Annotated in this window: 92 protein-coding genes, 1 tRNA gene, 2 pseudogenes and 1 riboswitch; of the genes and pseudogenes, 66 read left to right on the top strand and 29 right to left on the bottom strand. The window is 66.5% G+C overall.

The annotated features are described in order from the left end of the window. Positions 1-200: 200 nt before the first annotated feature. On the bottom strand, positions 201-887 hold the full coding sequence (locus FHS74_RS27000; RefSeq protein ID WP_184807373.1) for a phytanoyl-CoA dioxygenase family protein: 687 nt from the start codon (positions 885-887) through the stop codon (positions 201-203). 73 nt (positions 888-960) lie between these two features. Next, positions 961-1,923, bottom strand: coding sequence for a LysR family transcriptional regulator (locus tag FHS74_RS27005; protein ID WP_184807374.1), 963 nt, complete (start codon positions 1,921-1,923; stop codon positions 961-963). Positions 1,924-2,029: 106 nt separating this feature from the next. Between FHS74_RS27005 and FHS74_RS27010 the strand changes: the two genes are divergently transcribed. From FHS74_RS27010 to FHS74_RS27025, 4 genes are all read left to right on the top strand, one after another. Beyond that, positions 2,030-2,650 carry a glutathione S-transferase family protein gene (locus FHS74_RS27010; RefSeq protein ID WP_184807375.1) on the top strand — a complete coding sequence of 207 codons (621 nt, stop codon included), beginning with the start codon at positions 2,030-2,032 and terminating at the stop codon, positions 2,648-2,650. 40 nt (positions 2,651-2,690) lie between these two features. Then, positions 2,691-3,467 carry an enoyl-CoA hydratase/isomerase family protein gene (locus FHS74_RS27015; protein WP_211106583.1) on the top strand — a complete coding sequence of 259 codons (777 nt, stop codon included), beginning with the start codon at positions 2,691-2,693 and terminating at the stop codon, positions 3,465-3,467. A gap of 61 nt (positions 3,468-3,528) precedes the next feature. Further along, positions 3,529-4,206: a peroxiredoxin-like family protein gene (locus tag FHS74_RS27020; protein ID WP_184807376.1), complete on the top strand. Its 678-nt coding sequence runs from the start codon at positions 3,529-3,531 to the stop codon at positions 4,204-4,206. Between the two features lie 58 nt (positions 4,207-4,264). Continuing rightward, positions 4,265-4,978 carry an SDR family oxidoreductase gene (locus FHS74_RS27025; protein ID WP_184807377.1) on the top strand — a complete coding sequence of 238 codons (714 nt, stop codon included), beginning with the start codon at positions 4,265-4,267 and terminating at the stop codon, positions 4,976-4,978. 238 nt (positions 4,979-5,216) lie between these two features. On the opposite strand, the gene FHS74_RS27030 is transcribed toward FHS74_RS27025, so the two are convergent. Both FHS74_RS27030 and FHS74_RS27035 read right to left on the bottom strand, forming a co-directional pair. Continuing rightward, on the bottom strand, positions 5,217-6,203 hold the full coding sequence (locus tag FHS74_RS27030) for a hypothetical protein (protein WP_184807378.1): 987 nt from the start codon (positions 6,201-6,203) through the stop codon (positions 5,217-5,219). After that, positions 6,200-7,900 carry an N-6 DNA methylase gene (locus FHS74_RS27035; RefSeq protein ID WP_184807379.1) on the bottom strand — a complete coding sequence of 567 codons (1,701 nt, stop codon included), beginning with the start codon at positions 7,898-7,900 and terminating at the stop codon, positions 6,200-6,202. The genes FHS74_RS27030 and FHS74_RS27035 overlap by 4 nt, the downstream gene beginning before the upstream one ends. Positions 7,901-8,539: 639 nt before the next feature. On the opposite strand from FHS74_RS27035, the gene FHS74_RS27040 reads away from it, so the two are divergent. The 6 genes and pseudogenes from FHS74_RS27040 to FHS74_RS30700 all read left to right on the top strand — a co-directional run. Continuing rightward, positions 8,540-8,764 (top strand): antitoxin MazE family protein, encoded by a 225-nt coding sequence (locus tag FHS74_RS27040; protein WP_184807380.1) that lies wholly within the window; start codon positions 8,540-8,542, stop codon positions 8,762-8,764. Further along, positions 8,761-9,117, top strand: coding sequence for a type II toxin-antitoxin system PemK/MazF family toxin (locus FHS74_RS27045; protein WP_184807381.1), 357 nt, complete (start codon positions 8,761-8,763; stop codon positions 9,115-9,117). Before FHS74_RS27040 ends, FHS74_RS27045 begins: the two co-directional genes overlap by 4 nt. A gap of 145 nt (positions 9,118-9,262) precedes the next feature. Beyond that, positions 9,263-9,430, top strand: a complete 168-nt coding sequence (locus FHS74_RS27050) for a hypothetical protein (protein WP_246463403.1) — start codon at positions 9,263-9,265, stop codon at positions 9,428-9,430. Between the two features lie 15 nt (positions 9,431-9,445). After that, positions 9,446-9,853 carry a hypothetical protein gene (locus FHS74_RS27055; protein ID WP_184807462.1) on the top strand — a complete coding sequence of 136 codons (408 nt, stop codon included), beginning with the start codon at positions 9,446-9,448 and terminating at the stop codon, positions 9,851-9,853. After that, positions 9,850-10,650, top strand: a pseudogene (locus FHS74_RS27060) (recombinase family protein); the annotation flags it as partial. The gene FHS74_RS27055 and the pseudogene FHS74_RS27060, both read left to right, overlap by 4 nt. 151 nt (positions 10,651-10,801) lie before the next feature. Continuing rightward, positions 10,802-10,876: pseudogene (locus FHS74_RS30700) on the top strand (hypothetical protein); the annotation flags it as partial. A gap of 183 nt (positions 10,877-11,059) precedes the next feature. Here the strand turns inward: FHS74_RS30700 and FHS74_RS30170 are convergent. The 3 genes from FHS74_RS30170 to FHS74_RS27070 form a co-directional block, all read right to left on the bottom strand. After that, complete coding sequence (locus FHS74_RS30170; protein WP_211106585.1) at positions 11,060-11,311, bottom strand: hypothetical protein; 252 nt, start codon at positions 11,309-11,311, stop codon at positions 11,060-11,062. A 129-nt stretch (positions 11,312-11,440) separates the two neighbouring features. Further along, positions 11,441-11,532: transfer RNA gene (locus FHS74_RS27065), tRNA-Ser, on the bottom strand. A 111-nt stretch (positions 11,533-11,643) separates the two neighbouring features. Then, entirely contained in the window at positions 11,644-12,384 is a 741-nt protein-coding gene (locus tag FHS74_RS27070; protein WP_184807383.1) for a YggS family pyridoxal phosphate-dependent enzyme, read from the bottom strand. Between the two features lie 194 nt (positions 12,385-12,578). Here FHS74_RS27070 and FHS74_RS27075 point away from each other — a divergent pair, with 194 nt between their 5' ends. The 6 genes from FHS74_RS27075 (at position 12,579) to FHS74_RS27100 (ending at position 20,494) form a co-directional block, all read left to right on the top strand. Further along, positions 12,579-13,697: a porin gene (locus FHS74_RS27075; RefSeq protein WP_184807384.1), complete on the top strand. Its 1,119-nt coding sequence runs from the start codon at positions 12,579-12,581 to the stop codon at positions 13,695-13,697. A 115-nt stretch (positions 13,698-13,812) separates the two neighbouring features. Next, the gene (locus FHS74_RS27080; RefSeq protein ID WP_343067051.1) at positions 13,813-14,361 is read left to right on the top strand and encodes a DUF3576 domain-containing protein; all 549 of its coding nucleotides are present in this window, start codon (positions 13,813-13,815) and stop codon (positions 14,359-14,361) included. Positions 14,362-14,490: 129 nt separating this feature from the next. Next, positions 14,491-17,100, top strand: coding sequence for a leucine--tRNA ligase (leuS, locus tag FHS74_RS27085; protein WP_184807385.1), 2,610 nt, complete (start codon positions 14,491-14,493; stop codon positions 17,098-17,100). 10 nt (positions 17,101-17,110) lie between these two features. Further along, positions 17,111-17,674, top strand: a complete 564-nt coding sequence (lptE, locus tag FHS74_RS27090) for an LPS assembly lipoprotein LptE (protein WP_246463404.1) — start codon at positions 17,111-17,113, stop codon at positions 17,672-17,674. A 69-nt stretch (positions 17,675-17,743) separates the two neighbouring features. Continuing rightward, complete coding sequence (holA, locus tag FHS74_RS27095) at positions 17,744-18,775, top strand: DNA polymerase III subunit delta (RefSeq protein ID WP_184807386.1); 1,032 nt, start codon at positions 17,744-17,746, stop codon at positions 18,773-18,775. Between the two features lie 252 nt (positions 18,776-19,027). Further along, a complete protein-coding gene (locus tag FHS74_RS27100) occupies positions 19,028-20,494 on the top strand; it encodes a beta-1,3-glucanase family protein (RefSeq protein WP_184807387.1) in 1,467 nt (488 codons plus the stop codon). A gap of 82 nt (positions 20,495-20,576) precedes the next feature. Here FHS74_RS27100 and FHS74_RS27105 read toward each other — a convergent pair whose 3' ends face one another. The 7 genes from FHS74_RS27105 to FHS74_RS27135 form a co-directional block, all read right to left on the bottom strand. Next, the gene (locus FHS74_RS27105) at positions 20,577-21,455 is read right to left on the bottom strand and encodes a ParB/RepB/Spo0J family partition protein (RefSeq protein ID WP_184807388.1); all 879 of its coding nucleotides are present in this window, start codon (positions 21,453-21,455) and stop codon (positions 20,577-20,579) included. Further along, positions 21,448-22,266 (bottom strand): AAA family ATPase, encoded by an 819-nt coding sequence (locus tag FHS74_RS27110; protein ID WP_184807389.1) that lies wholly within the window; start codon positions 22,264-22,266, stop codon positions 21,448-21,450. Before FHS74_RS27110 ends, FHS74_RS27105 begins: the two co-directional genes overlap by 8 nt. Continuing rightward, on the bottom strand, positions 22,256-22,864 hold the full coding sequence (rsmG, locus tag FHS74_RS27115; protein WP_184807390.1) for a 16S rRNA (guanine(527)-N(7))-methyltransferase RsmG: 609 nt from the start codon (positions 22,862-22,864) through the stop codon (positions 22,256-22,258). Before rsmG ends, FHS74_RS27110 begins: the two co-directional genes overlap by 11 nt. After that, entirely contained in the window at positions 22,861-24,765 is a 1,905-nt protein-coding gene (gene mnmG, locus FHS74_RS27120; protein WP_184807391.1) for a tRNA uridine-5-carboxymethylaminomethyl(34) synthesis enzyme MnmG, read from the bottom strand. Before mnmG ends, rsmG begins: the two co-directional genes overlap by 4 nt. Before the next feature lie 108 nt (positions 24,766-24,873). Then, positions 24,874-26,217 (bottom strand): tRNA uridine-5-carboxymethylaminomethyl(34) synthesis GTPase MnmE, encoded by a 1,344-nt coding sequence (gene mnmE / locus FHS74_RS27125; RefSeq protein ID WP_184807392.1) that lies wholly within the window; start codon positions 26,215-26,217, stop codon positions 24,874-24,876. Position 26,218: 1 nt separating this feature from the next. Further along, positions 26,219-26,593 carry a (2Fe-2S) ferredoxin domain-containing protein gene (locus tag FHS74_RS27130; RefSeq protein WP_184807393.1) on the bottom strand — a complete coding sequence of 125 codons (375 nt, stop codon included), beginning with the start codon at positions 26,591-26,593 and terminating at the stop codon, positions 26,219-26,221. Further along, a complete protein-coding gene (locus tag FHS74_RS27135; protein ID WP_184807394.1) occupies positions 26,590-26,844 on the bottom strand; it encodes a DUF6489 family protein in 255 nt (84 codons plus the stop codon). The genes FHS74_RS27130 and FHS74_RS27135 overlap by 4 nt, the downstream gene beginning before the upstream one ends. A 177-nt stretch (positions 26,845-27,021) precedes the next feature. Here FHS74_RS27135 and FHS74_RS27140 point away from each other — a divergent pair, with 177 nt between their 5' ends. The 4 genes from FHS74_RS27140 to FHS74_RS27155 all read left to right on the top strand — a co-directional run bounded on the left by FHS74_RS27140 (position 27,022) and on the right by FHS74_RS27155 (position 31,456). Continuing rightward, positions 27,022-29,112 (top strand): thioredoxin domain-containing protein, encoded by a 2,091-nt coding sequence (locus tag FHS74_RS27140; RefSeq protein WP_184807395.1) that lies wholly within the window; start codon positions 27,022-27,024, stop codon positions 29,110-29,112. A 97-nt stretch (positions 29,113-29,209) separates the two neighbouring features. Then, entirely contained in the window at positions 29,210-29,905 is a 696-nt protein-coding gene (locus FHS74_RS27145) for a dienelactone hydrolase family protein (RefSeq protein ID WP_184807396.1), read from the top strand. Positions 29,906-29,978: 73 nt separating this feature from the next. Further along, positions 29,979-30,953: a quinone oxidoreductase family protein gene (locus FHS74_RS27150; protein ID WP_184807397.1), complete on the top strand. Its 975-nt coding sequence runs from the start codon at positions 29,979-29,981 to the stop codon at positions 30,951-30,953. A gap of 47 nt (positions 30,954-31,000) precedes the next feature. After that, the gene (locus FHS74_RS27155) at positions 31,001-31,456 is read left to right on the top strand and encodes a DUF29 domain-containing protein (protein WP_184807398.1); all 456 of its coding nucleotides are present in this window, start codon (positions 31,001-31,003) and stop codon (positions 31,454-31,456) included. Position 31,457: 1 nt separating this feature from the next. On the opposite strand, the gene dnaQ is transcribed toward FHS74_RS27155, so the two are convergent. From dnaQ to FHS74_RS27180, 5 genes are read right to left on the bottom strand one after another with little or no spacing between them, the layout of a single operon-like run. After that, positions 31,458-32,171: a DNA polymerase III subunit epsilon gene (dnaQ, locus tag FHS74_RS27160; RefSeq protein ID WP_184807399.1), complete on the bottom strand. Its 714-nt coding sequence runs from the start codon at positions 32,169-32,171 to the stop codon at positions 31,458-31,460. Positions 32,172-32,180: 9 nt separating this feature from the next. Then, positions 32,181-32,825: a dephospho-CoA kinase gene (gene coaE, locus FHS74_RS27165; RefSeq protein ID WP_184807400.1), complete on the bottom strand. Its 645-nt coding sequence runs from the start codon at positions 32,823-32,825 to the stop codon at positions 32,181-32,183. A 6-nt stretch (positions 32,826-32,831) separates the two neighbouring features. Further along, a complete protein-coding gene (locus tag FHS74_RS27170; RefSeq protein ID WP_184807401.1) occupies positions 32,832-33,680 on the bottom strand; it encodes a shikimate dehydrogenase in 849 nt (282 codons plus the stop codon). Between the two features lie 17 nt (positions 33,681-33,697). Continuing rightward, positions 33,698-34,327, bottom strand: coding sequence for a Maf family protein (locus FHS74_RS27175; RefSeq protein WP_184807402.1), 630 nt, complete (start codon positions 34,325-34,327; stop codon positions 33,698-33,700). A 6-nt stretch (positions 34,328-34,333) separates the two neighbouring features. Next, the gene (locus tag FHS74_RS27180) at positions 34,334-35,242 is read right to left on the bottom strand and encodes a pyruvate, water dikinase regulatory protein (RefSeq protein ID WP_246463405.1); all 909 of its coding nucleotides are present in this window, start codon (positions 35,240-35,242) and stop codon (positions 34,334-34,336) included. A 457-nt stretch (positions 35,243-35,699) separates the two neighbouring features. Between FHS74_RS27180 and hemE the strand changes: the two genes are divergently transcribed. The 6 genes from hemE (at position 35,700) to FHS74_RS27210 (ending at position 41,450) form a co-directional block, all read left to right on the top strand. Further along, complete coding sequence (hemE, locus tag FHS74_RS27185) at positions 35,700-36,770, top strand: uroporphyrinogen decarboxylase (RefSeq protein ID WP_184807404.1); 1,071 nt, start codon at positions 35,700-35,702, stop codon at positions 36,768-36,770. A gap of 83 nt (positions 36,771-36,853) precedes the next feature. Then, positions 36,854-37,954 (top strand): ferrochelatase, encoded by a 1,101-nt coding sequence (gene hemH / locus FHS74_RS27190; RefSeq protein ID WP_184807405.1) that lies wholly within the window; start codon positions 36,854-36,856, stop codon positions 37,952-37,954. Positions 37,955-38,004: 50 nt separating this feature from the next. Further along, positions 38,005-38,433, top strand: coding sequence for a protoporphyrinogen oxidase HemJ (gene hemJ / locus FHS74_RS27195; RefSeq protein WP_184807406.1), 429 nt, complete (start codon positions 38,005-38,007; stop codon positions 38,431-38,433). A gap of 385 nt (positions 38,434-38,818) precedes the next feature. After that, positions 38,819-40,081: a transcription termination factor Rho gene (gene rho, locus FHS74_RS27200; protein WP_184807407.1), complete on the top strand. Its 1,263-nt coding sequence runs from the start codon at positions 38,819-38,821 to the stop codon at positions 40,079-40,081. A gap of 275 nt (positions 40,082-40,356) precedes the next feature. Continuing rightward, on the top strand, positions 40,357-40,962 hold the full coding sequence (locus FHS74_RS27205; RefSeq protein WP_184807408.1) for a response regulator transcription factor: 606 nt from the start codon (positions 40,357-40,359) through the stop codon (positions 40,960-40,962). After that, complete coding sequence (locus FHS74_RS27210; protein WP_184807409.1) at positions 40,962-41,450, top strand: hypothetical protein; 489 nt, start codon at positions 40,962-40,964, stop codon at positions 41,448-41,450. Before FHS74_RS27205 ends, FHS74_RS27210 begins: the two co-directional genes overlap by 1 nt. 85 nt (positions 41,451-41,535) lie before the next feature. Here the strand turns inward: FHS74_RS27210 and secB are convergent, their stop codons facing one another. Then, positions 41,536-41,976 (bottom strand): protein-export chaperone SecB, encoded by a 441-nt coding sequence (secB, locus tag FHS74_RS27215; RefSeq protein ID WP_246463412.1) that lies wholly within the window; start codon positions 41,974-41,976, stop codon positions 41,536-41,538. Between the two features lie 262 nt (positions 41,977-42,238). Continuing rightward, a riboswitch (SAM riboswitch) is annotated at positions 42,239-42,316 on the top strand. A 62-nt stretch (positions 42,317-42,378) separates the two neighbouring features. On the opposite strand from secB, the gene metZ reads away from it, so the two are divergent. The 11 genes from metZ (at position 42,379) to FHS74_RS27270 (ending at position 55,988) form a co-directional block, all read left to right on the top strand. Next, complete coding sequence (gene metZ / locus FHS74_RS27220) at positions 42,379-43,593, top strand: O-succinylhomoserine sulfhydrylase (RefSeq protein ID WP_184807411.1); 1,215 nt, start codon at positions 42,379-42,381, stop codon at positions 43,591-43,593. A 143-nt stretch (positions 43,594-43,736) separates the two neighbouring features. Continuing rightward, positions 43,737-44,360: a hypothetical protein gene (locus tag FHS74_RS27225; RefSeq protein ID WP_184807412.1), complete on the top strand. Its 624-nt coding sequence runs from the start codon at positions 43,737-43,739 to the stop codon at positions 44,358-44,360. 397 nt (positions 44,361-44,757) lie between these two features. After that, complete coding sequence (locus FHS74_RS27230) at positions 44,758-47,595, top strand: [protein-PII] uridylyltransferase (RefSeq protein ID WP_425491382.1); 2,838 nt, start codon at positions 44,758-44,760, stop codon at positions 47,593-47,595. 102 nt (positions 47,596-47,697) lie between these two features. Beyond that, complete coding sequence (murJ, locus tag FHS74_RS27235) at positions 47,698-49,254, top strand: murein biosynthesis integral membrane protein MurJ (protein WP_184807414.1); 1,557 nt, start codon at positions 47,698-47,700, stop codon at positions 49,252-49,254. A 96-nt stretch (positions 49,255-49,350) separates the two neighbouring features. Then, complete coding sequence (gene trpS / locus FHS74_RS27240; RefSeq protein WP_184807415.1) at positions 49,351-50,349, top strand: tryptophan--tRNA ligase; 999 nt, start codon at positions 49,351-49,353, stop codon at positions 50,347-50,349. A gap of 155 nt (positions 50,350-50,504) precedes the next feature. Further along, entirely contained in the window at positions 50,505-51,431 is a 927-nt protein-coding gene (locus tag FHS74_RS27245; RefSeq protein WP_184807416.1) for a sulfite exporter TauE/SafE family protein, read from the top strand. After that, the gene (locus tag FHS74_RS27250) at positions 51,428-52,168 is read left to right on the top strand and encodes a TIGR02186 family protein (protein WP_246463406.1); all 741 of its coding nucleotides are present in this window, start codon (positions 51,428-51,430) and stop codon (positions 52,166-52,168) included. The genes FHS74_RS27245 and FHS74_RS27250 overlap by 4 nt, the downstream gene beginning before the upstream one ends. 60 nt (positions 52,169-52,228) lie before the next feature. Then, the gene (locus FHS74_RS27255) at positions 52,229-52,768 is read left to right on the top strand and encodes a universal stress protein (RefSeq protein WP_343067055.1); all 540 of its coding nucleotides are present in this window, start codon (positions 52,229-52,231) and stop codon (positions 52,766-52,768) included. Positions 52,769-53,119: 351 nt separating this feature from the next. Further along, complete coding sequence (locus FHS74_RS27260; protein ID WP_184807417.1) at positions 53,120-53,674, top strand: NifU family protein; 555 nt, start codon at positions 53,120-53,122, stop codon at positions 53,672-53,674. A gap of 505 nt (positions 53,675-54,179) precedes the next feature. Next, positions 54,180-55,226, top strand: a complete 1,047-nt coding sequence (locus FHS74_RS31230) for a glucosaminidase domain-containing protein (protein WP_184807418.1) — start codon at positions 54,180-54,182, stop codon at positions 55,224-55,226. Positions 55,227-55,397: 171 nt separating this feature from the next. Further along, complete coding sequence (locus tag FHS74_RS27270; RefSeq protein WP_184807419.1) at positions 55,398-55,988, top strand: malonic semialdehyde reductase; 591 nt, start codon at positions 55,398-55,400, stop codon at positions 55,986-55,988. Positions 55,989-56,198: 210 nt separating this feature from the next. Here the strand turns inward: FHS74_RS27270 and ddpX are convergent, their stop codons facing one another. Next, on the bottom strand, positions 56,199-56,747 hold the full coding sequence (ddpX, locus tag FHS74_RS27275) for a D-alanyl-D-alanine dipeptidase (protein WP_343067056.1): 549 nt from the start codon (positions 56,745-56,747) through the stop codon (positions 56,199-56,201). Between the two features lie 78 nt (positions 56,748-56,825). Between ddpX and tsaB the strand changes: the two genes are divergently transcribed. Both tsaB and FHS74_RS27285 read left to right on the top strand, forming a co-directional pair. Then, entirely contained in the window at positions 56,826-57,611 is a 786-nt protein-coding gene (gene tsaB / locus FHS74_RS27280; protein ID WP_246463407.1) for a tRNA (adenosine(37)-N6)-threonylcarbamoyltransferase complex dimerization subunit type 1 TsaB, read from the top strand. Further along, a complete protein-coding gene (locus tag FHS74_RS27285) occupies positions 57,611-58,117 on the top strand; it encodes a GNAT family N-acetyltransferase (protein ID WP_184807421.1) in 507 nt (168 codons plus the stop codon). Before tsaB ends, FHS74_RS27285 begins: the two co-directional genes overlap by 1 nt. Positions 58,118-58,159: 42 nt before the next feature. On the opposite strand, the gene FHS74_RS27290 is transcribed toward FHS74_RS27285, so the two are convergent. Then, positions 58,160-58,411 (bottom strand): sulfurtransferase TusA family protein, encoded by a 252-nt coding sequence (locus FHS74_RS27290; RefSeq protein WP_211106587.1) that lies wholly within the window; start codon positions 58,409-58,411, stop codon positions 58,160-58,162. Positions 58,412-58,501: 90 nt separating this feature from the next. On the opposite strand from FHS74_RS27290, the gene FHS74_RS27295 reads away from it, so the two are divergent. The 11 genes from FHS74_RS27295 to trmB all read left to right on the top strand — a co-directional run bounded on the left by FHS74_RS27295 (position 58,502) and on the right by trmB (position 69,808). Further along, a complete protein-coding gene (locus FHS74_RS27295) occupies positions 58,502-58,915 on the top strand; it encodes a Ros/MucR family transcriptional regulator (protein ID WP_184807422.1) in 414 nt (137 codons plus the stop codon). A gap of 375 nt (positions 58,916-59,290) precedes the next feature. After that, positions 59,291-60,106, top strand: a complete 816-nt coding sequence (locus FHS74_RS27300) for a GNAT family N-acetyltransferase (RefSeq protein ID WP_184807423.1) — start codon at positions 59,291-59,293, stop codon at positions 60,104-60,106. Positions 60,107-60,144: 38 nt separating this feature from the next. Continuing rightward, positions 60,145-61,014 (top strand): lysophospholipid acyltransferase family protein, encoded by an 870-nt coding sequence (locus FHS74_RS27305; RefSeq protein WP_184807424.1) that lies wholly within the window; start codon positions 60,145-60,147, stop codon positions 61,012-61,014. A gap of 185 nt (positions 61,015-61,199) precedes the next feature. Beyond that, positions 61,200-62,657 (top strand): tRNA (N6-isopentenyl adenosine(37)-C2)-methylthiotransferase MiaB, encoded by a 1,458-nt coding sequence (miaB, locus tag FHS74_RS27310; protein WP_343067057.1) that lies wholly within the window; start codon positions 61,200-61,202, stop codon positions 62,655-62,657. Continuing rightward, entirely contained in the window at positions 62,654-63,727 is a 1,074-nt protein-coding gene (locus tag FHS74_RS27315; protein WP_184807425.1) for a PhoH family protein, read from the top strand. The genes miaB and FHS74_RS27315 overlap by 4 nt, the downstream gene beginning before the upstream one ends. Beyond that, entirely contained in the window at positions 63,724-64,320 is a 597-nt protein-coding gene (gene ybeY, locus FHS74_RS27320) for an rRNA maturation RNase YbeY (RefSeq protein WP_184807426.1), read from the top strand. Before FHS74_RS27315 ends, ybeY begins: the two co-directional genes overlap by 4 nt. Before the next feature lie 3 nt (positions 64,321-64,323). Continuing rightward, complete coding sequence (locus tag FHS74_RS27325) at positions 64,324-65,250, top strand: hemolysin family protein (protein WP_184807427.1); 927 nt, start codon at positions 64,324-64,326, stop codon at positions 65,248-65,250. Positions 65,251-65,285: 35 nt separating this feature from the next. After that, a complete protein-coding gene (gene lnt / locus FHS74_RS27330) occupies positions 65,286-66,962 on the top strand; it encodes an apolipoprotein N-acyltransferase (protein WP_184807428.1) in 1,677 nt (558 codons plus the stop codon). 275 nt (positions 66,963-67,237) lie between these two features. Further along, the gene (locus FHS74_RS27335; RefSeq protein ID WP_184807429.1) at positions 67,238-67,708 is read left to right on the top strand and encodes a helix-turn-helix domain-containing protein; all 471 of its coding nucleotides are present in this window, start codon (positions 67,238-67,240) and stop codon (positions 67,706-67,708) included. 134 nt (positions 67,709-67,842) lie between these two features. Next, the gene (gene metK, locus FHS74_RS27340) at positions 67,843-69,003 is read left to right on the top strand and encodes a methionine adenosyltransferase (protein WP_184807430.1); all 1,161 of its coding nucleotides are present in this window, start codon (positions 67,843-67,845) and stop codon (positions 69,001-69,003) included. A 94-nt stretch (positions 69,004-69,097) separates the two neighbouring features. Further along, positions 69,098-69,808: a tRNA (guanine(46)-N(7))-methyltransferase TrmB gene (trmB, locus tag FHS74_RS27345; RefSeq protein WP_184807431.1), complete on the top strand. Its 711-nt coding sequence runs from the start codon at positions 69,098-69,100 to the stop codon at positions 69,806-69,808. Between the two features lie 164 nt (positions 69,809-69,972). Here the strand turns inward: trmB and FHS74_RS27350 are convergent, their stop codons facing one another. Together FHS74_RS27350 and FHS74_RS27355 are read right to left on the bottom strand one after the other, a co-directional pair. Next, a complete protein-coding gene (locus FHS74_RS27350; RefSeq protein WP_184807432.1) occupies positions 69,973-71,052 on the bottom strand; it encodes a serine hydrolase domain-containing protein in 1,080 nt (359 codons plus the stop codon). Positions 71,053-71,062: 10 nt separating this feature from the next. Then, a complete protein-coding gene (locus tag FHS74_RS27355) occupies positions 71,063-71,704 on the bottom strand; it encodes an alpha/beta hydrolase (protein ID WP_246463408.1) in 642 nt (213 codons plus the stop codon). A 126-nt stretch (positions 71,705-71,830) separates the two neighbouring features. On the opposite strand from FHS74_RS27355, the gene FHS74_RS27360 reads away from it, so the two are divergent. From FHS74_RS27360 to mtnA, 5 genes are all read left to right on the top strand, one after another. Next, entirely contained in the window at positions 71,831-73,120 is a 1,290-nt protein-coding gene (locus FHS74_RS27360) for a glycosyltransferase family 4 protein (RefSeq protein WP_184807434.1), read from the top strand. Then, positions 73,117-74,103, top strand: a complete 987-nt coding sequence (locus tag FHS74_RS27365) for a glycosyltransferase family 9 protein (RefSeq protein ID WP_184807435.1) — start codon at positions 73,117-73,119, stop codon at positions 74,101-74,103. Before FHS74_RS27360 ends, FHS74_RS27365 begins: the two co-directional genes overlap by 4 nt. A gap of 161 nt (positions 74,104-74,264) precedes the next feature. Further along, complete coding sequence (gene thrS / locus FHS74_RS27370) at positions 74,265-76,253, top strand: threonine--tRNA ligase (protein WP_184807436.1); 1,989 nt, start codon at positions 74,265-74,267, stop codon at positions 76,251-76,253. 175 nt (positions 76,254-76,428) lie between these two features. Next, positions 76,429-76,965 (top strand): translation initiation factor IF-3, encoded by a 537-nt coding sequence (gene infC / locus FHS74_RS27375; protein ID WP_184807461.1) that lies wholly within the window; start codon positions 76,429-76,431, stop codon positions 76,963-76,965. A gap of 184 nt (positions 76,966-77,149) precedes the next feature. Continuing rightward, positions 77,150-78,289, top strand: a complete 1,140-nt coding sequence (gene mtnA / locus FHS74_RS27380) for an S-methyl-5-thioribose-1-phosphate isomerase (protein WP_184807437.1) — start codon at positions 77,150-77,152, stop codon at positions 78,287-78,289. Between the two features lie 4 nt (positions 78,290-78,293). Here mtnA and FHS74_RS27385 read toward each other — a convergent pair whose 3' ends face one another. The 5 genes from FHS74_RS27385 to FHS74_RS27405 all read right to left on the bottom strand — a co-directional run bounded on the left by FHS74_RS27385 (position 78,294) and on the right by FHS74_RS27405 (position 83,673). Then, positions 78,294-79,514 (bottom strand): serine hydrolase domain-containing protein, encoded by a 1,221-nt coding sequence (locus FHS74_RS27385; protein WP_184807438.1) that lies wholly within the window; start codon positions 79,512-79,514, stop codon positions 78,294-78,296. Between the two features lie 148 nt (positions 79,515-79,662). Further along, a complete protein-coding gene (locus FHS74_RS27390; protein ID WP_184807439.1) occupies positions 79,663-80,841 on the bottom strand; it encodes a helix-turn-helix transcriptional regulator in 1,179 nt (392 codons plus the stop codon). Positions 80,842-80,962: 121 nt separating this feature from the next. Next, positions 80,963-82,300, bottom strand: coding sequence for an S-methyl-5-thioribose kinase (mtnK, locus tag FHS74_RS27395; protein ID WP_184807440.1), 1,338 nt, complete (start codon positions 82,298-82,300; stop codon positions 80,963-80,965). A gap of 93 nt (positions 82,301-82,393) precedes the next feature. Then, positions 82,394-83,104, bottom strand: a complete 711-nt coding sequence (locus FHS74_RS27400) for a class II aldolase/adducin family protein (protein ID WP_184807441.1) — start codon at positions 83,102-83,104, stop codon at positions 82,394-82,396. Further along, positions 83,101-83,673 carry an SH3 domain-containing protein gene (locus FHS74_RS27405; protein ID WP_184807442.1) on the bottom strand — a complete coding sequence of 191 codons (573 nt, stop codon included), beginning with the start codon at positions 83,671-83,673 and terminating at the stop codon, positions 83,101-83,103. Before FHS74_RS27405 ends, FHS74_RS27400 begins: the two co-directional genes overlap by 4 nt. A gap of 235 nt (positions 83,674-83,908) precedes the next feature. Between FHS74_RS27405 and FHS74_RS27410 the strand changes: the two genes are divergently transcribed. The 11 genes from FHS74_RS27410 to FHS74_RS27460 all read left to right on the top strand — a co-directional run. Next, positions 83,909-84,898 carry a 2-hydroxyacid dehydrogenase gene (locus FHS74_RS27410; RefSeq protein ID WP_184807443.1) on the top strand — a complete coding sequence of 330 codons (990 nt, stop codon included), beginning with the start codon at positions 83,909-83,911 and terminating at the stop codon, positions 84,896-84,898. Positions 84,899-85,323: 425 nt separating this feature from the next. After that, complete coding sequence (gene rimP, locus FHS74_RS27415) at positions 85,324-85,818, top strand: ribosome maturation factor RimP (RefSeq protein WP_184807444.1); 495 nt, start codon at positions 85,324-85,326, stop codon at positions 85,816-85,818. Positions 85,819-85,893: 75 nt separating this feature from the next. Beyond that, positions 85,894-87,393, top strand: a complete 1,500-nt coding sequence (gene nusA / locus FHS74_RS27420) for a transcription termination factor NusA (protein ID WP_184807445.1) — start codon at positions 85,894-85,896, stop codon at positions 87,391-87,393. A gap of 14 nt (positions 87,394-87,407) precedes the next feature. Further along, complete coding sequence (locus tag FHS74_RS27425) at positions 87,408-88,100, top strand: RNA-binding protein (RefSeq protein ID WP_184807446.1); 693 nt, start codon at positions 87,408-87,410, stop codon at positions 88,098-88,100. Positions 88,101-88,157: 57 nt separating this feature from the next. Beyond that, on the top strand, positions 88,158-90,890 hold the full coding sequence (gene infB, locus FHS74_RS27430) for a translation initiation factor IF-2 (protein ID WP_184807447.1): 2,733 nt from the start codon (positions 88,158-88,160) through the stop codon (positions 90,888-90,890). 218 nt (positions 90,891-91,108) lie between these two features. Then, positions 91,109-91,606, top strand: a complete 498-nt coding sequence (gene rbfA, locus FHS74_RS27435; protein ID WP_184807448.1) for a 30S ribosome-binding factor RbfA — start codon at positions 91,109-91,111, stop codon at positions 91,604-91,606. Then, positions 91,596-92,537 carry a tRNA pseudouridine(55) synthase TruB gene (gene truB / locus FHS74_RS27440; protein ID WP_184807449.1) on the top strand — a complete coding sequence of 314 codons (942 nt, stop codon included), beginning with the start codon at positions 91,596-91,598 and terminating at the stop codon, positions 92,535-92,537. Before rbfA ends, truB begins: the two co-directional genes overlap by 11 nt. A 15-nt stretch (positions 92,538-92,552) precedes the next feature. Next, complete coding sequence (gene rpsO, locus FHS74_RS27445) at positions 92,553-92,822, top strand: 30S ribosomal protein S15 (protein WP_184807450.1); 270 nt, start codon at positions 92,553-92,555, stop codon at positions 92,820-92,822. 296 nt (positions 92,823-93,118) lie between these two features. Then, positions 93,119-95,248, top strand: a complete 2,130-nt coding sequence (pnp, locus tag FHS74_RS27450) for a polyribonucleotide nucleotidyltransferase (protein ID WP_184807451.1) — start codon at positions 93,119-93,121, stop codon at positions 95,246-95,248. Positions 95,249-95,654: 406 nt separating this feature from the next. After that, a complete protein-coding gene (locus FHS74_RS27455) occupies positions 95,655-96,302 on the top strand; it encodes an outer membrane protein (protein WP_184807452.1) in 648 nt (215 codons plus the stop codon). A 180-nt stretch (positions 96,303-96,482) separates the two neighbouring features. Further along, the coding region (locus FHS74_RS27460) for a transposase (protein WP_184807453.1) at positions 96,483-96,965 on the top strand (483 nt) is incomplete at its 3' end.

Genomic DNA, 96,965 nt, shown 5'->3' on the forward strand with positions numbered 1-96,965 from the left:
CTCCTATGCGCTACCGGGACAACCCGATTGCCAGCACATCACTGGGGTCCCTATTGGGCGCCGATACGGGGTCCCGTTACGCTGCCGATTGACAGGCCGGTCGTCCGGAAAGGCCGGCACCGCCGGGTCGTCACGATAGCTGTACGCGGCCATGGGTGCGTCCGGCATGGTGGAACATCTGGCACGACTGTACCCCGCGCCTACACGCCCAGCCAGCGCAAGCCGCCGGGCAGGTCGCCCGCGGCGTAGTCCACCTGCAGCACCCGCCGGCGATCGGGCCGGGCGGCGACGGCGGAGGCGTGCAGGATCAAGGTGGCGTAGAGCCAGATGTCCCCGGGCTCCGCCAGGCAGGCGGCCTGACCGCAGCGGCGGACGGCGTCGGCGATGTCGGCTTCCGCCACGCGGCCCAGGCGATGGGAACCGGGCGCCACCAACAGGGGGGCGTTATCCGGCCCCACGGGGTCCAGGTGAATCCGCAGGGTGGCCATGCCGGCCAGCAGGTCGGCCGGGGGCGCCACATGGGTCAGGCCATCCTTCACGCTCCACGGTCCATAGCCCGGCACCTCCACCCGCTCGGCCACGGCGATGGTCCGGTCCTGATGCCAACCCAGCGCCCAGTTGTTGGCCACGCTCTTGTCGAACAGGACGGCCCGCACCGGCCGGGCATCGGCGCCCAGGGCGGAGGCGGCCAAGCGGCCCACCGGTCCAGCGGTGTCGAGGAAGGCGGCCAACCCGGGAACATCCCGAAGGCGCACGCCGGCGCGGGCGGCGGGAACGCCGGTCAATACCCGTGTCAAATGCTCAAGCTCGACGGGGGAGAGGGCCGCCGCGTACCACTGGACGCCATCACGGGCGAGGGTCAGGGGAACATGAACATGCCTGTCCATGGCTGGGGGAGCTCGCAGGATCAGCGGACCAACATCATCGGAACTATATCGGGCATCTGGCGGCATCGCGCCTTCATTCCGACCGAAGTCCGCATCCTACACGCATCCCGAAAGCGGACATCTCCGCGTCTGGACGGGGTGGCAAACTCGTGCCAACGGGAGACCCGACAACCCGCTCCACGAAGTCCGCGAACGCCCGCGCCTTGGCACTTGCGAGGCGTCCCGTCGGAAAGACCGCCCAGAGGTCGATCTTCGGAAGCTCCCAATCTTCAAGCACCCGCGTGACCTCGCCGGTCCGTAGTTCCGGCCAGAACATCCAGTCTGAGGCGACAGCCAACCCCATGTCAGCCTTGACCGCCGCGCGAATGCCTTCGGCTGCGCTGAACTGAACCCGGCCGGAGACCACGACAGACGCCTCGGTTCCGTCCCTGCGGAATGTCCAGCTACTGCCGAGCTGGGCATAGATGACCGCCTGATGCGCGGCGATATCCGCAGGCACCTGCGGCACGCCGTGCTTTCCGAGATAGGCGGGTGTTGCAACCACCGACCGCCGGCCGGTTGCAAGAAGGCGGGCGACGGCCGAAGAGTCGGCGAGATCGCCCATGCGAAGCGCTATGTCGATGCCTTCGGACACGAGATCGATCACCCGGTCGTCGAGAACGATGTCCACGTCCAAGTCGGGGTGCTTCGCCATGAATTCCGGTAGGCGCGGAATGACCATGAGTCTCGCGAATGTCGTGGCGGCGCAAATGCGAAGTCGACCTGAAAGTCCGGCGCCGGCACCCTTCGCTTCCAGTTCGGCCTCGTCCGCTTCATGGATGGCGGTCTTGGCTCGTTCGTAAAAGCGCACCCCGGCGTCAGTAGGCGACAGCCCGTGGGTCGATCGAATGAGCAGGCGGACCTGCAACCGGTCTTCCAATTGCGCGATCGTCTTCGAGATGGCGGGCTGGCCGACCCCGATCTGACGGGCCGCCCGCGAGAAGGAACCGGTCTCAACCACGCGCACGAACGCGGTCATCGCCTGCAGTCTGTCCATCGCTTATTCCTTTTCAGAATAAGCATTATCGCCTCAAGCCGCCTGCCGCAAGGGTCTCGGAATAGTCATAACCCTCTCCAACGAACGCGATCCGATGGAGACAAACATGATCGAAGTACACGCCTTTGCCACCCCCAACAGCGTCAAGGTGGCGATCGCGCTTGAGGAACTCGGCCTTCCCTACGAACTGAGGGCGGTCAACGTCCGCAAGGGCGAACAGAAGGAAGAGGCGTTCGTCACGCTTAATCCGAACGGCAAGGTACCTGTCCTGGTGGATGACGGTTTCGTCCTGACGGAAAGCGCCGCGATCCTGGTTCATCTTGCGGAACGGACTGGCAAACTGTTGCCAAGCGATGGTGAAAGCCGTGCCCGGGTCTTCGAGCAGCTTTTCTTCCATGCCTCGGCCCTGAGCCCCGCCTTCGGCAATGCCGGCTTCTTCAAGCGCTTCTCGCCGGACCCGCAGCCGATCGCCGAAGCACGTTTCGCGACGGAAGCCGAACGCATCCTCGGCCTGCTCGATCGCAGGCTTGCCGACCAGGCTTTCATAGTCGGCGAGGCGTTCACCATCGCCGACATCGCCCATTTCGGATGGCTGTGGCGTCGGCAATTCCCTGGCCTGACGCTGGATGGCCGCCCGCACCTTTCCCGCTGGTACCAGACGATAGCGGAGCGCCCCGCCGTCCAGCGCGCCATATCCCGCGTCGAAGCCCTCGTGCCCGCCGCCTGATCCTCCCCCCCCCGCCATCCCCATCCAAACCCAAAGGAAAATGATCGTGTCCAACTTCGAAACCTACAAGAACAGCTTCCCGAACGCCCGCCTGACCCGGTCGCCAAGCGGCGTCCTTGAGGTCGCGCTCCACACCGATGGCGGCAAGCTCGTCTTCAACGGCCATACCCATGAGCAGTTCGTCGAGCTCTTCCATCAGATCGGTTCCGATGCCGAGAACCGCGTCGTCATCCTGACCGGCTCGGGAGATGCCTTCATGGATGTGATCAACCCCGAGGGTTTCGATTTCTTCTCGCCGCGCGGCTACGACAAGATCCTGCGTGAGGGCAAGAAAGTCCTCATGAACATCCTCGATATCGAAGTGCCGATGATCAGCGCCCTGAACGGGCCGGTCCTGCTGCATTCGGAATACGCCCTGCTGACGGACATCATTCTCGCCACACCGGAAACCGTCTTCCAGGACAAGCCGCACTTCGATTTCGGCATCGTCCCCGGCGACGGCGTGAACCTGCTCTGGCCGGAAGTGATCGGCAGTATCCGCGGCCGCCACTTCATCCTGACCCGCCAGGTCCTCGACGCGCAGACGGCCAAGGACTGGGGGGTGGTGAACGAGATCGTCCCGGCCGATGGCTTGCTCGTCCGTGCCCATGAGATCGCCGAGGGTATCGCCGCCCTTCCGCCGCTCACCAGCCGATACACCCGCATCGCCCTGACGCAGAAGCTGCGCCGGCTCATCGACGAAGGCGCGGGCTATGGCTTGGCGCTTGAAGGCATCAGCGCGGCCGACGTGGCCCGGTCCATCGCCAGCAATGGCTGATCATCAGCCCAACCCGACCCGCCCAGGCCGATAAATGCCCGACAGGTCAAGGAGCGAAACCATGACGCTTCAATCCAAGCTCGACGCTTTCAAAGCCGACTTCGAGGCCGGCAAACCGCCCTACAATGTTCCTTATTCGGTGGTGGAAACCATGCACCGCGCCACCACCGAACTCATCGCCTCAGGCGCGGCCCAACGGGCCTTGAAGGCAGGCGACGAGTTGCCCACCTTCCGCCTCTCCGACCCGGATGGCAACACGGTCTCCTCTGCCGATCTGCTTTCCAGCGGACCTCTGGTCATCAGCTTCTATCGTGGGGTCTGGTGCCCCTACTGCAACATGGAACTCCAGGCGCTGCAGGAGGCACTGCCGACATTCCAGGAACTCGGCGCAAGCCTGCTGGCGATCTCGCCGCAGAACCCGGTCAACAGCCGCAAGTCGGTCAGGCGGAACAAGCTGACCTTCCCGATTTTGTCGGACCCGCGCAACGACGTCGCCGCCGCCTTCGGCCTGCGCTTCGAAATGCCGGACTACCTGATCGAACTCTACAAGTCGCTCAAGAACGACCTTCCGGCCTTCAACGGCAATCCGAGTTGGACCCTGCCGATGCCCGCCCGCTATGTCGTCGGACAAGGCGGCGCCATCCTCTACGCGGAGGTCAATCCGGACTATACCCGCCGCCCGGAGCCGGAAGACATGCTGCCGGCCCTGCGCCTCGCGGCAACCCGCGCCGCCGCCTGATCCCATTCACCCCTAATGGCCTCCGCTTCTTCGGAAGCGGGGGTGAGGGACTTTTCCATTGAAGAGAACTTTCCTGGTCACCGGCGCCAGCAAGGGCATCGGCCTTGCGCTGGCGCACCGGCTCGCGAATAGCGGGCATAGTGTCATCGGCGTCGCTCGAAACACGACCGAGGCCTTTCCCGGGAGGCTCCATGCGCTCGACCTCTCCGATCGCGCCTCCATTGATGAACTCGCGAAGATCATTCGGGATACTGGCGTCGATGGCGTCGTCAACAATGTCGGGCTCGTGCGGGCCGAGTCGCTCGGCGATGTCACGGTCGAAAATCTTGATGAGGTCATGCGGATCAATCTGCATCCAGCCCTTTTGGTGACGCAGGCGGCCCTGCCCGGCATGAGGTTGCGCGGCTGGGGCCGGATCATGAACATCTCCAGTCTCACGGTTCTCGGCGCCGTGCAGCGGACAAGCTACGCCGCCGCCAAGGCCGCGCTCGTCAGCTTCACGCGAAGCTGGGCTCTGGAACTCGCTCCGACCGGGATCACTGTGAACGCGGTCTCTCCGGGGCCGACCGAGACGGAACTGTTCCGGGCGAACAATCCTGTCGGCGGCGAAGGCGAGGCGAGGTATCTCTCCGGGGTTCCAATGGGGAGGTTTGGAAAGCCTGAAGAGATCGCCGGGGCGATTGACTACCTGCTATCGGAAGATGCCGGGTTCATCACCGGCCAGACGCTGCATGTCGATGGCGGGGCATCAATCGGAAGGTCTTCACTGTAGGGTGGTCGCGGTCGGTTCAATCGCCGCTTCGGGCCGCGCGCCGCCATGCCCAACATGGTCCGACATCAAACGTTGGCGCCCGACGATTGCATGACCGCTTGGTGTCGTGCGGGCCGCCCGCGCCAAAGAGGGCACTTGGCGGCAAAGTGGCGGGCCACGACCGATAGCGATGATCACTACGTTTTCGCCGTGGCCCTATAACCCGCCATGGTTCGATCACGAACCGGCTGTCGCACTATCAGATTCCCGCGTCTGGATCGATCGTTGGTGAAAGTTTTTCGGCCCCCGACACGAAAAAATGGTGTTGCTTCTCTTTATCGAGATAGTCAGATAGCGCCGAGCGAGCCGTAGCGAGGGTCTTGTAATACGTTCGGAAGGGCTCCGATATTTCCACCGCGCGCTCGCGCGACGGAGGCACTGGCAGCAGAATTTCGAGATAGCGTTTGCCCACGTCTTCTCGGTTCGTTTGCATAAAAATGATGCGGCGCCACTGATCGCGCACTACCCTAAGCGACAACGCCCAAAGCAGGTAGAACGGATCGAAATTTGCCTTCGGACCGGGACGAAGAACTATGACCTCTTTCGTCGTGACAACTCGTTCTTGCCCCGGAAGTAGAATGCAGAAGTCACCGATATTTTTTGACGTTCTCTCCGGACACAAGAGATCGAATGCCCGCAACCCTGAATCAGCGCCGCCCCAAAACTTCTTCGCGACTGATAAAGGAATTCGGTTCGTCGGGTTAATATTGACCAACCCAGCTCGAAGATCGGAAACCTTAATGTAGGGAACATCTCCAATCCGTTCGTCTTGCGACGGTGACCCGTGGCCGCCCCGGACCGTCAGGACGCCCCGCCCAATTAGGGCTCCTATTGAAGCGGTTTCGAAGCCCGAGAACTGCGGCTTCTTCATTGCTTCGTTGAACTGGTCGCGGAAGCGATGGTCATAGTAGACGGGGACGGCACAACGGAGATCAATGTCCGCAGTAGGAATGAAGGTCAGAGTGTCGGTTTGCTGCCCCTTCGAGAGCGCCATTGCGTCTTCCGCCAGCCGGTCATCAATGGCATCCACAGCCGCGCCTGTTTCGGGATCAAGCTCTTGGACGCGCTTCCCCGTCGTCGGATCAACTATCGGCAGGAGACGGCCGCCCTTGGTCAGGCCGCATGTCGGGGCGGTTGAAACCATAATCGTTTCGCTGGAAAACCAGTTTGGCTTGCGGATGCTCATTTCGCCGTGCCCCTCTTCGCCGTCTTCTTCTTGGGAATGGCGGTCGAATCGAAATCAGTTTCGACATGGCCCACCTTCTCGAAAATGTAGAAATTCGTCTTGGCGCGACAGAATTCTTCGAATGCCTCCATGGGAATATTCAGCATACCCCGCAGTGCAAGTCGCCCATTCAGCCAATATGGAAGCCAACGATAGGAGTAGCTGAAGAAGTAGGTCTCAGGAAGAATTATACCAACGCGCCCACCGACACCAAGAAGCCGGTAACATTGCTCTAGGTAAACCAAGCCAATCTCAAGGTCGACGTGATCGTTCGGCCCTTTCATCGCAGCATAGGTGGAGATCGTATAGCCTGCTGCTCGGCAATCAGCTGCCTTGACTTTTAGGCTTTCGCCGAACGGCGGATTGGTGATCACGACCGTGAACTGTTCCAGCCCGAACTTCTCTGTCGGAGCGCCCAACTCTTGGCTTAGTTTCTGGTATTTAGCGGGCCAAAGGTTCGTCCGGATCGCGTCGCCCAGCAGGACGTGGGTGGAACCGTCGCGCATCGCGACCATGGTCGCCTTGGTCAGCTTGACCCCGATGTCGTCCTTATCCACACCATAGAGGTTGTCGTTCGCCCACTTCACGAGATGATAGGCTTCGTTTTCGTTGGGGAACTCGCGCGACGCCACCTGACGAAGGGCTTCGACAACGAAGGCCCCCGATCCGCAAGCTGGATCAATCACCTTGTCGGCTGATGTAATCTCCATCGCCATCACAGCGGGTCGAACCACTCGAAGAGGTGTCAGGTACTGGCCTTCACCGCTCTTGAGTGCCGAAGTCCGGAAAATCTGAAATGCTTTCGCGAGTAGATCAACATCATCACCGAGAATTCGGAAAGGACTTAGCTCGGCAGCGACTGCGAAAAGTGTATCATCGCTGAGGAATAGCTCTTCCCGGTCAGCGGCATTGAATATTCTCGTGCGCTGCTTGTGGAAATATTCCTTGTAGCTTTCTCGCACTTTGCTGGCGGTGATCGCCACCTTGGTCAGTGCATCGCCGTAGATTCTGAAATCAACCGGGTTGTCGCGATTGGCGGACCGGCTGGCTATAGCGTCACTTTCGAGTTTCACCAGTAGGATATGCAGCAGTTCGCGAAGCTGATCTTCCCGCCTCACAACGTGAGGATCTGAAACCACGACCGTTGCCACGATACGCTTCAGCGCGCCGGATAGTTCGGCTTCGCTCGGCTGTCGCATAGTCTTCCAAGTCGGGGGAACATCCGGTGGCTGAGTTAGATCATCGGTGGGGTGAGGGAGGCCAGCGTTCTCAACGAATACCCACTCCGACTGGTGCCGCTTGTAGACTGCCAGCGTCTGGCTTCCATTCGTCCAGAAGCCCATTTTCGCCATGGGCTCGTTGCTGAGGTATCGCATGAGCTGAGACTTGCCATGCGCGATGTCTGGTGCCTTGAATTCGAAGATGACCTGAAGGGCGTACCATTCGCCGCTGTCATCGGCGAACGCTACTAAGTCTGCCGATCCACAAACCGCGTACTTCTGTCCCCGTTCTCTTTTCGTCAGATCGTGCGGAGTATCCGGAACTTGCCACTCTGGCCTCCAACGAAGCTGCGTCTCTTTCCACCCGAGACGCATCAAATCCTTAATGACCTGTTGCCGAACGGTTTCCTCTGGTTTCGTTGGTATCGCTTCTGCCACGTTTAACGCCCTCGCATACGCCGCCGGTTTATAAAGGGGCTACCCCCTTTTCAAATAAATATCATATCTTCAATGAAGCGGGCTGCCCGTTTTTGGGATATTTTTGATGGGCTGATAACCCCTCCGGTCGCGAAGAGTCGATTAGCAGCCTGAAAACGCTCCTCGCCTCACGCGACGAAGTGGGTTCGGTGAAGCCTTCAGCGCCCTAATGCACCATTGGGGCTGGGCGCCTCGTTTCACCAAGCTGTTTCGGGTGCGACCGGGAGGGAGCAGAGGCTGGTCTGCGGGTGGAAGCTGCCGCCGCAACGACCAATGCGTGGCGAGCATTCGAGGCCCCTGTTTACGCAGTAGTCGATCCGATTGCAGCGACCGCTCTTGCCGGTTTAGAGGCTGAATCGTCGATGGCCAGATAAAAGACCGCACATTGCGGCTCGGTCGGTCGATTGATTTTGCTTCGATTTTTCGTCCATCCGGCAATGTGCGGCCTTGGGGCGCAATGTGCGCCGTGCCGTCAGCCTATTGCTGAATAACCACCTTTTGCACATTTCCCGGCGGCGATGGCCGAGCGACGCATCGAATCCGCTTTCCATGCCAACTGCCACATGATAGGTTACATGTAACTTATTGAAGGTCTGTGTCATGGCATCAGCGAGAGGCGCGAAGCCCACCAAGGTGAAGGTTCAGGAGCACCGCGACCGGCTGCGCGCGCAGGGCTTGCGGCCGATCCAGATTTGGGTACCGGACGTGCGCGCCTCATCCTTCCGGGCGGAGGCGCACCGGCAATCGCTGGCCGTGGCGGCAAGCGCCCATGCGGCCGAGGATCAGGCGTTCATCGACGCGGTGTCCGACTGGGACGACGAATGAGGCGGGGGGACATCTGGACCGTCTCCGGCGGCAAGGATTATGCGGGCAAACCCCGCCCCGTCGTCGTCGTGCAGGACGACTCCTTCGACGCGACGGACTCGATCACGATCTGCGCCTTCACCACGGACCCGACCGAGGCCCCCCTGTTCCGGCTCGCGGTGGAGCCGAACGAACGCAACGGCCTGCGCTCTCCCTCCCGGCTGATGGTGGACAAGATCACCACCGTCCCGAAGTCCAAGGTCGGCGAGCGGGTCGGGCGGCTGGATGACGAGGATGTGGTTCGCCTGAACCAAGCTGTGATGGTGTTCCTCGGCCTGGCGGTGTCGCCGAGAACGGGCCGGAAAGGGGAATGATGAGAAGCCCCATGACCGAGGTGTATCCGGGCGTGTCTAGGCGCAATCATGGGCCATTCTACTTGCCGCCCGCCGGCGCGATACTGACGACATGCCCCGACCTGTCCTCAAATCTGTCCCCGCGGTCTCTGATCAGCTTGAAGCGTTGCTCGGCTACCCTTGGCCGTTTCCGGGCCGGCCGCCGAAGCACGACCTCTCGACCTGGACCGTCACCGATGACTGGCCGGAGCATGTGCCCGTCACGGAAGCCGAGATGGAGGTGTTCGAGCAATGGTTCGCTGACCTGTTCGATGAGCAATTCATCTCCAACTAGCGCAGGACGAGTCGGATGACCTCCGAGGAAAAAGAACTCATCCAGGCTATCCAAGCTGTGTTGAGCCCAGACTTAATTCCTAAAGATTACAGCGGACGGCTCGATAATCCAATGTTCGGCCATTGCTATCACGCAGCAGAGGCACTGTATCGGTCTTTAGGCGGGAAAACGTCCGGTTACAAAGCTCGGCGCGGTGTAGACGATGACGGAGTGTCTCACTGGTGGGTCGAATCTCCCATGGGAGAAATTCTTGACCCTACTGCTGCCCAATACACTGACTTCGATAAAACTCCACCGTATCACAACGCGAAAGGCGCCTCATTTCGTGGCACTTCAAGGCGAGCGAAGACGATCATGGAGCGCATCTCAAACCGACCGCGATGTTCAGCGCCGGCCGATAGTCTGAGCAAAGCGCTGCCATGACCGTGCCGCTGCGCGCCGCCCTCTACCTGCGCGTCTCGACCGCGCGGCAGGCCGAGCATGATATCTCCATCCCCGACCAGAAGCGGCAAGGCGAAGCCTACTGCCAGTCGCGGGGCTATCAGCTCATCGAAACCTACGTCGAGCCGGGCGCGTCGGCGACCAATGACCGCCGGCCCGAATTCCAGCGCATGATCGAAGCGGGTACATCCAAGCCTGCGCCCTTCGACATGGTGATCGTCCATTCGTTCAGCCGGTTCTTTCGTGACCACTTCGAGCTGGAGTTCTATGTCAGGAAGCTCGCCAAGAGCGGGGTGAAACTCCTCTCCATCACGCAGGAGATGGGCGACGACCCCATGCACGTCATGATGCGGCAGATCATGGCGCTGTTCGACGAATATCAGTCCAAGGAGAACGCCAAGCACGTCATCCGCGCCTTAAAAGAGAACGCAAGGCAAGGCTTCTGGAACGGCTCGCTTCCACCCATCGGCTATCGCGTCGTCGCGGCCGAGCAACGCGGCGCGAAGGTCAAGAAGAAGCTGGAGATCGACCCGCTGCACGCCGGCACCGTGCGGCTGATCTACAGGCTGGCGCTCCACGGTGACGGCGACCACGGCCAGATGGGCGTGAAGAACATCGTCAGCCACCTGAACCGCAACCGTATCTTCACGCGCGACGGAGGCCGCTGGGGCATCGGCCAAGTCCACCGCATCCTGACCCGCCGCACGTATATGGGCGAGCATGAGTTCAACAAGCGGGCCAAGTCCAAAGAGCTGAAACCCGTCAGCGAGATCGTGGTCGTGCCCGTCCCGCCGCTCATAGACCGCGAGACCTTCGAGGCGGTGCAGGCGTTGCTCCAAGGCCCGCCATCCCACGGTGACGCCATCCGCCGTCATCAGTGGTCCGACCATGCTCACCGGCCTGATCCATTGCGCCAAGTGCGGCGGCGCCATGACCATCCGCACCGGCAAGGGCGGGCGCTATCGTTACTACGCCTGTTCGATGAAAGCCCGGCAGGGACCGACAGCCTGCGAGGGTATGGCGGTGCCGATGGACAAGCTGGACGATCTTGTCGCCAGCCATCTCGAAGACCGTCTGCTCCAGCCCGAAAGGCTGGAGACGATCCTCGCCACGGTCCTCGACCGGCGGCAGGAGCGATCCGAGCGCCAGCATGAGCACATTGGCGAACTGAACCGGCGTGCGGCGGAGTCAGAAGCCCGTCTCAAGCGCCTCTACGACGCCATCGAGGCGGGCGTCGCCGACCTGCACGACCCGGCGCTTAAGGACCGCATCGACGGCCTGAAGGTCATCCGCGATCAGGCGAAGGCCGATGCCGAGCGCGCCCAGGCCATGCTTGAAAACTCCGGCAACAAGGCCGTTACCCCGCAGATGGTACGCAACTTCGCCGAAACCGCGCGGCGGCATATCCGCCTTGAAGGCGGCGGCTATCGCCGCGACCATCTTCGCGCGCTCGCCCAGCGCGTTGAGGTCGCGGACGGCGAGGTCCGGATCATGGGATCGAAGTCTCGGCTGCTACAGGTGCTAACCGGAAAAAATGGCGTAAATTCAGTGCCCACTCAGGGTCTGAAGTGGCGGAGGGGATGGGATTCGAACCCACGATACGGTTTTGGCCGTATACCCGCTTTCCAGGCGAGCGCCTTCAACCACTCGGCCACCCCTCCGTCCGGAATGCGGCGGGACCATATAGAGACATGACCCCCTCGGCAAGTGCCTTTTCACACCGATATGCGCAAGGCTGAAATTTCCAAGGTTTTCCGGCACCTTGGGCGATGTCAGCCCGCCTCGGGGGCATCATGCGCGGGGGCGGCGCGTTCCCCGAACAGGGCGGTGCCGACGCGCACATAGGTGGCACCCATGCGCACGGCCAGGTCATAGTCACCGCTCATGCCCATGGAGACCTGGGCCAGCCCGGCCTTGCGCGCCAAATCGGCCAGCAGGGCGAAGTGCATGGCCGGTTCCTCCTCAGCCGGGGGAATGGCCATCAGGCCGGCGATGTCCAGCCCGTGGGTGTCGCGGCAGGCGGCCAGGAAATCCGGCACGTCCGCCGGAGGGATCCCGGCCTTCTGCGGCTCCTCGCCGGTGTTCACCTCCACCAGCAGGCGGGGCAGGCGGCCCTGGCGCTTACCCTCCGCCGCCAGCGCTTCCGCCAGGCGGGGCCGGTCCACCGTCTGGATGACGTCGAACAGCGCCACGGCATCCTTGACCTTGTTGGTCTGCAAGGGACCGATCAGGTGCAATTCGACATCCGGGTACTCGGCCTTCAGCTCCGTCCATTTGGCCTTGGCCTCCTGCACCCGGTTCTCGCCGAACACGCGCTGGCCCACGGCCAGCGCCGCCCGGATCTTCTCCACCGGCTGCACCTTGGACACGGCCACCAGGGTCACGGCCGCCGGGTCGCGGCCCGCCGCCCGGGCGGCGGTGTCGATGACACCACGCACCGTGGCGAACCGCGTGGCGATATCGGCATCGGCGGGCGGGGCGGGCGGGGCGGGGGGCTTGCTAGCGCGGGTCATGATGGGGCCAACGTTATGTATGGGCGGTTGTGTGCGGGCGGGATCAACGGTAAAGCCTGCCCCAGGCGGGTTGTCGCCTGGGTACGGCGCGACTTTCCTCCCGCCGGGGCGGCCAAGGCAAGGCCCCCGTATCGTCGGCCGCCGCCCATAGGGGTTGTCCGCCACCCTCGACCAGGACAGGGAAAGATCGTTCCATGAGCCGCCGCCTGCTGACACTCCGCGCCGCGTCCGCCGCACTGGGCGCCTTGCTGGCGCCGTGGACACCCGCCCGCGCCAGCGCTGACTACCACTTGTCGGGCGTGGTCCAGGGCGGCGTGGTGGGCACGGACACGCCGGCGGCGGGCAACGCCCACTGGGATCCCTTCGGCGCCTATGCCGTAACCGGCGGTGTGGAGACGGTGACCGACAGCGGCGTCACCTATGGCGCCACGCTCCGCGTCGGCTCTGGCAACACCGGGCGCAGCACCGACCGGCCGGGCAACGCCGACAAGATCGGCATCGACCAGGTCTATGTTTACGCCGCCGGCGGCTGGGGCAAGGTGCGGCTGGGCCAGAACTGGGGGGCGTCGGAACGGGCGACCGACCTGCTGCCCCTGCTGGTGGGCGGTGAGATGGACGGGTTCTGGACCCAGAGTGGCCGGGTGCGGCCGCCCGGTGCCGTGCTGGGCCGGGCCTATGCCGGCCGCGACAGCGACGATGCCGCCAAGGTGGATTACGAGACGCCACGCCTGTTCGGCCTGAAGGCGGGATTCTCCTTCGCGCCGGAGCGCCGGGCCTTCGGCCAGGACATCGTCGGCCCCTATGCCATTCCCGCCGAGACCAATTTCTGGGAGGGTGCGGCCAACTACCGGGGCGACTGGGGCCCTGTGCAGTATGAGGCGGGCCTGGCCTACAACCACGCCGATGCCGCCCATGGCTGGCTGGAGGACACCCAGACCGTGACCCTGGCCGGCGGCCTGACCTATGGCGGCTTCACCGTGGGCGCCGTGCTGTTCGACGATGGGGACAGCGGCCTGCCGCGCGACCGGCCGGCAAGCGGCCCCGGCGACACCCGGGGGGCGACGCTGCAAGGCACCTACGAGAACGGCCCCTATGGCCTGACGCTGTTCTGGCATGGCAGCGAGACCGAGCGCCTGACGACATATCGCGCCTATGGCCTGGGCCTGTCCTGGAAGGTGCGCGCCGACACCACCGTGGGCCTGGACCTGATCCGCTGGACCGCTGATCTGGACGCCGGCAACCCTGACGCGACGACAGCCGGCCGGCACCCGACAGGTAACGTGGCCACGGGCGTGATAGAATTTCGTTTCTAGCCCTCTGTCCGCCGCCTGCCGCCCCTCTTCCGCGCCGCGCCCGCGGCCGTCCCCGTGGATGCCCACTGGCCGGCCTTGCGTCCCAGCGGCTTTTTTGATCTAAGGAACCGTTCTCGTGACCCTGGGTGACAATCACATGCCGTCGCGCTCCGCTTTTATCATTGGCCGCTCCCTCCTGGTTGCCGGACTTCTGCTTTCCACGTCCGCTTGCTCCTGGCTGGGCTGGGGCGATGACGACGACGCGCCCAAGGGTGGCGCGCCGAAGCCCGTGTCGATCCTGATGCGCCAGAACACGTCGGGCCCGGTCGGCACGTCCAACACCGCCGTCCAGGCGGTGGGCCCCACCGTCAACGCCTTCCTGTGGCGCGCGTCGCTGGATACCATCGGCTTCCTGCCGCTGGTCTCGGCCGACCCCTACACCGGCGTGATCATCACCGACTGGTACAGCCCGCCCAGCACCCCGGGCGAGCGGTTCAAGATCAACCTGTACGTCCTGGACGCCACGCTGCGCGCCGACGGCGTGCGCGTGACCGTGTTCCGCCAGGTCGACCAGAATGGCCAGTGGCGCGACGCCACCGTGGCCGCCGAAACCAACAGCCAGCTTGAGGACACCGTCCTCACCCGGGCGCGCCAGCTGCGCATCCAGCAGGCCGCCCCGAAGTAAGCTGACCCTATCGCCGGCGGGCGACTGTCTCCCCTCTCGTAACGCCCCGGCGGGTTGCCGGGGGGGTGACGCCCCGGCCTGACCACAGGCTCACGGCCGGCGCGACACCCGAGAGAAGGCGGTTTTTCCATGTCCCGGTATAATGTCAGGGAAAACGAGGCGAAGTGGCAGTCGGCCTGGGCCGACCGGAACAGCTTCGCCGTTTCCGCGGACCCTGCCCGGCCGAAGTATTTCGTCCTTGAGATGTTCCCCTATCCCTCGGGGCGCATCCACATGGGGCACGTCCGCAACTACACCATCGGCGACGTGATCGCCCGCTACAAGCGGGCCAAGGGCTTCAACGTCCTGCATCCCATGGGTTGGGACGCCTTCGGCCTGCCGGCGGAAAACGCGGCGCTGGAGCGGAACGTACACCCCGGAAAGTGGACGTACGAGAACATCGCCACCATGCGCGGCCAGTTGCAGTCCATGGGATTGGCCATCGACTGGGACCGGGAGATCGCCACCTGCCGGCCGGAATACTACCGGCATGAGCAGAAAATGTTCCTGGATTTCCTGAAGGCCGGCTTGGCCTACCGCAAGGAATCCTGGGTCAACTGGGACCCGGTGGACAACACCGTGCTGGCCAACGAGCAGGTGGTGGACGGCCGTGGCTGGCGCACCGGTGCGCTGGTGGAAAAGCGCAAGCTGTCACAGTGGTTCCTGAAGATCACCCACTTCGCCGACGATCTGCTGTCGGCCCTGGCCACGCTGGACCGGTGGCCGGAAAAAGTGCGGATCATGCAGGAGAACTGGATCGGCAAGTCCACCGGCCTGCGCTTCCGCTTCCAGCTGACCGCCCCGGAAGGCGTGCCCGCCAACGTGTTTCAGGGCGAGCCCGAGGTCGAGGTGTTCACCACCCGGCCCGACACCCTGTTCGGCGCCAGCTTCGTCGGCATCTCCCCCAACCATCCCATCGCCCAGGCCCTGGCCGAGAAGAACCCGGCGGTGGCCGAGTTCATCGCCGACTGCAACCGCGTCGGCACCTCGGAAGAGGCCATCGAGACGGCGGAGAAGAAGGGCTTCGATACCGGCATCACCGCCGAGCATCCCTTCGTGCCGGGCTGGAAGCTGCCGGTCTACATCGCCAACTTCGTGCTGATGGAATACGGCACCGGCGCCATCTTCGGCTGCCCGGCGCATGACCAGCGCGACCTGGACTTCGCCCGCAAGTACGGCCTGAAGGTCACCCCCGTGGTGGTGCCGGAAGGCGAGGACCCCGCCACCTTCGACGTGGGCGGCGAGGCCTACACCGGCCCGGGCGTGCTGCGCAATTCGCAGTTCCTGGACGGCATGGAGGTGGAGGCCGCCAAGCAGGCGGCGGGCGAGAAGGTCGAGGCCATGGGCCGTGGCCAGCGCACCACCATCTACCGCCTGCGCGACTGGGGCGTGTCGCGCCAGCGCTACTGGGGCTGCCCCATCCCGGTCATCCATTGCCCCAGCTGCGGCGTGGTGCCGGTGCCGGAAGACCAGCTGCCCATCACCCTGCCGGAGGACGTGACCTTCGACCAGCCGGGCAACCCGCTGGCCCGCCACCCCACCTGGAAGCATGTGGACTGCCCCAGCTGCGGCACGGCGGCCACGCGGGAGACGGACACCTTCGACACCTTCATCGAGTCGAGCTGGTATTTCCTGCGCTTCGCCAGCCCGCGCGTGGAAGACCAAGCCTTCAACCGGGAGGAGGCGGCCTACTGGCTGCCGGTGGATCAGTATATCGGCGGCATCGAGCACGCGGTGCTGCATCTGCTGTACGCCCGGTTCTGGACACGGGCGCTGAGCCATTGCGGCTACACCGACCTGAAGGAACCGTTCGCGGGTCTGTTCACCCAGGGCATGGTGACGCACGCGACCTACCAGGACGCCGATGGCAAGTGGCTGCTGCCCTCGGACGTCGACACGGTGGAGGGCAAGGCGGTGCAGCGCGAGGGCGGTGGCCCCGTGACCGTCGGGCCCATCATCAAGATGTCGAAGTCCAAGAAGAACGTGGTGGATCCGGCCCACATCATCGACACCTACGGCGCCGACGCCGCCCGCCTGTTCATGCTGTCCGACAGCCCGCCTGACCGCGACCTGGAATGGACCGAGGCCGGCATCGACGGCGCCTGGCGTTTCATCAACCGCCTGTGGCGCCTGGTGACGGAGCCGTCCGTGGCCCTGCCGGCCGCCGGAACCGCCATTCCGTCCGAGCTGTCGCCGCTCGCCACCGACGCGCGCCGCATGGTGCACAAGACCGTGGCCGCCATCGGCGAGGACCTGGAACGCTTCCGTTTCAACAAGGCGGTGGCCCGCATCCGCGAGCTGGCCAACGCGCTGGAGAAGCTGGACGCCAAGGCCAAGGCCGGTGAGCACGCCGGCGACGGGGCGGTCCTGCGCGAGGGCCTGGAGGTGCTGGTGCGCCTGATCGGCCCGATGATGCCGCACTTGGCGGAAGAGTTGTGGTCGGTGCTGGGGCATGACACCCTGCTGGTCGATTCGGTCTGGCCGGTGGCGGATGCGGCGCTGGCCACCGAGGACACCGCCACCGTGGCGGTGCAGGTCAATGGCAAGCTGCGCGCCACCCTGCACCTGCCCAAGGACATCGCCAAGGAAGAGGCCGAGGCGCTGGCCCTGGCGGAGCCCAACGTGCAGCGTGCCCTGGAGGGAAAGCCCGTGCGCAAGGTCATCGTCGTACCCAACCGGGTGATCAATGTTGTCGTATGACGGCGGCCCCATGGCCGTGACCCGCAAGGCGCTGGCCCGTCGGCTGGCTGTGGGCGTGCTGCTGGCGGCGGGGTCCTTGGCCCTCTCCGCCTGTGGCTTCCACACGGTCTACGGTGACCACGGCGTGTCGGGCAAACCGTCCGCGGCGGCGCAGTTGGCCTCGGTGTCGATCGACATCATCCCGGACCGCATCGGCCAGATGCTGCGCAACTATCTGATCGACCGGTTCTATCAGGACAATGGCCGGCCGGTCAGCGCCGGCTACCGCCTGTCCGTGGTCCTGCGCTCCACCAAAGAAGATTTGGGCATCCAGAAAGACGCCACCGCCACCCGCTCCCGCCTGCATGTCATGGCCGACTATCAGTTGATCGACGCCAAGACCAGCAAGACGCTGTACCGCACCTCCAGCCGGGCCATCGTCAGCTACGACATCTCCGAGGCGCAGTACTCCACCATGGTGACGGAGCAGGACGCCTACGACCGCGCCCTGACCGAGCTGGCGGAGGAGATCACCACCCGCCTGGCGCTGTATTTCGACCGCGGCTCGGTGGCGCAGCCAGCCGACGCCCCGTAAGTTCCTCATCAAACGGGTATAGGGGCCGCTTCCACCCGAGGCGGCCCTTTCGTTCCCCGGGAGGCGTCCTTGAAGGTTCAGCCCCGCAACGCCGACGGCTTCTGTAAACGCCCCGACCCCGGCATCGTCGCCGTGCTGATCTACGGCCCCGACACCGGGCTGGTGCGGGAACGCGCCCAGACCCTGTCCCGCGCCATCGTTGACGACCTGCATGACCCCTTCCGCGTCAGCGACCTGAAGGCCGACCAGATGAGTGGCGACGGCGCCCGCCTGAATGATGAGATGGCGGCCATGGCGCTGACCGGCGGCCGGCGCCTGGTACGGGTGCGGGATGCCGACGAGTCCGTCACCGTGGCCTTCCAGGCGCTGTTGAAGCGGCCCGCCGCCGGCGACACGCTCGCGGTGGTGGAAGCCGGCGATCTCGGCAAATCCTCCAAGCTGCGCGCCCTGTTCGAGTCGGACGACAAGGCCGCCGCCATCGCCTGCTATGTCGAGGAGGAGGGGGAGCTGGCGGTCACCATCGGCCGCATCCTGGGGGAGCACAAGCTGACCATCGACACCGACGCCCGTGACTGGCTGGCCGCCAATTTGGTGGGCGACCGCGCCGTGGCCCGGGGGGAGGTCGACAAGCTGGCCATCTATATGATGGGCGGCAGCCGCGTGACCCTGGAGGATGTGCGCGCCGTGATCGGCGACAGCGCCGCCCTGGACATGGATGAGCCGGCCCTGGCGGCGGCGGATGGCGACCTTGCCAGCATCGACCGCGCGCTGGGCCGCCTGTTCGGGGAGGGGACAAGTCCGGTGCCCATCCTGCGCTCCGCCCAGCGCCACTTCCAGCGCCTGCAGATGGCGGTCTACCACACCACCCGGGGCCAGACGGCGCAGCAAGCGGTGAAAGCCCTGCGACCGCCGGTGTTCTTCAAGATGGAAGCGCAGATCACCAACCAGGTGCGACGCTGGACCCTGCCCAACCTGGCGCTCGCCCTGGACCGCCTGATGGATGCCGAGGCGGACTGCAAACGCACCCATATGCCTGATGAGACCTTGTGCGCCCGCGCCTTCTTCCAGGTGGCGCAGCTAGCGAGACGGTCGGGCGGCTAACCTTTATTGATCATAAATTGAATATCCGTATTGGTGCGCCCGTTTACAGGGCGCCGATTCTGCGATATGACTCAGAAATCCCCTTGCGCGGGAAGAGCATCAAAAGGATGCGATTTTACCTTTTGCTCTGACCGCTGCCTCTCCCATTTTTCAGACTTCTTTTCGCAACGACCGGGATTAGGTCGATTGCAGGCGTGCGGCCATGGGCGATCCATAAATCGTAGTTAAAAACTACTTACCATGGAGACAGTCATGAAGACCGTGACAGCCAGCCCCACTGGCGTCCCCGAGGCTCAGTTGATCCTCGATCTGACACAAACCGATCTGCCCGAAGACACACCCGTGTATTTCTATGTCATCGGTGAGGTCCAAACACCGGGCGGGAACCAATACTATTATCTGGACCAGGATTTCATACCGCGGCTAATGGTGGCATCCGACAACACCCAGAAAGCTGGAAAATTTCCCGGCATGGACAACCTACCGGCCAAGGCGCAAACCGCCTTGGCCGCCAATTACCCACTGCCTTGGGCGGACTGGAGCATCAAAGTTTCCGTTTGGTCCAATCTCATCCTTCCACTGGGCAACATCAACACCACCACGATCCCCGGCTTAGGTACCGGCACGCAGGCGTTCAGCGGCCGCATCTATGTTTCAGTGGGCGTGCCCAAGCTGCCGTTCACTGTCCAGACCGACAAGTCCGGCTGTACAGTCATCGGTTATACGGCCCCAGTGTTCGGCAACGGGACAGGTGTCGGCGGATCGCTGACCTTGTTCGACTGGATCGAATTCTCTTATGACAGCGAGGGCAATTTCAACGGTAACACCACGCAGGTGAACCAATTCGGCTTCCCGCTCTATCTCAGCGCCGAGGCCACCAGTGGTGGTCCACTGCCGGTGATGGGAGCGCTAACCACATCCAGGAACCAGATCCTAGCCACGTTGAGCACCTGGGCCGCCCCGTTCAACCCGGGAATGTTGGTCCCCGTCCCAAGTGCCGCTACAGCAGCCTATCCCGCCAATACCAGCTATCTGCGTGCGCTATCGCCAGATGAGTTGAGCAGCGCGGGACCCGGCTTGGCAAGCTACTACAACACGGTGGTCACCAGCGCCTACATCGCCTGGCAGGGAAGCCCCTTGGTGCTGACCGATCTGGCCAGCGGATCGTTCACCGGTGTGGTGTTCCCCACCAGGGGCACGGTCACCATCGCGCCGCCACCGGACTATCCGGCGGGTGCGCTGGCCTTCTACACCGGCAGCTACACCACGATGCAGGACCTGGCGACGGCCTTGAACTCCGACCAGCCGCCCGCTCTCGCCTTCTTCCTGACGGGTACGGCCAATGTCGTCACCTCCAATGAAATCTGGCAGTGCGACGGCGCCTTGGCGACCGGAGACACGGCTCAGAAGAACGTGGGCAAGATCCTGGCAGCGGCCTTCAACCGAGGCACGGTGATCAACAATGACGGTATCGTCAGCACCTCGATGACGGACGTCGACTGCGCCTGCCAGGCGAGCGGATTCTACGCCAACGGCACAACCTTCAATCCCTGGGCTTCCTATTTCCACATGATCAGTACCAACGGTTTGGCCTACGCCTTCGCTTACGACGACGTTTGCGACCAAAACCCAAGCCTGCCCCCGCCGAACCAAAGCTTGGTTGCGGCTTGGGTAAGGGTGGCGCTGGGGCCATTCAACAGCGCAGGGATTAGCAACTGAGCCTTCACAGTTACTGACAGTCCTAAAAGAAACGCCGCCAGTGCTGTCACTGACGGCGTTTCCATTCAATCTATCAACCCGCTTAGGAGTGCTTCAGCCGCGCCAGCAAGCCGTCCAACTGATCCAGATTGTTGTAATGGACGGTCAGGCTGCCGGCTTGGCCCTTGGCCTTGAGCGCCACCTTAAGGCCCAACTCGGCTGCCAGCTCTTTTTCCAACGCCAGCGTGTCGGCGGTTTTCGGCGCGGGCGCGGGACGGCTGGCGGGGTTGGCGGCATCCTTCACCAGCTGTTCCGTCTGGCGGACGTTCAGTCCGCGCTTGACGACCTCCCGCGCCAGGGCCAGCGGGTCGGCGGCGGTCAGCAGGGCGCGGGCATGGCCCATGCTGAGGCTGCCATCCTGCACCAGGGCCTTCACGCCGTCCGGCAGGGCCAGCAGGCGCAGCATGTTGGCCACGTGGCTGCGGCTCTTGCCCACGGCGCGGGCGAGATCCTCTTGCGTATGGCTGAACTCATCCATCAGGCGCTGGAACCCTTCGGCCTCTTCCAACGGCGTCAGGTCCTGGCGCTGGATGTTTTCGACCAGGGCGATTTCCAGGGCTTCGCGGTCGGTCAGCGACCGCACCACCACCGGCACCTCATGCAGGCCCGCCAGCTGGGCGGCCCGCCAGCGGCGCTCGCCGGCGATGATCTCGTACCGGGCGTTGCCGCCGGGTGCCGCCTCTTCCACCTTGCGCACCATGATGGGCTGCAGCACGCCGCGTTCGCGGACGCTGTCCACCAGGCTGCGGATGGCGTCCTCGTCAAAGTGGCGGCGCGGCTGGTAGCGGCCAGGATGCAGCAGTTCGATGGGCAGGGTGCGGGGCGCGCGGCCCTTTTCCACCGGCTCCTGTTCGTCGGCGACCTCGGCGAAAAGCGCGGACAGGCCGCGCCCCAGGTTGCTGCGCTTCTTCATTTCATCCATGGACTGACTGCCGGTTACGCTCACGCTTCAAAACCTCTCCCGCCAAATGAATGTAGGCCTGGGCGCCGGCCGACTTCAGGTCATAGAGCAGCACGGGCTTGCCGTGGCTGGGCGCCTCCGAGACGCGGACATTGCGGGGAATGACCGTCTCGTACACTTTCTCACCGAAGAAGCCGCGCACATCAGCGGCCACCATGTCGGACAGGTTGTTGCGCCGGTCGAACATGGTCAGCACCACGCCCTGGATTTCCAGCGACGGGTTGAAGGTGCGCTTCACCCGCTCGATGGTGCGGATCAGTTGCGACAAACCTTCCAAGGCATAGAACTCACACTGCAAGGGCACCAGCACCGAATCGGCCGCCGCCAGGGCGTTCAGGGTCAGCAACCCCAGGGCTGGTGGGCAGTCGATCAAGATATAGTCGTAATCCGCCACCACATGGGCCAGAGCGTCGCGCAGGCGGAACTCACGCCGCTCCAGCTCCACCAATTCAAGCTCGGCCCCTGACAGGTCGGCGGACGCCGTGACGATGAACAGCTTGGGAATGCTGGTGCCGCGCACCGAGGCGGCCACCGTCGTCTCCCCAAACAGCAGCTCATAGGTACCGGCGCCCCGGTCCGTCCGGCCAATGCCCAGGCCGGTGGAGGCGTTGCCCTGGGGGTCGTTGTCGACGATCAGCACCCGCTTGCCGGTGGCGGCGAGGGCCGTGCCCAGATTGATGGTGGTCGTGGTCTTGCCCACGCCGCCCTTCTGGTTGGCAAGGGCCAGGATGCGCGCGCGCTTGGGCGCGGCGGAGGAGGCGTCAGCGGGCACGGGCGATCTCACCAAGAATAAGGATGGTCCCCGAGGCGTCGGTCATGCTGGGGATTTGGGAGACGGTCATTGTCCAGGATTCGGCGGCGAGGGTCAATTCATCGGCGGCCGTCCTGCCCTTAAGGAAGAGGCAATGGCCGCCCGGCTTCAGGAAGCGGTGCCCCCATTCCAGCAGGTCCGGCAGGGCCGCCAGCGCGCGGGCCGTGACCACGTCGGCCGCGATGTCCGGCGCCTGCTCGATACGCTGGGCATGCACGGTGACAGGGGTGCCGGTGGCCCGCGCCACCTCGCGCAGGAAGGTGGCCTTGCGCGTGTCGCTTTCGATCATGTGCACGTCGGGCACACCCAGGATGGCCATGACCAGCCCGGGGAAGCCGGCGCCGCTGCCCATATCGACCTGGGTGCGGGTGTTCGGGGGCAGCAAGGCGTACAGCTGGGCACTGTCGGCCATGTGCCGTTCCCAGACCTCCGCCACCGTGGACTTGGCCACCAGATTGATGGCGGGGTTCCACTTGGCCAGCAGCTGGGCGTAGACGGTGAGCCGATCCAGTGTTTCACGTGAAACACCGAACCGGGCGGCGAAATCAGCGGGGGTCATGCGGCGCTCGTGCTATCAGCGACGGGGGTGGGGGCATCGTTCACGGCGCGAACCGGCCGCTTCTTCACATGGCGCAATAGCGCGGTCAGCGCCGCCGGTGTCATGCCGGGGATGCGGGCGGCAGCACCCAGCGTGGCCGGCCGCACCTGACGCAGCTTGGTGCGGATTTCGGCGGACAGCGAGGCGATGGCATCCACATCCAGATCCGGGGGCAGGGCCAAGGCCTCATCCCGGCGGAAGGCGCGGATATCAGCCTCCTGCCGGTCCAAATAGCCGGCATAGCGGCCGTCGATTTCCACCTGTTCGGCGATTTCGGGGGCGAAGCCGTTCAGCTCCGGCCAAATGGCGCCCAGCCGGGCCAGATCGATCTCGGGATACCGTAGCAGATCGGCGACGCTGCGACGCACGCCATCCTGGTTGATGGTGAGGCCGTGCTTCGCCAGCTCATTGGGCGTGGCCGCCAGGCTGCCGGCGAGGTCCCGGGCGTGGTCCAGGGCGGCCAGCTTGGCGCCGAAGGCGGCGGCCCGCGCCTCTCCCACGCAGCCCAGCGACAGGCCGCGCGGCGTCAGGCGCTGGTCGGCGTTGTCGGCGCGGAGCAGCAGGCGGTATTCCGCCCGGCTGGTGAACATGCGATAGGGTTCGGCGGTGCCCCGGGTGATGAGGTCGTCGATCATCACCCCGATATAGGATTCCGCCCGATCCAGCACGAAGGGGGCCGAACCGGAAACGGCCAAGGCGGCGTTGAGGCCGGCGACCAAGCCCTGGGCCGCCGCCTCCTCATACCCCGTGGTGCCGTTGATCTGGCCAGCCAGGAACAGGCGGGGCAGGCGGCGCGTCTCCAGCGTCGGTCCCAACTCACGCGGGTCGACATAATCGTATTCGATGGCATAGCCCGGGCGCAGCATGGTGACGCGCTCCAGCCCGGGAATGGCCTTCAGGATCTCCAGCTGCACATCGCGGGGCAGGGAGGTGGAGATGCCGTTGGGATAGACGGTGTCATCGTCCAGCCCCTCCGGCTCCAGGAAGATCTGGTGCCGTTCCTTGTCGGCGAAGCGGACGATCTTGTCCTCCACCGACGGGCAGTAGCGCGGGCCGATGCCCTCGATCTGGCCGGAGTACATGGGCGCGCGGTGCAGGTTGGCGCGGATCACCTCATGGACACGCGCCGTGGTCCAGGTGATATGGCAGGACACCTGGGGCGTGGTGATCCTGGTCGTCAGGTAGGAGAAGGGCGGGGGCGGATCATCGCCCGGCTGCGCTTCCAACGCAGCCCAATCGATGGTGCGGCCATCCAGGCGCGGCGGCGTCCCGGTCTTGAGCCGGCCCAAGGGGAAGCCGACGCGCATCAGCGTGTCGGACAGGCCCAGCGCCGGCGCCTCACCCACCCGCCCGGCGGGGATTTTCTCCTCGCCGATGTGGATCAGGCCGCGCAGGAAGGTGCCGGTGGTCAGCACCACGGCCCCCGCCATTACCGTTTCGCCGCTGGCGGTGACAATGCCGGCCACGCGGCCAGCGGCGTCGATCACCAGATCCTCCACGGCGGCCGCCACCAGGGTCAGGTTCTCCTGTTCCCCCAGGATGGCCTGCATGGCCTGGCGGTACAGCTTGCGGTCCGCCTGGGCGCGCGGGCCGCGCACCGCCGGCCCCTTGGATTTGTTCAGGACACGGAACTGGATGCCGGCACGGTCGGTGACCCGACCCATGACGCCATCCATGGCATCAATCTCGCGGACAAGATGGCCCTTACCCAGGCCGCCGATGGCCGGGTTGCAGCTCATCTCCCCGACGGTGTCGAGCCGATGGGTGTACAGGGCGGTGCGGGCGCCCAGCCGCGCGGCGGCGGCGGCGGCTTCGCAGCCGGCATGGCCGGCGCCAACCACGATGACGTCATAGGTATGCATGGCGCCGGACTTTAGGGGTGGCGGCGGTATGAGTCAAAGGCCGGCAGGGGATGTCGGCCATGATTCCGGCGGGAGGCCGATGTTTCACGTGAAACATCGGCGCCGCGTTCATTTGCCGATGCAGAAATCCCGGAAGATCACGTCCAGCAAATCTTCCACATCCACCCGGCCGGTGATCCGGCCCAGCGCGCGGGCCGCCAGGCGGGCATCCTCCGCCGCCAACTCCGGCATGCCCGCCCCCAGCGCGCGGACCAAACTGGCCCGGCACTCCTCCAAGGCCTGGCGGTGCCGGGCGCGGGTGAGGGAAGGGGCGGCCCCGGGCGCCAGCCGATCCGCCACCGTCCGTTCCAAGGCCGCCAACAGGGCCGCGAGTCCGTCCCCGGTGGTGGCGGAGACCGCGATGGCCGGGTGTCCCGCCACCCTCTCAGGAACCTGGGCGCACAGGTCACGCTTGTTCAGCACCACCAAGGAATCACCATCGGCCAAGGCGAGTGTGGCGTCCGCACCAGCGTCGATGTTCCACGTGGAACAATCCAGCACCAGCAGCTTGAGGTCCGCCTTCTCCGCCCGGGCGAGCGCCCGGCGGATGCCCTCGCGCTCGATCTCATCGGCGGCATCGCGCAACCCGGCCGTATCGGCCAGCAGAACCGGGAAGCCGCCCAAATCCAGATGCACCTCGATGACGTCGCGCGTCGTGCCAGCGGTGGCGGAGACGATGGCGGCGTCGCGCCGCGCCAACGCGTTCAGCAGGCTGGACTTGCCGGCGTTGGGTGCGCCCAGGATGGCGATGGAAAAGCCATCGCGCAGCCGCTCACCGCGATGCCCATCGGCCAGATGGGCGCCGATTTCATCAATCAAGCCGGTGAGAACGGGAACCACCGCCGGGGCCACCCCTTGCGGCAGATCCTCATCCGGAAAGTCGATGTCAGCCTCCAGATGGGCCAGCGCCCGCACCAGACGGTGGCGCCATCCGTCGTACAAGGCGCCCAGCGCGCCCTCCATTTGGCGCAGGGCCTGGCGCCGCTGGGCGGCGGTCTCCGCGTCCACCAGGTCGGCGATGGCCTCAGCCTCCGTCAGATCCAGCTTGCCGGCCTCGAAGGCCCGGCGGCTGAACTCCCCCGGCTCCGCCAAGCGCAGGCCCTGGGCGGTCAGGGCGTCCGTGGCGGCGGCCAGCACGGCGCGGCCACCGTGCAAATGCAGTTCCGCCACGTCTTCCCCGGTGAAACTGTCCGGCCCGGGGAACCACAGCACCAGCGCCTGATCGAAGACCTCACCATCCGCCCCCCTCAATCGGGCCAGCATGGCGCGGCGGGCAGGGGGCAGGGGCCGACCCGTCAGTGACGCCAGGGTGGTGCCGGCCGCGGGACCGGACAGGCGGATGACCTGAAGTCCGCCGCGGCCGGGGGCGGAGGCCAGGGCGAAGATGGTGTCGAGGGTGTAGAGGGAAGACATCTTAATCGGCGGCCGCCACCTTGCGGGCCCGCTGCGCCGGCACCTTCTCATCCGGATGCAGCATCAGACGATCGACGCGGCCCCCCTCCACCAGATGGGTTCGCACGATCTCATCCACATCGCCGGTGGTGGCGCAGGTGTACCAGACCCCCTCGGGATAGATCACCAGCGTCGGCCCCAGCTCGCAGCGGTCCAGGCACCCGGCGGCGTTCACCCGCACACGCTTGCCAAGGCCCGCGTCCTTGGCGGCGGCCTTCATATGGTCGCGCAGGGCCTCCGACCCCTTTTCCTTGCAGCAGCCCCGGGGATGGCCCGCCGGCCGCTCATTGGTGCAAAAGAAAACATGCCGGTCGAAATAAGGTGCGGGATCGGTCACTTGGCATCCTTTCCCCCGCCCATGGCGGAGGTCATCTGGTTCCACATCATTTTCTGCATCTGCTCGAAGCCCTGGATGCCCACGGGCAGCCAGGTCTTGAGCAGGGCATCCGGGTCCATGGCGGCCAGGTTGGCGCTGATGCGGTCCTGCATCTGCCGCATCAGGGCGTCCTGCATGGGCTTCACGTCCGGCAGGCCTAAGAAAGCACGCGCCTCTTCCGGGGTGCAATCGACGTCGACGGTGATTTTCATGGGACGGACCTTCCTGTTCGGGTGGGCTTGAGAGGCAACGCGCCGGGAAACGCATCGGAGTTATACACCCGGAATGACGCCTCTTTTTTCTGACCTTCACTGTAGCGGACGCTACAGTGGGGGCAAAGCGGCACCGAACCATTCAACGACCGCATCCTTAAAAGAGCGTGGAAACCCATGTCGGCACCGGACAGCAATCCCTCTCCAGCGGAAAACCTGCTGGTTCATGAAACCAGCCCCTATCTGCTGCAGCACAAGGACAATCCGGTGCACTGGCGCGCCTGGGGGCCGGAGGCGTTCGCCGAGGCGCGGGCCTCGGGCAAGCCCGTCCTGCTGTCGGTGGGTTATGCCGCCTGCCACTGGTGCCACGTCATGGCGCACGAAAGCTTCGAGAACGAGGCCATCGCCCAGCTGATGAACACCCTATTCGTCAACATCAAGGTGGACCGGGAGGAGCGTCCGGACGTGGACCAGGTCTACCAGCAGGCCCTGTCCCTGTTGGGCCAGCAGGGCGGCTGGCCGCTCACCATGTTCCTCACCCCAAAGGGGGAGCCCTTCTGGGGCGGCACCTACTTCCCACCGTCCAGCCGTTACGGCCGGCCCGGCTTCCCCGACGTGCTGCGCGGCGTGGCCGAGACCTACGCGCAGGACCCGGGCAAGGTGGGCCGCAACGTGAAGGCCCTGGGCGACGCGCTGACCCGCCTGTCGCGGGGCAACCCCGGCGGCGCCATCACCGGGGCCGCCCTGAACGCGGTGGCCGACCGCCTGGTGCGCGAGGTCGACCCCTTCCTGGGCGGCATCAACGGCGCCCCCAAATTCCCGCAGCCCAGCATCTTCGACCTGCTGTGGCGGGCCCATCTGCGTACCGGCCGCGGCGACCTTCGCGACGCCGTCATCACCACGCTGACCCACATGGCCAACGGCGGCATCTACGACCATTTGGCCGGCGGCTTCGCCCGTTATTCCACGGACGAGCAGTGGCTGGTCCCCCATTTCGAGAAGATGCTGTACGACAACGCCCAGCTGGTGGCGCTGATGACCCAGGTGTGGCAGGGCACGCGGGACCCGCTGCTGGAGGTCCGCGTCCGCGAAACCGTGGGATGGGTGCTGAATGAGATGAAGGTGCCGGGCGGGGGCTTCGGCGCGACGCTGGACGCGGATAGCGAGGGGGAGGAGGGTCGTTTCTACGTCTGGCGCAAGGCGGACATCGACCGCCTGCTGGGCGACGATGCCGAGCTGTTTTGCGCCCACTATGACGTCACCGAGCTGGGCAACTGGGAAGGCCACACCATCCTGAACCGGCGCACACCCCTGGCGCCGGGCAGCGCGGAGGAAAACCGCCTGGCCCATGCCCGCGCCCGCCTGCTGAAGGCGCGGGCGCTGCGCATCCGCCCAGGCTGGGACGACAAGATGCTGGCCGATTGGAACGGCCTGATGATCGCCGCCCTGGCCCGCGCCGGCTTCGTCTTCGAGCAGCCCCGCTGGATCGAGGCCGCCATCGACGCCTATGGCCATGTTGTAACAAGCCTGCATCACACTGGCGGTGCCGAGGATGGCACGGGCGGCCTGGACCGCCTGTACCACAGCGGTCGCGGCGGCCGACCCCGCCATGCCGGTCTGCTGGAAGATTACGCCAACATGGGAAAGGCGGCGCTGACCTTGCATGAGATCACCGGCGACACAGCCTTCCTGGACCAGGCGGTGCGCTGGACCGAGACGCTGGACCGGCATTTCTGGGATGAGGGCGACGGCGGCTATTTCACCACGGCGGACGATGTGGGCGACCTGCTGGTGCGGCCCCGCCATGCCCATGACAACGCCGTGCCGGCCGGCAACGGCACCCAGCTGGGCAACCTGACGCGCCTGTGGCTGCTGACCGGGCAGGACCGCTACCGCGCCCGGGCCGACGCGCTGATGTCCGCTTTCAGCGGCGAACTGGAGCGCAACTTCTTCCCCCTGTCGACCTTCCTCAACATGGCGGAACTGCTGCTGGGCGGGGTGCATGTGGTGCTGGTGGGCGAGGGCGACGATTTGGAGCCCTTCAACGCCATATTGCGTACTCAATCCCGGCCCACGCTGGTGGTCAGCCGCCTGGCGCCGGGACAAAATTTGCCGGAACCTCACCCGGCGGCGGGCAAGACCATGGTTAATGGCCGGGCGACCGCCTATGTCTGTCAGGACATGCGGTGTTCTTTGCCGGTGACCGAACCGGACGCCTTGGCCGACCTGCTGGCCGCGGCCCTGCCGGCCGGTGACCCCGTTTTGTGATGGGCGTCCGGGTGACAGACCACCAGACGACGGTTATTATAAAACGATGCGTGTTTTAACCATAAGTGTTTAACAACCAAATCAAAGGGGTAGTGCCATGACCACAGTGACGATCGAAGCCACCGATGGCGGCAGTTTCGGCGGGTACCTGGCGATCCCGAGCAGCGGCGCGGGGCCCGGCCTGGTGCTCATCCAGGAGATCTTCGGCGTCAACGCCAACATGCGCGCGCTCTGCGACCATTACGCCGCCCTGGGCTACACCGCCCTGTGTCCCGACCTCTTCTGGCGGCAGGAACCGGGCGTGCAGTTGACCGACAAGACCGAGGCCGAATGGCAGCGGGCCTTCCAGCTGTACAATGGCTTCAGCGAGGCCAGCGGCGTTGAGGACCTGATCGCCACCGTCAACTTCCTGCGCGAGCATGAGGCCACCGGCCGCAAGGTGGGCACGCTGGGCTATTGCCTGGGCGGCAAGCTGGCCTTCCTGATGGCCACCCGCTCGGACGCCGACGCCAACGTCAGCTACTATGGCGTGGGCCTGGACAATGCCGTCGGTGAGATCAGCGCCATCACCAAGCCGCTGCTGCTGCACACCGCCGGCAAGGACAAATTCTCCTCCGACGAGGTGCGGGAGAAGGTGAGCGCGGCCATCACCGGCAACCACCTGATCACCCAGCATGTGTATGCCGAGCAGGACCACGCCTTCGCCCGCGTGGGTGGCCAGCATTACGATGCCGCCGCCGCCGACCTCGCCAACCAGCGCACGGCCGCCTTCCTGAAAGAGACGCTGTCTTAAGCTTCTCCCTCAAGGTCGGGCGCCACCCGCCCGACCCGTTCCCCTCATCGCCCAAGAGCTTCAGGAGCCTGACATGGTCCACGCCATCCGTATCCACCAGACCGGCGGCCCGGAGGTGATGAAGTGGGAAGAGGTGTCGGTGGGTGAGCCCGGCCCCGGCCAGGTCCGCCTGCGCCAGACGGCGGTGGGCCTGAACTACATCGACGTCTATGTCCGCACCGGCCTCTACAAGAACCCGTTGCCGCTGATCCCCGGCATGGAGGCCGCGGGCGTAGTGGAGGCGGTGGGGCCGGATGTTCAAGACATCAAGGTCGGCGACCGCGTCGGCTATTGCACCGGCGGCACCGGCGGCTATGCCGAGGCGCGGCTGTATCCAGCCGACCGCCTGATCCACCTGCCGGACGGCATCGATGATCAGACCGGCGCCGCCATGCTGCTGCAGGGCCTGACCGCCCACTATCTGCTTCACCGGACCTTCCCGGTGAAGCCAGGCCAGACCATCCTGTTCCATGCCGCCGCCGGCGGCGTGGGGCTGATCGCCTGCCAGTGGGCCAAGGCCATGGGCGCCACCGTCATCGGCACGGTGGGGTCGGACGAGAAGGCGGAACTGGCCCGGGCCAACGGCTGCGACCACACCATCGTCTATACGCGCGAGAACTTCGTGGAGCGGGTGAAGCAGATCACCGATGGCCAGGGTGTGCCCGTCGTCTATGACAGCATCGGCAAGGACACCTTCTACCAGAGCCTGGATTGCCTCAGCCGCCTGGGCACCATGGTCAGCTTCGGCAACGCCTCGGGCCCCGTGGGTGCCGTCGACATCGGCATCCTGAACACCAAGGGCTCACTGTTCCTGACCCGGCCGTCGCTGGGCGGCTACGTCGCCACCACCAAGGAACTGCGCGACAGCGCCAATGACCTGTTCGCCGCCGTGCTGTCGAACAAGGTGAAGATCGACGTGCGCCAGACCTTCGCCCTGAAGGACGCCGCCCAGGCCCACATCGCCCTGGAATCCCGCCGCACCACCGGCTCCACCGTGCTGCTGCCGTAAAATCGCGGTATAGTACGGGTGGCCCTGAGGTCACCGGAGGCACCGACATGCCTGATTCCAGAAACCCTCTCTACGATCAGGATTTCTATGCCTGGGCGACCGAGCAGGCCGCCCTGCTGCGGGCGGGCAAACTGGCCGACGCCGATGTCGCCCACATCGCGGAGGAGATCGAGAGCATGGGCCGGACCGAAAAGCGCGAACTGATCAGCCGCCTGACGGTCCTGCTGCTCCATCTTCTGAAATGGCAATTCCAGCCCACCCATCGAGGCCCGTCCTGGCGCCTGTCCATCGCCAACGCGCGCGATGACCTGACGGATCATCTGGGCGACAATCCCAGCCTGAAATCACAACTGGATGTGTCCGTCGCCTCGGCCTACCGACGCGCCCGTCGCCAGGCGTCGATGGAGACCGGCCACCCCGAGAACCGCTTCCCCGAGATCTGCCCCTGGGCCTACAGCCAGTTCATGGCGGAAGATTTCTGGCCCCAGTCCGATGCCGACTGAGCTATGCGCCGGATGAGACCGCCGCCGGCTCCTCGCCCGCCAGCCACAGCGGCGACTTGATGGACTTGAGAAAGGCGGCGTGGGCTTCCAGCTCTTCCGCCGAGGCCGCGTGGGGGCGGGGGGCACGGTAGGCCCTGCTTTCCTCGACCACCGCCAGGCCGACCTCCGCCACCTTGACGGTGGCGCCCAGCACCAGGTCGGGCTGGCGGCCGCCCAGCAGTTCCAGGTAGACCTCGGCCAGAAGTTGGGCGTCGAGCAGGGCGCCGTGATAGGTGCGGCCGGAATTGTCCACGCCGAAGCGGCGGCACAGGGCATCCAGGCTGGCCGGCGCGCCGGGGAAACGCTTGCGCGCCATGACCACGGTATCGATCGACCGGGACATGGGCATGGTCTTCAGACCCAGCCGCGTGAACTCCGCGTTCAGGAAGGCCATGTCGAAGCTGGCGTTGTGGATGATCAACGGGCTGTCCTGGATGAAATCCAGAAAGTCGCCGACGACCGCCGCGAACACCGGCTTGTCCGCCAGGAAGGCGGACGACAGGCCGTGCACCGCCTCGGCCTCCGCCGGCATGTCACGCTCCGGGTTGAGGTAGGCGTGCCAGCTGTTGCCTGTCGCGACATGGTTCAGCAGTTCCACGCAGCCGATTTCCACCACGCGATCGCCGCTCAGCGCGTTGACGCCGGTGGTTTCGGTATCGAGAACGATTTCGCGCATGGAAACGGACTACCTGGCTCTGTGGATCACGGCGGGGCGGGACCGGGGCGGCCATATCCGGCCACGCTGCCCGGACAGCAGTGTGACGATGGCGGCCAGCCGCCGCAAGGTCAGCGCGCGGCCCAGGCCCGTGGGCACGACGAAATCCGCCCGGCGCCGCTTTTCGGCATCGGGCATCTGCCGGCGCAGGATGACCGCCAGCTTGGCCGGGGTCATGCCCGGCCGGGCCAGCACCCGGCTGCGCTGCAGGCTGAGCGGCGCGGAAACGACGGCCACCCGGTCGCAATGCGCCTGACCGCCGGTTTCGAACAATAGGGGCACGTCCAGCACCGCCACCCTGGCACCGGAGGCCGCGGCCCTGCGCAGGAAGCGCTCGCGGGCGCGGCCCACCAGGGGGTGGACGATGGCTTCCAGCCGCCTCAGCGCCGGGCTGTTGCCCATGACCGCCGCCGACAACAGCTGCCGGTCCACCGCCCCGTCCCGCACCACCCCGGGGAAGGCCCGGGCGATGGGGGCCACCGCCTCCCCGCCCTTGGCGTAAAGGCGATGCACGGTGGCGTCGCTGTCATGCACGGGGCAACCCAGGCGGCGCAGCATGGCGGCGGCCGTCGACTTGCCCATGCCGATAGACCCGGTGAGGCCCAGCACCATCATCGGGCGTCAGTCCCCGAACACGGCGCGGTACAGGGCATCGGTCACCACCGGCGCCCGGCCGAACCAGGCCTCGAAGCCCGGCCGGCCCTGGTGCAGCAGCATACCCCGACCATCGACCGTGACATTGCCCCGCGCCCGGGCCGCAACCAGCAGCGGCGTGTCGACGGGCGTGTAGACGATGTCGGTCACCACCGCGTCCAGCGGCAACGCCTCCAGATCAAGGTCCAGCGGCGACTGGCCCGCCATGCCCTGGGTGGTCGCGTTGGCCACCAGGCCGGCACCGGAAAGCGCGTCCCGCCGCTCCTCCCAGGCCATGGCCGTTATCGGGCACTGGATGCCGCCGCCCAGGTCGGCCACCAGCTCCCGCGCCCGGGCCAGGGTGCGGTTCACCAGGCGGATCTCCGGCACGCCGGCATCGGCCAGGGCCACGACCAGCGACCGGGCGGCACCGCCGGCACCGATGATGACGGCGGGTCCCGCCGTCGCCGCCCAATCCGGCGCGCCGGCCTTCAGGTTCCCGATGAAGCCGAAGCCGTCGGTGTTGCGGCCCTCCAAGGTGCCGTCCGCGTGCACGATGACGGTGTTGACGGCACCCATGCGCCGGGCCGTCTCATCCACCCAGTCCACGGTACGGAACGCGGCCTCCTTGTGGGGAACGGTGACGTTGCAGCCGACGAAGCCCAGGGCGGGCAGGGCGCGCAGGGCTTGCTCGATCCGGTCGGGCGGTACGGCCAGGGGCACGTAGGCGCCATCAATGCCGTATTCCGCCAGCCAATGCCCATGCAGGCGCGGGCTGCGGCTGTGCCCCACCGGCCAGCCCATGACGCCGGCCACTCTCGCCTTGCCACTTATCATGACGGAAAATCCGCTTCTCAGCTGGGCAACACGCCGCGAACCCGCAGGAAACCCAGCAGGGGCAGCAGCGGCAGGCCCAGGATGGTGAAATGGTCACCGGCCACGCGGGTGAACAGCTGGGCGCCCAGGGCCTCCAGCTGGTAACCGCCCACCGATGTCAGCACGGCGTCGCCGGTGGCATCCAGATAGCGCTCGATGAACGTGTCGCTCAGCGGACGCATGGTCAGCTTGGCCTGGTCGGTCTGGTGCCAGATGCGGCTGTTGTTGTGGAACAGCACGGCGGTGGTGACCAGGCGATGGGTGCGGCCCGACAGGGCGCGCAACTGCTCCGCGGCACCGGCGCGATCCTCCGGCTTGTCGAACCAGCGGCCCTCACACTCCAACATCTGGTCCGCGCCGATGACGTAGGCGCCCGGCACCTTGGCCGCCACCCGCGAGGCCTTCAGGTCGGCCAGCGCTTCGGCCGTCTCTTCCACCGTCAGGCCAGCGGCCTTGCAGGAGAGCTTGACCTCCTCCTCATCCACGCCGGGCCGGTGGGCCACGACTTCCAAGCCGGCCTGGCGCAGCAGGCTGACGCGCGTCAGGCTGCCCGACGCCAACACCACCGGCTGTGACGACAGGGCCGGCGGAAAATCTTCAGACGACATGAATATTCACATTCCCGAATGCGGCAGGCGGGGCGACAGGCGCGGCCCTTCGGCCGGCTCCCCCACCGGGTTGATGGGTTCCGCCCCCGCCGGCCGGCGGCGCGCCAGCAGCATGAGGATTTCAGCCGCCGTCTCCTCGATGGAGCGGCGGGTGACGTCGAGAACGGGCCAGCCCTTGCGGCTGTAGAGGCGCCGCGCCTCCGACAACTCGGACCGCACCTGTTCGGGATCGACGTAGCTGGTCTCCTCCCCCTGGTTCAACAGGCGCAACCGGTTGCGGCGGATTTGGATCAGGCGCTCCGGGTCCTTGGTCAGGCCCACCACCAGCGGACGGGACACCTGGTCCAGCTCGGGCGGCAGGGGACAGCCGGGAACGAAGGGGATGTTGGCCGCCTTGATGCCGCGATTGGCCAGATAGATGCAGGTCGGCGTCTTGGAGGTGCGCGACACGCCCACCAGGATGACGTCGGCCTGATGCAGTTCCCACGCCGTCTGGCCGTCATCATGGCCCAGGGCGAAGTCCATGGCGTCGATTCGGCTGAAATATTCAGCATCCAGGGCGTGCTGGCGGCCCGGCTGGCTCTGCGACTCCAGGCCCAGATATGCGGCCAGGGAGTTGATCAAATGGTCCAGCACCGGGACGCAGGGCGTGCCGATCTCGCGGCAGGTCTCCTGCAAACGGCGGCGCAGCCGCTCATTCACCAGGGTGAACATCACCAGGCCCGGGTTATCGCGGATACCGTCGATGACCATTTCCAGCTGCCGCTCGGTGCGGACCAGGTTCCAGAAATGTTCGACGGGCTCCACCTGGTCGAACTGCGAGACGCAGGCGCGGGCCACGGAGTTGATGGTCTCACCCGTGGCGTCGGACACCAGGTGCAGGTGGAATTCCTTGGTTTGAGGCGTCTGGGTCAAGGGCGTCGCTCCCGGCAACGGAAAAACAAACCTGTGGGCCTTATCTGGGGACAACCGGCGGACAATCCGGGAAAAACCCGGGTTCGCGGGATCCCATTTCCTTTTCATACAGGCTTGCCGGGATCCCATACGAGGAAAACCCGGATCTGGACAAAGGTCCGTCACCCCTTTGAACAACCGGTGGCGTCGTCGGTCGCCACCCACTTATCCCCAGGATCCCCAGACCCGCCAGAATCTATACCATTCCAGGGCTCTGCGCAGAAACCCCGCAACTTCATCCACATTCCAAAGACCCGGTCCGGGATCCCGCGAACGCTGTGGATGAAATTAGGACGAACGGGAATTACCGTTATCCACAGGACCAACAACCACCCCATTCCCTTTTAAAGTTAGGTCAAGGTAGATAAAGGGACCTGTGGGTAAACGCCCACCCGGCCCCAGTCGCGCCGGCGCCTTCATGGAGACCGCCTTGTCCCAGATCCCGACGGACCGCCTGTTGCTACGCGCCTTGAAGGGCGAGACCCTGTCCCGTCCGCCCTTCTGGCTGATGCGCCAGGCTGGCCGTTACCTGCCGGAATACCGGGAGGTCCGGGCCCAGGCCGGTGGGTTCCTCGACCTTTGCCTGAACCCGGATCTGGCGACCGAGGTGACGCTGCAACCCATCCGCCGTTACGGCATGGATGCGGCCATCCTGTTTTCCGACATCCTGATCCTGCCCCACGCCCTGGGTCAGAAAGTGTGGTTCGCGGAAGGTGAGGGGCCGAGACTGGATCCCATCCGCGACCAAGCCGGACTGGACCGGCTGGACGTCACCCACCTGGAACAGCGGGCGGAACCGGTCTATGAGGCTGTCCGGCGTATCCGGGCGGCCTTGCCGGATCCGGTGACGCTCATCGGTTTCGCGGGCAGCCCATGGACGGTGGCGACCTACATGGTCGAAGGGGCGGGGTCCAAGGAGTTTCTGCACGCCAAGGGCTGGGCCTACCGGGATCCGGCGGGCTTCCAGCGCCTGATCGACCTGCTGGTCGAAACCACGGTCACGCATCTGTCGGCCCAGATCCGGGCGGGGGCGGAGGTGGTGCAGCTGTTCGACAGCTGGGCGGGGGCGCTGGCGCCGACGGAATTCGCCCGCTGGTCCATCGCTCCTACCCGGGCCATCGTGCGGGCCTTGAAGGACAGGCATCCGGGGGTCCCTGTCATCGGCTTTCCGCGTGGGGCGGGGATCGGTATCCAGGCCTATGTGGAGCAGACGGGGGTGGACGCGGTCAGCCTCGACACCTCCGTGCCGCTGGACTGGGCGGCGTCCGCCCTGCAATCCCGCGTGCCGGTGCAGGGCAACCTGGATCCCCTGGCCCTGGTGGCGGGGGGGGACGCGTTGCGGCGGGCCGCCAGCGACATCCTGACCGGGCTGGGCAAGGGGCCCTTCATCTTCAACCTGGGTCACGGCATCGTGCAGCAGACGCCGCCGGAGCACGTGGCGGAGTTGTCGCGCTTGATCCGCGACTGGTCCTCCCCAAATCAGCGATGATCCGTTCTTGATGATCCGGGAGGCGGCCGGCTTCGTATCCCGCCCCTGATCCCCTCATAAACCCATTGACCGTCCGAGCCCGCATGAGCCTGCTGCCCCTTCCTGAGATCACGTCCGATTCCGCCGAAGGGCCCAAGGTCGCCAGGGCCCGGCGCGTCGCCGTCGTCCTGTTCAATCTGGGTGGACCCGACCGCCTGGAGGCGGTGCGGCCCTTCCTCTACAACCTGTTCCGCGATCCGGCCATCATCCGCCTGCCGGCGCCCTTGCGGCAGCTGGTGGCGCACCTGATATCCAGCCGCCGGGACAAGGTGGCCCAGGGCATCTACCAGACCCTGGGCGGTGGTTCCCCCTTGCTGCCCAACACGCTGGCCCAGGCCCAGGCCCTGGAGCAGCAGCTGTGGGACGCGGGCACAGTGCGGGTCTTCGTCTCCATGCGCTATTGGCATCCCTTCAGCGACGCCGTGGCCCACGACGTGAAGGACTGGGAGCCGGATGAGGTGGTGTTGCTGCCCCTCTATCCGCAATTCTCCACCACCACCACAGCCTCCAGCCTCAAGGACTGGCACCGGGCGGCCAAGGTGGCCGGCCTGACGGCGCCCAGCCGCGCCATCTGCTGCTATCCCGATGAGCCGGGCTTCATCGCCGCTGCCGCCGGGCTGATCCGCCAAGGGCTGGAAGAGGCCTCGCGCCATGGCAAGCCCCGCCTGCTGTTCTCCGCCCACGGCCTGCCGGAGAAGGTGGTGGCGGCTGGCGACCCCTACCAGGTCCAGTGCGAACGGACGGCCCAGGCCGTGGTCAAGGCCCTCCGCATCGCGGATCTGGATTGGGTCAGCTGTTATCAGAGCCGCGTCGGCCCGATGAAGTGGATCGGCCCTTCCACGGACGAGGAGATCCACCGGGCGGGTGCCGACAAGGTGCCGGTGGTGATCGTGCCCATCGCCTTCGTTTCCGAACATTCCGAAACGCTGGTGGAGATCGAGCACGAGTACCGTCATTTGGCGGGAGAGGTGGGTGTGCCCCACTTCGTGCGGGTGCCGACCGTGGGGGTGGAGCCGTCGTTCATCCAAGGGCTGGCCGGCCTGGTGCGCCAGGCGCTGACCCGTCCGACGGGCGGCGCCGTGCTGTGTGGCACCGGGCTTCGCATCTGTCCGGCCGGCAAAGCCGGTTGCCCCCAGGCGGCGTGACGGGCATAAGGGGGGCAACCTCCTAACGGAACAGGGCAGGGCGCATCCCCATGTATCTCTGGATCAAGGCGATCCATGTCATCGCCGTCATCTCGTGGATGGCCGGCCTGCTCTATCTGCCCCGGCTGTTCGTCTATCACTGCGCCGCACCGGTGGGGTCCGCCCAATCGGAGACGTTCAAGGTCATGGAACGGCGCCTGCTGCGCGCCATCATGAACCCGGCGATGATCCTGGCCTGGGCCTGTGGCATCGCCATGATCACCCTGGATCCAGGCTTGCTGAAAGGGGCTGGGTGGTTGCACGCCAAGCTGTCGCTGGTGGTGCTGATGACGGCCGCGCACATGGCCATGGCCCGCTGGCGGCGGGACTTCGCGGAGGATCGCAACACCAAGTCCACCCGCTTTTTCCGCATCGCCAACGAGGTGCCGACCCTGCTGATGATCCTGATCGTCATCCTGGTCATCGTCCGTCCCTTTTGACGGGTTCGGCCCCATGGGGCCTGAGGGGATCTTTCCGGCCAGTCCCGGAAAATCGCGCTTTAAGTCCACCGCATCGGGCCGGCTGGCCTTTTTGTTTTGACTTGGGCTTGTGACCTGTACTAAAGCTGGCGCAGGTCAAGGCCCGTAACGTCGGGATGATCCCGAGTCGCCCCCTCCTCTGGGTGCCTGACTTGTGAGGCATCCCCGCCCCCCTCCCCGGGATGGGCGCAGCGAGGCCAATCTCACCGAACTTCCCTTTTGTCCGGCGTCGCCGTCTTTTTCCCCCGGTAATGCCATCCTCCCACCCACACCCCTATTGCATGAGGCCGGGGCCGACGGCCAAGCCCGTCGTCTTCATTCCCGCGGTCTCCCCCACAGGACGAAGATGAATCTCCAAGAGTTAAAGGCTAAGTCGCCTGCCGAGCTGCTGGCGTTCGCGGAAGAGCTGCAGATTGAGAACGCGGGCACTCTGCGCAAGCAGGACATGATGTTCGCGATCCTGAAGCAGTTGGCCGAAAACGACGTGCCGATCTTCGGCGAGGGCGTGTTGGAGGTTCTACAGGACGGCTTCGGCTTCCTGCGCTCGCCGGAAAGCAACTATCTGCCGGGTCCGGACGACATTTATGTCAGCCCCAGCCAGGTGCGGCGCTTCGGCCTGCGTACCGGCGACACGGTGGAAGGGCAGATCCGCTCGCCCAAGGATGGCGAGCGCTACTTCGCCCTGCTGAAGGTCGGCTCCATCAACTTCGACCATCCGGACAAGGTGCGTCACCGCATCAACTTCGACAACCTGACCCCGCTCTATCCCGAAGAGCGGCTGAAGCTGGAAATCGAGGATCCGGTTCGCAACAAGAAGGACATGACCACCCGGGTCATCGACCTGGTGGCCCCGCTGGGCAAGGGTCAGCGCGCCTTGATCGTGGCGCCGCCCCGCACCGGCAAGACGGTGATGTTGCAGAACATCGCCCACTCCATCGCCATCAACCATCCCGAGGTCTACCTCATCGTCCTGCTGATCGATGAGCGTCCGGAAGAAGTGACCGACATGGCCCGCTCCGTCCGGGGCGAGGTCATCAGTTCCACCTTCGACGAGCCCGCCACCCGCCACGTCCAGGTGACGGAGATGGTGCTGGAAAAGGCCAAGCGTCTGGTCGAGCACAAGCGCGACGTCGTCATCCTGCTGGACAGCATCACCCGCCTGGCCCGTGCCTACAATACGGTGGTCCCGTCATCCGGCAAGGTGCTGACCGGCGGTGTGGATGCCAACGCCCTGCAGCGGCCCAAGCGCTTCTTCGGTGCCGCCCGCAACATCGAGGAAGGCGGCAGCCTGACCATCATCGCCACCGCGCTGATCGACACGGGCTCGCGCATGGACGAGGTGATCTTCGAAGAGTTCAAGGGCACCGGTAACTCGGAAATCATCCTGGACCGCAAGCTTTCAGACAAGCGTGTCTTCCCCGCCATCGATATCCAGAAGTCGGGCACCCGCAAGGAAGAGCTGCTGGTGGAAAAGGGCACCATGGCCAAGATGTGGATCCTACGCCGCATCTTGAACCCGATGGGCGCCACCGACGCGGTGGAATTCCTGATCGACAAGCTGAAGCAGAGCAAGCAGAATTCCGAATTCTTCGAGAGCATGAACCAGTAAGAAAAACTTCAACTTCCCGTTGTAGGGCGTCATTGCTGGCCGATGACGCCCTTTTTATTTCCAGTAAAAACAATGGTCTGATTATGAACAGCGCATTAACCAACAACACACGTTTTTTTGGGTTCTGTCAGCTTGACTGGAAACAGGCCGCCATCGATTACCCCTTGTGATAATTTTCTGCTTGCTTAACCCTTGCCAACGCTGAAAAAAGGTTCAAATAGCAGGGCTTATTGGTCTATCCTTTTGGATAGAGCAACCGCCGGGGGTCGCCTCACATGCGCTTATTGATTGCTGATGACCATGGTCTGGTGCGTGACGCGTTGTCTTCACACATTGAAAGACAGGCGCCAGGCGCGGTCGTCGCGGGCGTGGCCAGCGTGGATGAAGCTGTCGTGGCGTTGCGCCAGGACAAGGCCATCGACCTGCTGATCCTGGATCTGCGTATGCCGGGCATGAACGGCCTGGATGGGCTGCAACGCGTGCGGACGGAATTCCCCGCCCTGAAGGTGGCCTTGATGTCGGGCTTGGCCCGGCCGGATGAGATCCGCGGCGCCTTCACCCGCGGCGCGGTGGGCTTCCTGCCCAAGACATTGAGCGCCACCGAGCTGCTGTCCGCCATCCAGACCATGCTGCAGGGGGAGCGGTTCATCCCCACCGATCTCAACACCGCCGACACCGCTGATGGCGCCAGCTTTACCCGGCGGGAACGCGAGGTGCTGGACTACCTGCTGCAAGGCCGGTCCAACAAGGAAATCGCCCGCTCGCTGGAGTTGGAAGAGGTGACGGTGAAGCTGCACGTGCGCGGGATCTGTCGCAAGCTGGGCGCCAAGAACCGTACCCAGGCGGTGATGCGCGCGGTGGAGATGGGCATCGCCAGCTGATGGCCGCGTCCATGGACGGACGGGGCGACGCCGATGGGCGCATTGTTCCCGCCACCTTCTTACACGACCTCAACAACCTGCTGACGGCCATCCACGGCTATTCCACGCTGCTGGCGGCGGATCTGCCCGTTGGTGGGACGGAGCAGGAATTCGCGGCCCGCATCCTCGCCGCCGCGGAAGAGGCGCGCCAACTGGTGGCCAGGGTGCCGCGCCAGCGGACGCCGTCGGCCCTGCGCGTGCTGTTGGTTGGGCGCGCGCTTGCCCGCCTGGCGGGTGGGCTGGAAACACTGGGGCTGGAAGTGACGCTGGCCGGAACGGCACGGGAGGCGCAAGGCGCTTTGAAGGCCAGCACCGGCGACTGGGATGTGGTGGCCGGCACGGCGGAGGCGCTGGGCGCCCTTGATGGCTGCGGCCTGCCTCTGGCGCGGGTGCCCGCCGGTGCCGACGCCGTCACGGTCGATGCCCTGATCCGCGCCGCGCGCGCCTGATCCGGCCTGTCCGACCAAAGAAAACCGCCCGGGCCAAGGGCACCGGGCGGTCGTCTTTCAGCGATCCTGGAAAAGGACGCCAGGCTTACGCCTGGGCCATGTCCTCCGGCTTCTCGGCCGCCAGCACCTGGCGGCGGTAGAGATCGACGAAGTCCAGCGGCTGCAGCATCAGCGGCGGGAAGCCACCATCGCGCACCGCGTCCGACACGATGGACCGGGCGAAGGGGAACAGCAGGCGCGGCGCTTCGATCAGCAGGACGGCGCGGGTCTGGTCCAGCGGCATGGGCGGCATGGAGAAGATGCCGGCGTAGGACAGCTCGACGATGAAGGCGGTACGGCCGTCATGGCTGGCTTCGGCCCGGATGTTCAGCGCCACCTCGTGCACGTTCTCGGCCACGTTGCGGGCCTGCACGTCGACCTGCAGGTCCACCTTGGGCTGCTGGGCGTTCATCAGGCTGGCGGGGGCGTTCGGGTTTTCGAACGACAGGTCCCGGACGTACTGGGCATTGACCACCAGCGGCAGCATGCCGGCGCCGTCAGTGGCGGTGGCGCCGTTGGCGGCGCCGTTCAGGTTGGTCTCGTCGGACATAGGTCTGGGACTCCCGGTAAAAGCAAATCAGCTATTCCGCAGAAGCGGACTGACGCGCGCGGGACTAGCACGGAAGCGGCCGGTCGGCAACGGGGCAATATGGTGCCGCCTTGTTGCCGGCGTCCGCCTGGCCTCGCCACCGGCCGCATTGTCGCGATGACAAGGACGCCGTTGACGCTTGCGGCCCTGGGGGCCTAAAACCGGATCCCGTGGTGATTTGCTGACCGGCTTGCAGGCCACGTTAAACAAGCTGCTAAAAGGTCGGGCCGTACATTCGGTACACCGACCACCCTGCACGACCGTGCCGGTCGCGGTTGCCTTATGATCGGAGTGACGGCCATGGGCCAGACGCCTGACAATTCCAAATCCCCCGCCGCCCTGGCCCTGCGCCCGCGTACCCAACTGGTGCATGGCGGCACGCGCCGCAGCCAGTTCGAGGAAACCTCCGAAGCGCTGTTCCTGACCTCGGGCTTCATCTACGGCAGTGCGGAGGAGGCCGAGGCCGCCTTCGTCAACGACGGCTCGCGCTTCGTCTATTCCCGTTTCCGCAACCCCACCGTGGCCATGCTGGAGGAACGGCTGGCCGGGTATGAGGGCTATGCCCGCTGTATCGCCACGGCCAGCGGCATGGCCGCCGTCAACCTGGCGGTCATGGGCCTGCTGAAGGCCGGCGACCGCATCGTGGCGCCGCACGCCCTGTTCGGCTCCTGCCTCTATATCGTCAAGGATCTGGCGCCGCGCTACGGCATCCAGTGCACGCTGGTGGATGGCACCGACCTGGCGCAATGGGAACAGGCCCTGGCCACCCCGGCCACCGTCGTCTTCCTGGAAAGCCCCAGCAACCCGACCATGCAGGTGGTGGACGTGGCCGCCGTGGCGGATCTGGCGCACAGGGCCGGCGCCCGGGTGGTGGTCGACAACGTCTTCGCCACCCCGGTGCTGCAACGGCCAAAGGAAATGGGCGCCGACGTCGTCGTCTATTCCGCGACCAAGCATATCGATGGCCAGGGCCGCTGCCTGGGCGGTGCCGTGCTGTGCGATGACGAGGTGGCGGCCCTGCTGTCGCCCGTCCTGCGCCACACCGGCCCGTCGATAAGCCCCTTCAACGCCTGGGTGTTGCTGAAGGGTCTGGAGACCCTGGAACTGCGGGTGACCGCCCAGGCCGCGTCCGCCTTGGCGCTGGCCCAGTTCCTGGAAGCCCACCCGGCGGTGGAGAAGGTGCTGTACCCCGGCCTGCCCAGCCATCCCCAGCACGACCTCGCCATGCGCCAGATGAAGGCCGGCGGCACGCTGATCACCCTGGACGTCAAGGGCGGGAAGGAAGCGGCCTTCCGCCTGCTGAACGCCTTGAGGATCATCAAGATCTCCAACAATCTGGGTGATGCCAAAAGCCTGATCACCCACAACGCCACAACCACCCATCAGCGCCTGACCGATGAGGAAAAGGCCAAGGTGGGCATCAGCGCTGGCACCTTGCGGCTGTCCGTGGGGTTGGAGGACGCGGACGATCTGCGCGACGATCTCGCCGCGGGTCTGGCGGCCGCGGCTGGTTGATCCTTCCGGCCCGTCGCAAGACGCCACCGGGGGCCATGCGACCAAAGGCCAAGGTGTGCCCACAACTTACTTTGTGGACGGGGCGAAGCGTTTCCCATAATGTTGCGCTGCACAAACGCAGCGCAACATAAGGGAGCGCCCCCGTGCCCGATCGGCATTTCCCTTACCCCAAGGCCCAGCCCCCGGCCAAGCGACCGCGCCGGGGCCGCATCGGCATGGTCATCCCCGGCACGGCACCCGGGGCCTTGGAAACCATGCATCTGAAGCGCGCCCAGGTGGAACTGGACCGGGTGGCCAGCCGGGTGCATGAAACCGCCTTCGCCTCCGCCCACACCATCAACGCCCGTCTGGGTCTGCTGGCGCAGACCGGGGGCGATCCCGTGGCCCTGGGCACCAATCCCGAGTTCGAACGGATGGGCCGCGAGAAGGTCGAGGCCTTCGCGGACTCGGCCTTGGCCCTGGTGGGCGGCCTGCGGGCCTTTCAGGACGCGTGGTGGCGCTGGCGGGATCATCAGGTGGACGCGCTGGGTGAATTCGCCCGCGCCACCTGGTCCTCCTGGCATCCGGGGGATTGGGTGACGGCGGAACGCCGCCTGGTCACTTCCAGCCTGCGCGCCGCCACTGGCGCCTTCACCCGTTTCAGCCGCGCCACCGGTCGTCTGGGTGGTCTGGGTTTGGCGCCCATCCACCGCGCCGCGTCGGCCAACGCCCGGCGGCTGTCGCTGGTGCCCCGGCTGCTGCACCAGCGGGGGGATGCCGGCGGTTGACGCGGCGATCACGACCGGCGCCTCCGGGACAGGGCGCCGGGGATGGCATTGAGGCGTTGTAAAAAAAACAAAATCAGCCTGAAGCCTGGGAAACGGAAACAAGGACGTCTGGGAGGCGGCCATGGGACATATGGGCAAGGATGGAACCGCCGGGAAATCGGGGCCTGGTGACACCGCACTGGTCGCCGAGAAGGCGGCCGGACAGCAAAAAGAGTCGGGGGGCAAACGGCTAGGCAAGGCGTCAGCCCGCGCATGGGGTGATGCGTGGGAAAAAGTTTGTGCCATACTCCCCGTCCGTCCCGGGACCCGCGCTGTTGGCGCCCCGACCCTGGACGTTGTTCGCCCGGCGGGTGCACCCACCGCGGCTTTGCCAGAGATCCGCCGCGCCATGTCCGCCATGACCAAGCTCAAGTCCGCCGTGCCCGCTTTGGATGAGGACGTCGCCCCGACCGACGCCCTGCCCACGGCCGAGGTGCTGACCACCCGTCTGGCCAACCTGGCGGACGGGGACCTGCGGCCTGACGCGCTGCGCGCCAGCATCCTGGCCCTGATGCGCGAGACCCTGGACCAGGGCCGCGCCCTTATCCGCCGGCGACTGGAAAGCGGCGGCCGGGGTGAGGTCTGTCTGTGTGAGGCCACGGCGCTGACCGACGCCATCGTCGTGTCCCTGGCCGATTTCGCCCTGCACCGGGTGTTTCCCACCGCCGGCCCCACGCGGGGCGAGCATTTCGCCGTGGTCGCCACTGGCGGCTATGGCCGTAAGGAGATGGCGCCTTTCTCCGACGTCGATCTTCTGTTCCTGCTGCCCTACAAGCGCACGCCCCGTATCGAACAGGTGGTGGAATACGTCCTCTACCTGCTGTGGGACATGGGATTGAAGGTCGGCCATGCCGTCCGCTCGGCGGACGACTGCGTGCGCCAGGCCTTGGCCGATATCACCATTCGCACCAGCCTGTTGGAAGCCCGCTTCCTCTATGGCGACGAGAAGCTGTTCGCGGAGTTCCGCAAGCGCTTCGCCAAGGAGGTGGTGGCCAACACCGCCCCGGCCTTCATCGAGGCCAAGCTGGCCGAGCGCGACAGCCGCCACCTGAAGTTCTGCGACAGCCGCTATGTGCTGGAGCCCAACGTGAAGGAGGGCAAGGGCGGCCTGCGCGATCTCCAGACCCTGTTTTGGATCGCGAAGTACGTCTACAAGGTCGACAAGGTGAAGGATCTGGTCGCCAACGGCGTGCTGTTGGCGGAGGAGGCGCAGCGCTTCGCCAAGGCGCAGAACTTCCTATGGACCTGCCGTTGCCACCTGCACTACCTGACGGGTCGGGGGGAGGACCGCCTGACCTTCGACGTCCAGGGCGAGATGGCCCGGCGGCTGGGGTACACCGACCATGTCGGCACCAGCGACGTCGAACGGTTCATGAAGCATTATTTCCTGATGGCCAAGGATGTGGGCGACCTGACCCGTATCCTCTGCGCCACCCTGGAACAGGAAAGCCAGCGGCCACCCCGCTTCGCCTTCCTGCGGCGACTGAAGCCCAGCGAGTTGGAAGGCTTCGTCCTCGACAATGGCCGCCTCAGCATCCGCGACGAACGTCATTTCCGCGACAATCCGGTGGACATGGTGCGGCTGTTCCGTGTGGCGCAGTGGCACAACCTGGACATCCATCCCCATGCCCTGCGCGCGCTGGCGCGGTCCTTGTCCTCCCTGGGTCCCAAGGTCCGTAATGACCCGGAGGCCAACCGCCTGTTCCTGGAAATCCTGGGCTCACGCAAGGATCCCGAGGTCACGCTGCGCCGCATGAATGAGGCGGGCGTTCTGGGCCGTTTCCTGCCGGATTTCGGCCGGGTCGTGGCCCAGATGCAATACGACATGTACCATATGTTCACGGTGGACGAGCATACGCTGTTCGCCATGGGCATCCTGCACGACATCGAGAAGGGCACCCTGAAGGACGAGGTGCCGCTGGCCTGCGAGGTCATCCACACCATCAGCTCCAAACGCGCCCTGTCGGTGGCCCTGCTGCTGCATGATGTGGCCAAGGGGCGGGGTGGCGACCATTCCATCCTCGGCGCCAAGGTGGCGGAAAAGCTCTGCCCGCGCCTGGGCATGACGGAGGAGGAGACGGAGACGGTGGCCTGGCTGGTGCGCCAGCACCTGACCATGTCCATCGTCGCCTTCAAGCGCGACCTGGATGACGAAAAGACGATCCGCGACTTCATCGACATCGTGAAATCGCCGGAACGGCTGAAGCTGCTGCTGGTGCTGACCGTGGCCGACATCCGCGCCGTGGGTCCCGGCCGCTGGAACAACTGGAAGGCCACCCTGCTGCGCCAGCTGTACTGGCGGTCCGAGGAAATGATGTCCGGCGGCGTCGTCGGCGCCGATGGGCGGGAACGGCGCATCGCCAACGCCCAGGCGGCTTTGCGTGGCCAACTGACGGACTGGGCCCCGGCCGACGTCGATCACCAACTGGCGCTGGGCTATCCCAACTACTGGCTGGCCTTCGACCCGCCGACCCTGGCTCAACACGCCCGGTTGATCCACGAGGCGGAGGCGCGGCAGGCGCCGCTGACCATTGAGACCCGCTATGACCCCGGCCGGTCGGTGACCGAGGTGACGATCTACACCGCCGACCATGCCGGCCTGTTCTCCCGCCTGGCGGGGGCCATGGCGCTGGCCGGTGGCGACATCGTCGACGCCCGCATCACCACCATGACCAATGGCATGGCGCTGGACGTCTTCTCCCTGCAGGGCGCCGGCCCCCACGGCAGCCGCTTCGACGCGGGTGACAAGCTGGCCCGGCTCCGGGCCTCGGTGGAAAAGGCGTTGGCCGGGGATATCAAGCTGGCGCCGGAACTGGCCAAGCGGTCCTCCGGCCTGCCGTCGCGCACCCGGGTGTTCCGCGTGCCGCCGCGCGTGCTGGTCGATAACAAGGCCAGCGCCGGCTACACGGTGATTGAGGTCAACGGCCGTGACCGGCCGGGTTTGCTGTATGACCTGACGCGGGCGCTGACGGCGCTGAACCTGCAAATCGCCTCGGCCAAGATCTCGACCTACGGCAACGCCGCGGTCGACGTCTTCTATGTGAAGGACATCTTCGGCCTGAAGGTGGCGCACGAGGCCAAGCTGACCCAGATCCGCACGGAATTGCTGGCCGTGTTGGATGAGCCGGACCCGGTGGTGGAACAGACCAAGGCCAAGCCCGTGCGGCGGCGGTCCACGGCGGCGGCGGCCGAGTGAGGGCCGGACCCGCCTGTCCGGCACGATCGGCATGGTGACAAAGGGACGCCCCGAGCATCGGGGCTGGCACCGTCCGGCGTTTTCCTATAATGCCCGGGAACCATGAGCTTCGCCCGCGCTACCGCCACCGTCGGCGGCCTCACCCTCATTTCCCGGGTCGGTGGTTTCTTCCGTGACCTGTTGACCGCCTGGGTCCTGGGTGCCGGCGTGTCCGCTGACATCTTCATCGTCGCCCAGCGGCTGCCCAACTATTTCCGCTCCATGTTCGCGGAGGGGGCCTTCACCGTCTCCTTCGTGCCCATGTACTCGGCCGATCTCAAGGCCCGGGGGCGGGGGCCGGCGGACCAGTTCGCCGATCAGGCGCTGTCCTTCATGGTCATGGTGCTGCTGCCCGTCACCGCCCTGGTGATGATGGCCATGCCCTGGGTAATGCTGGGCCTCGCCAGCGGCTATGCCGACCAGCCAGACCATTTCACCCGCCTGGTGGATCTGGGCCGCATCACCTTCCCCTATCTGATCTTCATCTCCATCACCGCCTTGCAGACCGGTGTGCTGAACGCCCTGGGCCGCTTCGCGCCCGGGGCGGCCGCCCCCATCGCCTTCAACATCTGCATGATCGCGGCCTTGGGTCTTACTGTCTGGCTGCATCTGGAGGCTAATCTGGGCCAGGCCTGGGGCCTGACCATCTCCGGCATGGTCCAGATGATCTGGCTGGCGGTTTCTTGCCACCGGGCGGGGGTCAGCCTGCGCATCACCTGGCCGCGCCTGACGCCGGACTTGCGCCGCCTGTTCCGCCAGATGGTGCCGGGCGCCATCAGCGCCAGCGTCATCCAGATCAACCTGATCATCGGCACCCACGTCGCCTCGTTGCTGCCTTCGGGGTCGATCTCCTACCTTTATTATGCCGACCGGCTGAACCAGCTGCCGCTGGGCGTCATCGGCATCGCCATCGGCACGGCCCTGCTCCCCACCCTGTCCCGCCATGTGCAGGCTGGGGAGCGCGACGCCATCGACCACCATGTCAGCCGCGGCATCGAGTTCGGCCTGCTGCTGGCCCTGCCGGCGGCCTTCGCCCTGGGCGTGGTGCCGGAGCCCATCTACAAGGCCCTGTTCCATGGCGGCCGCTTCGGCCTGGCCGAGGCGCATCAGACGGCGCTGGCGCTGGCCATGTATGCCCCGGGCATCCCGGCCTATGTGGCGTCCAAGGTGCTGACCGCCATCTATTTCGCCCACCAGGACACCCGCACCCCCATGCGCATCGCCATCGCCACCCTGGCGGTGAACATGGGTCTGGCGACCGGCCTGGCGCTGTTCACGCCGCTGGCCCATCTGGGCATCGCGCTGGCCAGCACCATCACCGCCTGGGGCAACATCACCCTGCTGTCCCTGTCCCTGGTCCGGCGGAGCTGGTTGCGCCTGGACCGCCAGCTGCTGACCCGCGCGCCGCGCATCCTGGCGGCCAGCCTGGTGATGGTGGCCTGCCTGGCGCCCCTGGCCCAGGTGCTGGATCCCTATTTCGTGGACCGGGTCTGGGTGCGGGTGCCGGCCCTGGCGGCACTGGTGATGGCGGGCCTGACGGCCTATGGGGTGGCGGTGGTGGCGCTGCGCGGCGTGGTGATCTCGGATTTCGCGGCGCGCTTGCGCCGTCGGCGCAAATAAGGGTCGCCCGGACGGTGGTCCGGGCCGGCTTGACCGGGGTAGGGGTGGGGCCCTACCTTCCCATCCCGGTTTTATCTTCCCTGCAAGGTCACCCCCATGAACCGCATCTTTTCCGGCATGCAGCCGACCCGCCTGCTTCACCTCGGCAATTACCTGGGCGCGCTGCGGAACTGGGTGGATCTGCAGGACCAGTATGAATGCATCTTCTGCGTCGTCGATCTGCACGCCCTGACCCTGCCGCAGGACGCGCCGACGCTGACGAAGAACATTCGGGCCGTGGCGGCCGCCTACATCGCCGCCGGCATCGATCCCGATCGTAACCTGATCTACAACCAGTCGGCCGTGTCGGGGCATGCGGAACTGGCCTGGATCTTCTCCTGCCACACCCCCATGGGTTGGCTGAACCGCATGACCCAGTTCAAGGAGAAGGCGGGCAAGCAGCGCGACATGGCGGCGCTGGGCCTGTACGCCTATCCCGTGCTGATGGCCGCCGACATCCTGCTGTACAAGGCCACGCACGTGCCGGTGGGCGAGGACCAGAAGCAGCATCTGGAACTGGCCCGTGACATCGCCGGCGCCTTCAACCGCTTCTACGACAAGGATGTCTTCCCCCTGCCGGAACCGCAGATCCTGGGTGAGGCCACCCGGGTGATGAGTCTGCGCGACGGCACCAAGAAGATGAGCAAGTCGGACGAATCCGATTACAGCCGCATCAACCTGACGGACGACGCCGACACCATCGCGCTCAAGATCCGCAAGGCCAAGACCGACCCGGAACCGCTGCCGGCCACCACCGAGGAACTGGCCAAGCGGCCAGAGGCCGACAATCTGATCACCATCTACGCGGCGCTGGAGAACATCGCCAAGCAGGACGCCCTGTCCCGTCATGCCGGCGCCACCTTCTCCGCCTTCAAGGCCGACCTGTGCGATCTGGCGGTGGCCAAGCTGTCGCCCATCACCGACAAGATGAACCAGCTGCTGGCCGATCCGGCGGAACTGGACCGGATCCTGCGCAAGGGTGCCGACAAGGCCAATGAGATCGCGGCCCGGACCATGGCGGAGGTCAAGGACATCGTGGGATTGCTGCGCCCGTAAGCGTCCCAGTGGCGGCGGCATGGGATTGACCCCGTGCCGCTGTTGCCCTGCTGACACAGCGGGGTGTGGCCTGGAATTTCGGCGGTGACGCCCATGGCCGGCATCCGGCCACTCAGGTAGAGTTGACCCTGTGGCCGGCACGCCTTAAGGGTCCCATGCAAATCTATCTGCCGATCGCCGAGATGTCGGTCAACGTCTTCTGGGTTCTGGGCCTGGGAACCATGGTCGGCTTCCTGTCCGGCCTGTTCGGCGTGGGCGGCGGTTTCCTCATGACGCCGTTGCTGATCTTCATCGGCGTGCCGCCGGCGGTGGCCGTGGGCACCCAGGCCAACCAGCTGGTGGGTGCCGGCGTCTCCGGCGTCATGTACCATTGGCGCAAGCGCAACGTCGACGTGAAGCTGGGCCTGGTGATGCAGGCCGGTGGCATCGTCGGCACCGTGCTGGGCGTGATGCTGTTCGGCATGCTGCAGCGTCTGGGCCATATCGACCTGGTCATCTCCCTGTCCTATGTCATCTTCCTGGGCGGCATCAGCGGCCTGATGCTGATGGAAAGCGTGCGGGCCGTGTTTCGCGGCCGGCGCAAGGGGGGCGCCAGCCGGGGCAAGCTGCACCACCACACCTGGCTGCATGGCTTGCCGTTCAAGATGCGCTTCCCCCGCTCACGCCTGTACATCAGCGTGCTGCTGCCGGTGGGCATCGGCTTCGTCGGCGGGGTGCTGGTGGCCATAATGGGCATCGGCGGCGGCTTCCTGCTGGTGCCGGCCATGATCTACATCCTGGGCATGCCCACCACGCTGGTGGCCGGCACCTCGCTGTTGCAGATCATCCTGACCACGGGCGTGGCCGCCGTGTTGCAGGCCGCCACCAACCACACGGTGGACATCCTTCTGGCGATGATGCTGCTGGTGGGCGGCGTCATCGGCGCCCAGCTCGGTTCACGCGCCAGCGGCTATCTCAAGGGCGAACAGGCCCGGGCGCTGCTGGCCCTGACCGTGCTGGGCGTGGCGGTGAAGCTGGCGGTGGATTTGGTGCTGACGCCCGATGACCTCTATTCCATCACCAGCACGGGGCCCAGGCCATGAGGCGCTGGTCGGGGGTGATGGCGGTGCTGGCACTGCTGGCGGTCTCAACGCCGGTCCGGGCACAGACGTTGGTGGCGGACCTCTCCAGCCACTTGATCGCCATCACCACCGGTTTCACCGGCACCGACGTGGTGCTGTTCGGCGCCATCGACCAGCCGGGCGACGTCGCCGTGGTGATCGAGGGGCCGGAAACGGCGCAAACCGTGCGGCGCAAGGACCGCGTGGCCGGCATCTGGATCAACAATGAAACCCTGAAATTCACACATGTCCCAGGGTTCTATGGCGTCGCCAGCAATAAGCCGCTGGACGCGCTGCTGCCGTCGGCGGTTGCCCAACGCCACGAAATCGGGCTTGATCATCTGCGCATGCTGCCCCGCGCCGACGCGGATGCGGCCACGGTGGCGGAATTTCGCGCGGCCCTCATCCGCAACAAACAGCGCGAGGGGCTGTACGGCACGGAAGTGGGGGAGGTGGTGTTCCTGGGCCAGCGCCTGTTCCGGACCTCGATCAGCTTTCCGGCGAACGTGCCGATCGGGCTCTACACCGTCAGCGTCTTCCTCATCCGCGACCAGGATGTGGTGGGGGCGCAGACGACGCCGTTGGCCGTCAGCAAGATCGGGTTCTCCGCCGATATTTTCGATTTCGCCCAGCATGACGGGTTGATTTACGGCCTGCTGGGTGTGCTGCTGGCGGTGGGGGCCGGGTGGCTGGCCGGCACCGTGTTCCGCAAGGGCTGACATTCGGGTCGGCCGCCATCCGTCCGTTCCACGTCCCGGCAGAGAGGGGGGCCGCGTCCCATGTCCATTGATGATCCGACCCCCATCCCGTCCCCAATGGCGGGCGTCGCGCCAGGCCCCGACCTGACCCCGGCCGGCCCGCAGCGCATCTTCCTCGTGGTGGTGGATGAGACGGAGGAGATGACGGTCGCCCTGCATTATGCCGCGCGCCGCGCCCGCAGCACCGGCGGGCGGGTGGCGCTGTTGCATTGCATCGAGCCGGGCGACTTCCAGCACTGGGCGGCGGTGGAGGACCTGATGCGCCAGGAGCGGCGGGAGGAGGCGGAGCAACTGTTGCAGCGCCTGGCCCGCGACGTGGTCGACATCTGCGGTTCTCCCCCGGCGATCTACCTGCGCGAGGGCGACACCCGCGACGAGTTGCTGGCCCTGATCGCCGAGGAACCGTCGATCTCCATCCTGGTGCTGGCGGCCGGCACCGACACCGCCGGCCCCGGCCCCCTCATCACCCATATCGTGGGCAAGATGTCAGGCACCCTGCGCATCCCCATCACCATCGTCCCCGGCTCGCTGAACGATCTGCAATTGGATGCGATCACCTGATCGCAGGGGCCGCCGCCAAGCCCATTTCAAAAGTCCGCCCCCGACGCTTTAAAAGCGGGTGGCGGGTCGTTTCGTTTTTGAAAACATCGGTTTTTAAAAGACGTTCACCACCCGCAATCGTGGCGGCGATATCAGGGGGTCAGGAGCACTAATTCCGCCGGATTCCGGGGTGTTTGGCCGCTTGTTCCGTGGCCGTGCCAGTTACGCCGCGGGGTCGCGCAGACCGGGTCTGTCGCTTGCCGCCTTGATATTGGCGGACAGTCGCCCCATTTTGGCTAAAATGCTGGTGCAGATACGGCACGCCGCCGTATTTCCGATCTGCATTTCGTATTGTCTTTCAAGGTTTTCCAAATGTTCATCCAAACCGAAGACACCCCCAATCCGGCCACCTTGAAGTTCATTCCGGGTCGGGAGGTGTTGGCGCGGGGAACGGCTGACTTTGCCGATAAGACGGCCGCCGACCGCTCGCCCCTGGCGCAGGCGCTGTTCGACGTCGATGGCGTGGAACGGGTCTTCCTGGGCGGCGATTTCGTCACCGTGACCAAGGGTGGCGCCCAGGATTGGTTCACGCTGAAGCCCCAGATCCTGGGCCGCATCATGGAGCATTTCGCGGCGGAGCGGCCGGTGCTGCTGGATGACGCGGAAGACGGCCATGCCGTTGGTGAAGAAGAAGATTCCGAGATCGTCGCCCAGATCAAGGAATTGCTGGACACACGCGTGCGTCCGGCGGTGGCCCAGGATGGCGGGGACATCACTTTCCACGGTTTTGACAAGGGTGTGGTGTACCTGCACATGAAGGGATCCTGCGCGGGATGCCCCAGTTCGACGGCCACATTGAAGGCCGGTATCGAAAACATGCTGCGTTACTACATTCCCGAGGTTGTCGAAGTTCGCGCAGCCCGCTAGTATGCCCCCGCCCACCCCCCGTGAAAGACGGGGAACAAGGATGTTTGGTGGGCGGCACCCGATGGGGAATGGGGACCGACAGACACAGGTCCCCCCGACGGTGTAAGTGTGAACCGTGCAGCCATGCCGGCCTGGAGAATGGCCCACATAGTGGCGGGCCCATTGGGCGTGGCTGAACGGATTATCCCGGATTTGATTTCCGGTGGCAAAAACGTCCCATGGACGCGTACCCCGATCGCCCTATGTCCCTGCCCAGGGGACGCGATCGAATGGGGCGGGCGTCCGGACGTTCCTCAGTAACTGTTCGGAGCATTCATTAATGGCGAAAGTCGACACTGCGGGGATCCCCGCGCAGCGCTGGCTGGCTATTGGTACCGTGCTCGTGATGGTCTTCGCGGTCTTCCCGCTAACCCTCTCTGAGCTGGCTTCCGGAAGCGGTCCGCTTCTGGCGCCTACCTCCTTTATCATTCCGGTGAAGCGTCCGGCCCCCGAGGTCGTGGCCCAGGTGCAACAGCCTGTTGCGGTAACGCCCAAGCTGGACGCTCAGAAGCTGTTGGCCCTGTTCAAGGAAAAGAATTTCACGCTGGACGAGGTGCGCACTGGCGAGCGTTCCGTGCCCCGCATCGTCCTGGCGGGCCTGCCCCGTGACCTGGGCAAAATGGACAGCGTCGACGACCGCAAGCAGATTTTCGTGAACACCATGCTGCCCCTGGTGCTGCTGGTGAATGAGGAGATCGAGCGTGATCGCGCCCGCCTGACGGCGTTGCGTGACAGCGTGAAGGGTGTTCCCGCCGCCGCCAAGGGTGCTGCCCCGGCACCGACGGCGGCGCCCGCCGACGTCTCCGCCAGCGCCAGCCCCCAGGGCGGCACGCTCACGGGTGGCAAGGTGGTGGACGCGACCCTGCATCTGAACGTGCAGCCGCCGGCCGGCAAGGCGGTCGACCCCCAGCAGGGGACCGGTGCCGCCACGGGCGCGTCCCTCATGGGCGCGTCCCTGTCGCCGGTGGACCAGGTGTGGGTGGCCCGGCTGGCCGCCCGCTATGGCATGGATCCCAGCCGCAAGATCGACCTGGACGCGCTGCTGCGCCGAGTGGACGTGGTGCCGGTGTCCATGGCGTTGGCCCAGGCGGCGGAGGAAAGCGGCTGGGGCACCTCGCGCTTCGCCCTGCACGGCAACGCCCTTTTCGGCCAGCTGACCTGGTCGGAGGAGGAGAAGGAGGGCATCACCCCCCGCAACCGCCGGGCGGGTGACACCTCGCGCTTCCGCAAGTTCGAGGACCTGCTGGAGTGCGTGCGCGTCTACATGCAGAACCTGAACACCCACGACGCCTACGGTCAATTCCGCGCCACCCGCGCCAGCTTGCGCAAGCAGGGCAAGCCACTGGACACTATGCTGCTGCTGACCACGCTGGACCGCTATTCCGAGCTGGGGCCGGTGTATGTGAAGTCGCTCCGCTCGCTGATCCGCACCAACAGCCTGCGGGACTTCGATCAGGCCGTGCTGCACAACGAGCCGGAACAGATCGTGGTTCAGGTCAAGCGCGCGAGCTGAAAGCCACTTTTCGCGCACGCACGCTTGACGGTTTCTTGATTTTCCCGGGGGCGCGACCCCGGCACACTTGCGGTGTCAACCGACCCCCGCCATGCTCGGGCGCGTTCCCCGGGAACCTGGACTCCAGCCCGGGACGGCACAGGCGAAAATCAGAAGCAGGAAACCGGACCCATGAGCGAACCCCTGACCGAGGCAGGCAAGGACCTGCTGTTCCGCAACGCCCGCTCCCAGAACGGCTGGATCGACAAGCCGGTGCCGGAAGCGCTGCTCCGCGATCTCTACGACCTGTTCAAGTTCGGCCCCACCAGCGCCAACTGCAGCCCCGCCCGCATCGTCTTCGTGACGTCGGCGGAGGGCAAGGAACGCCTGAAGCCTGCCCTGTCGGGCAACAACACGGAAAAGACGATGACGGCGCCGGTCACGGCCATCATCGGCCATGACCTGGCCTTCTATGACCAGTTGCCCCGTCTGTTCCCGCACGCCGATGCCAAATCCTGGTTCACCGGCAGCGAGGAACTCGCCCGCACCACGGCCTTCCGCAACGGCACGCTGCAGGGCGCCTACCTGATGTTGGCCGCCCGTTCCCTGGGCCTCGATTGTGGCCCCATGTCCGGCTTCGACAATGCCAAGGTGGACGCCGCTTTCTTCCCCGACAGCACGGTGAAGTCCAACTTCCTGTGCAACCTTGGCTACGGCGACCCGGCCAAAGTCTTCCCCCGCCTGCCGCGCCTGGCGTTCGAGGAAGCCTGCAGCATCGTGTGATGCCAACCAACAGCATTTGATCGTCACCGCTCAAATGCCCCTCAAACGCCGGGCGGCCACATCCGTGGCCTTGGCTTCCTCGCTCCGCCCTCCGGTGCTCGCTCCGGCGGACGCGGTCGCGTCCTGCAGCGGCATGGGTCAGAACCTCATGCCGCTGGTATAAGCCCGCCGTGGCCGGGTGTCGCGCCCGGCGGTTTGGGTCCCGGGGATTCAGGCCGTCAGGCGCGGCCCCAGCGCGCCATCGTCCACCAGCGGGTAAAGCGGGGCGTCTGGCAGCTGGTAGTGCCACCATTCCGACGCGTAATGCGTCCATCCCGCCACGGCCATGATGCCCAGCAGCAAGGCGCGATTGCGCTGCGCCGCCGCCGAAACGGTTTCATCGGCGTGATAGGCCTGTGGGCTCATGTCGTCGAACCCCGTTCCCATGTCCAGCGGCGTTCCATCGGCCCGCGCCAGTGTCAAATCCACCGCCACGCCCCGGGTGTGGTTGGAGCCGACGCGTGGATCGGCGATGAACACCGGATCGGGCAGGGCCCGCCACAGGGCCCATTGCGTCTGCGGCGGGCGATAGGCGTCGAAGACCCGCAGGCGCAGATCCAGCGCCCGGGCGCGCCCGATGGCGTGGGTCAGGCAGGTGGCGGCCGCCGGATGCAACAGGCATATCGGCCGGGCGTATAGGGGGCTTCCCGTCAGGTTGTCGGCCGTGGCATAGCGAAGGTCGAGGTCGACGTCGAACCCCGTCCGTGGGTCGATGGTCACGAACCTGTGGGCTTGTCCAAGGGGGCCGGTGGGCGCCATGGTCGCTCGCTGCTTCTTTTCTTCAGGGGAAATCACCGCATGACCCTGTCTAGCATGCCGCCCGCCGCGACGGGACGCCTCATCGCGCTGGGTATCGACACGGCCACCAGCGCCTGTGCCGTGGCCGTATGGGCGGTGGACATGGGCTCCGGCCAGTCGGCCCCGCTGGCCGCTGGGGCGGAGGCGCTGGCCCGGGGCCAGGCGGAGCGGCTGTTGCCGCTGGTGAATGAGGTGCTGGCCGAGGCGGGCCTGGATTACGCCGCCGTCGACCGCTACGGCGTCACCGTCGGGCCGGGGGCGTTCACCGGCCTGCGGGTGGGCCTGGCGGCGGCGCGGGGTCTGGCGCTGGCGGCCAATCGGCCGCTGATGGGTGTCACCGGCCTGGACGCCTTCGCCCATGCCGCCGTGCACGGCCTGGGCCGGGGGGAGGGGGCCGCGCCGCTGGGTCCCCCCGCCCCCCTGCTGGCCGCCCCCCTGTTGGTCGCTATCGACAGCCGGCGGGAGGACTTCTACCTCCAGGCTTTCGACGCCGCTGGGCTGCCCTTGACCCAGCCGGAAGCGGTACTGCCGGCGGACCTTCCCCGCTTCGTCGCCGCTCTGCCCGGTCCACCCCTGCTGTTGGGGGATGCCGTCGCCGCCGTCGCCGCTGTTCTGACGGCCGCCGGCTGTGACCATTCCGTGGTTCCGCTCAGCGCCGCCGGTCCCGCCCAGGCGGTGGCGCGCATGACGGCGCTGGCCACGCCCGCCGCCCTGGCGGCCCACCCGGCCCACCCGCTCTACATCCGTCCGCCGGATGTCACCGTCGCCCCCGGGGCGCCCCGGTGATGGACAGGCGCGTCCGGCTGGCCACGCCCTTTGAGGTCGAGGTTCTGGCGGCGGTGCATGCACAGTGCTTCGCCGATCCCGACGTGGCCGGTCCCGCCTGGTCGGCGCGGGCCATCGCCGATCTGATGGCTCTGCCGGGCGTGGCGGCGCTCATCGCGCTGGACGGGGACCCGTCTCCCGGCATGCCCCTGGGCATGGCTTTGATCCGCACCGTGGTGGATGAGGCGGAGATCCTGACCATAGGGGTTACGCCTGACGCCAGGGGCAGGGGCGTGGGGGCCGACCTGGTTCGCGCCTGCGCCCAGGCGGCGGCCGGCGCTGGCGCCCTGGCGCTATATTTGGAGGTGGCGGAAACCAATACGGCCGCCCGCCATCTTTACGCCGCCACCGGATTTGAACCTGTGGGACGCCGGGCGAATTACTACCATCTGGGCGGCCAGTCGGTGGCGGCGATGCTGCTGCGGAGCACACTGGACGTGCCCCAGGATACGACTGGGCGCCCTTGAGCGGATAGGCTCAGCCCCAGAAACAAAAAACGCGACAGTGTATTATTTTATTACACGTATACGGTGCACGCCTTCGGGTTGATCACGCCGCTCCGGCCCGCACATCACCACTGTATAGCCGTGTTCAGCCAAGGACCTGGGAACGTTCCGCAACGGCTCGCCACTGTTGAGGCGAATTTCCAGCGTTTCCCCTGACTTGAGCTTTTCCACCGCAAGCTTGGCTCTCACAAAGGTAATAGGGCAAACCTGGGTAGTTATATCCAAAAGACTGAGCGCGTCTGTATCGGTTATCAATCTGTCCTCACGCGATAACTTTGAACGTTATTGCCATGTCTAAGGTTTAGACTTATATAAGTTAGGTACTGAATCCTTGGAGTAAGGAAAATGACCGGTTCGTCCGCGGCGAGTGAGTTGTTGTCCCTGACCACGGAAATTGTTTCCGCCCACGTCTCCAATAATACAGTGCCCCCTGCCGACCTGACTGCGCTGATCGAACAGGTCTACAGGACCCTGACCAACATCGGGCAGGAACAGCCGGCCACGGTGGAAAAGCCGCAGCCCGCCGTTCCGATCAAACGGTCGGTCACCCCGGAATACATTGTGTGCCTTGAGGATGGAAAAAAGCTGAAAATGCTGAAGCGCCATCTGAAGACCGCTTACGACATGACGCCGGAGGAATACCGGGAGAAGTGGTCGTTGCCCACGGACTATCCCATGGTGGCCCCGAACTACGCCAAGCAGCGCTCCCGCCTGGCCAAGGAAATCGGCCTGGGCACCCGGGCGCGCGGCGACGCCTGACCGAGGCCACGCTTCCCCGCGCGGTACCGGCGCGGGGACGATCGGGAGCCCCTTGCGGGGAGTCATCGTCACAGGGGCGGCGGTCGATCCCGGGCCGCCGGCCCGCCTCGTCCGCGCCGCCCTCTCCCCGGGCGCGACATGCCTACCACAGCTTTGGCGACATCGGGGCGGACGTTTCCTCTCGGAAGCGTCGCGTGAATCTTTCATGACCCGGTGGGGGTGTCCCGCATGACTCGGTTGACCGCCCCGCGTCGCTTTGTGGTATGCCAGTGACGGAAGCGTGTTCCGGGGGGCCGCAAGCCTAGGCTTCGGACGGAAACGCAACATGTAAATCGCGACCGCCTCTGGCGCCGCTCAAGGACCGCGAACGAGAGCATGGCTGACATCACGATCGACGCTCTGACCTCTGGCGACCTGCGCATGGGTAGCTTGGAGGTCCGCCTCGCCGAGACCAACGCCGAGGTTGAGGCCGCCCAGGCCGTCCGCTTCCAAGTCTTCTATGAAGAGATGGAAGCGCACCCCACGCCGGAAATGGCGCGCCTGCGCCGCGATTTCGATGACTTCGATCCGCTGTGCGATCATCTGCTGGTCATCGACCATGCCCGGGGCGCCGGCGCCGCCGGGGTGGTCGGCACCTACCGCCTGATCCGCCGGTCCGCCGCGGCCCGCGCCGGCTCCTTCTACTCCAGCGACGAATACGACATCGCGCGCCTGGAAGAGTACCGGGGCGAAATCCTGGAGCTGGGGCGGTCCTGCGTTGACGCCGCCTATCGCAGCCGCCACGCCATGCAGCTGCTGTGGCGCGGCATCGCCGCCTATGTGGCGATGCACGACATCCACCTGCTGTTCGGCTGCGCCAGCCTGCCGGGGACGGACCCCAAGGCCTTGGCCCTGCCGCTGTCCTATCTGCACTACCACCACCTGGCCCCGCCGGCCCTGCGCCCGGTTGCCCTGCCGCACCGCTATGTCGACATGCGCCTGATGGCGGAACACGACGTGGACGCGCGCCGCGGTTTGGCCCTGGTGCCGCCGCTGATCAAGGGCTACCTGCGTCTCGGCGGTTTCGTCGGCGATGGCGCCGTGGTCGACCATCAGTTCAACACCACGGACGTTTCCATCGTGGTGAAGACCGACATGATCACCGACAAATACCTGCGCCATTATGAGCGGCGCGGGTCGGCCATGATCTGATCCTGTCCGCGTCACCTGTATCCGGAGGAGGGCATTCCATGGCGATCGGCTCCCCCCGTGCCGGTTCCCTGCGCCTGGCCCTCTACCTGGCGTGGACCTTCCTGTGCATTCCCGTGCAGGCGGCGCTGGTGTCGCTGAACCTGCCGGGGCAGGCGCGCTTCCCCCGCTTCTACCATCGGGTCTGCTGCCGGCTGATGCTGGCGCTGGACGTGGACGTGGTGGGTGAGCGCTCAGTGGGCCGGCCCACCCTGTTCGTGTCCAACCATTCATCCTACCTGGACATCCCGGTGTTGGGCTCGGTGCTCGACTGCTCCTTCGTCGCCAAGTCCGAAGTGGGGATGTGGCCCCTGTTCGGCCTGCTGGCCAAGCTGCAGCGCACGGTGTTCGTGAACCGCGCCAACCGGCGGGAGGCTGGCAAGCAGCGCGACGACATGGCTGGCCGCCTGGTCGCCGGCGACAGCCTGGTGCTGTTTCCCGAGGGCACCAGCAGCGACGGCAACCGTGTCCTGCCGTTCAAGACGGCGCTGTTCGCCGTGGCGAACACCCAGGTGAACGGCCATCCCGTGGCGGTCCAGCCGGTCAGCGTGGTCTGCACCCATCTGGACGGCCTGCCCCTGGGCCACGAGCTGCGGCCGCTGTACGCCTGGTACGGCGACATGGAACTGCCGCCCCACCTGTGGCAGATGATCGGCGCCGGGCGCCTGCGTATCCGGGTGGAGTTCCACCCCGTGGTGTCGCTTGAGGATTTCAGTTCCCGCAAGGCGCTGGCCGACCATTGCTTCCAGGTCGTGGCCGCCGGTGTCGATCGTGCCGTGTCCGGCCGGTGGTCGCGCCCGCTGCGCCCGGCCCGGCCGGTTGGCGGTCCGGCGGTCGGCGTGCTGCCGGGTGCCACGGCGGGGACGGCTTGATCCCGGCCAGGGCCGTGCCCCACGGCGGCGGCCAGGGGACGGGCCCGTCTTGACCATCCCCACCTTGACTAACACCCGTGGCCGCCTAATGTTACGGCCAGCGCGCCAGCCCAGGGCCGGCGCGCCTTTTGCGTTCGTGCGGTGCTTGCGGCCGGGGTCATCCGGGCCGCGACAAGGAGTTTGGTGTGGCGACCTCGCGTAAGAAGCTGTTCATCAAGACCTATGGCTGCCAGATGAACGTTTATGACAGCGGCCGCATGGCCGATGTGCTGGCGCCGCTGGGCTATGAACCGGCGGAGGAGGCGGAGGGGGCCGACATGGTCATCCTCAACACCTGCCATATCCGTGAGAAGGCGTCGGAAAAGGTCTATTCCGAACTGGGCCGCCTGCGCCTGCAGCAGCAGGACAAGGCGGTGCGGGGCGAGCGTATGATCATCGCCGTGGCCGGCTGCGTCGCCCAGGCCGAGGGGGCGGAGATCATGGCCCGCGCCCCCCATGTCGACATGGTGTTCGGGCCCCAGACCTATCACCAGCTGCCCGAGATGGTGACCCGCGCCGTGCGCGGCGCCGGCGGGGTCATCAACACCGATTTCCCGGTCGAGAGCAAATTCGACCTGCTGCCGGGCGAGGGCGCCACGCCGCAAGGGCCGTCGGCCTTCGTCTCGGTCCAGGAAGGCTGCGACAAGTTCTGCACCTTCTGCGTCGTGCCCTATACCCGGGGCGCCGAATATTCCCGCTCCGCCACCCAGATCCTGGAAGAGACGCGGCGCATGGTGGCCAACGGCACGGTGGAGATCACCCTGCTGGGCCAGAACGTCAACGCCTACCATGGTGAAGGCCCCGATGGCGGCACCTGGGGGCTGGGCCGGCTGATCCGCGCGCTGGCGGAGACCGACGGGCTCGCCCGCATCCGCTACACCACCTCCCACCCCCGCGACATGGACGACGATCTGATCCGGGCGCATGGCGAGGTGCCGCAGCTGATGCCCTTCGTCCATTTGCCGGTGCAGAGCGGGTCGGACCGCATCCTGGCGGCCATGAACCGCAAGCACACGGCCGACGACTACCGCCGCATCGTCGACAAGCTGCGCGCCGCCCGTCCGGGCCTGGCCCTCAGCAGCGACTTCATCGTCGGCTTCCCTGGTGAGACGGCGGAGGATTTCGCCGCCACCCTGCGCCTGATCACCGACGTCACCTACGCCAGCGCCTATTCCTTCAAGTACAGCGCCCGTCCGGGCACGCCGGCCGCCACCATGGCGGAGGGGCGGCTGACCGAGGAGGACAAGTCCGCGCGGTTGGAGGCGGTGCAGAACCTGCTGGCCGAACAGCAGCGCGCCTTCAACGGCCTGTCGCTGGGCACGGTTCAGCCGGTGCTGTTCGACCGTCGGGGCAAACTGCCCGGCCAGTTGCTGGGACGCGGCCCCTTCATGCAGGCCGTGCACGCCCACGCGCCCGATCGCTTGCTGGGCCAGGTGGTGCCGGTGCGCATCACCGCCGCGTCGGCCAGCAGCCTGGGGGGCGAGGTGGTGACCGCCGAGACGGTGCACGGGCGTGAAAGCGCGCTGTCGGCCATCGCCGCCGACCCGCCCCCCCACTCGCCCGCCCATTCGCATCCCACTGGCACCCAGGAGGTGACCGCGTGACCACAGCGTCCGGAACGGACCCGCGCATCGACCTGCAATTCGATGACAACCGCCTGCTGCCCCTGCTGTTCGGCGAACATGAACAGTATCTCAGCCGCATCGAGCGCCAGTTGGGGGTCAACCTCATCAGCCGCGGTAACTGCCTGACCATCAGTGGGCCCGAGGACGCCGCGGGTGCCGCCCGCGCCGCCCTGGACGCCTTGTGGGAACGGCTGAAGCGCGGCATGGATGTCGGCCCGGCCGAGGTCGACGCCGCCATGCGCATCGCCACCGGCGTCGATGCCGAGAGCCGGGGCCGGGCCCTGGCCTCCATCACCCGGCCCGAGGCGGTATTGAAGACCCGCCGCCGCGACATCACCCCCCGGTCCCCGACCCAGGCCGCCTATCTGAAGGCGCTGGCGGAGAACGAGCTGGTGTTCGGCCTGGGCCCGGCCGGCACGGGCAAGACCTACCTCGCCATGGCCCAGGCCGTGTCGCTGCTCATCACCGGCCGGGTGGACCGCATCGTCCTGTCCCGCCCGGCGGTGGAGGCGGGGGAGAAGCTGGGCTTCCTGCCCGGCGACATGCGGGAGAAGGTGGACCCCTACCTGCGCCCGCTGTACGACGCGCTCTACGACATGCTGCCGGCGGAACAGGTGACGAAGCGCCTGGGCTCCGGCGAGATCGAGGTGGCGCCGCTGGCCTTCATGCGGGGCCGCACGCTGGCCAACGCCTTCGTCGTGCTGGACGAGGCGCAGAACACCACGCCCATGCAGATGAAGATGTTCCTGACCCGCCTGGGGGAGGGCAGCCGCATGGCCATCACCGGTGACTTGAGCCAGGTGGACCTGCCCAACGGCGTGAAATCCGGCCTGTGCGAGGCGGTGGAGGTGCTGGAAGGCGTGGAGGGCGCGGCCTTCGTCCACTTCTCCGTCGCCGACGTGGTGCGCCATCCGCTGGTTGGCCGCATCGTCGACGCCTATGACCGGGCCGACGCCCGTCGCAAGCGCGTGGAAAAGATGGGTCGGGGCGGGTCCCTGTCCGCCGATACGCTGTCCGCCGATACCCTGCCGGCGGAGATCGAGGAATGACCATGGGTACCGCTGGGCCGGAGGCCCTGGAGATCATCGTCGAGGTCGAGGCCGGCGACTGGGAGGCCACCATCCCCGGCGTGGCCGATCTGGTGACCGCCGCCGCCCGCCGCGCGCTGCGCCAGGCGCTGGCCGTGGACGCCGATGCCTTGCCGGACGGGGAGGGCGAGGTCTCCATCCTGCTGTCCGACAACGCCGCCGTGCGGGTGCTGAACCATCAGTACCGCGGCAAGGACAAGCCGACCAACGTGCTGTCCTTCCCGATGCTGGACGAGGATGGGGAGGGGGATGATTTCGAGCTGCCGGAAGGCATGGAGCGCCCGCCCTATCTGCTGGGCGACATCATCCTGGCATATGAAACCTTGATGACCGAGGCGGCGGAACAGGGCAAACCTGTGGCCAACCACTTGACCCACCTTGTGATCCATGGCGTGCTTCACTTATTGGGCTATGATCACATTGAGGACGCCGAGGCCGAGACGATGGAACGGCTGGAGACGGCGATCCTGGCGGACATGGGCATAGCCGATCCCTACCGGGACGGTGCCGGCCCCACCCGCGAAGACCCTCAGAGCGAAGAGACCCCGCACTAAACGATGGCCGATCTTTCCGACAGTCGAACGCCCCGTGACGACGGGGCCGAAGATCATGGGTCGCTGACCCAGCAATTCCGGGGCTGGTTGCGCGCCGCCCTTGGCGGACGCGTGGACCCCACCTTGCGCGACACGATCGAGGAATTGATCGAGGAGACCAGCGCGGACGAAACCTCCGTCGGCGGTAACGAGCGCACGCTGCTGACCAATATCCTGAAGCTGCGTGGCCGCACCGTGGTCGACATCATGGTGCCCCGGGCGGACATCCTGGGTATCGAGGTCTCGATCAGCCTTACGGATTTGATCCGCCGCTTTTCAGAGGACGCGCATTCGCGCATGCCGGTCTACCGGGAAACCCTGGATGACGTCCTCGGCATGGTCCACATCAAGGACATCCTGGCGGTGGTGGCGGACCAGCGGCCGTTCGATCTGCCGTCCATCGTGCGCGAGGTGCAGATCGTGGCGCCCAGCATGCCGGTCCTGGACCTTCTGCTGCACATGCGCCAGGCGCATCAGCACATGGCCCTTGTGGTTGACGAATTCGGCGGCATCGACGGCTTGGTCACCATCGAGGATTTGGTGGAGGAGATCGTCGGCGAGATCGAGGATGAGCATGACGACGCGGTGCAGCCGCGCCTGATCGAGCGTCCCGACGGCACGTTGATCGCCGATGCCCGCCTTCCCCTGGAGGATTTCGAGGCCCGCGTCGGCCCCGTGCTGGATGAGGATGAGCGGGAGGAGGTCGACACCCTGGGCGGCCTGGTCTTCTCGCTGGCCGGCCGCATTCCCCGCCGGGGCGAGACCTTGGTGCATCCCTCGGGCATCGAGTTCGAGGTGATGGACGCCGATCCACGCCGCATCAAGCGGCTGCGTGTCCGCAACCTGCCCGCCGGCACCGGCCAGGACACGTCCCTGGCGGCCGGGTCGTGACGGACACCCTCCCATAACCGGAGACCACCCTTATCGTGAGCCTGCCTGACCGTCTGGCCCGCCTCGCCACCCGTATGCGCGCGGCGGGCCGCTGGCGCCGCCTGGGCCTTGCCGCCCTGCTGGGTGGGCTGGCCACCCTGGCCATGCCGCCCGTCAACGCCGTGCCGGTGCTGTGGCTGGCCTTTCCGGGTCTGATCTGGCTGTTGGACGGGGTGGAACGCCCCGCCGCCGCCTTCTGGACGGGTCTGGCCTTCGCCTTCGGCCATTTCGTCCTGGGCCTTTATTGGGTGGGCGCGGCCCTGCTGGTCTTTCCCCGCTTCTGGCCCATGCTGCCCTTCGCCGTGGCGGGCCTGCCCCTGCTGCTGGGCCTGTTCGTCGGCACCGGCACGCTGCTCTGGTGGGGGCTGGTCTGCCGTTTCCGGCTGGGGGCCCCGGGGGGCGGGCCAGCGGGCGGTGTGGCCCGCTGCCTGCTGTTCGCCGTGGTGTGGACCGTGGTGGAATATGTCCGCGGCCATGCCTTCACCGGTTTCCCCTGGAACCTGATGGGCTATGTCTGGGTGGGCCTGCCCGGTCCCGCCCAGGTCGCCTCGCTCATCGGCGTGTACGGCCTGTCGCTGCTGACGGTGCTGCCGGCCAGCCTGATGGCGACCGTGGCGGACGGTGGGCGCCGTCCCTGGGCGGCGCCGGCGGCGGGTGTGGCCCTGGTGGCTGTCCTTGCGGCTTACGGCATCGCCCGCGTTCCCGCCGGCGAAGCCCCGCTGGTGCCGGGCGTCACCCTGCGCCTGGTGCAGCCCAACATCCCTCAGAGCGACAAGTGGAACGCCGACGCCGAGCTGGACCATGTCCGCCTGCTGTTGGCGCTGTCACGCCAGGCCCAGCCACCCGGCGCGCCCCCCATCACCACGCTGGTGTGGCCCGAGACGGCCGTACCCTATCTGCTGGAGGATGAGCCGGAGCTGTTGAAGGCCGTGGGCCAGGTGACACCCCCGGGCGGGCTGACCCTGACCGGCAGCCTGCGCCTGACGCCGGGCGACGCCCCCGGGGCGGAAGACCATACCGACACCTACTGGAACAGCCTGGTGGTGGTGAACGACCAGGGCCAGGCGCTGGGCCACTATGACAAGTCCCACCTGGTGCCCTTCGGCGAATACACGCCCTTGCGCCGTTGGCTGCCGCTGCGGGCCGTCGCGATGGTGTCGCCATCCAATTCCATCATGGGCGCCGGTCCGGGACCCGCCACGCTGGATCTGCCCGGTCTGCCGCCCGCCAGCCCGCTGATCTGCTACGAGGTCATCTTCCCCGGCAAGGTGACGGCGCAGGTGGCGGGGACGGCGGATGCGTCAAAAGGGCGCGCTTCCCCGGAACGCCCCCAGTGGCTACTGAATGTCACCAACGATGCCTGGTTCGGCCGCAGCGCGGGGCCCCATCAGCACCTGGCCATCGCCACCATGCGCGCCATCGAGGAAGGGCTGCCCCTGGCGCGGGCCGCCAACACCGGTATTTCGACGGTGGTAGATCCCTATGGACGGGAACTGGGCCATTTGGCGCTGGGCAGCCGGGGTGTGCTTGATCTTCCGTTACCTCGGGCTACGCCCCAGCCTACATCTTATGCCCGATGGCATGACGCCCCCTTGGCTGCTTTACTCTTGGCCGTATTGGGCGTTATCTATTTTTTCACGCTTCGGATGTATCAGGGTAGGCAGTGCCCTTGAGATGTCCATGGTCGGATGTCCCCGTCCCGGGGCATGGACGCCCAGGTTGACGATTTCGCGGTCCATGATCGCGCGTTTGTCACCAGGGTCCGGCGCGGGACTGTGATCATCTGGGATCACGCGTCCAAGGTGGGGAGGGTTTTCCCCCTTTGGACAAGCGGCGGACCATAACAAGGGCCGGGGAGCGGGACGGTGGGATGCGGGCCACGTGCCTTGACCACCCCGGAACGCTTGTCTTAGGGTCGTCATCGATCCGTAACGTAAGGATTTGGATCATGGAGAGTGTAATTGGGGCCCGTCGTTCCACCGGTGGGCGGCCTCGGATCGGAAAACCCAACCCGATCGACGTTCATGTCGGCAGCCGCGTGCGCCTGCGCCGTACCCTGCTGGGCATGAGCCAGGAAAAGCTGGGTGAAGCCATCGGCCTGACCTTCCAGCAGGTGCAGAAGTACGAACGCGGCGCCAACCGCATCGGCGCGTCGCGCCTGTTCGACCTGTCCCGCGTGCTGGACGTTCCGGTGTCCTTCTTCTTCGACGACATGGCCGGCGACACGCCGGGCGACGTCGTGGATGAGGTCCTGTCGCCGGACATGGGCTTCGACGCCGACCCGATGGCCAAGCGCGAGACGCTGGAACTGGTCCGCGCCTATTACCGCATTTCCGATCCGGCCGTGCGCAAGCGCCTGTTCGAGCTGACCAAGGCCGTCGCCAATTCCGGTGCCGATTCCGTGACCGACGTGGCGTGACAGGGCCTGCCCCTTGACCATTCTGTGGAAGCCTGCGAAAAAACGCCGCCCGGGTGTGTAAGCCTGGGCGGCGTTTTTTTCGATATCACATACAGTCGGTCGTAAATAGCCGTCGTAAATTAGCCGAGGCGCCCGTGGCCCACTCCAATTACGTCTTCACCAGCGAGTCCGTTTCCGAAGGTCATCCGGATAAGGTTTGCGATCAAATCTCCGACGGCGTGGTCGATCTTTACCTGGCCCAAGACCCCTACGCCCGCGTGGCGTGCGAGACCTTGGCCACCACGAACCGCATCGTCATCGCCGGTGAGGTGCGCGGGCCGGAAGGCCTGCTGAAGGAGGTCGAGGGCGTCGCCCGCGACACGGTGAAGGCCATCGGCTATGAGCAGGAAGGCTTCCACTGGCAGACCGCCGAGGTGCAGATCTACCTGCACGCCCAGTCCGCGGACATCGCGGTCGGCGTCGACGCCGCCGGCAACAAGGATGAGGGTGCGGGCGACCAGGGCATCATGTTCGGCTACGCCTGCCGTGAGACCGACGACCTGATGCCGGCGCCCATCCATTATTCCCACCGCATCCTGAAGTCGCTGGCCGACGCCCGCCATGGCGGCGTGAAGGAACTGGGCCCCGACGCCAAGAGCCAGGTCAGCCTGCAGTACGTGGACGGCAAGCCGGTGCGCGCCACCTCCGTCGTCGTCTCCACCCAGCATGCCGATGGCCTGGACCAGGAAGCCGTGCGCGAGATCGTGCGCCCGCATGTCCTGAAGGTCCTGCCGGAAGGCTGGATGTGCGATGAGGCCCACTTCTACGTCAACCCGACCGGCCGCTTCGTCATCGGCGGCCCGGACGGCGATGCCGGCCTGACGGGCCGCAAGATCATCGTCGACACCTACGGCGGTGCGGCACCGCACGGCGGCGGCGCCTTCTCCGGCAAGGACCCGACCAAGGTGGACCGCTCGGCCGCCTATGCCGCGCGCTACCTGGCCAAGAACGTGGTGGGCGCCGGCCTGGCTGACCGCTGCACCATCCAGCTCAGCTACGCCATCGGCGTCTCCCATCCGCTGTCGGTCTACATCGACACCGCCGGCACCGGCCGGGTGGATGAGGAGAAGCTGTCCGACGTGCTGCGCCAGCTGATGAACCTCAGCCCCCGCGGCATCCGGGAGCATCTGAAGCTGAACCGTCCCATCTACGCCCGCACCGCGGCCTACGGCCATTTCGGCCGCACGCCCGAGGCCGATGGCGGCTTCTCCTGGGAGAAGCTGGACCTGGTGGACGAGCTGAAGCGCGCGTTCTAAGTTTCTTCGTCCTGATGCCGGGGCCTTGGCGGATCGGAAGGATCGGCCAAGGCCCTTGGCTTTTCCGCCCCCCGCTTTCATTCCTGATCGCATCATGACCGACGACAGCCCCGCCCAGCACCGTCCCCTGCTTTACGGGCGTCGTCGCGGCCGGCCGCTGCGCCAGCACCGCAGCACCCTGCTGGAGGAGTTGCTGCCCCGCCTTCAGCTGGACCCGCCCACCGACGGCGCCGGGATAAATCCGGCGACCCTGTTCCCTGAGCCCAAGCGCGACCTGTGGTTCGAGGTGGGCTTCGGCGGTGGTGAGCATTTGGCCCAGCAGGCGGCGGCGAACCCGGATATCGGTTTCATCGGGTGTGAGCCCTTCATCAACGGCGTCGCCAACCTGCTGCAGCATGTCGAGGCGCGGGACCTGTCCGGCAACATCCGCATCTGCCCCGATGATGCCCGCCCCATCCTGGACGCCCTGCCGGAGGCCAGCGTGGGCCGCGTCTTCGTGCTGTTCGCTGACCCCTGGCCCAAGCTGCGCCACGCCGAACGCCGCTTCGTCGGTCCCGCCAACCTGCCGCGTCTGGCCCGTGTGCTGAAGGACGGGGCGGAGCTGCGCCTGGCGACGGACGATCCCCGGCTGTGCCGCTGGATGCTGGAGCATGCCTGGCGCTATCCGGAGCTGGAATGGCTGGCCGAAAAGGCGGCGGACTGGCGGGGCCCCCCGGCCGACTGGGTCCAGACCCGGTACGAGCAAAAGGCGTTGGAGGCCGGCCGCGTGCCTGTCTATCTCCGCTTCCGCCGGAAGACGCGTTGATATGGGTTCCTCAAGCGCCGGCAGGCCCATCCGGGCCTTTGGCTATCCTCGCATTTCAGTCCACTGCGTTCCCCGAAATGCTCCGGCCCCCGAAATGCTCCGGCGGACGCGGTCGCGTCCTACAGCGGCGTGAAGATGTTCACGCCGCTGACGTGCCATGGCGCTTATGGCCGAGGCTCCGCACCCAGCAGCCGGTCGGCGAATTGGTCCATGGTCTTCTGCGACAGGGCGGTGTTGTTGAGGATGACCACCGTCCGCCGCCCGTCCAGCCGGTGGCCCAGCACCAGGCGATAGCCCGCCGTCCGTCCGGTTTCCCAGCCGGCCAACACCGTGCGGCCCTGGATGGTCAGTTGGCGCACCCGTCCGCCCAGGGCATAGTCCGCCGTGGGCATTTCAACGTGTGTTAGCTGTCGACGGGACTCCGGCGTCAGAAAGCCGGTATCGAACACCAGATGGGCGCCACGCATCAGGTCGGGTGCGGTGCTGGCATAGCCCCCGGCGGCGGCCAGGTACGGCCGGCGGTCGTTGCGCCAGCGGTCGGGCGGCTCCACGGTCCGATAGGACGGCGCGACCGTCTCCAGCGCCTTGTCAGTCGCCGCCGTGGCCTTCATGCCCAACGGGTCCAGGGTGATGGACCGCACAGCCGCCTGGAAAGGCAGGCCGGTCACCCGTTCCACCACCGCGACCACGACGATCCAGTTCACCATGTTGTAGTCGAACTTGTCCCCGGGCTCGAACATCAGGTCGCCCTGGCAGAAGCGGGTCAGGGCCTGGCCGGTGGTCAGGTCCGTCGTCAGCAGGGTGGGGTCTTCCTTGCCCGCCGCGCTGAACAGGTTGGGCAGGCCGCTGGCGTTGCACAGCAGGCGGCGCAAGGTGAGCTTGGCGCCGGTGTCGGCGCGGTAGTCGGGCAGGAAGCGCGTGAGGGGGGCGTCCAGGTCCAGCAGGCCGCGCTCCACCAGCTTCAGCACCGTCACCGTCGTCAGCCACTTGCTGATGGAGGCGATGGCATAGGGCGTGTCGGCCTTGGCCGGCAGCCGGGCCTCGATATCGGCGTAGCCCACGGTGCGGATGTAATCCGGCTTTCCCATACGGCCCAGCATGACCACGCCCTGGAAGCCCGCGTCGCGGACGAAGGCGTCAACCACGGCGTCCGGTTGCTGGTCGGCGCCGGCCGGCCAGGCGGGAACGGCGGACAGCAGCGGCAGGGCGGCTCCCGCCCCCAGCAGGGCGCGGCGGTTCAGCATGGGGGTTTCCTCATTCCAGCAGCTCGCCCACCGTACGGGCGATCAGGTCCAGGTCCTGTGGCCGGGACAGGCGGTGGTCGCCGTCCTTCACCAGGGTGACGCGCACGTCGTCGTGGGCCACCGCCGCGGCCAGGTCCAGGCTGGTCCCCCACGGCACGTCGGGGTCGCGTTGGCCGTGGATCAGGCGGACGGGCACGGGCGGCAGGGCGATGGGGCCGTTGAGCAGCAGGTGGCGCCGACCGTCCTCGATCAACGCGCGGGTGATGGGATAGCCGGCATCGTCATACAGCGAGGGCCGCCGCCATTCCCCATCGCGCATCAGGGTGGCGCGGGCGTCCCCGTCCATGCCGGCCCACATCAGCCGTTCGGTGAAGTCCGGCGCCGGGGCGATGCCCACCAGGGCGCGCACCCGTTCCGGCCGGGCCAGCGCCGCCAGCAGCATGATCCAGCCGCCCATGCTGGATCCCACCAGGATTTGCGGCCCGTCCGTCACCTGGTCCAGCACGGCGACCGCGTCCTCGGCCCAGCCGCCGATGGTGCCGTCGCGGAATTCACCGCTGGAGATGCCGTGGCCCTGATAGTCGAACCGGACGAAGGCCTGGCCCCGGGATTGGGCGTAGGCCTCCAGCGCGGTGGCCTTGGACCCCGTCATGTCGGACTTCAGCCCCCCGAGGAAGACAATTCCGGGGCCACGGCCAGGGCTATGTCGATAGGCTATGGTGGCGGCCCCCCGCTGTACGCTATGTATCGACGCAACCGCCATGCTTGCCTGTCCCAGATGACCCTGACCCATACCCCCGGCACCGTAACGGCCCCGGCCGATAGCGGCAATCCCGCGCTCGCCCCCGATGGGGCCAGTCCCGATGGAGCCACCGCCGCGGGCTGGTTCGGCGGCGGCCGGCCCGTGGTGCTGCAGGTCATCCCCAACCTGGTGACAGGTGGGGCGGAGCGGGGCTGCATCGATATGGCTGCGGCGCTGATGCGGGCGGGCGGCACCGCGCTGGTCGCGTCCGCCGGCGGCCCCATGGCGCGCGAGCTGGAACGCTACAAGGCCGAACACATCACCCTGCCGTTGGCGTCCAAGAATCCCTTCACCATCTGGCGCAACGCCCGCCGGCTCGAGGCCCTGATCCGCGAACGCGGCGTCGACATCATCCATGCCCGCTCGCGCGCCCCGGCGTGGAGCGCCTGGATCGCCGCCCGCCGCACCGGCATCCCCTTCGTCACCACCTTCCACGCCCCCTATAATTTCAAGGGGGAGATGAAGCGCCGCTACAACAGCGTCATGGGCAAGGGTGATCGGGTCATCGCCGTTTCCCGCTTCGTGGCGGAGCATGTGACGAAGAATTATGGCGTGGGGCCGGACCGGTTGCGCACCATCCCGCGGGGCATCGACGCCTTCACCCTGGATCCGGAGCGGGTCAGCCAGGAACGGCTGATCAAGCTGGCGCGCGACTGGCGCCTGCCGGAGGACCAGCGCATCGTCCTGTTGCCCGGCCGCCTGACCCGCTGGAAGGGCCAGCTGGACCTGATCGAGGCCATCGCCCGGCTGAAACGGGCTGACGTGCGCGCCGTGCTGGTCGGTTCCGACCAGGGGCGGACGGAGTACCGGGCCGAACTGGTGGCCCGCATCAGGGAACTGGGCTTGGACGGCCAGGTCACCATCGCCGACCACTGCAACGACATGGCGGCGGCCTATCTGCTGTCCGACGTGGTGGTCAGCGCCTCGGCCAGACCGGAGGCGTTCGGCCGGGTGATCGTGGAGGCCCAGGCCATGGGCAAGCCCGTCATCGTCACCAACCACGGCGCCGTCGCGGAAACGGTGATCGATGGTGAAACCGGCCTGGTCGTCCCGCCTGGCGACCCGGCCACCATGGCGGCCGCCATTGGCGAGGCCTTGGCGCTGGACGCCTTGCAGCGCCGCGCCCTGGCGGCGGACGCCCGCCGTTTCGTGCTGGAGAACTACACCCGCGAGCGCATGTGCGACGCCACGCTGGCGGTCTATGCCGAGCTGCTGCACCTGCGCGCCACCACCGGCATGGCCGCCCACCGCAAGGCGGCTTCGTGAGCGCTGGCGCCGCCCCGGACGCCGGACGCGTGCTGGTCATCCGGCTGGGGGCCCTGGGTGACCTGGTGCAATGCTTCGACGCCTTCCAGGCCATCCGCGGCCGGCACCCCCGTGCCCACATCACCCTGCTGACCGGGTCGGCCTTCGTCGGCTTCGGCCAGGCCATGCCCTGGTTCGACGCGGTCTGGGCCGATCCCCGCAGCCGCAGCCCGCTGGCCTATCTGCGCCTGCGGGCGCGCTTGCGTGCCGGCCGCTTCGACACCATCTACGATCTGCAGAACAAGCCGCGCACCGCCCGGTACTTCTGGCTGATGGGCCCGGGGCGCCGGCCGCGCTGGTCGGGTGCCGCCCCCGGCGCGGCCTTTCCCCTGCCGGATGTGAGGGGCCTACACAACCACGACCGTTACCGCGCCCAATTGGCGGTGGCCGGTGTGCCGGACACGGGTGCGGCCGATCTGGAGTGGCTGGCGGGCGATGTGACCGGCCTGGCGCCGGAAGGACGGTTCGTCCTGCTGGTGCCGGGCTGTTCCCCGCACCTGCCGCACAAGCGCTGGCCGGCGGAGCGCTACGCCGATCTGGGCCGGCGCCTGGCGGACCGGGGCATGACCCCGGTGGTGGTGGGAACCAACGCCGACCGCGACGCGGCGGGGGCCATCCTGCGCGACTGTCCCTGGGCGGTGGACCTGGTGGGCCGCACCAGTCTGGGCCAGCTGGCCAGCCTGGCCCGCCGGGCGGAGGGGGCGGTGGGCAACGACACCGGCCCCATCTTCCTGGCGGCGGCGCTGGGGTGTCCGACGTTGATGATCATGTCGCACCACACCGATCCCGTCCGCTCGGCCCCCTGGGGACCGAACGCCGCCTGGATCAAGTCCCTGGATTTGGCCGATTTGGGCGTGGACGCGGTGGAGAACGCCTTGCGCCTGCGGCCGCCGCCGGACATCGGCCCGGATGCCTCCCCCCACGGGATGGCCGACGGGATTTGACCAACCATTTTCCACTTGTTGCGCGCACCTGTGCCCTGGGGGACACAGCCATGCGGCCCCTTGGGCCCGTCAGCCGGCTTACCCCCGGGCCCAACCCTTGACAGTTACGCCCCCGCTACCCAAAGTCGCCCTTCCTCACTCTTGGACAAACCCTGAACGCCATGACGACCGCCGAAAACCTTGACCAGCCCCAGATCGCGATCACGTTGCCCGACGGCAACGTGCGAACTTACGCGGCGGGTGTCACCGGTCTGGACATCGCGCAGTCGATCTCCAAGAGCCTGGCGAAGGCGGCCCTGGCCGTGACGGTGGACGGGGAAGAGCGCGACCTGTCGCGCGCCATCGAGCATGACGCCAAGGTCGCCATCCTGACGCGCGACGCGCCCTACGCGCTGGAACTGATCCGCCACGACTGCGCCCACATCCTGGCGGAGGCGGTGCAGCAGCTGTACCCCGGCACGCAGGTGACGATCGGCCCGTCGATATCCACCGGCTTCTACTACGACTTCGCCCGGGATGAGCCGTTCACGCCCGACGACCTGGTGAAGATCGAGAAGCGCATGCACGAGATCGTGGATGCGGACAGCCCCTTCACACGTGAGGTTTGGGACCGGGACGAGGCCATCGCCCATTTCAAATCGATCGGCGAGCACTACAAGGCCGAGATCATCGGCGACATCCCGGCGGGCGAGAAGATCAGCATCTACCGCCAGGGCGGCTGGTATGACCTGTGCCGCGGCCCCCACCTGCCGTCCACCTCGAAGATCGGCCACGCCTTCAAGCTGATGAAGGTCGCCGGCGCCTACTGGCGCGGTGACAGCCGCAACCCCATGCTCCAGCGCATCTACGGCACCGCCTGGCGGACGGAGAAGGAGCTGGCGGAACACCTGCACCAGATCGAGGAAGCGGAAAAGCGCGACCATCGCAAGCTGGGCCGCGAGATGGATCTGTTCCACCTGCAGGAAGAGGCGGCGGGCAGCGTCTTCTGGCACCCCAAGGGCTGGACCCTGTGGCAGGCGCTGGAACGCTACATCCGGGGCAAGCTGAAGGAGGCGGGCTATCTGGAGGTGCGTACGCCGCAACTCTACGACAGCAGCCTGTTCAAGGCGTCCGGCCACTGGGACATGTACGGCGACAACATGTTCAAGATCCGGGAGTCGGTGGACGACCAGGGCCGCGAGAAGTTCCTGGGGCTGAAGCCGATGAACTGCCCGGCCCACGTCCAGATCTTCCGCCAGGGCCTGAAAAGCTACCGCGACCTGCCCATGCGCCTGGCGGAGTTCGGCGCTTGCCACCGCAACGAGCCCTCGGGCGCGCTGCACGGCATCCTGCGCGTCCGCGCCTTCACCCAGGACGACGCCCATATCTTCTGCACCGAGGACCAGGTGCCGACCGAGGCGGCGGATTACTTCAAGCTGCAGTTGGGCGTGTACAAGGATCTGGGCTTCGACAAGATCGCCGTGAAGCTGGCGCTGCGCCCCGACGTGCGTGCCGGCAGCGACGCGGTGTGGGACAAGGCCGAGCAGGGCCTGCGCGACGCCTTGACCGCCAACGGGCTGGAGTTCGAGGAGTTGCCGGGCGAGGGCGCCTTCTACGGCCCCAAGGTGGAATTCCACCTGACCGACGCCATCGGCCGTACCTGGCAGTGCGGCACCCTGCAGCTGGATTTCGTGCTGCCGGAACGCCTGGACGCCAGCTATATCGGCGCCGACGGCGCCCGCCATCGGCCGGTGATGCTGCATCGGGCCATCCTGGGCTCGTTCGAACGCTTCATCGGCATGATGATCGAGCACTACGCCGGCAAGTTCCCGCTGTGGCTGTCGCCGGTCCAGGCCACCGTCTGCACCATCACGTCCGAGGCCGACGCCTACGCCGAGGACGTGGCCAAGGTGATGGCCAAGGCCGGCCTGCGGGTCGAGGTTGACACCCGCAACGAGAAGATCAATTTCAAGGTCCGCGAGCACTCGCTGGCCAAGGTGCCGGTCCTGGTGGTGGTCGGCGGGCGCGAGGCGGAGAACCGTACCGTGGCCCTGCGCCGCCTGGGCGGCAAGGACCAGGAGCTGTTGTCCCTTGACGACGCGGTGGCGGCGCTTAAGTTGGAAGCGCAGGCCCCTGTCCCTTCGGAGGGAGTGACGGACGCCGCGTTCTGAGGATAATTATGGTCTGACCAGCGCCTGACGGGGCTGCGGAGAGAAATCCGCAGTTGCGCGGCGCTGGCTTTTCTTACAAGTACACACTACGACTTTTTATGACCCGGTGACGCCGTCCGCCCCATACCGGGGCCCCACCCACCCGACGGCCACCGTAAACCAGGGAGAAGGTTCCATAGCCAGGCCCAGCCAAGAGTCGGCCCCCACCCGTGAGGGGCCGCGCGTTAACCGGGAGATCAACGCTCGTTCCGTCCGCCTCATCGACGCCGCTGGCGAGATGGTTGGCGTCGTTAGTCTGCGCGATGCACTGATCGCCGCCGAAGAGGCCGGACTCGACTTGGTCGAGGTCTCGCCCAACGCGGAACCGCCCGTCTGCAAAATCCTCGACTACGGCAAGTTCAAGTACGAGGCGCAGAAGAAGGCAGCCGAGGCGCGCAAGAAGCAGAAGATCATCGAAGTCAAAGAGATCAAGCTGCGCCCCAACATCGACGACAACGATTACGACGTGAAGATGCGCAGCGCGCGCCGCTTCCTCGAGGAGGGCGACAAGGTGAAGGTCACCATGCGCTTCCGCGGTCGTGAAATGGCCCACCAGGATCTAGGCATGAACGTGCTGGTGCGCGTCCGGGAACTCTTGGACGACATGGCCAAGGTCGAGCAGATGCCCAAACTGGAAGGCAAGCAGATGATCATGATCCTGGCGCCCCGCTAAGGGACACCGGGACAGGTCACTGGCCGTCTTCGTCAAAGGCCCCCGGAACTTCGGTTCCGGGGGCCTTGTCGTTTTGGTGCTCGTTTTCGACCAGGCGGCGGGCGGCCACGGTCGCGGCCTACGGCACGGGCGAAAATCCCGCGCCGCTGGTATAAGGGGCGAAACGGGATACGAGGGGCGGCTCATGAAAGTGGCGGGCGAGGCGATGCGGACCATTTGGCTTGAGCCCGATGGCCGGACCGTCGGCATCATCGACCAGACGCGGCTGCCCTTCCGGTATGAGACGGCGGCGCTGTCCGACCTGGCGGCCATGGCGACCGCCATCACCACCATGCAGGTGCGGGGCGCCCCCCTGATCGGGGCCGCGGCCGCCTATGGCATGGCGCTGGCCATGCGTCCGGACGCGGCGGACGGTGGGGTGGAGGATGGCGACGTTGAACGGGCCCATGCCCGCCTGCTGGCCACGCGGCCCACGGCGGTGAACTTGCGCTGGGCGCTGGACCGCATGCGTGAGGTGCTGCTGCTGACCCCGCCGTCCGACCGGTTGGATCGCGCCTATGCGGAGGCGGCCGCCATCGCCGATGAGGATGTGGAGATTTGCCGGTCCATCGGCCGGCACGGCCTGCATCTGATCCGCGCCGCGCACCTGCGCAATCCCGACCGGCCGGTGCGCGTCCTCACCCACTGCAACGCCGGCTGGCTGGCCACGGTCGATTGGGGCACGGCCACGGCGCCGCTCTACCTCGCGCATGAGGCCGGCATCCCCCTGCATGTCTGGGTGGATGAGACCCGCCCGCGCAACCAGGGCGCCTTCCTCACCGCCTGGGAGCTGGGCCAGCATGGGGTGCCCCATGCTGTCATCCCCGACAACACCGGCGGCCACCTGATGCAGCATGGCCTGGTCGACCTGGTCATCGTCGGCACCGACCGCACGACCGCCAAGGGCGACGTGGCCAACAAGATCGGCACCTACCTGAAGGCGCTGGCTGCCCGGGACAACGACGTGCCCTTCTACGTGGCCTTGCCGTCCAGCACCATAGACTGGACGCTGGAGGACGGCGTCCAGGGCATCCCCATCGAGGAACGCTCCGGCGACGAGGTGGCGCTCATCACCGGACTGGCCGGCCATGGCGGGCTGGAGACGGTGCGCCTGGTGCCGGAGGGCAGCGCGGTGGTGAACTACGCCTTCGACGTCACCCCCGCCCGCCTGGTCACCGGCCTGATCACCGAACGCGGCGTGTGCAGCCCGGAAGATTTGGCCCAGCTGTTCCCCGACCACCAGCCCCCGGCCGCCATGGGCCGGGTGCCGGTGAATGACGAATAGGCCGCTATCGGGGTGTCCACGCGGCGGCGGCGGCCATGAAGGCGGCCGTCTCGTCATGGGGCTGCTGGGCTTCGGGCGGGAAATAGCTGAGCTTGACGACAACGGTGCGCGTCGGGCGGTCGACGAAGATGTATTGGCCTTGCAGGCCGATGGCCTGGAAGGCGTGGTCGTTCGGAATCCACCACTGATAGCCGTATCCCGGCCCCGGCCCGCCCGTCGCCTTGGTCGATTCCTGGACCCAGGCGGGTGACACGATCTGGTGTCCGTTCGCCTGGCCGTCCTGCAGCATCATCTGGCCGATGCGCGCGAAATCGCGCAGCGTGGCATTGAAGCCCGCGCCATTGAACTCACGCCCGACGCCGGGCGGTCCGTCCATGATGAAAAAGCCGTCCCGTTCCGCGCCCAGCGGTTCCCACAGGCGCTGTGCCGCATAGGCGGCCAGGGTGCTGCCGCCGCTCACCCGTTCCAGCAGCCAGCCGAGGACGGCCGTATCCAAGGTCTTGTACTGCCAAACCTCGCCGGGGGCATGGATGCGCTTGATGGCGCGCGCCGCGTCGGCGAAGCGGACGACGTTCTCCACCAACGCCAGTTCATGGTTGCGGGCGGCGATGCCGGGATTGGCGAAGTCGTACCGCTCCTCGTAGTCGACGCCGGAGCGCATCTGCAGGACCTGTCGGATGGTGACGCCCTCATACCCCCCGTCCTTCAACTCGGGCAGATACTGGGTGATCCGGTCATCCAGGGATTTGATGCGGCGTTCCTGCAACGCGCAGCCGATCAGGATCGACGTGATGGACTTGGTCATCGACCAGGCCATGAAGCGGGTCTGTTCGGTGGTGTTGTTGCGGTAAATCTCCGTGACGACGCGGCCATCCTTCATCACCAGAAGCGCGTTGGTGTAGGTGCGGTCCAGGAACTGCTCGGGCGTGTAGCGCTGGCCCTGGAATGAATAGGTGAAGTCGAGCGGATGGTGGGATTGCGGCAACGGCCAGATCGCGCCGGAACGGGCGACCGTCCGGGTGGTGAACAGCTGATCCATGTCGCGGAAGGTCAGCGCGTTGACGTCGGCGTCGTTCATCTTGCGGCGCAGATCCTGGACGGCGGGCGGCACCGTCGACATCGGAAGCGAGGGGTCCGGCGGCGGTGCCGGATACGCCCAGGCCATATGAGCGCTGACGGCGGTGAGCAAAACGAGCGTGGCGGCGCGAATCTGGTTGAAACCCATGACCTCCCCCTATTTGCCGGCAGTGAACGCCCGCGCGGCGGAGCCGGCTTCTCCGCGCGCCTTTCCGGTTTTCGCGGGGGGCATTCTCAGGGGATCGTGGATGGCCGGCGGCTCCCAAATGGGATATGGGGCCGCTGTTCGGGGGCCTTCAGGAGGGCAGGGTGCTGGACGGCGAGGCGGCGGGGGCGGTCATGCCGGTGTATCCCCGGGTCAGACTGACGGCGAGCGAGGCGCAGACCCGCCGCACCAACTCGGCCTGGCGTGGGCAGCCCGTCTTGGCCAATGCCCGCTTCAGCTGGATGCGCGCGGTGCCTTCCGAAATCCCGCGCTGCCGGGCGTATTCGCCCAGGGACAGTCCGTTGCACAGGCCGGCCGTCAACCGGGCCTCGGCCGTGGACATGCCGAACAGGTCGGCCACCATCACCGGGGATACGTTCAATGGGCGCCCAGGTTCACACAGGAGCAGGGCCACGGTGCGCCGCGCATCCCTCGGCGCAAGCGTTGGTGGCTGTCGCGCGCCCATGGCCAACACCTGGACGATGGCGTCCCCCGTGGTTCGCCCCAGCGTCACGTGCAGCGGATGGTCAAGGGTCTCCGCCGCCCGTGCCAGCAGCGTCCGGAAGGGGGGGCCGTCGCTGGGTTGGACGGCGCGGACATGACCGGCGATTTGCCGGATGGCCGGGGATTCCTCAAGAATGGCGCGGGCCGATGAATTGGCCCAGAGCAGGCGACCCGTGTCCTCACAAAGGGCCATTCCGGCGCCTAACATCTCACCCGCGTCCATAAGCAGGTCGGCCTTCAGTGCTGCCGTGCGCAATTGGCCACCGAGTTCGACGGCCTGTCGCAAATGGGGCAGCAACTGCGCCGCCAAGACCTCCTCCTCCGCGCCCATGGGGCGATCGGCTTCGGCGGAGCGATGCAGCACCAGCGCCAGGACCCGGCCGGGGGCCAGTTCGATCACGCCGGTCAGGTTGGCGCCGAGATGAAGCGCCCGCCTTCGACGCTGGATCTCCGTCAGTTCGGCCGAGTCGGGCGCGAAGATCTCCTCATCCCGCGTGATCGCCGCATGGGCGGGCGGGCTGTCCCCACCGCCGATCCGGAGCCGGGGATTGCTGTCGTTGTTGAACACCCGGTCGTGCTCATGCCGGTGGGCGGTCGAATAGGAATCCCGCACCGTCCAGATCGGGTGGAGGCGGCCGCCGCTGTAGTCGAGCATCTGGACGACGGCGCTGACGACCGACAGGTGACGGCACAACAGGTCAAGCGCCGCCGGCCATCGCTCCGGCGCGGAGGAACAGGCGTAGATGCCGAGCAGCAACTCTTGCATGGGATGTCCAGCCTGTCCCGGGCCGATCAGGATTTTATTTATAACATATAACTATTCTATGCTCGGCCAGCCAGGGTGAATGAGGGGTCCCGCGCGGTGGCGCCGCACGGGACCCGCCGGCTCACGACGCGCCAAGCCCCAACCCCCGCTGGTCTATGGCCCCCACCGCCGTGACGCTCCGCCGCACGTGGCGGGCGGCGTCCGTCACCGCCCGGATGGTGGGATAGCGCCCCGTCTCCACCATCAGCGACCGGGCCAGCGCCAGGCAGCGGGTTTCGCAGAGGGCCCGCAGGTCGGGGTCGGCGATCTTTTCCAAATCGATGTTGTGGGCCAGGCCCAGGATGCGGCGGGTGATCTTGGCGCCGGCGAAGCCCAGGGCGTCGGCGAACAGCCGGTCCAGATAGGCGCGGCGTTCCGTTTCCAGGCAGGCCGTGCCCTCCGGCCCGGAGAACAGGGCGGCGGGATAGGCGTCGCCCTCGCCGCTGGTGCGCCACAGATGCAGGAACTTGGCCCGGAACAGGGTCCACAGCTGCTCCACCGTCTCCAGCACCCAATCCTGGTAGGCGTCGCGGGGATGGTCCTCCGTGGCGTGGCCGTCCTGCGCCAGATAGTTCAGCAGCAGGTTGCCGATGATGGCGCCCACATCAAAGCCCATGGGGCCGAAGAAGGCGAACTCCGGATCGATCACCCGGGTGTCCGTCTCCGTCACCATGATGGACCCGGTGTGCAGGTCGCCATGGATCAACGCCTCGGGTGAGGCCATGAACGTCAGCTTCAGCCGGCTGGCCGCCAGCTTCCACGCCGGATCCGCCTGCACCGCCCGGGCCGTCGTGTCCAACTGCGGCGATGTCCAGCGGTTGTTGGGGTGGGTCATGTAGGGCTGGGTGAAGATCACGTCCTCCGTCAGGCGGCAGAGGGCGTCGTTGGCGGCGAAAGCGGCCACCAGGGGCCGCTTCTTGGTGGCCGGCAGGGCCAGGTCGCTGGTGGCGTAGAGCGTACCCGCCAGATAATCGCTGACATGCTCCGCCAGCTTGGGGTAGCGCATGCCCTGCACCAGGCCGCGACGCAGGATGATGTGGGGGCTCAGCCGCTCCATGACGATGGCGTACAGCGTGGGGTCGTAATGCAGCAGGGCCGGCGCCCGGCCGGAGACGCCGGCGGCGTGCAGCGCCATCGCCCGCTGCTCGAACCAGGCGCGGTTCAGGTCCAGCGGCCAGCCTTCGCCCACCAGGCGCAGATAGGGCAGGGACTGTTTGACGCACAGGCCGGCGGGCTTGCCGTCGCGGCCCGGCCCCTCGACCAGGAAGACCAGGTTCAGGTTGCCGTCGCCCACCTCGCTCACCGACCAGTCGGCGGGGGAGCCGCCCAGGCGGTTGGCCAGGGCCGGCACGGCGGCCAGGAAATCGGGCAGGGTCGCTTCGCTCAGCGGGGCATAGCCCGGCGGCGTCTCCAGGGTCATGAGGGGCGCACTCCCAGTTGTTTCGTCGCCACCTCATCGGGCGGCGCTGGGAACCAGTGTGAACCCGGTCGGGGATGCCCGTCTAGCAGCGCATCAGTCGAGCTTGGCGGGGAATTCCAGCGCCTGGGGGGTGCCGGGCGCCAGGTCCTTGGGCTGGCGGCCATAGGTGGCGAAGCGGCGTAGCACCTCCGCCATCTCCGCCTCGTCCAGGATGATGGGGGTGCCCATCATGCGGACATGCCAGTATTGGCGGGCCAGGCTTTCCACCTCCACCGTCAGGCCCAGGGCGCTCTTCAGGTCGGCGCCGAAGGCGATCATGCCATGGTTGGCCAGCAGGCAGGCGCGGCGGGGGCCCAGCGCCGCCATCATCGCGTCCGACAGGGCCCCGGTGCCGAAGGTGGCGTAGTCCGCCACCTCGATGCTGGTGCCCCCGGCCACGGCCACCATGTAGTGGAAGGCGGGGATACGTTCCCGCAGGCAGGCGAGGGCGGTGCAGAAGGGCGCGTGGGTGTGGACCACGGCGCCGGCGGCCGGCCGCTCCTGATAAATCGACAGGTGCATGCGCCATTCGCTCGACGGTACCAGGGTACCGCGATAGCGGCCCTCAAGGGTCATGAAGACGATGGCGTCCGGCGTCAGGTCCTCATAGGGCACGCCCGACGGCGTGATGAGGAAGCCGCCGTCGCAGCGGGCGCTGACATTGCCGCTCTTGCCCTGGTTTATGCCCAGCCCGTTCATCGCCTGGGCGGCGTCGATCACGGCTTGGCGCAGGACCGCGTCATCCGGCGGCAAGGCTTTGCTCATTCGCCCACATCCTCCTTGGCATAGACGCCCCAGACCTCGTCGCGCTGCAGCCAGCCGCGGAAGCCGCCCACGTCCACCTGGCACCACGGGCCCTTGCACTTGCGCAACTTGGCGATGACGCCGGGGTCCAACTGGGCCACCGCTTCGGCGACGGAGGCCGCGTCACGGCGCAGCGTCCGCGTCTGCTGGCCGGTGACGACGACGCCACGCCGGCCGGACAGGGTGCTCTGGTGCACCCAGCCTTGCGTGCCCTCCACATCACGGATGCGGCGCCAGGTGTCGAACTCCGCCGTGATCTCCACCGGCATGCCGGCCTTCACGAACACCCATTCCACAGGATAGCGCACGCCGGGGCCGGTGCGCACGTTCACCTCGTTGGAGCGCAGCGTGACGAAGCGCGGCACGGGCAGGCCGCTGCGCACCACCGCGTCGGGGTGGGCGGCGTCCCCCTGCTGTTCCGTCTCCGGCGGGTCGCCAATGGCGCCGTCGGTGCCGGCATGGGCGGGCAGGGTGGCGAAAACCAGGACGATCGCGGCGAACGGCAGCACTTGCCGGAAGAACCTGACCATGGGCGACCGTTTCAAAGGCTGTCCCCATCCTCGGGAGAAAAGATTCATGGGAAGAAGGCGGGCGGCGCCATGACGGCCCCGATGTGCATGCGCCAATAGAAATCGGCTGTCCGCCGGGGTCAAGCCCCGCCCCCGCCACGGTCGCCATCCGGACGCCCGTGGCGGCCTGTACGCGGGGCCGCTGGACAGGGAGCGCCCCCGCTGCTATGGCAAGAACGCTATCTCGGGAGGAACCATGTCCGAGCGGAAAAAGCCACTCGTCATCGTGACGCGCAAGCTGCCCGACGTCATTGAGACGCGGATGATGGAGCTGTTCGACACCCGGCTGTCCACCGACGACCATCCCATGACCGCCGCCGAACTGGCCGAGGCGCTCAGGGTGGCCACCGTCGTCGTCCCCACCGTGACCGATCGCCTGGACGCCACCGTCCTGTCCCACGCGGGGCCGCAGCTGAAGCTGATCGCCAATTTCGGCAATGGCGTCGACCATATCGACCTGAAGGCGGCGCGGGAGCGCGGCATCATGGTCACCAACACGCCGGGGGTCCTGACCGAGGACACGGCCGACATGACCATGGCGCTGATCCTGGCCACCGCCCGGCGGCTGGGCGAGGGTGAGCGGCTGATCCGCGCCGGCCAATGGACGGGATGGGGCCCCACCCTGATGCTGGGCACCCGCATCTGGGGCAAGCGCCTGGGCATCGTCGGCATGGGCCGCATCGGCCAGGCCCTGGCCCGCCGCGCCCGTGGCTTCGGCCTGTCGGTGCACTACCACAACCGGCATCGCGTCCATCCCGAGATCGAGCAGGAACTGGAGGCGACCTATTGGGAAAGCCTGGACCAGATGCTGGCGCGGATGGACATCATCTCCATCAACTGCCCGCACACCCCGGCGACCTACCACCTGCTGTCCGCCCGCCGGCTGAACCTGCTGCGCGCCAACAGCATCATCGTCAACACCGCCCGTGGCGAGGTGATCGACGAGAACGAGCTGACGCGCAAGCTGTCCAAGGGTGAAATCGGCGCCGCCGGCCTGGACGTGTTCGAACAGGAACCGGCCGTCAACCCCAAGCTGATGGCCTTGCCCAACGTCGTGCTGCTGCCCCACATGGGGTCGGCCACCATCGAGGGACGCCAGGACATGGGCGAGAAGGTCATCGTCAACATCAAGACCTTCGTCGACGGGCACAAGCCCCCCGACCGGGTCATCGAATCCATGTTCTAAGGCGGCCCTGGGTTCTAAGGCGGACCCGGCCGCTGTCCCGGCGGCCTTGACTGACGGTCGCCGGGTCTTGACCGGCGCTTTTTCGAACACCATATGGTGTTCGCGGTGTTTTACGGCACCAGGAATGGTGGGGTTCGCGACAACCGGTGGTGACGCTGGCCTGCATCCCTTCCCGGACATGGCGGATGGCGCATGAAAACCCTTTGCGCAAAACGCCGTGGCGACTATGATCCGCCGCAGCAATCCTCATAACGATCCGGCCATCGACACTGTGGTGGCTGGCTGGAACGCTTTGCGGGTGGGCCATTGGCCCACTTTTTTTATTATCTGGGGTCGGCGATGTCAGGCGGGCAGGTTTCGCCCCATAACCGTCCCCACGCGAGAGATGGGGGCGGCCCGGTCGGCCGTTCCCTGGATAGAGATCGATGGACGTACAGGAACGCATTGCCGGCATCATCGCCCCCTCGGTCGAGGCCATGGGGTACGAATTGGTGCGCGTGGCGCTGACGGGCAACGCCCGCCCCACGCTGCAGATCATGGCCGAGCGTGTGGACGGTGCCGCCATGACGGTGGACGATTGCGCGGAAATCAGCCGCGCGGTGTCGGCCCTGCTGGACGTGGAAGACCCCATCGAGGTCGCCTACACGCTGGAGGTCAGCAGCCCCGGTATCGACCGGCCGCTGACCCGGCAAAAGGATTTCGAGCGCTACGCGGGCTTCGAAGTGCGGGTGGAGACGTCGCAGCCGGTGGATGACCGGCGCCGCTTCATCGGCATGCTGAAGGGCGTCGAGGACGGCAAGGTGCTGGTGGACATGCCCACCGGCCCCGCCGCCGTGCCCTTTGACCTGATCCTGCGGGCCAAGCTGGTGATGAACGACGCGCTGCTGAAGGCGGCGGCCGAGGGCAAGCACCAGCACTAACCCCCTTATTTTTCGGTTTTCCTACTCTTTCAACAGTCGTTCTTACTGACGTAACAGAAGGCAAGGTTCGCTTCGATGGAACTGCTTCAAGTCGCTGACGCCGTCGCCCGCGAGAAGAACATCGACAAAGAGCATGTGCTCGAGGCGATGGAAGAGGCCATTAAGAAGGCGGGCCGCTCCAAGTACGGCCACGAGCACGACATCCGCGCCCGCATTGATCGCAAGTCCGGTGACATCCACCTGATGCGCTATCTCGAGGTGGTGGAGACGGTTGAGGACGAGGCGACCCAGATCAGCGTGGCCCAGGCCAAGCGCAAGCGTCCCGACGCCAAGATCGGCGATTTCCTGATCGACCCGCTGCCGCCCATCGACTTCGGCCGCATCGCCGCCCAGACCGCCAAGCAGGTCATCGTGCAGAAAGTGCGCGAGGCGGAACGCGACCGTCAGTTCGACGAGTACAAGGACCGCATGGGCGACATCGTCAACGGTCTGGTCAAGCGCGTGGAATACGGCAACGTGACCGTGGATTTGGGCCGGGCCGAGGCCGTGTTGCGCCGTGACGAGTGCCTGCCGCGCGAGCATTTCAAGAACGGCGACCGCGTGCGCGCCTACATCTATGACGTGCGGCGTGAGCCGCGCGGCCCCCAAATCTTTCTGTCGCGCACCCATCCCGCCTTCATGGCTGGCCTGTTCAAGCAGGAAGTGCCGGAAATCTATGACGGCATTATCGAGATCAAGGCCGTGGCCCGCGACCCGGGCAGCCGCGCCAAGATCGCCGTCATCAGCAATGACAGCGCCATCGACCCCGTGGGCGCCTGCGTCGGCATGCGCGGCAGCCGCGTCCAGGCCGTGGTGGGCGAGTTGCAGGGCGAGAAGATCGACATCATCCCCTGGAACCGCGACGCCGCCACCTTCGTGGTGAACGCGCTGGCGCCGGCCGAGGTGGCCAAGGTGGTGCTGGACGAAGAGACCAAGCGTATCGAGGTGGTGGTGCCCGACGACCAGCTGTCGCTGGCCATCGGCCGTCGCGGCCAGAACGTCCGCCTGGCGTCCATGCTGACCGGCTGGGACATCGACATCATGACGGAGCAGGAGGAATCCGACCGTCGGACCGAGGAATTCAAGACCCGGTCGCAGATGTTCATCGAGGCCCTGGACGTTGACGACGTCATCGCCCACCTGCTGGTGGCCGAGGGCTTCACCTCGGTGGAGGAAATCGCCTACGTCGAGACCGACGAGCTGACCTCCATCGACGCCTTTGACGAGGATGTGGCCGAGGAACTGCGGGAACGCGCCCGCAACTTCCTGGAAGAACAGAACAGCCGACTGGAAAACCGCCGCCGGGAACTGGGCGTCACCGACGAGGTGGCGGCCATCGACGCGCTTACCGCGCCCATGCTGGTCAAGCTGGGTGAGAAGGGCGTGAAGACCCTGGACGATTTCGCCGATTTGGCCGGTGACGAGCTCATCGAGATCCTGGGCAAGGACGCGATGACCGAGGACGAGGCCAATGAGCTGATCATGGCGGCGCGCGCTCACTGGTTCGCGGACGAAGAGTCCGGGGCCGACGCCTGAGGGAGGCCTGATCCATGGTCGCCCCTCAGGTTCCTGGGCCGGCGATGACACCGGACCCCGATGACGCCCTGCTGCCGGAAGGCGAGGCGGAAGCGGTCGGGGGGGCCAAAAGCCCACTCCGCCGGTGCATCGCCAGCGGGGCGGTCGGATCGAAGGACGGGATGATCCGTTTTGTCGTCGGCCCCGACGGCACGGTGGTCCCCGACGTGGAGGAAACCCTGCCCGGACGCGGGCTGTGGTTGACGGCGGACCCCGCCTTGGTTGAAAAGGCGGTCGCCAAGAATTTGTTCGCCAAGGCCGCGCGCCGTTCGGTGCGCACCTCGGCGGACTTGAGGCCCCAAGTGGTGGGGCTGTTGCGTCGTCGTTGTCTGGACCTGGTCGGGCTCGCCCGGCGGGGTGGCCAGGCGGTGGCGGGATTTGAGAAGGTGGCTGCGGCGCTGCGCGCCAAGGCCATCGGTACGCGGTCGGGCATAGGGCTCAGGCTGGAGGCGTCCGATGGGGCTGCCGACGGCCGGTCCAAGCTGGACGCGCTGTCCCCCGGCATCCCGGTGGTCGATATTTTCGACCGGGGGGAGCTGGGCATGGCGCTGGGCCGCGATGACGCGGTGCATGCCGTGGTGGGTGCCGGACCTCTGGTCCAGCGCCTGCAGCGGGAGGCGGACAGGCTGCACGCCCTTATGAGGGGCGTTAGGCCCAGCGCTGGGTAAGGGATGGCCCGGGGGCAAAGGCCCCGGGGCGACAACGATGAAACAGTCGGATATCGGATGACTGACACGAGCGACCAGGACCGCAAGAAGTTGAGCCTTACCGGTCGAGGCAAGCTGGAGCTGAAGAAGACGGTGGACGCGGGATCCGTGCGCCAAAGCTTCTCGCACGGCCGCACCAAGACCGTTGCGGTTGAGGTCAAGCGCAAGCGAACCTTTGAACAGGGCGCCCGTCCGGGCGTGGCCGATGGCGGCGCCGCCGCCCGTGCCGCCGCCGAGGGCCGTCCGGCCCAGGGTGGCGGACGCCAGCCCCCCCGCGGTGGCGCCCCCCGCCAACTGACCGACAGCGAACGGGAAGCCCGTTTGCGCGCCCTGCGCGCCTTGGGCGATGCCGCTCCCATCGAGGATGTGGCCGACGAGCTGCTGGACGAGGTGGTGGCGGACGACCTGCCCGTGGCCGAAGAGGCGGCACCCGCCCCGGCGCCGGAGCACGTGGTCGAGGAGCCCGTGCCGGGTGAACCCCTGGACGACGAGACCCTGCGTCGCCGCGAGCTCGAAGAGCTGCGGATGATCCAGGAAGAGGAGAAGCGCGTCGCCGCCGAAGCGGAGAAGCGTCGCCTCGACGAAGAGAACAAGCGCAAGGAAGCCGAGGCCGCCCGTAAGGAAGCCGAAGCCCCGCGCCAGGCCCGTCCGGCTGGTGGTGGCGCCGCCACGACCACGACGGCGACCCCCACGACTGCTCCCACCCTGCGGGGCCCCGGGGCGCCGCGCGTGGACGAGGAGGACGACGACGACGGCCGCCGCAAGGCCAGCGGTCCCGGCGGTCCCGCCAAGACCGCCAAGGCCCCAGCTCCGGCTCCGGCCAAGGCCGCCAAGGGGGGCGAGCGTCGCCGCAACACCGGCAAGCTGACCATCTCCCAGGCGCTCAGCGATGAGGGCGGTGGCCAGCGCGGCCGCAGCATGGCGGCCCTCCGCCGTGCCCGTGAACGCGAGAAGCAGCGCCTCAGCGGGCGTCAGGATACCCAAAAAGTGACCCGCGACGTCATCATCCCCGAAGTCATCACCGTGCAGGAACTGGCCAACCGTATGGCCGAACGCGCGGCGGACGTGATCAAGGCGCTGATGCGCATGGGCGTGATGGCCACCATCACCCAGAACATCGACACCGACACCGCCGAGCTGGTGGTGAGCGAGTTCGGCCACCGGCCGCACCGCGTGTCGGAGGCCGACGTCGAAGTGGGCGTGAAGGGCGATCAGGACCGGGACGAGGATCTGTCGTCGCGTCCGCCGGTCGTCACCGTCATGGGTCACGTCGACCACGGCAAGACCTCGCTGCTGGACGCCCTGCGCCACACCGACGTCGCCAGCCGCGAGGCCGGCGGCATCACCCAGCACATCGGCGCCTACCAGGTGCAGTTGGCGTCGGGTTCACGCATCACCTTCATCGACACCCCGGGCCACGCCGCCTTCACCGAGATGCGCGCCCGTGGCGCCAACGTCACGGACGTGGTGGTGCTGGTGGTGGCCGCCGACGACGGCGTCATGCCGCAGACGGTGGAAGCCATCCAGCACGCCAAGGCGGCTGGGGTTCCGATCATCATCGCCATCAACAAGTGCGACCTGCCCGGCGCGAAGCCGGACCGGGTGCGGCAGGAACTGCTGCAGCACGGCCTGGTGGTCGAGGCCATGGGCGGCGAAGTGCTGGACGTGGAAGTGTCGGCCAAGACCGGCAAGGGCCTGGACAAGCTGGAGGAGAACATCCTCCTGCAGGCGGAAATCCTGGAGCTCAAGGCCAACCCCAACCGCACCGCCGAAGGTGTGGTCGTGGAAGCCAAGCTGGAACGGGGCCGCGGTTCCGTCGCCACCATGCTGGTGCAGCGCGGCACACTGAAGGTGGGCGACATCGTCGTCGCCGGCAGCGAGTGGGGCCGCGTGCGCGCCCTGGTCAACGACCGTGGCCAGAACGTGGAAAGCGCCGGTCCCGCCGCGCCGGTGGAAGTGCTGGGCCTGAACGCCACGCCGCTGGCCGGTGACGAGTTCTCGGTGGTCGAGAGCGAAGGCCGCGCCCGTGAGATCACCGAATTCCGTCAGCGCAAGAAGCGGGAGGCCCAGGTCGCCCAGTCGGCGCGCGGATCGCTGGAACAGATGTTCAAGCAGATCCAGGCGGGCGAGGTGAAGGAACTGCCGCTGGTCATCAAGGGCGACGTGCAGGGCTCGATCGAGGCCATCTCCGGCACGCTGGAGAAGCTGTCCGGCAACAATGTCGAGGTCAAGGTGCGCGTTCTGCACTCCGGTGTGGGCGCCATCAACGAAAGCGACGTCACGCTGGCCAACGCCTCGCGCGGCATCATCATCGGCTTCAACGTCCGCGCCAATCCGCAGGCCCGTGAAATGGCCAAGCGGGACAACGCGGAAATCCGCTACTACTCGGTCATCTACGACATCATCGACGATGTCCGGGCCCTGTTGACCGGCATGCTGAAGCCGACGTTGCGCGAACGCTTCCTGGGCAACGCCCAGATCCTGGAGGTGTTCAACATCACCAAGGTCGGCAAGGTCGGCGGTTGCCGCGTGTCGGAAGGCATCGTCAAGCGCGGGGCGGGTGTCCGCCTGCTGCGCGACAACGTCGTCATCCACGAAGGCACGCTCAAGACCCTCAAGCGCTTCAAGGACGAGGTCAAGGAAGTGCGCGAAGGGTACGAATGCGGCATGGCGTTCGAGAACTACGACAACATCCAGCCGGGCGACGTCATCGAAGCCTACGAGATGGAAGAGGTGGCCCGCGTCCTGTAAGGCGCCGGCCCGTCTTTCCCTCCTGGATTTAGCCCCTGCCTGACATCCGGCCGTCCGGTCCAACCCCGGACGGCCGTTTTGGCCCCTGATACGGGCCGCATACTCGGCCGCCGTTCCATCGATGGAGATGGATGAACCGCTGCCGCTCGGCCGTCCCCGACCGTCCAGGCCGATCCTGGACCCGACGGTGCCTTCCGAGCCTAATTAGGATTTGACCCATGAGCAGACATGGTGACGCCGACGTGCGCGCCGGCAAGGCCCCTTCTCAACGTCAGCTGCGCGTGGGCGAGGAACTGCGCCATGCCCTGGCCGACATCCTGCGCCGGGCGGATTTCCGCGATCCCGCCCTGCAGGACCTGAACGTGACGGTCAGCGAGGTGCGCATCAGCCCCGACCTGAAGAACGCCACCGCCTTCGTCATGCCGCTGGGTGGCGGCCAGCCGGAACAGGTGAAGGCGCTGAACCGCGTGTCGGCCTACCTGCGCAGCCAGGTGGCCAAGGCCATGCGCCTGCAGCACGTGCCGCGCATCAGCTTCCAGGTTGACGTCTCCTTCGACTACGCCCAGCGCATCGACCAGATCCTGCACCGTCCGGATGTGCAGCGGGACCTGGACGCCGAAGCGGCCGCCAAGGCGGCGGCCGGGGTGGCCGATGAAGACGAGGGCGACCAGGACGGTGCGACCGAGGCGGAGGCGGAGCGCCACGATGGCCCGTAAGCGCAAGGGCCGTCCCCTGCACGGCTGGTTGGTGCTGGATAAGCCCTCGGGCATGACCAGCACCCAGGCCATGGCCAAGGCCCGCTGGCTGATGCAGGCGGAAAAGGCCGGCCACGCCGGCACGCTGGACCCCATCGCCACCGGCATCCTGCCCATCGCCTTCGGTGAGGCGACCAAGACCGTGTCCTACGCCATGGACTGCGGCAAAACCTACCGCTTCACCCTTAAGTTTGGCGAGGCGCGCACCACCGACGATCTGGCGGGCGAGGTGACGGCGACCCACGATCATCGTCCCAGCGACGAGGCGATCGAGGCGGCGCTGGAGGCCTTTGTGGGGCGGATCAGCCAGGTTCCCCCCCAATTCTCCGCCATCAAGGTGGCGGGCGAGCGCGCCTATGATTTGGCGCGTGAGGGGGAGCGGGTGGATCTGGCACCGCGCATCGTGCGGGTGGACAGCTTCCTGCTGACCGGCCGCCCGGATGCCGACCATGCCGAGTTCGAGGTGGAGTGCGGCAAGGGCACCTATATGCGCTCGCTGGCTCGCGATCTGGCCCTGGCGTTGGGTACCGTGGGGCACGTCGCCGTCCTGCGCCGGCTGCGGGTCGGGCAGTTCACCATGGACCGGGCGATTTCGCTTGACGAATTGGAACGGGTGGCGCAGACACCCACGGTCGAAGGACTTCTGCAACCGATCGAGACCGCGCTGGACGACATCCCGGCGCTGGCCCTGGCGGAAGCGGAAGCGCACCGACTGAGACACGGACAAACGGTGGCGCTGCTGCGCCGTCACGATCTGGAACGGCTGCAAGCCATCCATGATCGACTGGCGGGCGGGGAGCCCATCGCGCTTGCCATTTCAGGTGGCAAGCCGGTGGCGTTGGTTCATGTCGAGGGGGCGGAGGTCCGTCCGGTGCGCGTTTTGAACCTCTAAGTGACGGAGACGACGATGTCGATCACTGCCGAGCGCAAGCAGGCGCTCATCAACGAGTACAAGACCGCCGAGAGCGACACCGGTTCGCCCGAGGTGCAGGTGGCGATCCTGACGGAACGCATCACCAACCTGACCGATCACATGAAGTCCCATAACAAGGACTTCCACTCCCGCCGTGGCCTGCTGGTCATGGTGAGCCAGCGCCGCAGCCTGCTGGACTACCTGAAGCGCAAGGACGCCGCCCGCTACACGTCGCTGATCCAGCGTCTGGGCCTGCGTCGCTAAGGGGATGATCCGGACGACGCCCCTGGCGCGCGTGACCGCAATCATCGGTGGCGCCGCCCACCCGCCATCCGGCGGGCTGGTGCCCCGACGTGGCCGCATCGCGCCGGGACTCCCGTCCGGTCGAACCACCAGCGCTTCGGTTTTGGGTATTGAGTAGTAAAGATGGCCAGCCGGGTGGACCCGGCTGGCCATCTGTCATTTAAAGAGTTTCTAACGCGGGTGCTGCCGATAGGGCCCCGGCTCGGCCGTCCAATCCGGGACGTGTTCACCGAGTATCGGATGGAAGGATAGACGATATGTTCAAAGTGTTCCGTAAAGAGATGGAATGGGGCGGCCGCAAGTTGGTCTTGGAGACGGGCAAGGTCGCCCGCCAGGCCGATGGCGCCGTCATCGCCACCTACGGCGACACGGTCGTGCTCTGCACCGCCGTTGGCGCCAAGTCGGCCAAGCCGGGTGTGGATTTCTTCCCGCTGACCGTCAACTACCAGGAAAAGGCGTTCGCCGCCGGCAAGATCCCGGGCGGTTTCTTCAAGCGCGAAGGCCGGCCGACCGAGAAGGAGGTGCTGACCTCCCGCCTCATCGACCGTCCCATCCGCCCGCTGTTCGTCGACGGCTTCCGCAACGAAGTGCAGGTCGTCTGCACCGTGCTGAGCCATGACCTCGAGAACGATCCCGACATCGTCGCGATGATCGGCGCCTCCGCCGCCCTGACGCTGTCCGGCCTGCCCTTCCTGGGCCCCATCGGCGGCGCCCGCGTCGGCTACAAGGATGGCGAGTTCATCCTGAACCCGACGCTGGAGCAGGTCGAGACCACCGACCTGGACCTGGTGGTCGCCGGTACGCAGGAAGGCGTGCTGATGGTCGAGTCGGAGGCCAAGGAGCTGTCCGAAGAGATCATGCTGACGGCCGTCATGTTCGGCCACACCGCCTTCCAGCCGGTGATCAACCTGATCATCGACCTGGCCGAGCAGGCCGCCAAGGACCCGTGGGACCTGCCGGCCCCGGCCTATGACAAGGCGGCCCTGAAGTCCGCGCTGAATGATCTGGTGGGCGCCGACATCCGCGCCGCCTACACCAAGACCGTGAAGCAGGAGCGCTACGAGGCCGTCGGCGCCGCCAAGAAGAAGGCGATCGAGGCCTTCACCGCTGATGGCGCCTACGCCACCGAAGCCGTCGCCACCACCTTCAAGGACCTGGAAGCCGACGTGTTGCGTGGTTCGGTGCTCAGCACCGGCAAGCGCATCGACGGCCGCAGCACCAGCGACATCCGCCCCATCGTGGCGGAAGTGGGCGTGCTGCCCCGGGCCCACGGCTCGTCCCTGTTCACCCGCGGCGAGACCCAGGCCCTGGTGGTCGCCACCCTGGGCACCGCCCAGGATGAGCAGATCGTGGACGCGCTGGAAGGCGAATACCGCGAAAACTTCATGCTGCACTACAACTTCCCCCCGTACTCGGTGGGTGAAGCCGGCCGTATGGGCAGCCCGGGCCGCCGTGAAATCGGCCATGGCAAGCTGGCGTGGCGCGCCGTCCACCCGCTGCTGCCGGCCAAGGAGCAGTTCCCCTACACCCTGCGCCTGGTCTCGGAAATCACCGAGTCCAACGGCTCGTCCTCGATGGCCACCGTCTGCGGCACCTCGCTGGCGCTGATGGATGCCGGCGTGCCGCTGCCGCGCCCCGTGGCTGGCATCGCCATGGGCCTGATCAAGGAAGACACCGGCGTCGCCGTGCTGTCCGACATCCTGGGTGACGAGGATCACCTGGGCGACATGGACTTCAAGGTGGCCGGCACCGAAGCGGGCGTGACCGCCCTGCAGATGGACATCAAGATCACCTCGATCACCGAGGAGATCATGAAGGTCGCGCTGGGTCAGGCCAAGGACGGCCGCCTGCACATCCTGGGCGAGATGGCCAAGGCCATCGGCGGCGCCCGCGACGCGGTCAACCAGAACGCCCCGCGCATCACCGTGATCAACATCCCCAAGGAGAAGATCCGCGACGTGATCGGCTCCGGCGGCAAGGTGATCCGCGAGATCGTGGAGCAGACCGGCGCCAAGATCGACATCGAGGATGACGGCACCGTGAAGGTGGCGGCCGTGGACAGCAAGGCGTCCGACGCGGCCATCAAGTGGATCAAGGGCATCGTCGCCGAGCCCGAGCTGGGCGAGATCTATGTCGGCAAGGTCGTCAAGGTCATGGACTTCGGCGCCTTCGTGAACTTCCTGGGGGCCCGTGACGGCCTGGTCCACATCTCCGAACTCTCGCCGCAGCGCGTGGCCAAGGTGACGGACGTGGTCAACCAGGGCGACGAGGTCAAGGTGAAGGTCCTGGGCTTCGACGATCGCGGCAAGGTGAAGCTGTCGATGAAGGTCGTCGACCAGGCCACCGGTGAGGATCTGAGCAAGAAGGACAAGGCGGAGGAGGCCTAAGCCTCCTCGACCTGATCCGATTTAAGACCGAGGCATCCGGCCCTAGCCGATGCCTTTGGGTCAAGGATTAAGCCGCCCGGGGTAGCCTGGGCGGCTTTTTCTATATCTATCGCGCACTGGGAACGATTCATTTATGGCAAAGTCTGGGCAGTAATCCGGTTTGGTCATGAAATAAGACCCGAGTATTGATTTCCAACCATGCGCTGAGAACATGGAAAGTGTGATGCTGCTCACAGGTCATCGCCGACGATAGGGCGTAATGAATCGGTCATCCACCAGTAGTTATCGGAAATAGTAACGCGGTGGATTTGAAGGCGATAACCATACATCGCCAAGACGCGCCCAAGTTTTATTGTTTGCAACAATGAAACAATGGCGAATTTAGGGACTCAAAAGGAGAATCACCATGTCGCATTTGCGTACTCTTGTCTTGGCCGCGTCGGCTCTGGTTGCGGTCGCCGCGACCCCGGCTCTGGCGCAGAGCACGTTCGATGGCGGCTATGTTGGTGCCAATGCCGGCTATGACTGGTTCGGCGCGCATCCGCGCGCCAAGGTCGCCGGCCAGCAAAGCACGCCGGACAATCAGGCGCAGGGCTTCAACGGCGGCATCTTCGGCGGCTACGGCCAGACCTTCGACAACATCTACCTGGGTGGCGAAGGCGAGGTGAACTTCTATACCGCCGACCGTACCTTCGGTGACGCGCTGGGCAACTACCGCGTCCAGCCCGACTATGGCTTCGGCGTCAGCGCCCGTGTCGGCTACGTGGTTCAGCCCGACCTGCTGCTCTTCGGCCGCGTGGGCTGGCAGCACACCAATGTCGACTTCAACACCATCCAGCCGGGCAGCGCCGGCGTGCCGCAGCGCTACAGCCAGGAATTCGATGGCGTCCGGTACGGCGTGGGTGGCGATTACGCCATCGACGAGCACCTGTTCACCCGCATCGAGTACGACTACACCGACTACTCGCACACCTCCCGCACCCTCGCCGCCGGCGAAGTCCGCAACATGCCGGATGAAAGCCTGGTCCGCGTCGGCTTGGGCCTGCGCTTCTAACAGAAGAACCTGAAGCAGATCGCCCGAAGGCGGGTTAGCGTCCGAGAGCGTGGTGGAAAATCGGTGATCGCCCGGGGTGGGGCATGCCCCACCCCGGGCGGCGGCGGGCGGGAGGTGGTCATTGGTCCGGTCGGCTAGAGTGGAGTTGCGACACTTCCTCTTGCCCAAAGGACCTTCCCAATGACCGACGACAGTATGGCACTGGTGGATTTGCTACAGAAGGCCGGAGACGGCGATTTCCTGCGCAGCGTCGCGGAGACGGTGCTGCAGATGCTGATGGAGGCTGACGTTGAAGGCCAGATCGGCGCCGGCCGGCACGAACGGTCGGCCGAGCGGCTGACGCACCGCAACGGCTATCGCGACCGCGCCCTGGACACGCGGCTGGGAACGCTGAACCTGCGCATTCCCAAGCTGCGGCAGGGCAGCTATTTCCCGCCCTTCCTGGAGGCGCGCAAGACCAGCGAGAAGGCGCTGGTGGCGGTGATCCAGGAGGCCTGGATCGGCGGCGTCTCCACCCGGCGGGTGGACGAGCTGGCGCAGGCCATGGGGCTGTCCGGCATCTCCAAATCGACGGTGTCCAAGCTGTGCCGGGACATCGATGAGCGGGTCCAGGCCTTCCTGGGCCGCCCGCTGACGGGCGACTGGCCCTATCTGTGGCTGGAC

Source organism: Nitrospirillum iridis (genome assembly GCF_014205765.1).
Classification (GTDB): domain Bacteria; phylum Pseudomonadota; class Alphaproteobacteria; order Azospirillales; family Azospirillaceae; genus Nitrospirillum; species Nitrospirillum iridis.

What these genes read in the sequence shown, in the direction of transcription:
- FHS74_RS27000 (WP_184807373.1), bottom strand. Translation starts at nt 887, where the DNA reads ATGGACAGGCATGTTCATGTTCCCCTGACCCTCGCCCGTGATGGCGTC.
- FHS74_RS27005 (WP_184807374.1), bottom strand. Translation starts at nt 1,923, where the DNA reads ATGGACAGACTGCAGGCGATGACCGCGTTCGTGCGCGTGGTTGAGACC.
- FHS74_RS27010 (WP_184807375.1), top strand. Translation starts at nt 2,030, where the DNA reads ATGATCGAAGTACACGCCTTTGCCACCCCCAACAGCGTCAAGGTGGCG.
- FHS74_RS27015 (WP_211106583.1), top strand. Translation starts at nt 2,691, where the DNA reads ATGATCGTGTCCAACTTCGAAACCTACAAGAACAGCTTCCCGAACGCC.
- FHS74_RS27020 (WP_184807376.1), top strand. Translation starts at nt 3,529, where the DNA reads ATGACGCTTCAATCCAAGCTCGACGCTTTCAAAGCCGACTTCGAGGCC.
- FHS74_RS27030 (WP_184807378.1), bottom strand. Translation starts at nt 6,203, where the DNA reads ATGAGCATCCGCAAGCCAAACTGGTTTTCCAGCGAAACGATTATGGTT.
- FHS74_RS27040 (WP_184807380.1), top strand. Translation starts at nt 8,540, where the DNA reads ATGGCATCAGCGAGAGGCGCGAAGCCCACCAAGGTGAAGGTTCAGGAG.
- FHS74_RS27045 (WP_184807381.1), top strand. Translation starts at nt 8,761, where the DNA reads ATGAGGCGGGGGGACATCTGGACCGTCTCCGGCGGCAAGGATTATGCG.
- FHS74_RS27055 (WP_184807462.1), top strand. Translation starts at nt 9,446, where the DNA reads ATGACCTCCGAGGAAAAAGAACTCATCCAGGCTATCCAAGCTGTGTTG.
- FHS74_RS30170 (WP_211106585.1), bottom strand. Translation starts at nt 11,311, where the DNA reads ATGGTCGCGGCGATAGCCGCCGCCTTCAAGGCGGATATGCCGCCGCGC.
- FHS74_RS27070 (WP_184807383.1), bottom strand. Translation starts at nt 12,384, where the DNA reads ATGACCCGCGCTAGCAAGCCCCCCGCCCCGCCCGCCCCGCCCGCCGAT.
- FHS74_RS27075 (WP_184807384.1), top strand. Translation starts at nt 12,579, where the DNA reads ATGAGCCGCCGCCTGCTGACACTCCGCGCCGCGTCCGCCGCACTGGGC.
- leuS (WP_184807385.1), top strand. Translation starts at nt 14,491, where the DNA reads ATGTCCCGGTATAATGTCAGGGAAAACGAGGCGAAGTGGCAGTCGGCC.
- lptE (WP_246463404.1), top strand. Translation starts at nt 17,111, where the DNA reads ATGGCCGTGACCCGCAAGGCGCTGGCCCGTCGGCTGGCTGTGGGCGTG.
- FHS74_RS27100 (WP_184807387.1), top strand. Translation starts at nt 19,028, where the DNA reads ATGAAGACCGTGACAGCCAGCCCCACTGGCGTCCCCGAGGCTCAGTTG.
- FHS74_RS27105 (WP_184807388.1), bottom strand. Translation starts at nt 21,455, where the DNA reads ATGGATGAAATGAAGAAGCGCAGCAACCTGGGGCGCGGCCTGTCCGCG.
- rsmG (WP_184807390.1), bottom strand. Translation starts at nt 22,864, where the DNA reads ATGACCCCCGCTGATTTCGCCGCCCGGTTCGGTGTTTCACGTGAAACA.
- mnmG (WP_184807391.1), bottom strand. Translation starts at nt 24,765, where the DNA reads ATGCATACCTATGACGTCATCGTGGTTGGCGCCGGCCATGCCGGCTGC.
- mnmE (WP_184807392.1), bottom strand. Translation starts at nt 26,217, where the DNA reads ATGTCTTCCCTCTACACCCTCGACACCATCTTCGCCCTGGCCTCCGCC.
- FHS74_RS27135 (WP_184807394.1), bottom strand. Translation starts at nt 26,844, where the DNA reads ATGAAAATCACCGTCGACGTCGATTGCACCCCGGAAGAGGCGCGTGCT.
- FHS74_RS27140 (WP_184807395.1), top strand. Translation starts at nt 27,022, where the DNA reads ATGTCGGCACCGGACAGCAATCCCTCTCCAGCGGAAAACCTGCTGGTT.
- FHS74_RS27145 (WP_184807396.1), top strand. Translation starts at nt 29,210, where the DNA reads ATGACCACAGTGACGATCGAAGCCACCGATGGCGGCAGTTTCGGCGGG.
- FHS74_RS27150 (WP_184807397.1), top strand. Translation starts at nt 29,979, where the DNA reads ATGGTCCACGCCATCCGTATCCACCAGACCGGCGGCCCGGAGGTGATG.
- FHS74_RS27155 (WP_184807398.1), top strand. Translation starts at nt 31,001, where the DNA reads ATGCCTGATTCCAGAAACCCTCTCTACGATCAGGATTTCTATGCCTGG.
- dnaQ (WP_184807399.1), bottom strand. Translation starts at nt 32,171, where the DNA reads ATGCGCGAAATCGTTCTCGATACCGAAACCACCGGCGTCAACGCGCTG.
- coaE (WP_184807400.1), bottom strand. Translation starts at nt 32,825, where the DNA reads ATGATGGTGCTGGGCCTCACCGGGTCTATCGGCATGGGCAAGTCGACG.
- FHS74_RS27170 (WP_184807401.1), bottom strand. Translation starts at nt 33,680, where the DNA reads ATGATAAGTGGCAAGGCGAGAGTGGCCGGCGTCATGGGCTGGCCGGTG.
- FHS74_RS27175 (WP_184807402.1), bottom strand. Translation starts at nt 34,327, where the DNA reads ATGTCGTCTGAAGATTTTCCGCCGGCCCTGTCGTCACAGCCGGTGGTG.
- hemE (WP_184807404.1), top strand. Translation starts at nt 35,700, where the DNA reads ATGGAGACCGCCTTGTCCCAGATCCCGACGGACCGCCTGTTGCTACGC.
- hemH (WP_184807405.1), top strand. Translation starts at nt 36,854, where the DNA reads ATGAGCCTGCTGCCCCTTCCTGAGATCACGTCCGATTCCGCCGAAGGG.
- hemJ (WP_184807406.1), top strand. Translation starts at nt 38,005, where the DNA reads ATGTATCTCTGGATCAAGGCGATCCATGTCATCGCCGTCATCTCGTGG.
- rho (WP_184807407.1), top strand. Translation starts at nt 38,819, where the DNA reads ATGAATCTCCAAGAGTTAAAGGCTAAGTCGCCTGCCGAGCTGCTGGCG.
- FHS74_RS27205 (WP_184807408.1), top strand. Translation starts at nt 40,357, where the DNA reads ATGCGCTTATTGATTGCTGATGACCATGGTCTGGTGCGTGACGCGTTG.
- FHS74_RS27210 (WP_184807409.1), top strand. Translation starts at nt 40,962, where the DNA reads ATGGCCGCGTCCATGGACGGACGGGGCGACGCCGATGGGCGCATTGTT.
- secB (WP_246463412.1), bottom strand. Translation starts at nt 41,976, where the DNA reads ATGCTGCCGCTGGTGGTCAATGCCCAGTACGTCCGGGACCTGTCGTTC.
- metZ (WP_184807411.1), top strand. Translation starts at nt 42,379, where the DNA reads ATGGGCCAGACGCCTGACAATTCCAAATCCCCCGCCGCCCTGGCCCTG.
- FHS74_RS27230 (WP_425491382.1), top strand. Translation starts at nt 44,758, where the DNA reads ATGACCAAGCTCAAGTCCGCCGTGCCCGCTTTGGATGAGGACGTCGCC.
- murJ (WP_184807414.1), top strand. Translation starts at nt 47,698, where the DNA reads ATGAGCTTCGCCCGCGCTACCGCCACCGTCGGCGGCCTCACCCTCATT.
- trpS (WP_184807415.1), top strand. Translation starts at nt 49,351, where the DNA reads ATGAACCGCATCTTTTCCGGCATGCAGCCGACCCGCCTGCTTCACCTC.
- FHS74_RS27245 (WP_184807416.1), top strand. Translation starts at nt 50,505, where the DNA reads ATGCAAATCTATCTGCCGATCGCCGAGATGTCGGTCAACGTCTTCTGG.
- FHS74_RS27250 (WP_246463406.1), top strand. Translation starts at nt 51,428, where the DNA reads ATGAGGCGCTGGTCGGGGGTGATGGCGGTGCTGGCACTGCTGGCGGTC.
- FHS74_RS27255 (WP_343067055.1), top strand. Translation starts at nt 52,229, where the DNA reads ATGTCCATTGATGATCCGACCCCCATCCCGTCCCCAATGGCGGGCGTC.
- FHS74_RS27260 (WP_184807417.1), top strand. Translation starts at nt 53,120, where the DNA reads ATGTTCATCCAAACCGAAGACACCCCCAATCCGGCCACCTTGAAGTTC.
- FHS74_RS27270 (WP_184807419.1), top strand. Translation starts at nt 55,398, where the DNA reads ATGAGCGAACCCCTGACCGAGGCAGGCAAGGACCTGCTGTTCCGCAAC.
- tsaB (WP_246463407.1), top strand. Translation starts at nt 56,826, where the DNA reads ATGACCCTGTCTAGCATGCCGCCCGCCGCGACGGGACGCCTCATCGCG.
- FHS74_RS27285 (WP_184807421.1), top strand. Translation starts at nt 57,611, where the DNA reads ATGGACAGGCGCGTCCGGCTGGCCACGCCCTTTGAGGTCGAGGTTCTG.
- FHS74_RS27295 (WP_184807422.1), top strand. Translation starts at nt 58,502, where the DNA reads ATGACCGGTTCGTCCGCGGCGAGTGAGTTGTTGTCCCTGACCACGGAA.
- FHS74_RS27300 (WP_184807423.1), top strand. Translation starts at nt 59,291, where the DNA reads ATGGCTGACATCACGATCGACGCTCTGACCTCTGGCGACCTGCGCATG.
- FHS74_RS27305 (WP_184807424.1), top strand. Translation starts at nt 60,145, where the DNA reads ATGGCGATCGGCTCCCCCCGTGCCGGTTCCCTGCGCCTGGCCCTCTAC.
- ybeY (WP_184807426.1), top strand. Translation starts at nt 63,724, where the DNA reads ATGACCATGGGTACCGCTGGGCCGGAGGCCCTGGAGATCATCGTCGAG.
- FHS74_RS27325 (WP_184807427.1), top strand. Translation starts at nt 64,324, where the DNA reads ATGGCCGATCTTTCCGACAGTCGAACGCCCCGTGACGACGGGGCCGAA.
- FHS74_RS27335 (WP_184807429.1), top strand. Translation starts at nt 67,238, where the DNA reads ATGGAGAGTGTAATTGGGGCCCGTCGTTCCACCGGTGGGCGGCCTCGG.
- trmB (WP_184807431.1), top strand. Translation starts at nt 69,098, where the DNA reads ATGACCGACGACAGCCCCGCCCAGCACCGTCCCCTGCTTTACGGGCGT.
- FHS74_RS27350 (WP_184807432.1), bottom strand. Translation starts at nt 71,052, where the DNA reads ATGCTGAACCGCCGCGCCCTGCTGGGGGCGGGAGCCGCCCTGCCGCTG.
- FHS74_RS27355 (WP_246463408.1), bottom strand. Translation starts at nt 71,704, where the DNA reads ATGACGGGGTCCAAGGCCACCGCGCTGGAGGCCTACGCCCAATCCCGG.
- FHS74_RS27360 (WP_184807434.1), top strand. Translation starts at nt 71,831, where the DNA reads ATGACCCTGACCCATACCCCCGGCACCGTAACGGCCCCGGCCGATAGC.
- thrS (WP_184807436.1), top strand. Translation starts at nt 74,265, where the DNA reads ATGACGACCGCCGAAAACCTTGACCAGCCCCAGATCGCGATCACGTTG.
- mtnA (WP_184807437.1), top strand. Translation starts at nt 77,150, where the DNA reads ATGAAAGTGGCGGGCGAGGCGATGCGGACCATTTGGCTTGAGCCCGAT.
- FHS74_RS27385 (WP_184807438.1), bottom strand. Translation starts at nt 79,514, where the DNA reads ATGGGTTTCAACCAGATTCGCGCCGCCACGCTCGTTTTGCTCACCGCC.
- FHS74_RS27390 (WP_184807439.1), bottom strand. Translation starts at nt 80,841, where the DNA reads ATGCAAGAGTTGCTGCTCGGCATCTACGCCTGTTCCTCCGCGCCGGAG.
- mtnK (WP_184807440.1), bottom strand. Translation starts at nt 82,300, where the DNA reads ATGACCCTGGAGACGCCGCCGGGCTATGCCCCGCTGAGCGAAGCGACC.
- FHS74_RS27400 (WP_184807441.1), bottom strand. Translation starts at nt 83,104, where the DNA reads ATGAGCAAAGCCTTGCCGCCGGATGACGCGGTCCTGCGCCAAGCCGTG.
- FHS74_RS27405 (WP_184807442.1), bottom strand. Translation starts at nt 83,673, where the DNA reads ATGGTCAGGTTCTTCCGGCAAGTGCTGCCGTTCGCCGCGATCGTCCTG.
- FHS74_RS27410 (WP_184807443.1), top strand. Translation starts at nt 83,909, where the DNA reads ATGTCCGAGCGGAAAAAGCCACTCGTCATCGTGACGCGCAAGCTGCCC.
- rimP (WP_184807444.1), top strand. Translation starts at nt 85,324, where the DNA reads ATGGACGTACAGGAACGCATTGCCGGCATCATCGCCCCCTCGGTCGAG.
- nusA (WP_184807445.1), top strand. Translation starts at nt 85,894, where the DNA reads ATGGAACTGCTTCAAGTCGCTGACGCCGTCGCCCGCGAGAAGAACATC.
- FHS74_RS27425 (WP_184807446.1), top strand. Translation starts at nt 87,408, where the DNA reads ATGGTCGCCCCTCAGGTTCCTGGGCCGGCGATGACACCGGACCCCGAT.
- infB (WP_184807447.1), top strand. Translation starts at nt 88,158, where the DNA reads ATGACTGACACGAGCGACCAGGACCGCAAGAAGTTGAGCCTTACCGGT.
- rbfA (WP_184807448.1), top strand. Translation starts at nt 91,109, where the DNA reads ATGAGCAGACATGGTGACGCCGACGTGCGCGCCGGCAAGGCCCCTTCT.
- truB (WP_184807449.1), top strand. Translation starts at nt 91,596, where the DNA reads ATGGCCCGTAAGCGCAAGGGCCGTCCCCTGCACGGCTGGTTGGTGCTG.
- rpsO (WP_184807450.1), top strand. Translation starts at nt 92,553, where the DNA reads ATGTCGATCACTGCCGAGCGCAAGCAGGCGCTCATCAACGAGTACAAG.
- pnp (WP_184807451.1), top strand. Translation starts at nt 93,119, where the DNA reads ATGTTCAAAGTGTTCCGTAAAGAGATGGAATGGGGCGGCCGCAAGTTG.
- FHS74_RS27455 (WP_184807452.1), top strand. Translation starts at nt 95,655, where the DNA reads ATGTCGCATTTGCGTACTCTTGTCTTGGCCGCGTCGGCTCTGGTTGCG.